The following is a 97,868-nucleotide window of genomic DNA, read 5'->3' as shown; positions in this document are numbered from 1 at the left end:
ACTCCTAAAAGGCTTAAAACAAAGCGGCGGCTCCGCTCGTTGCTTTGAGTTATTTCCAAAAGGTGAAGGGCGACCTTTTGGAAATAACTCAAAAACCCCAATTACTATATAAGCAACTGGGATTTATTTGTTTAGTTTCTTCATCACTTTTTCAATTAATTGATCTTCATCTGGTGCTGCGACCGGACGATTATTTACGAATGCGAACGACTTCTTCCTACCAGGCCCACAATACGATTGACAGCGAATATCGATGCTTGCTTCTGAATCCACCTTTTTCAACCGAGGAATGAGTGTTTTAAGATTGGTCGCTTGGCATTCATCACAAATACGAAATTCATTTGCCATAGTTACTTGACCCCTTTTATTTAGTGTTCCCTATATGTTTAACTAAAATAACCTACTTTTAAACCAAAAACTAGTATAACACAAACTTTTAAAGAAGCAATGTACAAAACTTGGGGTCAGACCCCTTTTGTTCTTAATTGCGATTCGCCGGATATTTCCGCGAAATTTTAAAATTATCTAGCGAAAACTGGAAAATAACAGCGAAAATCAAAAATTATCTAGTGAATTTGTCAAAATTACAGCGAACGAGCAAGTATGGCGATATTTCAGGCACTATCAGCGATATTCCCCTGTTTATTTGCAAACTGAGCATTGTGAGATCTGATCCACAGTATCCCTTTACAGTGTTAACTAACTACTGCGAAAGTCTGACCCCACCCATGTTATAATAGGTTCTATACTATGAAGGAGCTTTTAACTATGAATAACCTTTCCATTCCAACTATTTCTGACACTTGGCGTTTTATAGATCACACAACATTTGGACCAGATTTTGATGCGCTAAAGTCTTTTGCCTATGATGATACACTCTGTACATTTGTAGGTCAGCGTGATGGCCTTGCAACGGTCCGTTCTTGGGTTCATCACAACACGATTGTTCTTGGGATTCAAGACAGCCGACTCCCTGCTATTGAAGCAGGCCGTGCGTATTTAGAAGCAAAAGGATACAAGGCAATCGTGCGGAACTCTGGCGGACTTGCTGTTGTGTTAGATGAGGGTGTACTCAATTTCTCACTTATTATTAAAGAGGAAAAAGGCCGCTCAATTGATGATGGCTACGAATTAATGTACTCGATCATTAAAAAAATGTTTTCTTCCTATGGCGTACCTATCGATGCTTATGAAATTGCCGGCTCGTATTGTCCTGGAAGTTATGATTTAAGCATTGGTGGAAAAAAGTTTGCTGGAATATCACAACGTCGTATTCGCGGGGGCATTGCTGTACAGATTTACCTCTGTGTGACAGGCAGTGGGAGTGATCGTGCCCAACTGGTCAAACAATTTTACGACATAGCCGTTAATGGCAAAGCAACAAAATTTACGTATCCTAACATACAGCCGGAAACGATGGCTTCCCTAGAGGAACTTCTTGATGCGGATCTCTCTATTGCAGAAGTAATGAAAACATTGCTTTTCACCATTCATAATGAAGGCGCGCAACTGACCGTACAACCATTTTCTGAAGCAGAGCAAAGCCTTTTTTTAGATAACTACGAGCGTGTAGTTAGCCGGAACAAAAAAGCATTAACAACGTAGAAGAGGATAGCCACAAGGCCATCCTCTTTTTATCTTTTTATAATTAGCTCATTACTTTTTGGTTAATAGCTTGCATCGCTGTGATCAGTGACAACTTGTAAACGTCAGCTGCATTACAACCGCGCGATAAATCGTTAACTGGCTTGTTTAACCCTTGCAAAATTGGGCCTATTGCATCGTAGCCACCAAGGCGCTGTGCAATTTTATAGCCTAAGTTGCCTGACTCTAGACTTGGGAAAATAAAGACGTTTGCTTGCCCTTGTAGCGGAGAATCTGGAGCTTTCTTTTGCGCAACTGCTGGAACAAAAGCTGCGTCAAATTGGAATTCTCCATCAATGACTAAGTCTGGTCGTGCTTCTTGAGCCATTTTTGTTGCTTCAGACACTTTCTTTGTTTCAATCGAAGAAGCTGATCCTTTCGTTGAAAAGCTCAACATCGCAACTTTCGGATCGAGTCCAAAAACTTTCGCTGTTTCAGCAGTTGCTATGGCAATTTCAGCAAGCTCTTCATTATTTGGCGCAATATTAATTGCACAGTCACCAAAGACGAACTTATGCTCATCTTTGACCATGACGAACACACCAGATGTGCGCTTAATGCCTGGTTGTGTTTTAATAATTTGCAGGGCAGGACGAACCGTATCCCCTGTTGAATGAGCCGCTCCACTTACTAAACCATCAGCTTTGCCCATGTAAACAAGCATCGTTCCAAAGTAGTTCACATTAACTAATAATTTGCGTGCCGTTTCTTCCGTTTCTTTTCCCTTACGACGTTCGACAAATGAAGCAACCATCTCGTCCATTCCAGGATAATTATACGGGTCAAGGATCGTAATTGATCCTAATTCAATCGTATGTTCACTTGCTTTTGCTCTTACCTCGGCTTCATTTCCGATAAGGATTGGTTCTACGACCTGATCCTTGGCTAAATTTGCTGCTGCCTCTAAAATACGTTCATCTGTTCCTTCAGGCAAGACAATGCTTGGTTTATGTTTTTCTACTTGTGCTTTTATTTCATTAAAAAGATTACTCAACGTAATTCCTCCTCAAATCGCTCACTCTATTTACTCTATGTGATAAGAATACTCCTCTTGAATGCAAAAAGGAACCGTCTTTGTCAACTTCACTGAAGTGTCAATTTCCCTAAATATTTTTCTGTTTTCGCTTACATTCTTATTAGAATAGGGTTTTTCACCATTATCATTGTTACTTAATTAAGTTGATTTTTTTTAAAAAAAATTGCGCAAACAGTGAGCAATTGCAACCTTCTCAATGCACTCTAAACAATACTTTTAGGATGACCAAAGGATTCCTCGCTTATGTGTCGAAAGAGTACGTTACACAAATGAATGACTATTCATTATAAGGAGGCTTTTGAATATGACAAGCTCACCTGTCCTATATTCTGTTGAAAATAATGTTGCAACCATTACACTCAATCGTCCACATGTAAAGAACGCCTTAAACAATGACATGCACATTGCTTTATATGAGACATTTGTGAAAGCTAACACTGACAACGAAGTCAGAGTCATTGTCCTTAAAGGAACCGGCAATGCGTTTTGTGCGGGTGCCGATTTAAAAAGCATTCTGTTAGAACAAATGAATTCGTTCGATTAGGGAGATGCCCTAGAGGCAGCATACAATCGCTTAATTCGACAAATGGTCTCCATCAACAAGCCCATCGTTGCTCATATCAATGGCATTGCCGTAGGTGCTGGTCTTAGCATTGCGCTAGCATGTGATTATCGCGTCGCAGATGAACAGGCTACTGTAGGATTAGGCTTTTTAAAAATTGGACTTGTCCCAGATGCAGGTGCTTCATTTTTCCTCCCAAGACTTGTCGGTTTAGGGAAAGCGCTGGAACTTGCGTTAGGAGACATGATCTCCGCAAATGAAGCAAAGCAAATCAATCTTATTCATGAAATTGGTTCACCAGATCTCCTTATTAAAAAGCTAATAAAAATGCCGCCTAAAGCTTTTGGCCTAATGAAACAAACGTTTCGGGAAAGTTTCGACCAAAACTTAGAGCAAGTTTTACAAAAGGAAGTACTCGCACAACGCCAGGCCGGAAAAACACCTGAACACAAGCAAGCAATTCAGCATTTTTTAGGCAAATAGGATTAGCTAATAATTTGGTTCACAAAAGAATACAGCAGCTTCACTGATTGCTTTAGGTGTGTAAGTAAATATGGTATAGTATCGTTGATGCTTCGAGGTGGGCAAGCCGACTTTTTTATGCCGCCTCTATATAAACAAAGGAGTTGTTTTTGAATGAGTGAAGCTGCAGTAACGTTAGATGGTTGGTATTGTTTGCATGATTTCCGTACAATGAATTGGCCTGCTTGGAAAGCGATCTCAACAGAAGAGCAAGAGCAAATTTTAGCTGAATTTCATTCCATGATTGATAAATGGGAGCAAACAGAAGCTGACGAATTAGGAAGTCATGCTATTTATTCAATCGTTGGTCAAAAAGCAGACTTTATGCTTATGATCCTTCGCCCAACGATGGAAGAACTAAATGAAATTGAAAGTGCTTTTAATAAATCACGTCTTGCTGAATTTACAATTCCTACATATTCATACGTATCGGTTGTTGAGCTTAGTAACTATATGGCTGGTGAGAGTGAGGAAGACCCTTACCAAAATCCACATGTGCGCTCGCGTCTTTACCCGACATTACCTAAAGCTAATCATGTGTGTTTTTATCCAATGGACAAGCGTCGCACGGGCGTTGATAATTGGTACATGCTTCCTATGGAAGATCGCCGTTCATTAATGCGCAGTCACGGCTTAATTGGCCGCAGTTATGCAGGCAAAGTGAAACAAGTCATTACAGGCTCTGTTGGTTTTGATGATTGGGAATGGGGAGTGACATTATTTGCTGATGATGTCCTTCAATTTAAAAAACTTGTCTATGAAATGCGTTTTGATGAAGTATCTGCTCGTTACGGAGAATTTGGTTCGTTTTATGTTGGAAACATTCTTAAACCTAGTCACCTATCGAGGTTCTTTCACGTATAACTATGACATAGCCACATGATCACGATTTCGTGATGGTGTGGTTTTTTTTTAAGCTGTACAGCGCGAAGCCGTGTCGCCACCATGGAACTGGTTTGTTTAAAAAACATATGCATACGCCCCTATGCTAAATCATATAGTGAACTAACTGCACCGCCTACGGCAAATCATCCATTTTATATTTGGACGCAGTTCTTACGCTTCGTTTCATTTCTTTTGCATCTTTAGAAGGTCAACTTTGATAGGAGGTGAACGGATGGCTGTTATAAAAGCAAATTCAAGTGATATTGATATTCTCGCCAGGCTTATGCGAGCTGAAGCAGAAGGTGATGGAGAGCTCGGAATGTTAACAGCAGGAAATGTAATGGTGAATCGGACTCGAGTCCGCTGTTCAGATTTTGCCAACGTCAATACCATTCCTCATATGGCATTTCAATCTCCTGGAGGGTTTGAAGCTGTTCAAAAAGGATACTTTTATCAACGGGCTAGAGAAAAAGATAGACGATTAGCTCAAAGATTAGTCAACGGAGAACGGTTTCACCCAGCAGAAAATTCTTTGTGGTTTTTCCGTCCAGATGGACCCTGTCCAGCACAATGGTGGGGTCAGTGGAATACTGGTCGTTATAAGGCGCATTGTTTTTATTCTCCAACAGAATCAGAATGCGCTGAAGTGTACAGCACCTATTAATTTAACATAAAGGGGCGATCAATGTGTATCAGCAACCATGGTATCCGCAATCGCAAGCAGCAACTGGTTATGATGGCTACGGACAGCAAGGCTACCCACAGCAGCAACCAACTGCTCAACCAAGTGGTCAGCTTCCTTATATGTCATCACAAACGTATCAATTTCAACCACCTGGTTTTGCGCAACAACAGCAGCCGTTTCCTGGAGCGCCCGGGCAAGGACCAGGAATGCTACCGATCGAACAGTCCTATATCGAGAATATCCTCCGCTTAAACCGGGGTAAAGTTGGAACCTTTTACTTTACGTATGAGAATAATCCTGAATGGAACGCGCGAATTTACCGAGGTCGGGTTGAGGAAGCTGGACGTGACCATATTATTTTGAGTGATCCAGAAACAGGACAATTTTTCTTGCTTCTTATGGTCAATTTTGATTATGCAACGTTTGATGAGGAATTAGAATATGACTATCCATTTGATGGGATAGCTCCATTGGCACAATATTCGCCACGACCCAATGGCTCTTAATGGTACACAAGTAAAAGGGTCAGATCCCTATCAACATCGGGGTCTGACCCTTTTTTTCTATTTATAACCCTCTTACTACAGCGACTCCTAGCAGGATCCATCCAATGATAAAAGCAAGTCCACCAATGGGCGTTACCGCACCAAGCTTGGTTATGCCGGTTAATGCCATTGCATATAAACTTCCAGAAAAGAGAATAATGCCAACGAGAAAGCTCCATCCTGCTCCATTTAATCCTGGTAATGGAAACTTTAAGGCAATCACTCCAATAGCTACAATCGCCAATCCATGAATCATATGATACTGTACACCGGTTTGGTAGTTTTTCATCATCCGTTCTGTTAACCTAGGCTCAAGCCCATGTGCACCAAACGCACCAATGGCAACAGAAAGACCCATCACGATACTCCCTATTAATAAAAATAATTTTGCCAATGTAAACACTCCTTTTACATAGAAGAAAAGCTCCATTCGATCTTATCATATTTTTTTACGTAAGTTCGAACTCCTGCCTTTTTCAAGAAACAAAAAAAACTGTACTTTTAGACGTGAATTCTCCCTAACCTTTTTATACAATATAAAAAAGGAGTGATGCAAATGCATTCAATTACGGTTCGTCCATATACGTTAAACGATTATGATCAACTTTTAGATGTCCAAAAAGAAGCATTTCCACCCCCTTTTCCAGAAGAGCTTTGGTGGTCACGCGATCAAATTAAATCTCATATTACTACATTTCCTGAAGGGGCACTCTTAGCTGAAATCGACGATGTCATTGTCGGATCTGCCACATCCTTATTAGTGACGTTTGACGGAAAACCACACACATGGGATGACATTGCAGATAACGGTTACATTAAAGCAAGCCACCAGCCAAATGGCGATAGCTTGTATGGCATCGATCTCTGTGTCAGACCCAGCTACCGGGGAAAAGGAATTGCTCAAGCTCTTTATGCAGCTAGAAAAGAAACCGTCAGGCAACTAGGATTAACACGCTTTCTCGCTGGATGTCGCATCCCTACTTACAGGCAATACTCAGACCAATTAGATGTCAAAAGCTATGTAAAGGCAGTCCAAAAAGGGGACATCAAAGACCTCGTTCTGACGTTTATGCTAAAACAAGGTCTTACCCCGCTACAAGTGTTGCCAAACTATTTAGAAGACGATGAATCGCTAGACTACGCCGTGCTTGTTGAATGGAAAAATGATTGCCTTTAGAGAAACATGAAACGAATGGGCTGTCCTTAAAAATCAAGCAAGTTGTGTTTCTCTCCTACTTCATTCTCAGAATGAGTGACTAATGGTCTTTGAAGAGTCATTGGTTGTTCGGGGGCTTGATACTCTTTTACTGGCGCCGCCTCAGCAATTTGATTTTGTGTTTGCGCAGCCGTCCCTTTTAGCAATTGACAATATGCTTCAATTACTGCGGTTGTTTCTCTCATGGATACTCTATCACCATCTGCGACCGCTTTCCTTAATTTGCTTACTTGTGTATCTATATGGTCGCAAATTTGCTTTGCTGGTATATTCATATAAAACTCTCCTCACTTTCACTCACTTTCTCCATCTTAGCATAGAGAAAGACACACACCAACAAAGAAAATCGTCAAATAACTTCTTAAGAACTCAGCTTTTGAAAACCGCACTCTCCTTTTTTTTACAGATCACATCCCCATCCTCCTACTTTGGCGCCCTCCTTCTCCCTTTATTCACTGATCGCGTCCTCATTAAGCCACTTTGATGCCCTCTTTCTCCTTTTTTCCAAAGGTCAAGTACCCTTTGCTTCCGCTTTAGCAGGGCAAACTCGACGTGTTAAGCGCCAACCAATCATTGACCATAATTTGCCCTTTCTTCAACCGGTATGTGAACGGGCACATCAAACCACCAAAGAAACCCTACCGATACGAGAGCAAATAACACGTACGTTAACAACGGATGCTTCACATGTAGTTTTAATAGAGGAAACATGCAAAAAAGAGCGACAATTGACCAACCTAACGTCCACCCGTATTGGTATTCAATATGTCCTGTTAACGTATAAACGTACTCCCAAATCGCATAAATTGCAATCCACCGTAGCATATGTAAACTCTGTCTAATAAATCCTTCTGGCGCATTTCCTAAGAAAAGAATTCCTGTTGCCGGAAAAATAATAAATGTATACAGCATTTCAGTAAGCGTATGATTGGAGATAAAATCAGCATGCATACGCCACAAGAAATAATTTGCTGTTAAGAAATTATAAACTAAGTTTCCAAGAGCAAAAAACAATAACGTCGTATGATATTTTTGCCAATTTCTCCAGTCACCCCAACCAATAACAGCAAGAATACTAATAATTGCAGTAAACACATGCATAAGTTTCATCCCTATTCTTTATTTTCTTATGAAACAAACAAAACACACACTATGAATAAAGATAGTGTGTGTTTTTCAAAGGGATATTATGAATGATTTTACTGCCTGGCTAAATTGACCCTTTTTTTAGGACAATCTATCACTCATCTTTGTTTATCGCTCTAATAATCAAAAAGTGCGGGTTTTTCATTAATTTTTCGTAATTCTCCTCAGCTTGTAATTTAAAGTTGATCGTCGGTTGTGGTTCCATCACGTGTTCGATTGTAAAATGGTGCATCGTTTCGTTCAAAATCGAATGAATCGGTCTTCGATAAAAGGGAACCTCTATTTCTTTTCCTGCCTTCTCCCATTTATCTATAATAAGTTCCGTAGAAAAATAGTCTTTGTTCTTTGACATCTTTATATCCATAAAAGGGTGGTGAACTGAAAATAACAGAACGCCTTTTGGCTTTAAGATCCTCTGGAATTCACGGAATGTCTGAGTCCACTCCTTCACATAGTGAAGGGTTAATGAACTCACGATAATATCAAATGAATTGCTTTCAAAAGGCATAGCAGTCGTTTCCAAATCTAAACAGACTACCTCAGCAAAAGAACCGACACGTCTTTTCGTCGCTGCAACCATTTCTTGGCTAATGTCTGTAGCAACTACATTTGCCCCTCGTTTTATTAATTGATCGGTATACCAACCTGCAGCACAACCTGCATCAAGAACCTTCTTATTTGTTAAATCTTCTGGAAGCTGCTTTAACATCGAAGGTCGTTCATACTCAATGTTGTATAGGCTCGTTGTGTCTACATTATGCTCATAAATATGGGCTAGCAAATTAAACGTTTCTTTCACATGTTCTTTCATATGTCACCTCACAGCGTCTACATAAGTACAACTTCGATCTTTTTGGCTGCAATCCTTCTTACCTTTGTCAATTTAAAGCATATAAAAAGACGGCTGTTTCATAACAGTCATTCCGTTTGTTTGAAACAACCGATTCCTCATCATTGATCAAATCTCACAACCGACACAGTCGCATCCTCTGGAGTAAATCCTTTTTCAATACGTGCCTCGTTAAAATCTCCATACTTCCGAGAAAGTTCGATATACTTCTTTACTCGGTTGTCTTTGACAAAAACAATGACATTGATATCATCTCTATATTCAATTCCTGTCCGATGGTTCCACGAAAATCCTAACTTTCCTTTCACTTCCCCAGTTGTTGTATAGGGAGGGAAAATATAGGCTTGGTCCCATTCAAAATCGGTCAACGCAAGAAAATCTATGTCCCTTTCCCCTCCACTCAAAGGAATCTCATCCATTCGTCTGTCAATAAACTCCTCACTAATTGCCTGATTGTTGTAGATGCCAATGAAAAGAACAATTGCACCTACGCCTATGAGCGCTAATCTCCTTACACTCATCATAATGATTCCTCCATCATTCTATTATTTTTGGATTAGCAAAAAAGAAAGACAGATAGACAAAGCAAAAGGACAATTACCAATACGGGAAATACAATTTTCTATAAAAAACTACGATTAGCATTGATGGCATCTAACAATAAGAAAACAGGCTGCCAAACGACTTCGATTTGCACCAGCAACTCTTAGTAAATAACAGCATGAGCAGATAACTTAAATCACATGCTTTTAGGTCTCTGCCAAGTCTTTTATTACCTTTTTCCCCGCCTTCTAAGTTGCTACTAACTATTCTCACTTCGGACAAGAGACTGGAAAATCAGGTGCACAACAAGTAAGGAAAGAAGTGCTGCAATGACTGGTTCGTTCGTATCCCATCTCGACAACAGAAATCTAAACAGCAAAGAAGATATAGCAAGTAAAATTGTTAAATAAATTAAACCCTTAATAAAGGTACTCATTCTATGTAATCGCTCCTTTCTCCTTTTCTTTATTATGAAAAAGAACATATTTCAAAATGAAGAAACATTTAAAGCTTTTACGTGTGCATGAAACGTGGTCATTAGGAGTCAGTCTCCTTCCCATATAGACATCACTTGTTTCCTTCGATTGACTTATCATCTTCCACTTCACTAGAGCTGTTAATATTGTTTTGATTATAATAAGCCTTTTTGGCAGGAACTATTGCTTCAAAATGCGAACTTAGTGTTATCAAAAAAATGAGGTGATTAATATGCCTAAAGTAATGGTAGCGTTTCCAAAAGGCAAACATAAAGTACTAACAATGAGTTATGATGATGGAAAAAAGGCGGATCGAAAACTGGTCGAGATTTTTAACTATTACGGAATCAAAGGATCATTTCATCTTAACTCAGGTTTACTAGGGTCTGAAGATCGTATCAGCGAACAGGAGCTAGTCAACCTATACAAAGGTCACGAAGTATCGGCTCATACCGTCTCACATCCTACCATTGGCCGATCACCAAAAGAACAAATTGTCGAAGAAGTAATGGAGGATCGAAAAACATTAGAGGCAATCGTCGACTACACAGTAAGAGGTCTATCTTATCCGAACGGTTCGTTTAACCGGATGATCAAAGACATATTGCCTCACCTCGGTATTGAATATGCTCGCACAGTCAATAGCACCGGCACCTTTTTGATCCCTGATGACTTTCTCGAATGGAACCCAACTTGTCATCACAATCAGGATGTACTGAAGTTTGCAGAGGAATTTGCCAGTCTCAACAAGCAGCAATATTTGTATATGATGTATGTGTGGGGTCATAGCTATGAATTTGATAACGACCAGAACTGGGACGTCATAGAAGAGTTTTGTCAATATATCGGCAACCGTGATGATATTTGGTATGCGACAAACATGGAAATCATTGATTATTTAAAGGCATGCCAGAACCTCAAATTCTCTGCTAACAGTCAATTTGTCTATAATCCAAGTGCACAATCGGTTTGGCTAAATGTCGACAACAGAATGGTTGAAATAAAAGGCGGATCGCAAATGAATCTATCCTTATTGTCCCACTCCTAATAAAGAAGCACCCTTAGAATTCTCATAGGTCTCGTGGGATTGGCAAATATGGTTGCAGTTCAAATCCAACTATAATTGTTTTCTTCTTTACCATTCGATTGCAATAACAAGCGAGTTCCATAGTCAGCTATTTCCCGCAAACACCAACGTCTACTTTTTGAATGAACAAAATAGATTTTATCTTACTCTGTAAGCTATCCTATTACGTTTCTTTACATAATTGCCTATCTTTAAGCAAAAAATATATTTGAACTTAATTTAGTGAACAAGGAGGCGGAAATTCGATGAGTAAACGTTCGAAATCAAAACGTAACATGATTAAATCAAAAGACGCAGTGCAACCAAGCACAGGAGAAGAGAGAATTACGATCTCAAAGGTGAGCAGAGAGTTAGAAGATAGAAAAGAATAGCTTGAAAGCCCTCTTCCATGAGGGCTTTCACTTACTTATCTTAATTACTAATTATCCGACTCCAACATGTCTTTCATATTTGCAAGCATGGCTTCTTCGCTTTCAACAAGGCTATGCTCACTTAGTGAATATGCCAAGGCGCTACTTTTAAAGTCCTCTTCTATTGTTCTAAATCCAGACAATCCCCATGGTTTAGCTAACGCAAATGTTTGATTGTATATCCTATCTTATAATGAAAATCTTTCTTTAATCGTCTTTGCAACTTGTTTCGAGCTTACATTTGTATTGTTGATTTTCAAATAATGATCCTTTGTGATTTCCCCTTTTTCCGAGTTTAACCTGTGCTTTTCCAATGTTCTTTTTAATTCCGCTTCTGATTGCTTAACATTTCGTTTTGTCGGTTTCTGCTCCAGTCTATAGACACTTTTGTTGCGTTCAAGGCGTTCTTCTATCTCTGCTTCAAGCTCGACAAAATAAACGTCTCCACCTTTTGATTCAAAGATCTGGCAAATATCATCTACAAAGTCCCAATCTTCTTGTTGATCAAATGCCCAGACAAATGTGAAAATAATCCCATTCAGTTCGGCGCTTTTTGCTACAGCTTTAAATATTTCTTTCCGAAATAGCGTCGATAATCTCCATGTTTCTGCACTGAACCCGAAAAAAGGGTGGAGCAACTCAATCGTCATATGATTATGAAAAAGTTTCAAATCTGTTAGTTTCGCTAATTCATTTCCTACTGTCATTTTCCCGACTGCTTGTGGACCAAATAATAAGACTGTTTTCATGGCTCCTCCTCTTTTTTCGTATTAAGAATTATGTTAGTACCTGCAACTTTTGCTGTTCCGTTTTTGCCTCTAAGGACCAAAAGGCACAAAATAGCGAAACATAAAAACGATTAGCGAAACAACGGAAATCGTAGCGATACAAATGAAATGCAGGAGAATGTATACGATTTTCCGTTTGCCTTTAATCAAGAAGGAGTAAATGAAACCAAATAAAGGATTTAAGATTAAAAAAGGCAAAGAAACTGCAATAACAATCTTGCCAAACAATTGAAACGCACTTGCCTCATAACTTGCAAACGTAATTAAACAAAGGAATAACGCAGAAACACTAATCGTCGCTATCAGTGATGCAAAAGAAACTTTAGCAGTATTTTGGAAGAACCTTTTCATACAAGCCTCCTTTTAAGTAGCTATTCCTTTTTTCTTTAATACGCTATGGTACCATCCCCCTATGAAGGCTTGGTGCGGTACTTATTTAGGATATTCACACACCTCTAAACTTAATTCTAAATAAAAACAAATTTTCACTGCTCGTGTTTAACTATCTCCATCATAGGACCCTCCATTAAGACAACCTAGAAATCTCAACCTCGTAACTATTTTAACATTTTTATCCAATATTGTTCGTTTTACAATATAAAAAAACCAACTCAATTGAATTGGTTTCATACAAATCGAACTATTATTCACCTTTGTGCGTTTCGCTCTTCTGCTCTCTTGCCGCAAAAATGGCTTTTACACCGGCAATATTTACGCCTTGCTTAATGAGCTTTTTAATTTCTGTGAAACGCTCAATGTCATCTAGTGAAAACATTCGTTGGTTTCCTTCATTACGCGACGGCTTGATTAGCCCTTGCTCTTCATAATAACGAATTTGTCGGGCAGACAAGTTCGTCATCTCCATTACTACACGGATGGGAAAACATGCTTGCCTTCTAGGAATATCTGACTTCACTCGCTCCCCTCCTCCTTCGCTACCATTCTAAAATTGTGCCGCTCGACCTTTTGCTAGGTAAGAATAAACATCTCGCAATGACTCGAAGCCTTTCTCTTTTGCAAGACGAATGTTTTTTTGCCAAAGTTGTGCGGTTATCAATGCATCTTCCAATGCATGATGACGAGCTTCTACAGGAATATCGTAATAAGCACAACACTCATCCAACGTTACTAACTGATTATTTGGCACAACTATTTTTGTCAAAAACGATGTATCAAGGATCCGGTGTTGAAACGTTGTACGCAGAGTTTGCCATGTCGCATGAGACATAAATTTCTTTTCATGTGATGCATGATGAGCTACCAAAATCGAATGTCCAATAAATTGATAAAAGTCAGATAAGACATCCACTAATGCCGGAGCATCATGTAATTCTTCAGCTGTTAATCCCGTTAAAGCTAGAATTTCATCGGATGGAGTTTTGCTACATTTAACAGTTGAATAGAAAACATCGTCTGTTGCAATCTCACTTCCTACCATTTTTACTGCTCCAATTGAGAGAATACAATCCCCTTTATCAGGGTAAAAACCACTCGTCTCTAGATCAAAGATAATGAATGGCAGCTCGGATAGCGGACGATCTAACACGTCTTCTTGCTTTAGTTCACGCTGAATTTGACGCAAATGAGACAACCTTGCTGCATCAGACTGCTGTTGTAGTGACGTATAGACATTTGGACTTAAACGGCTTGATAGCTGCTTCACCAGCTGCACCATATTATTAATCATGCTAATTCACCCTTTGTATCAACCTTTCGATATTTTGGTACAGTTGATGCCCTTCCTTCACCCAAGCTTTTAACTGTTTCCGTTCATCACGGCTTAATTGTTCAAGAGATAAATGGTGAATCTGTTCATATTGCTTGATTTCCTTCTGCCAAGACAACCTAGCCTCAAGTAACCTCTCAAAAGATTGCTGCACCTGTTTAAATTGCTCGTATTTGGAGGGCAACTGTTGGAATCGTTCAATCGTTGAAGTGGAAAGAATATGCTGTTCAATTGCTAACAACCTTAATCCATTAACATAAGGAAAAAGTACTATTTGTTTAAAATCAAACTTCCCCTTATGCTTTCCTTTTGTTTCAACAAGCAATTGGTTAAACAAACCTAAGCCCTTTTTAAGTCTTCCCGTATTTTCAGTTAATCGTCTTAGTAGGCGAGGTTGACCATGAATCATCTTAAACAAAGTTTGTTTCAACCGCCTGACCATTTCGTATTCTCCGCTAATGGAACGAGCGTCAACAAACGTCAGTATATACCTGAGCGTTTCCCACTTATCTTCGTGCAGCCATGAATTTAACTGTTTTTCCCAATCACTATATGAACAACACCATTTTGGGTTTGAGGCCATAACCTTCCCATCACAGCGCTCATATCCGACTTTTTCAAGAACGTAAACAATCTCTCTTCCAAGGTGAAGAAAATAAGCTTCATCTTCTTCATTGCTACTTTCAAACACAAGTCCATGGTCTTGGTCACTCCAAAATGATTGCTCAAGCCTTCCTCCACTTCCCATTAAAAAGAAAGCAAAGTGAGCAGGCGGCTCGCCCCACTCACTTTCTGTCTTTTCAAGAGCGAGACACACCGCTTTTTCTATGATAAGTTCATGACTACTTTGAAGCGAGGCCGAGGTATGCTCCTGATTATGAATGGTTTGTTGACGCTCTTCATACAAGAGTTTACATCGTGCTGCCCATTCATGATCACCAAAGGTAGGATAAACCTTTGCCCCTGTCATTTTTATGCTCCTGTCTTCTCGTTACCAGGCATGCTTTCTGGGTACCCGTAGCTACCATGTTCACTAAGGTCAAGTCCTACAATCTCTTCTTCCTCAGTTACACGTAAGCCACCACAAACTGCTTTTGTTACGAGTAATAAGATGTAAGAAGCGATAAATGCGAATGCACCACACGCTACAACACTTAACACCTGTACTCCAAGCTGACCAAATCCACCACCGTAAAGTAAACCAGCGCTACCACCGTTCATTGCTGCAAGCTCAGGAGTCGCAAAGAAACCAGTTGAAATGGTTCCCCAAACCCCTGCCACACCATGGACAGATAGAGCAAAGATTGGATCGTCGATACGAGCTTTATCAAAGAATTTCATAGAGAAGAATACGATTAATCCACCGACAATACCAATAACGACCGCCGCCCAAGGAGCTACGAATGCACAAGATGCTGTGATTGCGACTAAACCAGCTAATGCACCGTTTAACATTGTTGGTACATCAGATTTTCCTGTCATTGCCCAAGCAATAAATAGTGCCGCTACCGCACCAGCTGCTGCTGCGAGTTGCGTGTTTAATGCAACATAACCAAAGAATGCATCTGCTACTTCTAATGTACTACCTGCGTTAAATCCGAACCAACCTACCCAAAGAATCAAAACACCTAAAGCTGTATAAACTTGGTTATGACCAGCTAAATCATTTGCTGAACCATCTTTGTTGTATTTACCAAGACGAGGCTTTAATAGAATAGTAGCTGCTAATGCTGCCATTGCCCCTGTTAAGTGAACTACTGTAGAACCTGCAAAGTCTTGCTTTCCTAAATCAGCTAACCATCCGTCACCCCAAATCCAGTGTGCAACGATTGGATAAACAAATGCTGAGAATAGTACTGCGAATACGATGTATGCTGATAATTTTGCACGTTCTGCAAATCCACCAAATGCAATTGTTAATGCGATTGCTGCAAACATTAATTGGAAGAAGAAATCTACTGATCCAACTAGACCTTCATCAGCCGTAGTGAAATCTCCAAAGAAGAAATCTGACAGTCCAATAAATGCGTTCCCTTCCCCGTAAGCAAATCCCCAACCGACTGCCCAATACACAAGTGAGGCAATCCCAATTGTGAAGATGGTTTTTCCTGCAATGTGCCCCGCGTTTTTCATTCGAGTTGAACCTGCTTCTAAAAGAATAAATCCACCTTGCATAAATAATACTAAGACTGCACAAATCATGACCCATAAATTATCCATAAGTGCTAATTCTGTCATTTCTCAACCTCTCCTCTCAGAATGTGTACACGTTAGCGTTAGAGAAGCTAACATCTCTTGTTAGTTCTCATTATACGTACAAAATATTCTGAATCTACTCTATTGTAAGAAAAGCTGACATGCTTTTTGAACTACCTTTATTTATGAAAGGGCTTACTACCTTGTCATAACTAGAATTATAGACATAATAAAAACCTACACATTTTTCGTGTAGGCAAGCGTATGATTGTGCACTGTAGTTAAAGACCTGACATTCTTACTCAATACACCAAGAAATTGGATCCTTTCCATTTTTAATTAAAAGCTGATTAATTTTAGAAAAAGGTCTGCTTCCAAAAAATCCTCGATTGGCTGAAAATGGACTTGGATGAGGTGAATCAATCGTCGCATGCTGTTTATTTGTAATAAGTTCTTTTTTTGCTTGTGCATGTTTTCCCCATAACACGAATATAACTGGCTCACTTCGCTCATTTAATGCTTTAATAACTGCATCGGTAAACAATTCCCACCCTTGGCCTTTATGAGAGGCAGGCCCCTTATGACGAACAGTTAGAACCGTATTTAAGAGCAACACTCCTTGCTTGGCCCACGAAACTAATGATCCGTGTGAAGGAATGTCACAACCAAGATCAGCGTGTAACTCTTTATAGATATTTTTTAACGATGGCGGAATGGCTTCCGTTTGTTTCACAGAAAAACTTAATCCTTGAGCTTGATTCGGTCCATGGTAAGGGTCCTGCCCGATGATTACAACTTTTGTTTTCTGATAAGACGTATACGTAAGGGCGTTAAACACCTCATCTTTGGGAGGGTATACAATATCTTGCCTATATTCATCATTTAAAAAAGTTTTTAACTTATGATAATATTCTTTTTCAAACTCATCCCCAATGACTTTAGCCCAATCATTTGTTACAAACATTCTACTCTCTCCTTCTTCTCTCCTAAACAGTTTAGCATGTCACCTGGTTCTATCAAGGGCTGTGGCGGGTTCCGGTCGTTCACTCTTTGTTTTCTGCTCACAAATACAGGTCTTCGCCCCTCACTCTAACTCTATCATCACGTTAACGATAAAGCGTCCTCTCGTGCTTGTTTAACGCTTTTTCTAATGATGCAACGGTCAATTCTTTCGTCGATGCGATGTAGTAGTCAGCTTTTGTTAAGGCAGGTTCGGCTCCGACGCCAACCGAAAACATCTCCGTTTCCATAATTCCTTTTAAACCCGCCTCTCCATCTTCTATAGCCACACAAGCGGATGGATAAACATCGACAATCTCTGCTGCCTTTAGAAAGATTTCAGGATCTGGTTTGCCTTGTTTTAATGTCGTAACATCAACAATTCCATGAAAATGGTCAACAAGCTCAAGTCTCGTTAGCACAAGATTTGCATTTCGACTTGCTGAAGCAATAACCATTGGGATTCCTCGTTCTTTTAACTCTTCAATAAATGAACGAATACCTGGTTGAGCATCTTCTGTAGTTAAAGAATTTATTAATTCTTTATAGTGGGAATTTTTCAGCTCGCAAAGATGGTCAAATTCTTTGTCCGATAAGGCTACCGCTGCTTTTTCGACAATTGCCTCCACCGTTGCTCTTCGGCTTAATCCTTGAAGTTGCTGGTTCCATTCTTGGCTAAACGCTATTCCGAGTTGATCTGCTACTTTTTTATTAACTATATAGTGCAAGTGAACGGTATTGGATATGACTCCGTCCATATCAAAAATGACTGCTTTCATTTGTTTCATGAGAATTTCCTCCTTTATTTAGTAAATCGAAACTTTCTATAGGCATTTGCAGTTAACTTATGTAAAATAGAGCTACCTGATTTGGAGAGGAAAGATAAAAATGCAACAATCAGAGCATCAAATAGGCGTTCTTGCAGCCATTGGAGCCTATTTACTTTGGGGAGTACTGCCCCTTTATTGGAAACTACTTGAACCAGTCTCAGCTGGTGAAGTACTCGCTCATCGAGTTGTTTGGTCTTTGGTTGTGATGATTCTAATATTAGCTATTCGGAAGCAATTACGATCAGGATGGAAAGAACTCATTTCTATTTTCACTAATTTGCGTTCTGCCATTGGTATTATTGTAGCATCTTGCTTTATTACGTTAAATTGGTTTGTCTTTATTTGGGCGGTAAATAGTGATCGAGTCATTGAAGCCAGTTTAGGCTACTACATTAACCCACTTATTAACGTTCTTCTTGCTATGCTATTTCTGAAAGAGCGCTTTACACGCTGGCAAGCAATCTCATTAGTACTTGCCTTTATCGGTGTGACGGTTATGACGGTTTATTACGGAGTGATGCCTTGGGCCGCTTTAATTCTTGCCTTCTCTTTTGGTATGTATGGCTTAATCAAAAAGCTAGTAAACGTTGGGGCCATGATTGGTTTAACAATTGAAACATTATTGATGACACCATTCGCCTTACTGTTTTTAGTTTGGGTCCACCAGCAACCATCTTATGAAGGATCTTTTGGTTCAATGCAATCAGCGACAACGTGGTTATTAATTGGGGCTGGCGCTGTCACAGCAGTTCCACTTCTTCTATTTGCAATAGGAGCAAGACGTATTTCTCTATCGCTTATTGGCTTTTTGCAATACATCGGACCAACGATCATGTTACTACTTGGAATCTTTTTATACAATGAACCTTTTTCAGTTGTTCAATTTATTGCCTTTGTCTTCATTTGGATAGGATTACTTATCTTCACTACTTCAAAAACAACCCTTTTTAAGAAAATGACCAAAAATCTGTTCCATAAACCAAGTGAACAAAAACAAAAAGCATGCTAAGTTGAGCAGCATGTAACATATCCTAATAACAAAATGGCAGGTGAGAAAATAGCTCAACTATAGGCCACTGCAAAAGGTTGCTTTTTACCTTTTGCAGTGGCCTTTAAAGAAGTACTCCTACGAATTAAAGGGAGTTCGAGAAGGCAATAGCCTTCTCGAACTCCCTTATCTATTAAAATTTAGATTGGTAAGTTGCAACTTCCCAGTCTGTAACAGCTAAACGGAAATCGTCACACTCAGCTTTTTTCAATGCAACATACTCACCGAAAGCATGTTCTCCGAATGTTTTACGGCCAATTTCACCTGTTTTGAAGCGTTCAAGCGCAGCCTCTAGGCTAGTTGGTAGATTTTCAATACCACGAGCTTCAAGTTCTTCTTCGCTCATGTGGAAAATATCAGCATTTGTAGCTGGAGATACTGTTAATTCACTATCAACACCGTCTAAACCAGCAGCTGCAATAATGGCAAATGCAAAGTAAGGGTTAGCAGACGGATCTGGACAACGAATTTCTACACGAGTACCAGCGCCACGTGTTGCAGGAATACGAACTAAAGCAGAACGGTTAGATGCAGACCATGCAATGTAGCAAGGTGCTTCATATCCAGGTACTAAACGCTTATAAGAGTTTACTAGTGGATTTGTTACTGCAACGAAATCTTTTACATTATCCATTAATCCAGCAATAAATTGATATGCTTTTTCTGATAGTCCAAGTTCATTAGACGCATCATAGAAAGCATTCTCTTGCTTTTCAGTATCAAATAATGAGATGTTTACATGCATTCCACTACCGTTTTCACCAGCAAGTGGCTTCGGCATAAATGTAGCATGGTAACCAAATTGTTGAGCAACTGTTTTAACAACCCACTTGTAAGTTGTAGCTGCATCAGCAGAACCTAGCGCATCAGCATACTTGAAGTTAATCTCATGTTGACCAATCGCTACCTCATGGTGAGAAGCTTCGATTGTGAAGCCCATCATTTTCAAAGCTTTATAGATTTCAAGACGTACTTTTTCACCTAAGTCTTTTGGTGATGGCTCAAAGTAACCACCCACGTCTTGTGTGTCCAATGTTGGTTGACCATTCTCATCTGTCTTAAATAAGAAGAACTCAAGCTCAGGTCCAACACTGATTGAATAACCTTGGTCAGCTGCACGCTTAACTGTTTTTTTCAAAACATTACGTGGGTCACCATCAAAGTCTGAACCATCAGGCTTTTTTACACTACATAAGAAACGTGCTTCTGAATAGCCTTCTTGTTCTGTCCAAGGCAACACTGCAAAAGTTGTTAAATCAGGATCTAAGTAAAGATCTGATTCATTAATTGGTGTAAAACCAGTAATAGAAGAACCATCAAACATAACCTTTCCATCTACTACTTGATCTATTTGTTCAGCTGTAACTGTAACATGTTTAAGTGTTCCCTCAATATCAACGAATTGCACGTGAAGAAGTTCTACATTTTTTGCTTCGATTGTTTCCTTAATAGTCGCAACTAGACTTTCTCTTGTCGGTGTAGATACTGCCATTTTTAAACACTTCCTTTTCATGTAATAATATGTGACATCGTTTTGTTATGTATTACTTTATGATGTTGCTTAACTTTTCGCAATTAGTATGTCAGATAATCTCACATAGAATATGAAAAATGTTATGGTGTCTTAACCAGCATAAATTGCATTATTAAAGCAATGAAAAGGCTTTCTTGTATGAGAATTTTCTTATAACTTTTTTCTTATTGAACTTTGCTCACCGATTACAAAACAAGGTAATTATTCCTAGTTATGCTAAAAGGAAGGCCACTGCAAAACTAATCTTACTATAACAAGGAGATTACGCTTGGACAATCATAGTTTGGTTTATATGATCAACGGAAAACAATGTAAAGTAAGAAAAAAGCTAACTTCCTTTAATAAGGAAGCTAGCTTTTCTTATAAGTTATGCATTCTTTGACTTACGTTGTTGTCCGCCTTGACGACGAGCTCCACGATCATCTTTGCCACGATATTGGCCTCTACGACGATCATCACGCTCACGACGCTGACGGTATGGTTTGCCACTTCCGCCACTTCCGCCACTTCCGCCGCCGCCATGACGTTTTTTCACACGTAATGGTGCTTCTCCTGTTAAACGAACTGGAGTTGTATCCGGTTCTTTTGTCAGAAGCTTTAATGCAGCTGCAAGAGCAGTTGCTGCATCTGTTTCTTGAAGTAAATCTTTTGCAGCCTTACGATAGTTGTCTGCATCACCACTAGCAATAAGGGAACGTAATTGTTCCACCGCAAGTTCTTGCTGACCTTTAATCGCTTGTTCATGTGTTGGCTTTTGAACTTTCGCCATTTTTTTCTTAGACACTTGTTCAATTACTCTCACATGATCCATTTCACGAGGTGTAGCAAACGTAAGTGCTAATCCAGACTTTCCAGCACGTCCTGTACGACCAATACGGTGAACATAACTTTCTGGATCTTGTGGAAGGTCAAAGTTATAAACATGTGTAACACCACTAATATCAAGACCACGTGCTGCTACATCTGTTGCAACTAACACATCGATCAAACCGCCCTTAAATTTACGAAGAACGCTATCTCGTTTTGCTTGATTTAAATCTCCATGAATTCCTTCTGCACGGTATCCGCGTTTGATTAACGCTTCTGATAACTCATCAACCCGTCTTTTTGTACGACCAAAAACGATCGCAAGCTCTGGAGAATGAATATCCATGAAACGGCTTAACACATCAAACTTTTCTTTCTCATGAACTTCCACATATTGCTGTTCAATGTTTTCCATTGTTACTTCTTTCGATTTAACAGCAATCAATTGTGGGTTAGACATAAACTGTTGCGCAAGCTTCTCGATACGTTTTGGCATTGTCGCTGAAAATAAAAGAGTTTGACGTTCAGTTGGAACCTCTTTTAAAATCGTTTCAATGTCTTCAATGAAACCCATATTCAGCATTTCATCAGCTTCATCTAGGACAACCATACCTACTTCATTCAGACGAATTGTCTTTCTTCTCATATGATCCATTAAGCGACCAGGTGTAGCTACTACTACGTGTGGCTTGCGTTTCAAATCAGTGATTTGTTTACGCATGTCCTGGCCACCATACACGACAACCGTACGAACACCTTTATGCTTACCAAATGTAACGAGTGACTCTGCGACTTGATTCGCAAGCTCTCGTGTAGGGGCAAGGATAAGTGCTTGAATATGTGGTTCTTCAACATTAATTCGGTTAACTAGCGGAATACCGAATGCACCTGTTTTCCCTGTGCCCGTTTGCGCTTGCCCAATAATGTCTTTACCTTCTAATGCTGTTGGAATCGTTTCTGTTTGAATCGGTGTTGCTTCTTCAAATCCCATCTCTGTTACTGCTCGAACCACTTTCTGGTCCAAGTTAAAGTCATAAAAAGTTGCCAAATATATAATCTCCTTTATTGGTGAATTCACCATGTTTCTAAATGTAAAACATCTTCAATAATATCATGCCCACGCACAAATAACAATATGTCTTGTAAAATAATTACTTCGTGTACTCAGATCAGACCTCTCTTTTGCACGAAAAAGCCACTAGAGAGGTCCACCCCGCACACGTTACAAGCGATAAACCCTTGATTCATACGGTTGCATTTTTGTAAGGGATTTCCCTTTTCCTCCGCTCACAAGTAGCAATTCTGCCTTCCCCAATAGATCAAGATCAAAGGTTGTTTTCTCGCCGAATACATTTACAAGTACAAGAAACTGCTCATCACCTAACGTCCTTGTATAACCATATATATGATCATGGTCAGGAAGAATTAGATCATATGTTCCATAAACAAGACCTTCATGATCTTTCCGTAACCTAATTATCGCTCGATAATGCGACAGAATTGAACCTTTTTCGTTTAATTGCTTTTCAACATTGATTTTTTTATAATTTGGGTTTACCCCTAGCCACGTATGTGTTGCTGTTGAAAATCCACTTTGTTTCTTTTTATTCCACTGCATCGGTGTTCTTGAGTTGTCGCGTCCTTGTTTCCAAACAACTTCCATTACTTCTTCGTGACTCCGTCCTTTCTCTGTTTGAATCCGGTAAAAATTTTTCATACTTACATCGTCATAATCTGATATATGAGGAAATTCCACATTCGTCATGCCAATTTCCTGTCCTTGATAAATAAACGGTGTTCCTTGCATAAAAAAGAACATCGTAGCTAATGCTTTCGCACTTTCCTTCCAATATTCCTTATCATTTCCCCAGGTTGAAACACTTCTTGGCTGGTCATGGTTCTCAAGAAATAACGCGTTCCATCCGCATCCCTCTAACCCTTTTTGCCACTTCGTTAACGTTGCTTTTAACGAAGGCAAATCAAGTTTTCCACCAGTTTCTTTGCCCCATAAGTCTAGATGTTCAAATTGAAACACCATATTAAACGCACCCTTGTCTTCACTGACCCACAAGTCAGACCCTTCAACACTTACACCATTCGCTTCGCCAACGGTCACCACATCATAATTGGCAAATGTTTCTAGTTTCATCTCTTGCAGAAATTCATGAATGCCCTCTTTATTCATATGCCCTGCAAATGATGGAACATAATCAAGGTTATCCGGATTTGGAAGGTCTGGCAGACCATTTATTTTTTTTATATGAGAAATGGCATCAACTCTAAACCCATCAATCCCTTTTTCCATCCACCAATTCATCATCTGATAAAGAGCTTTCCTTACTTCTTCGTTTTCCCAATTTAAATCAGGTTGTTTCGTTGAAAACAAATGCATATAATACTGCTCAGTCGCTTCATCAAACTCCCAAGCAGAACCACTAAATATAGACTCCCAGTTATTTGGTTCGCTTCCATCTTCCTTGGGGTTTCGCCAAATATACCAATCGCGCTTCTCATTATCCTTTGATGATTTTGACTCAATAAACCAAGGGTGTTCATCTGACGTATGATTAATAACCAAATCAATGATAAGTTTCATTCCACGCTTATGAACCTCATCTAACAATTCGTCAAAGTCCTCCATTGTTCCGAACTCTTCCATAATCGCTTGATAATCACTAATATCATATCCATTGTCATCATTTGGTGATTGATACATAGGACAAATCCAAATGACATCGACTCCAAGCTCATTAATATAATCTAGCTTCTCAATCATTCCCTGCAAATCACCAATCCCGTCACCATTCGAATCCATAAAACTACGTGGGTACACTTGATACACGACTGCTTCTTTCCACCAAATTCTCCTCATCGCTTCCCCCTACACACTTTTTTGATTCGAAAGCTGTTTGATGCAATCAGACACATATATATACCTATGCTGATTCGAATTGTTTAGAGCAATAATATCATCGCCCTCACAACATCCTTTGAAAAAAAAACGCTTCCTATTTAGATAAACGTCTTATTAATAAGGGGTTTATCAGCTTTGCTCCGTATTCTCCTATTTTTACGTCTACATGGATTTCCGACGAGGACCAAGCAATACGGATGGACGCAGGATATGAAGATGGTCAAACCCGAGTGTCATTCGTTCTTGTTCCACCCCCCCTTTCACTCGACTATAAAAAAACAGAGAGTGCGAATTGACTCCCATTGAACAACGATATATTGCTTTGCTCTTTTTCCCGTGCACTCTTTGCCACTTTTACTGGCAATTCAAGATCAACCTGTTAAGTGCTTCTTTCGTTTTCGCCTTTTTGATCGTTGTCCCTATACATCAAAACACATTATCCACATGTGGATAACTTTCCGGAGGACTCGATTCTAATTCACCCACCCGTATATTCACATGTGGATCATCAATGTCGATCGTTTTACGAACAAACAAATGAATGTCTTGATACGCCGGGTGCTGCCTTAACTTAGCAACTAGTGACTTTCCGATTAAACCTGTTGCACCGATCACAAGTGCTGATCTTTGTTTCATAGTTACACCTCTTTGTTCACAAAATTACGTACATGAAATCGTCTCTGTTGGTTACATTATGAAAAACAAGTGTGACCTAGGAGGAATACATATGCCAGATGATTTTACTCTAGAAGGTTCAAAACTCCCAGAGCATCCTGAGCCTTATTGGCGCGATTCGGTTGATCTACAAAGCTTCTCTCCTTTAGAAGAAGACCTACGTGTAGACGTCGCCATCATTGGTGGTGGAATTTCAGGAATCACAACCGCCTATCTTCTCCAAAAAGAAGGAGTAAAAGTAGCGCTTCTTGAAGCTGACAAGCTTCTTAACGGTACAACCGGACACACCACAGCCAAAATAACTGCACAACACGGAGCTATTTACAATGAATTCATCGCTCATCTAGGAAAAAAGAAAGCGAAACTTTATTACGACGCCGCAACAGATGCGCTTCATTTCATCGAGAATCTTGTAAAAGAAGAAACCATTGATTGCGATTTTTCTAAAGAAGATGCCTACTTGTATACGACAACAAACCGAGGTGTGAGCAAACTTGAAAAAGAAAATGATGCCTACAAAGAGCTTGGAATCAAAGGAGGATTGGTTGACTCTATCCCTTTAAAGGTACCAACAAAAGCAGCGCTCGTCATGAACGATCAAGCTCAGTTTCATCCACTTAAATACTTATCTCATCTAGTAACAGCCTTTATCGAAAATGGGGGCAAGGTCTTTGAACATACTGTTGCAATTGATGTCAAAGATAATCCTAAGCCTACTGTTGTGACGAAACATGGAGCAAAAGTTGTTGCTGAATCCATCGTCGTTGCTTCTCATTTTCCGTTTTACGATGGCGGTCTTTACTTTTCAAAAATGTATGCAGAACGTTCCTATGTACTAGCAGCAAAAGTGCCCAAAGATGAGTGTCCTGATGGGATGTATTTAAGCGTCGATTCCCCTTCACGCTCATTGCGTTACACGATGGTTAATGGCGAAAAGTACGCACTTATTGGTGGCGAAGAACACAAAACCGGGCAAGGAATTGACACCATGTACCATTACGAAGCACTTGAACAATTTGGAATGGAGATATTTCCGACAGCCGACATTCGCTACCGCTGGTCCGCACAAGATTTAGTGACATTAGATAAAGTCCCATACATCGGAAAAATGTCGCGAATGCATCCAAACATTTATGTTGCAACCGGCTATAGAAAATGGGGAATGACCAACGGAACCGTAGCTGCTTTACTCATAACCGATTTGATCCAGCAAAGAAAAAATGCGTACGAACTGTTATACCGTCCTTCTCGTTTCGTCTCTGATCCAAGTATCAGACACTTTATCGCACAAAATAGTGATGTTGCAAAACAATTGCTCCAAGGGAAGTTTGACCAAAGCGACAAACATCCAGAAGATGTAGAAAAAGATGAGGCTGCTGTTGTCAATGTAGGCGGCAAACGCGCTGGGGCTTATCGTGATAGCGACGGATGCTTGCACGTCGTTGATACGACTTGTACCCATATGGGCTGTGAAGTGCACTGGAATCACGGCGATCGCTCATGGGACTGTCCATGTCACGGTTCTAGGTTTTCTTATGATGGAGAAGTCATGGAAGGGCCTGCAAAAAAACCATTAACGAAAATAGATGTGGAGTAAATAAAGAATTTGATATCAAAGCCACACTTCTTTCCTATAACTAAAAAGCACATCCACTTTCCAAACCAAAGTGGATGTGCCTTTACTTTTTTACTCTCCGATTAGATAGTTCCTTTTCGCACTTTTAAAACGCCTTTTCAGCGCAGAAAAATCCCATAATTAGGTATTAATAACTAACTCTAGTCACCCTCATCCTTAATCGATCGGCTGTTCTACATGTAATTCAATAATATTTCCATCTGGATCACAGCAAAAGATTTGAGCAAATCCACTTTTGCTATTCGGCTTCTCAACAATTTCTACTTCATGGCGCTTAAGCCATTCAGCTGTTTTATGATAATCATCCACCCTGAGCGCAAAATGTGGTCCTCGTGAATCAATCTTACGCTCTTTCGATAGATTGTTACAGGCAATCAAGTGCAGCTGCTGCCCTTCACCAATTTTAAACCATGCCCCTTCAAAACCAAAATCAGGCCGCTTACTTTCTTCCAAACAAAGAATGTCACGATAAAAGGCTTTTGCCTTTATCACATCTGATACTTGAAGACTGACATGGTGAAGCATCATTGCTTTCATCAAAACGATCATCTCCTTCTTATCTATTAATCAAACTGAATCGCCTACTCTTTCAAATTCAATTTTGCAAGAGCATCTGCTAAGGCATTATTCGAAAACTCTTCTTTGTTTTGTTTTTTCATGTAATTTGACACTTCACGTTTTGAGACTTTTTTATTTTGGTTATTCTTACGTCTTTCTTGAAAGGTTGATAGCTTTTCCCGATGACCGCATACACAAGCAAACGTTTGTCCTTCGCCTTCGCCCCAAATCTCTAGTTTTTTCTTGCACTTTGGACAACGAGCATTTGTTACTTTTGAAATGTTTTTCTTATACCCACACCCTGGATCTTGACAAACACGTCGTTTTCCATGCTTTGATTTCACTTCAAGAAGCAACTTCCCGCAATCTGGGCAAGGACTTCCTGTTACATTATCATGTTTAAACGATTTCTCACTTTGTTTAATAGACGTGACGATGTCCGTCGCGTATTGCTTCATTTCTGCGACGAATGTCTGTTTATCAAGCTTGCCTTTTGCAATCAGATCTAGCTTTTGTTCCCATTCTGCGGTTAGCGCTGGAGATTGTAAGTCATCAGGAACAAGGTCAAGAAGTTGTCTTCCTTTTCCTGTTACGTGTAAATACTTGCCTCTTTTCTCGACTAAATGAGTGTTTAACAGTTTTTCAATAATATCCGCTCTCGTCGCTACAGTGCCAATCCCACCCGTTTTCCCAAGGGTTGCAGCTAAATCCTTGTTATGACTTTCTAAATACACACTCGGTTTCTCCATCGCAGATAACAACGTTCCCTCAGTTAAATGCTCAGGTGGCTGCGTCTGGCCTGGAGTAATTGTTACTTCCTTCACACTGACACTTTGACCAACCGTTAATTTGGGAAGCAGTTGATCTTTGGCGCCATCGTTTTCTATCGAGTCATCTGCATAGACCACTTTCCACCCTAGATTTTTCATTTGTTTCCCGTTGACCACAAGTTGCTCAGACTCGACTGTTGCAATCACTGTTGTCTGTTCATACTCATAAGCGTCAAAAAAAGCGGCCAAAAACCTGCGAACAATCAATCGATAAATCTTCGTTTCTTTTTCACTTAACGCAGTCTCACTCGGTGACTGTTCCGTTGGGATAATGGCATGGTGGTCCGATACTTTTTGATCATTAATACAAGCAAGGTTTTTATTGATTTTCTCACGTTTCACTTGTGAAACAATTTTTCTAAATGGCTGAATGTCACATGCTTTTATTCGTTCAGCTAACGTATCGACCATATCGGTTGATACGTAACGTGAATCAGTTCTCGGATACGTGATCACTTTGTGCTGCTCGTATAAGCGCTGAATGATCGAGAGCGTTTCCTTGGCAGAATAGCCAAACCGTTTGTTTGCTTCTCTTTGTAGCTCTGTTAAGTCATATAAAAGAGGTGCGGGTGTTTTTTTTGTTGTCGTTTGGACATCGCTAACGTTCCCGGTTTTGCCCTTTATCCGCTCGTAAATCGTTTTTGCTTTCGTTTCATCAAACATTCGACGTTCATTTGTTTTCTTATCAGTCCAATCAAAAGTTAAACCATCCTTCATTTTCACCGACAGCTGTTTAAATGGAACCGGCTTAAACGTTTGAATGTCTTTTTCTCTTTTAGCAATCATCGCAAGTGTTGGTGTTTGAACACGTCCACATGAAAGTTGGGCATTAAACTTTGTTGTTAATGCTCTTGTCCCGTTCATCCCAACATACCAATCGGCCTCCGAGCGGGCCACCGCTGAATGATACAGTCCTTCAAACCCCTTGGCATTTTTCAAATTCTGGAATCCTTCTTTAATCGCACGATCAGTGACTGATGAAATCCATAAGCGTTTCAATGGCTTTGTGACATGGACCTTCTCAAGGATCCACCTTGCAACAAGTTCCCCTTCTCTTCCTGCATCCGTTGCAATAATGATTTCCCCAACATCTTTACGCTTGAGCTGCGCTTTCACAGCATGGAACTGTTTGCTCGTTTGTTTCATAACGACCAAATTCAATTGCTTCGGAAGCATCGGCAAATCTTCTAGCCTCCATGTTTTGTATTGATCTCCATAACTCTCAGGCTCTGCCAACGTGACCAAATGCCCTAAAGCCCATGTAACAATGTATCGATCTCCTTCAAAAAATCCATTCCCTTTACGCCCACAATTCAGCACTCGTGCAATATCACGAGCCACCGAAGGCTTCTCCGCTAACACAACTGACTTCTGCATCAAAAACATCCCTTTCCAATCTACTCCCCCCATGATAGCACTCTAAAATAGAGAAAGTCCAAAAAGGTCGCACTTTGACCTTTTTGGACTTTCTCGAAGCAATGTGCGGAGCCGACGTTATCTTTTAAGCCTTTTTGAACGCTCTTCTCAAAAAGGCGCACGACGGTGGAGCCATTGCCACTTCCTCAAAAAGGTCGCACTTTGACCTTTTTGGACTTTCTCGAAGCAATTTTTGTTGGAATCGATCTAAAAGTAGTTATAGGCTACCTAAATTTTCCGCATTTTTGTTACTATAAAGCAAAAGATGATATATACATAACGCTAGCTACTAGCAAACGTTTCACGTGAAACATTATGAGGTTGGTTAGCTCGCAAGGCTGATAATGCTATAATGAGACCAGTTTTAGCCCAACCGAAGCAATTATGATTAAACTTAAAAAGAAAATTCTCTTCCTGCTTTTCGATTCCCCGTATAAACCATTCCTATTGACCATCCGGTCGCACAATTAGAGCCGGTAGAACAAAGATTTTGTGAAATATCGTTACATCGAGGGTGAAGAAACGAGTATCGAAATGGGTTACGGTGAAAAGCATGTTTTTACTATTAGGAAGAGCGTTTTTAACTAGATTAAAAAATAACGGTCACATTTGTTACTGGTTACCCAATGACTTTTTATCTGCAACTCCAAACTTCTCCTTTTTTCTCCAAATAAAAAAAGACCATCACAAAGAATGGTCCCAAAATCATAACGCTTACGAGATTAGCTGTCGGATTAGAGACTAAGAGTATCCCCTCTTACAAAGTAAGATTCACCCCAAGATGATAAATTACTCATCAAAAATGGTTCCCCCGCTCAATAATGATTAAGCGAATAAAGGTTTATATTTAATTTTAACTATTAGTGAATTTACTCCTCTTTATGGAACTTGTCCTACCGAATGTTCATGATTTTTTCATATGATTCCTTACTACATATGACGTAAAGCTCTGCTTCAGCAGGAATGCGATCTTCCAATTTAGAAAGAATGTTAAAGTCATTTCTATCAGAAATTAAATTTGCTCCTAGCTTTTTTAAATCTTCAAAAGCATCATTATATGTACCCCAAATTTGTTTTTTCTTTATTTTACGAATATCTACACCGCTTCTTCTACTTAGGAGTTCCATAATCAGTTTACTTGATCCTTTATCAACTGCAGCTTTAGCCATGAGATCAGATAGTGCCTCATCTGCAATAATAAACTCGTCAACATTGGCATGTTCGAAATTTGATATGTGCTTTTCTTTGAGAATCTCAACAATAGTATAAATCTCTTTATTCATTTCTACAGCATAACTCTCAATAGATGAGACGATTAACAACGATTGTCCATCTGCAGTGACAGGATTAAATTCACTATCTCTTGTGAAAATTAAAACAGCCTTCGCTGTGAGGATATTGGCTTTGTCTAATGTTTCAATATCTGTGGGGTCTCCTTGTATATAAAAAAATCTTTCGTGCTCGATCGGTGATTTTTCTAATGAATCAATAACAAGGATTTTGGCATATTCATCAATTTCCATTATCTCGTTCATCGTATGCTTTGCTTTATTCGTCCACCCGATGATGACATAATGATTCTTACCCTTATATCTCAATTTTCCTTCCTCCTTTAATTTGCGATAGATACCGAAACCCTCAACAATTTTCCCAATGACAATCCCAATTAAACCAATCCCTACTAAATATAAAAAAAGTCCAAAAACACGACCGATTGTTGTTTCTGGCACAAAGTCTCCATACCCTGTTGTCGTGACGGTTGTCATAACATACCAAAACCCAATAAAAGGGGTAACAAAGATTTCTGGTTCTAACCAATGCATGATGAAGGCGCTACTTATTAAGAAGAGGACTGTTATAAACAGAAGGGTTAACTTTTTTATTCTGACAGTCATTTTCATGATTTCAAATATAAACAGCATTTAATAACCTCCTTTAGACCTTTAGAACTTACAATCTTATTATATTTCCCTGTCTAAGCTGAAAATATAAAGAGAACTAATGAAAGACGAGAAGAATTATATTCATAACTTTAAGGCATTGGAATAGGAAAAGGTATGAGAGGATTTAACTCTAAATATTAATTTGTGAAATGTTACAATTAAAGCAACGGGTGCTTTCGTACAAGAAGAAATGAACATATGAGTAAAAACGCACAGATTTCAAATCTGTGCGTTTTTGTGTGCTAATTTCAATGTGATTTGCACTGTTATTTACGTTGTGAATTCACATTTCCCCTCCCGAAACTGAATCCCTTAGTCGTCATCCCTCCCCCTTACTTCTTTTTAAATCAGAGAGTCTTACAGTCAACCTACCTTTTTTATAAACAATACCTTTAAGTAATTCCCTTCACGAAACGACTTACTCGTTTTGAAATCCTTTGGTAGACGGTACTCCTCAAGAATTTGAAAAGCCATTTTTTCTTTAGCAAATGCCTCTTTCACAAACGATTGGAACTTTTCCATTGAAAACGTACTGCAGTTTGTCGAGGCAACGATCACACCATTTTTTTCTGTAATTGAAATCACATCTTGTAACAAGCCAGTATAGTCTTTCGCTGCACTAAACGTATGTTTTTTCGATCGTGCAAAACTAGGCGGATCTAAAATCACGAGATCAAACGTCTTTTCCTTTTTCTTTGCATATTTAAAATAGTTAAATACATCCATCACAACGATGTCTTGTGCTTCATAATCGAGTCCATTCACACTAAATTGCTCTATTGTTTTCGCGTGACTGCGCTTCGCTAAATCAACACTTGTTGTTTTAGTCGCTCCACCAAGTGCTGCCGCTACCGAGAAGGCACCTGTATAAGAGAAGGTATTTAGAACCTCTTTTCCTTTGGCATACTCCTCACGAATTCGGTTGCGAACGTCACGTTGGTCAAGAAATACCCCGACCATTGGGCCATCATTCAAATAGACCGCAAAGGTGATGCCATTTTCTTTCACTAGTAGTGGAAACTCTCCCCGTTCCCCTGTCACAAAGTCATCGTCTTCTACATACTGCCCTTTGCTAGCAAAACGTTTCTTTTCATATACACCTTTGTAAGTTACAACACGTCTTAAAGCATTGTACACGTCATCACGGAAACAGTAGATCCCTTCGCTATACCAAGTACACACATAATAGCCATCATAATAATCAATCGTTAACCCACCGATTCCATCGCCTTCTCCATTCAAAACACGGAACGCCGTCGTCTGCTTATCAGAAAACAAAGAAGATCTTTCATCTAAAGCGGCTTGAATTTTCCGACTGAAAAAATCCGTATCAATTGACTCGTTCTCCCACTTGGTTAACATCCATCCAATTCCTTTATTTTGTTTTCCGTAATAACCTTTTCCAATAAAAGCTCCCGATTCGTCGACAAATCGAAGAACCGACCCTTCATCTCCGAGCTTTGCTTTTTCACTTAAAGCTCCTTGTTCCACTAAAGGATACCCCTTCTTCAATTTATCAGAGAATCTTTTTTTAATCATTACTGTCTGTTCATTCACAACGACAACCACCCAATCTACCCTTAGTTTGATTGCTTCGATTATATCATGGAAGAGGCTGGACTTATAATCGAGCTACCGATAGAGTATTTAACTATGTTATCGTTTAAGTTAAAGAAAACTTGAGGGGGATCATATGATTTTTATTTTTTTGATAATTATCTTACTAGTTTTCGTATGGGATTTTGCCAAATTACGAGAGCAAAACAAGAAAATCATCGAACAAAATTACCTAATCATTAGTCTTTTAAACGAGATCAAGAATCAAAACAGGCAGTGATTCTTTTTGTGACATGAATGTGAATTGTCCATAAGTTGTCAAAACTAACATCTATAGTTACTTGCTATCATACAAAGGACGATTTAAGATAAAAGCAAGTCCATATTTATGGGAGATGATTATATTGAGTCAAGCTCTTAAACTGTTTCGAACGGTTAGTTATATTGAAGGTCTGTCCTTTATCCTTCTTCTTGGTATTGCCATGCCGTTAAAGTATATGTTTGATATGCCAATGATGGTTACCGTTACTGGTTGGATTCACGGAATTTTATTTATACTATATTTTGCTGTGTTGGCATATGTAATGTTTGTTGAAAAATGGTCATTTACAAAAGCAATCATTGCAGCAATTGCATCCGTTATCCCCTTCGGTCCATTTATCTTTGATGCAAAACTGGTCAAACAAGAACCGAATATAAAAAGCATGTAGAATAAAGGCAAACTATCTCTAAAATCTGGGTTTAGTTAAATAAATCTGATTTAAAAAAATGGCAAGTATAGAGATCATTCATCTATACTTGCCATTAACTATCCGATTCTAAAGTTAACTTGTCTATATTTGTTATGGCTTTCATTTTGTTGCAATTCAGACTAGATATACTTTTACCTGCAACTAGCAAATATTCTTTTCCCACTAAAAGGTGCGTCATTACTTCAATAAGCAAATGGCGACACTTTGCTATCACTTCACGGATTGTCCTAATTCATTGTTGGTAGTCCATCATAAAAATCCGTCAGCCCCATTAGCTAATGCTCTACAATTTAAATTTTTCATATCGTTTTCGTAGGCCGTTATCTTTTTTTTGAAACAAACCGGTTTCCTTTCACAAAAAAGCGCCAAGGATAGTCTCTCGCTTCTCCACTATTATCAATCCCAATTCTCACGCTTGTTTCTATATCCGCTATTTCCTTGCCTTTTGCAATATATAGTGGTGGTGAAAAACAAGGCAATCCGTAATCATCCTTGGTTATCCCGAGTGCCTTTGTGAGTTTGCCTGGGCCATTTGTTAACTCTTGTTCCTTTTTTTCTTTTCCACGCCGGTCATACATCAAGTCGATTCCAGTATATGGTTCTACTGCTCGAATCAAAACCGCCTCTGGATGCTCTTTTTTTCCACTAACAACGTTGACTAAACAGTGGGTATGCATCACATACGTATAAACATAGCCAGGGGGTCCAAACATCACTTCCGTACGCTTTGTTCGCAAGTTCCCAAAGCTATGGGCCGCACGGTCATCGGGTCCGATATATGCCTCTGTTTCGACGATCCAACCTGAGGCTACTCCCTCTTCCGTTTCTTTTACAAGGAGCTTCCCAAGTAATGCACGAGATAGTTCAAGCGTTGACTGCTGATAAAAATCAAGCGGCAGCGGTCGATACAACATGATCATCACCTTCTTAGTTACCTTTATTCCATTATACCCAAAAAAACGCCTCATATTAGGTGTGTACCCTTTTGAGACGTTCAACCAGAATAGAGCATGAGCATAAAACGAACACTGCTTTCGGTTCGATTATGACCTTACACACGTCCTTCTTCCTCCCCTTCTTTCTTAGGAATGTATTTGAAAATTTCTTTTGATTCAATGCTATCGACGAGGCGATTGAGCCAATCATAATATTCCAAGGCATGAACTAATTTTTCTTTATCAACTTTAGCAGCGGCTGCTACGTCATCAGATGTGTGTTCATTGTCGATCAATTCATCTAATTCTTTTAATGACTTGTGAATCGAACTAATGTTTTGTGAAACGCCGGTTCGCCATTTGACGGAAAACAAATCAGAAAAAGTTTCATACCAATCATCTAATGATTGATACAAATCTTTTCGTGTTCCCTTTTTCCATACTTTCTCAACCATTTTCAACTCTTGTAATTGCTTAACTGACGTACTCATACTCGTCTTACTCATACCAAGCTCATCTTTCATACAATCTAACGTCATTGGCTGCTCATTAAAATAGAGGAGTCCATATAATCTGCCTACTGAAGGTGTAATTCCATAAAGGTTCATATTTTGTGCCATCGAGTCAATAAATCGTGACCTAGCTTGTTGTAATTTCTCATTCTCACCCATAAGTCACTTCCCTGTAATCGTTTTACTAATAGACTACCATACGCAAATCAAAAGTTGAAATTGGCAAAAAGAAGGAATAAAGAGCATCGAAGAGGATTTGTACGTGCGTAGACCGTTTAGTTCGTACAGTTTAAACTGTACGAACTAAACATGGTATATTTGCCCTATTCTGCCCTTTGTATCTAGGGCTAATCGATCTATATAATATAGCAGTGGTAATAAAAGAGGTGGAAAAATGGAAGAAAAAAAACATGTAAAAATTAAGGTAGATCGTGTAACGAAGATCTTTGGAAAAAACGTCAAACAAGCCATGCAGCAGCTTGAAAGCGGAAAATCAAAAACCGATATTCTACAAAGTACTGGTTGTACAGTAGGAGTCAATCAAGCGAGTTTTGATGTACATGCCGGTGAAATCTTTGTCATTATGGGGCTTTCAGGTAGTGGAAAGTCGACACTCGTCCGCTTATTAAATCGGCTCATTGATCCGACTAATGGAAAAGTGGAAATTGACGGGGACGATGTTGTAAAAATGTCAAATGAGCAGCTTCGAGATGTACGACGAAAGAAAATTAGTATGGTCTTTCAGAAGTTTGCATTATTGCCTCATTATACTGTTCTTGAAAATACCGAATACGGATTAGAAATCCAAGGTGTACCAAAGCAGGAACGAACAAAGCAGGCCTTTGAATCTCTTGAATTAGTTGGATTAAAGGGCTATGAGAATCAATACCCTAGTCAATTAAGTGGTGGAATGCAACAACGTGTTGGTTTAGCAAGAGCACTTGCTAACAACCCAGATGTCCTACTAATGGATGAGGCATTTAGTGCGCTTGACCCACTTATTCGAAAAGATATGCAAGATGAACTATTAGATTTACAGTCTTCAGTTGAGAAGACAATCGTATTCATCACTCATGATTTGGATGAAGCATTACGAATTGGCGACCGAATTGCATTAATGAAAGATGGGAACATCGTTCAAATTGGCACGCCAGAAGAAATTTTAATGAACCCATCCAATCAATATGTTGAACGTTTCGTTGAAGATGTTGACCTTTCAAAAGTGCTGACAGCTCATCATGTCATGAAGCGAGCTGAATCAGTTCAAGTTGATAAAGGTCCTCGAGTTGCTTTGAAATTAATGAAGGAATTAGGAATTTCCTCTATCTATGTCGTAGATAAAAAAAAAACACTGCTAGGCGCCATTTCTGCCAGTGATGCCAAAGAAGCAATTGAACAGAACAAGGCACTTACAGACGTGATGGTTACAGACTTAACAACAGTTAACCCAGATACATTGCTTACGGATCTATTTGAGAAAGTTTCTAGTGCTACGGTACCAGTTGCTGTGATTAATGAGAAGAAACGACTTAAAGGAATTCTCGTTCGTGGCTCCGTAATAGGTGCTCTTGCAGGAAATGAGGAGCACATTAATACATTAACGAGTGCTTCATCCAGGGAGGTGAACTAAATGGCCGATTTCATCCCAAGACTCCCTTTAGCCGACATTATTGATAATTTTGTTTCCTGGCTTACAAGTAACTTAAGTGGATTTTTTAAGTTTATAAGTACGATCTTAGGCGGTGTCGTAGATGGAATTGAATGGCTACTCATCCTCTTCCCTCCGATTCTATTTATTTTATTAATAGGGTTTATCGCATGGAAAACAAGCAAATGGAGAATGGCATTATTTTCTGTCATCGGTTTATTGCTTATTTGGAATCTTGGTTATTGGGAGCATATGCTTCAAACGCTTGCTCTTGTCCTTACAGCAGTTGTCGTTACAATTATCATTGGGATCCCCATTGGAATTTGGGCCTCTCAAAAAGTTGTCGTTAGGCAAATTGTTACACCCATTTTAGACCTTATGCAGACGATGCCAGCATTTGTCTATTTAATTCCAGCTATCTTTTTCTTTAATATTGGCGTTGTTCCAGGAGTGGTCGCATCTGTTATTTTTGCAATGCCACCGACGATTAGGTTAACAATCCTTGGTATTCAGCAAGTACCATCTGATTTAATTGAAGCAACCAATGCATTTGGTTCAACAACGAAGCAACGTTTACTGAAAGTTCAATTGCCTCTTGCCATGCCAACGATTATGGCAGGCATTAACCAAAGCATCATGTTAGCTCTCTCTATGGTTGTTATTGCTGCGATGGTTGGTGCGCCTGGGCTTGGTACAGAAGTGTATCGTGCTGTTACACAAATTAAAACTGGAGTTGGGTTTGAAGCTGGTTTGGCCATTGTGATCATTGCGATCATCTTAGACCGAATCACTCAAAATATAGGTAAGAAAAAACAAGGGGGAACACATTAATGTTGAAAAAATTATTAGGTTTCACATCTGCATCTGTACTAGCATTAGGTCTAGCAGCTTGTGGCGCAGAAGACGTAGCTGAAGAAACACCAGCTGACGAAGCAGAAGGTACAGAAGAAGCACCAGCTGAGGAAACAGACGCGACTCCAGTCGGGGAACAAGTCGACTATACAATTGTCGGAATTGACCCAGGTGCTGGTTTAATGAATATCACAATCAACGAAGTATTACCTGAGTATGGACTTGAAGATGACTGGACAGTTGTTGAAAGCTCAGGCGCTGCAATGGCTGCTGCTCTAGCAAGTGCGTATGAAAACGAAGAGCCTATTATCGTTACAGGCTGGGGCCCACATTGGAAGTTTTCTGATTTTGATTTAAAATATTTAGAAGATCCTTTAAACCTTTACGGTGGTGCTGAAGACGTTCATACCATTGCTCGTTTAGGCTTAAATGAGGACCACCCAAATGCTTATCAACTGTTAGATCAGTTTAACTGGGAGCCAGAGCATATTGAAGAGGTTATGGCCCTTATTAACGATGGTGCAAATCCAGACGAAGCTGCCGAGCAATGGGTAAGTGAAAATGAAGATCTCGTTGCTACTTGGACAGAAGGCGTTGATTCAGTTGAAGGTGACGACATTACATTGCTTTACGTTGCATGGGACGATGTCATTGCAAGTACTTACACTGCCGGACACGTTTTAGAAACAATTGGTTATGATGTTACTCTTACTCAAGTTGATGCTGGTCCAATGTGGGCGGGTATTGCTACAGCTAGTGGTGACGCAGCAGTTGGTGCTTGGTTGCCAACAACACATGCAGACTATTATGCACAATATGAAGGTGATTTTGACGATTTAGGTTCAAACCTACATGGTACGACACTTGGATTAGTTGTTCCAACATACATGGACATTGATTCAATTGAAGATTTAGTTGTAGAATAACAAGACAATTCACATGTTAAAAAGAGCTTAGAGTCCATTCTAAGCTCTTTTCTTTGCCTTTTATCTTCCTTCTCCACCAAAAAAGCACCCTGCAATGGCTATTTTAATGGCTAGGTCGTTCCAGCTTCCCTACTACGGTTCTCATGCCTCTCTACTGTATATTCAAATCTTTTCGATCCAATGGCTCCATGGCAATATCTTGGGCATACTACAGTTTATACACAATAGAGGGGGCGATCGTATGAGGCTAAAAAATGGTGATTTATACACAAATGTTTTTACCAATAAGTTATATAAGTTAAATGAAGATGAAAAAAGCAACTGGTACTTGAGTTTGCGTGATGAAGAAGGTTACCATGAAACGGATAAGACATCAGGGCGCGATATGATGAGAATGGTTGAAAGTTCATATAAAAAAAGCTATTAAAGAAAGCTAACCCATCCGCTGTTCACTACTTATAATTAGTACACGGAAAAATCGATAAAACTTGAAACAATATATAAGTTAATTAAAGGAAAGAGTCGCCTTTATGTCGAATAGAACATATAAAGGGGATGACCCAAATGACTAAAGGTGAATTATTAAAAAAACTTTTAAACGGTAGTCGAGGGAATTTTTTTTCATTAGAAATTCCTACTACAAAAGAAAATGAAAAAAAGATTGAAGAATTGGTTGGAGTATTAGTAGCAGAAGAAAGAATTAAATTAAGGGAATATGTACAAAGAGACTACTCTGTTTATTTACACGGAATAATTAAGTATGCATCCAAATAATCGGGTGCATTTTTTTGTTTGGGTAAAACCCCACAAGAAATATTTTTTCTTATTTCCTTCCTCAAGAATTTCTATAAGCCAGTCATTTAATTAAATAACGAATCTTGTGTTCTTTCCTCTGCTAAAAATACTATTTCTTTACTTGATAACAGGATTTCATTCCACTCTCTTTGTTATTGGGATCCCACTCGAGTTTACTCTTTCCTTAAAATGGGTAAAGTTCACCTGTAAAAGTGTTTCCAAGGAGGGGTTTTATGCCTATTATAAATAGTCGTGAGGATTATTTTGATATGAAAATAGGTCGTTTCCGTCTACTTTTTCATAAGAGATACAGAGTGATCAAGGTAATCAACGACTTATTAATTGGGCTGTTATTTATTACTGGAAGCTGTCTTAATTTCTTCCCCGCTACCGAACCATACGGAAACATCTGTTATTTACTCGGAAGCACATTTTTAGTCGGACGACCGATTCTTAAACTCATGCATAGCATCTCGCTTCGCCGTGAGCTGAAGGGGAAACATACCTCTCCTCCAAAGTAAAGGCTGCCTTAAGGGTCGTCATACCCTATAAGACAGCCTTCATTTGAAAGAAACCGACATAACGTTAAATGAGCGTTTCCCCGTCGTAAGATGTAATAACTTTGTACAAGTCTGGTCTTCTATCTCGGAAGATCCCCCACTCGATTCGTTGAATGTCTAATGCATCAAGGTCAAATTCAGCAACTAGAACTGTTTCTTCGGTACGGCCTGCCTCGACTACTTTATTTCCTTGAGGTCCTGCAATAAAGGATGACCCGTAGAATGTGATTTTAAAATCATCATCTTCTTCGACTCCAACTCTGTTTGATGCAACTACCGGTACTAAATTTGCGGCTGCATGTCCTAGCATAACCGTTTGCCAGTGGTCTTTCGAATCAATCGTGTCATCATGTGGCTCTGAGCCAATTGCGGTAGGATAGAACAAGATTTCTGCGCCCATTAACGCCATACATCTAGCCGCTTCTGGGTACCACTGATCCCAGCAAACCCCTATTCCAATTTTCCCATAACGGGTATCCCATACTTTAAACCCGGTGTCGCCTGGATTGAAATAGAATTTCTCCTCATAACCTGGTCCGTCTGGGATATGACTTTTACGATAAACGCCAAGTACTTCTCCATCAGCGTCAATGACAGCAAGAGAGTTATATCTAGCATTGTTCTTCTTTTCATAGAAACTAATCGGCAAAACAACTTCAAGCTCTTTCGCAATCTTTTTAAAATGCAGAATCGCTTTGTTCTTCTCTACTTCGGTTGCATACGCATAATAATCTGATTTTTCTTTTTGGCAAAAATAAGGTGTTTCAAACAGCTCTTGAATTTGAATAATTTGTGCCCCTTGACTGGCGGCTTCGCGTACAAGTTTATCTGCTTTGCTAATGTTTTCTTCAATGTTATTTGAACAACTCATCTGAGTTGCTGCTACTTTTACCTTTCTCATCTGACTCACCTCTTTTTCGCTTAATTAGACGCAATCATTTGCTGCGTTGTACAGTGGACATTTCCGCCCTCTTTGATAATTGCCATTCCATCGATCGTTTTAATCGTTCGATCCGGAAACGTTTGTTGTAACACATCGATCGCTTTTTGATCCGTTTTTGCAGCAGCTCCGCCAAATACCGGTAAAATAATTCCCCCATTTACAAAGTAAAAGTTGAGATAGCTTAGCGTCAAACGACTTTCTTCAAAGTGAGCTTTTGGTGGTTGTTCGATCTCAATCACTTCAAGCTGCCTGCCTTCGGCATCTGTTGTGTTGCGTAAAATCTCCATGTTTTCTTTAGTGATTTCGTAGTTGTCGTCACTTGGATCGTTACACACTTGCATAATGACCTTTCCTGGGGAAGCAAAACAAGCGACATTATCAACGTGACCATCCGTCTCATCCCCACTCAAACCATTTTTCAACCAAATGATTTTCTCCACATGCAAATAATCTTTTAAATATTGTTCAATTAACTCTTTTGTTAAATCTGGATTGCGATTTGGGTTAAGCAAACACTCTTCAGTTGTAAGCAATGTACCTTCGCCGTCAACATGAAAAGAACCGCCCTCCATCACAATTTGTGCATCAAACCGTTTAATACCAAAATGCTCAAGAATTTTTGGAGCTACTTGATCATCCAAATCCCATGGGCTATACTTTTGGCCCCAAGCATTAAAAACCCAATTGATTGCGGCAATATTGCCCTCATCATCCCGTAGGAAAGTTGGACCATTGTCGCGTAGCCATGCATCATTGTGCTCGATTTCAAGAAACTCTACTCGCTCACTGGAAAATAGTTCAATTAGTTTATCAATATCATTAGGATTAGCAATAATCGTTACAGGCTCGAATTCAACCATTGCACGAACAAGCTCGACATACCCATCAAAGACTTTCTCATAATCATTCGGGTATACCATTGAATCCTGAACAGGCCAAGAAATAAAAGTACGCTGATGGGTTGTCCATTCAGCTGGCATTTTAAAACCTAAATCTTTTGGGTACATAGTTTCCATCTCTCTTTTTCCAATAATTTTTTAAGAATGTACCATTCATCATATAACAAAAAACGACCGTTCTCAAATCCTATCTTCATGCTAATTTCCTACTTTATTTTGGTTAGATTTTAGCTGCAAACAATTCAGCTATAACATAGAAAATCTTCAAATGACTTTTATTAAAAAGCTGCCTCAAAGGGGCTGGCACCAAAGACAATATATAAAGATTTGTCTTACTATTGTTCATTAAGGCTCATCCCCTTTGGTTTTGAGTCAACTTCACTATAATGGTCTTTCCATTAAAGATGATACTTCTTTAAAGCCTAAATTCTCATATAGTAGTTTCGCTTTATTGCCTGCAAATACATTCAATTGGACTTTCTTAAACTTTCTATGCCGAAATAAATCCATTGCATAATTCATTAATATATAACCAAAACCTTTCTTACGGTATTGTGGCAACACATATAATTCTAAAATCATCGCTATTGGATCAGGTTCTGCTGGCGTTCGCGTTTCCCCTACTAGAATCCATCCACAAAGCAATCCATGATCTTCTAAGGAGAAGTACTCAGTATTATAAAAGAAATGAACTTCATCCGTAATCATTAGCTTGTTTCCACTCGTATAGCCTACCGTAGCTTCCTGCTGAACAATCGGTGCACAGCTTTGAATATATTGTTGCTCTTCTTTTGTTGCCTTTTTGATGATCACATACCTTCCCCCTTATTTAGTACCTCGTATCATCGTTACTATATTCAAAAACAACACATCTTGTTATTTTTCACTCGCAAGCTACGAACGTTATAATTGAAATATATGTATATCATGTTATGCTTGAAGAAAGCAGATAAATTAGGGTGGTATTAAATGAAAAACTGGGTTTCAACAAGTGAAAAAAGTAGTTTCCTAAAATGGTTTTTACAACAGTATCAACTTAAACATAAGGATGCGCGAATGTTACTTGAGTATATCATCAACAACCATCATATTTTGGAGAACCTATCCATTGTTGAGACTGTTCCCAAAAAAGAACGAACGATTCTTATTTCAAGTATGCAGTCTGATAAACCAGGGTTTGTTTATTACAATCAAAAGCGTACAACGGAAGACGTATCAAAAGCCCTTGGTGACCTTATGAGCAACCCTTCTGACAAATTAAATTTAAAGCTTCATTTTTATGGGAAGCAATCCAATCACCGCTACCTGCAACTCGTCGAATCAGAAACCAATTACTTTGTAAGATACAAACAGTTTAAAGAATACGAAAAAGAAACAAAGCTTATCATTGAAAAGTCACTTGTGGATCAAGAAATAAACAAAGTTAGACAGCAAATAGATGAAGCGCTCGATCAAAATGATAAGCAACTTTTTAATAAGCTAGTAGAGAGATTACAAGAATTAAAAGAACTTCAGTAATCTGTTCACTACACGTCTCATTTGACAGAATAATCAAATAATGTTTCACGTGGAACAAATTCGAGTGTCAAATAATATTACTCTAAAAAGAAATCCACTACGATCAAATCGTAGTGGATTATCTTTATTATTGATCAACCTGTATTCACTAATCCTGCAGCTACTCCGCTAATTGTCAGCAAAACTTCCGTTAGTAATTCTTCAGATTGCTCATCTGATTCACGCATTTTCTGAATAAGATCAACTTGTAGGAAATTGAGTGGGTCAACATATGGATTACGTCTTTGAACCGACTCTTGAATATTTGGTGTATTATCAAGCAGTTTTTGATTGCCTGTAATACGCAAAAGAATTTCCTCAGTACGTTTGTACTCATCTGATATATCATGGAAAATTCGTTCACCAATTGCCTTATCCTCAACTAAGTGGATATACTCTTTTGCTGTAGCTAAATCTGCTTTTAATAAAGCCATCTGCAAATTATTAATCGTTGCTTGGAAGAATGGCCACTCACGATACATATCTTGGAGGATAGTAAGATTGTCCTCACCTTGAGCGGCAAACGTCTGTAAGCCAGTACCAGCTGCATACCAGGCAGGGATCATTTGTCTTGATTGTGTCCAAGCAAATACCCACGGAATCGCTCGTAAATCTTCGAAACGTTGACTACCTTTACGGCTCATAGGACGAGATCCAATATTTAATGCACCTAATTCCTTAAGAGGCGTTGCTTGATTAAAGTACGTTAAGAAATCTTTATCCCCAAATACAAGTGATTGATATTTCTTTAATGAATGCTTTGAAATTTCCTCCATCGTCTCTTCCCAAGATTTTTCTCTGGAATGACCTTGTATTGGGTTCTTTGTTGATTTTGCACAAGCCTCAAGTAAAGCTGATGCGGCCTGTTCCAAGTTCCGATAAGCAATATCCTCAAGAAGATAGCGAGAAGATAAGACTTCGCCTTGCTCGGTTATTTTAACACCATCGCCTAATGTTTCAGCAGGCTGCGATAGAATGCTGCGATTTAACGGACCGCCTCCACGTCCTAGTGAACCACCACGGCCATGGAAGAACTTTAGACGAATTTTAAACTCTCGAGCCATATCATGAATTTCTTGTTGTGCTTTAAATAACTTCCAGTTTGCTGTTAACGTTCCACCGTCTTTGCTTCCATCAGAATAGCCTAACATGATTTCTTGATGGTTTCCACGTTCACTAATATGGTTACGGTAGACGTCCATTTCAAATAACGTCTTCATAATGCTTGGACCAGCAACTAAATCATCAATCGTTTCAAGAAGTGGTGCGACATGTAAACCACTCTCTACTTTCCCATCAGCATGCAGACGATAAATTCCAGCTTCTTTTGCCAAAACGAGCACTTCAAGTAAGTCACTTGGTGATTGCGTCATACTGACAAGATATACTTCAATTGAGCGACTACCAAACTCCCTATGTGCTTGTTTGATCATTTTAAATACTTTGAAGATCTCTTGTGTTTCTTTCGTATAATCTTCCTCTAATAACATAAGAGGTCTTGGTTCACTTAATACATTACGAAGAACTGAGATCTTTTCTTCTTCTGAAAGTGAAGCATAATCTTCAGTAACGCCAACAACCTTTAGAATTTCGGCAACAGCTGTTTGGTGTTCGCCACTATGATTACGAATATCAAGAGTAGCAAGATGAAAACCAAATAATTCGACTTGACGAACTAACTTACGAATCGTTTTAAGTTGACGATTGGATGGCTGATGTTTCTCAGCACTTTCTCTAATAAGCACCAAATCATCTAGAAGCTCCTCTGAACTATTATAGCCAACTTCAGATTCACCCACATTACGGATACGCTTTAACATAACGGCAAACTTTCGGCGATAGATTTCTGCTTCAATCGGCCAAGCTTCTCCTTTATCCATATAAAGATTTTCATCTTTTTCAACCGAGGCAATTAATTGTTCGCTTAAGGTGACTCGTGTTGTTGTTTGGCTAAATCGCTTCATTAAATCAATAATTGATTCTTCATATTTTTTCAAAGCTACTTGGCGCTGCAACTTAAGTGTTTCCCACGTAATTTCAGGAGTAACGTTTGGATTTCCATCACGATCTCCACCAATCCAAGAACCAAAATGTAAAAAGTTAGGAACTTTCCAATTGTGATCTGGAAAATGATGGCCCAATTGAGCTTCTAACTCTTGATGAATATCAGGCAATGTCTCAAATAATGTTTCATTAAAATAATATAGTCCATTTTTCACTTCATCCAAGACCGTTGGTTTCCGTTGGCGTAATTCATCCGTTTGCCAAAGTGCTGTTACTTCATTAAATAAACTTTCTTCTAACGTCCTTCGTTCTTTTTTCGTTAACAACGGATTATCAAATTGTTGAAGAATCGTTGAAATGCGTTTTTGAATTTCAAGTACAGTCCGCTTCGTCGCTTCGGTTGGATGAGCTGTAATAATTAATTCAATGGACAAGTCATTTAATACTTTTTGAATCACTTCATCAGAAAAGTTGTTTTCCTTAATCGAAACAACCGCACTTTCAAGTGATACAGGTTGTACAACTCCATCGTCCTGCATTTGATATTGACGTCTACGACGAATACGATGGTTTTGTTCAGCAATATTAACAAGGTGAAAGTAAATAGAAAAAGCGCGAATAACCTGTTGCCGTACAGGAGGCTTTAACGTGCTAATTTCTTCTTTTAATTTTTTATACTCTTCCTCGTTATAATCTTTCCTTAACTTTTTCGTCATCTCTCTTATTGTCTCAACTTTGTTAAATAGTGAGATACCACCATGATGAACAAGTATCTCTCCTAAAATGTTTCCTAGCTTCTTCACATCATTTCGCAAAAGAGAGCTATTATCTGCTACATTGATCATTTTATATCCCCCTATTTAATACTACTTGCTCCATTACTCTTTAGTATAACAGAACAATACGGGACTTATTTTATCCCTCTTGGTCACCTAACGTCCCTATATGTAGTCGCATTGCATTTTATTCTAACAGAATTCTAATAAAATAACCAATGATTTCTGACTATTTCGTATTTTGGCTGGCTTTTCCTCTTGCTTTTTCTTAGCAAATTTCTAATAAAATATTTACATTTTTTATCTTGCATAACTGTTCGCTAATACCAAAGGCATAGACTTATTTCCTTCTATCTGTAATAAGATTTTTCTTCATGAATATTCAAAGTGACTTTAGCCTAGGATTTGTTTTATTTTTCTTTCCTATTATAAAAAAGAACACATCTTTCTAACTGTTTTTCCCAATTTACACAGTGCTTACACTAGATTAATGCTACCATAACTTTCATTTGTTACCTTTTTCACTAGATATCACTACACGAATGCAGCCTCAAAAAAACATATATGGAGGAGTCGTTGATGAAACCTAGTCAGGAAGGATTAAACAGAAGAGAGTTTTTAAAGATTGGTGGAATGAGCACATTAGCATTGACACTTGGAACAACAGGGGTATTTTCACTAGGAGGTTCAAGCAAAGCAGCCTTCACATCAGAAAATCCAACGAGTGGGTTTAGCGGATATGGACCATTAGTTGAAGATCCAAATGGAATATTAGATCTTCCCAAAGGTTTTCAGTACAAAATCATTTCAAAATCAGGTGACAAGATGTCTAATGGTGATTTGATCCCTGGCGTAATGGATGGTATGGCAGCATTCCAAGGACCTAAAAACACGACAATTCTTGTTCGAAACCATGAGATTGGTACAAATCATCAATACCCTGTAAATGGAAAAAACCCATGGAGCAAAGGAGCTGCGGGTGGTACAACGGCTCTTGTTGTAACGACTAATCATGAAGTCGTTGATGAGTATGTTACAAACTCAGGAAATATTCGTAACTGCGCTGGCGGTCCTTCTACATGGGGCACTTGGTTAACTTGTGAAGAAACACGTGAATTAGGTCACGGGTTTGTCTTCGAAGTTAATCCAGATAACCCTGAAAATGACATGTCCAAAACACCGATTCGAGATATGGGCTATTTCTCTCATGAAGCCTGTGCGGTTGATCCGGCAACTGGAATTTGGTATTTGACAGAAGATAATAGTCCAAGCTTTTTCTATCGATTTACTCCACATGACCGTAGTCAAACGCTTGGTTCCCTGCAAAAAGGGGGGATTCTCGAAGCTGCTGCATTTGACGAGCTTCCTTCTAACCAGGCTACTCAGTTTTCATCTGGACAAAAAGTTGGAATCGTTTGGAAAGAAGTCAATCCGGAGCGTGCAAAAGAAGATGCTAGAGATCTTAACTGCATTCGCTTCAGCCGTTTAGAGGGAGCTTGGTTTTCTGCTGGAACGTTTTGGTTTGATGATACAAGTGCTGGTGAAGGAAGACACGGGCGCGTCTATCGTTACTATCCAGCTACAAATACATTAGAGCTTTTTTATGAGTCTTCTAGCGCCAATGATTTACGAGCTCCTGATAATATTACGATTACTCCTTGGGGTGACCTTTGGATTGCCGAGGATGGTTCTGGACCAGACCGCATTATTGGGTTAACACCTGAAGGAAATGTGTATCCATTTGCTTACAATCGACTAAACGGAGAAGAATTTGCTGGGCCCGTTTTTTCACCAGATGGAAATACATTGTTTGTCAACATACAAAATCCTGGTCTTACTTTTGCAATTTGGGGGCCATTTGCGAGAAGAAATGCTGCACGCCAACGCGCCATGAATCACGCTGCCCCACCTGCAGACTTTGCTCCAATCGTTTCGGACAAGCTCACTGCCTTTGCAGAAGAACAAGGCATTTCGATCTTAGAAGCTGCCGCATTAGACCGTCATGGTATCCACATTTAATTTAAAAGGTGCAGGCACGCTTGCCTCTTTCCTCTTTTATTAAAAGGAGATATGCTTGCTTATTTGTTACTGATTATTCTATCTGTTCTTGTTACTCCGATTTCATTTCTGACATTTAAGTTATTATCACGTTGCTTCTATTATATAAAGTAAATTTGTATTTCAAAAAAAGCTGCTAACGAAGCTGTTGTATCAAACTAGAGCAGTTAACAGAAATTAGTTTATAACTTTGAACCGATGTTTTCATGCATATTAACCGCCTCTGTATAGCACATTAGTAACAGGAGGGATGCATTTTGAAAAATAATATTACAAGCTTACAAACACAAAATCAGATATTCCAAGCACAGCAAGCGGTTGAGCATGCTCAAAACGCCATCCATCAAGCACAGTCACACCCAAGCAAACAAGCAATCGAGCAAGCAAGAAATTCAATCGAAACAGCTGAACATGCTATATCAAATGCAGCTGATAGCGATAACCAAGCAGCTATTGAATTAGTACGTGAGCAATTCGAACAAGATAAACAAGCATTCACTGAAGTTTCAAAACAGACGTTTGAATAAATTTCGCTGCTAATTTTAACGGTCTGACCCCTAAAAGCAATAATCGAGACTTTCGTAAAAGATTGATCCCTCGTATTTGCACGATCTATTCGGGGTCTGACCCTTGTTAGTCAGCTAACGCGAGTCACTCCCTCCCTTTCAATAGACAGAAAATTTCTCAGAAAAGTTATGCTCCCTTTACGCCTCCCGGACATTATTCGTTGTTCCCTTCACCCATTGTCGATATAATGGATTTTATACATAGAATCAAGGGAGCGCATGATAATGAGACACATTTATTTCTATCACCTTTTACTTAGTAGTACGTTGATTCTTTTTACATTAAGCGCTTGTGGCAACAATGGCCAAGCTGAAAGTGAACAAGAGCTATTGGTTGCTGCTGCCTCTGATTTAACATTAGCTTTTACAGAAATAGGACCTTTATTTGAAGAAGAAACTGGGTCTACTCTTACATTTTCATTTGGTTCTACAGGTCAACTAGCTGATCAAATTGAAAACGGTGCTCCTTTTGATGTGTTCGCTGCGGCAAATATTTCATTTGTCGATAACTTACGTGAAAAAGAGTTTATTTTTGCTGATTCACAAACTACCTATGCCTTTGGCAGAGTGGGCATTGCGACTCTTCCAAGCAGTTCACACACCGTAACAACGTTGGAGAATCTTCTACACCGTGACATAAAAAAAATTGCCATCGCCAATCCAGACCATGCACCATATGGACTAGCAGCAAAACAAGCACTGCAATCTGCTGGAATTTGGGATAAAATCGAAGAAAAGCTCGTATTTGGGCGCAACATTTCTGATACGCTCTCCTATATTGAGACTGGAAATGTAGAGGCTGGAATTATCGCTCTATCCCTTTATAAGGAAGGTGACGTTGTATTCAACCTCATTGAAGACGATTTGCACGAACCACTTGAGCAGTCAATTGCGGTTGTGAAGCGTACAAGCCAAGAAGAGCTTTCTAGAGAATTTATCGATTTTCTTTCAGGACCAATTGGTAAGCCTATTATGGAAAGCTACGGTTTCATTGTGCCAAAGGAGTTCGACTAATGGCTGATGTTAATTTATTCCCGTTACTTTTATCGCTAAGAGTTGCTGCAATAGCAACTCTATTAGCCATTCTGATCGGCATTCCGATTGCCTATTATTTGAATAAATCTAATGGCAAGCTAGCTGACTTTTTGGATACATTATTAACACTTCCAATTGTATTGCCCCCTACTGTTCTAGGGTATTACTTGCTTGTTTTACTAGGAAGAAAAAGTACACTAGGCAAGTTTTTAGAAGATACTTTTAATGTGACGATTGTATTTACCCCAACAGGCGCCGTTATCGCAGCATTAATTGTGTCGATCCCTTTTTTAATCAAATCGTCACGGTCTGCCTTTGCAAGTGTTGATCCGACTTTCATGAAAGCCGCACGAGTATTAGGTCGATCTGAAATCAACATTTTCTTCTCGATCATTTTACCACTCGCTTGGAGGGGCGTTGCTACCGGAATTACACTCGCCTTTGCTAGAGCTCTTGGTGATTTTGGGGCGACCTTAATGGTAGCAGGAAGTATTCCAAATGAAACAATGACCATGCCGATTGCCATTTATGATGCATTACTTGCCGGCAACCGCGAATTAGCAAATATTCTTGTACTCATTATGACAACTGTTTCCATCGGAGTTCTCTACATCCTCAATCGTTTAGAGAAAAAAGGTGATAGAAAAAGGAGGTAGCTAGGTGCTTAAAGTTTCAATTCGAAAAACGTTAAACCACTTTACATTAACTAGTGACTTTAGCATTTCTAATGGGATTACTGGGATTATAGGACCGTCTGGCTGCGGAAAAAGTGTTACACTTCAATGCATTGCTGGTCTTCAAGCACCAGATGATGGGGAAATAATCTTAAATGAACAAACTTTGTTTCATAACCAACGGATTAATATGAAAACGAAAGATCGCAATGTTGGCTATGTGTTTCAAAATTATGCATTATTCCCTCATTTAACCGTTCAACAAAACATTGCGTACGGGCTTACATCCGAATCAAAATCTAAGAAAAAGGAAAAAGTAGCCAGTATGCTTAGCAAAGTACAGCTAGAAGGGTACGAACATTCCTATCCTAGCGAGCTTTCTGGTGGCCAGCAACAACGCGTAGCACTAGCGCGGACATTAATAACAGAACCTGCCTTGTTGTTGCTTGATGAGCCTTTTTCTGCCCTCGACCATCATGTAAAGCATCTTCTTGAACAAGAACTGTTAGCGATTATTAAGCAACACTATTCAGGTATGGTTATACTCGTTACCCACGATATGGAAGAAGCTTACCGGTTATGTGACCACGTGCTTATATACGATCAAGGAACCATTGTTCAAGCAGGTGAGAAAAAGGAAGTATTTAAAAAGCCAGTAAACCGAACAGCTGCAACGATCATCGGCTGCAAAAATATGTTTTTAATCGACTCGTTACACGTAACCGATAATGAAGCAACTTGCACCATTAAAGGAATGCACCTTACCTTATCCGAGCGACCGTCACACAAGGAGCCTGGCTATATTGGTATTCATGCTGGAGAAATTCAGTTTGTGGAGAAAACGAGTGAGACTAACAATGCATTTAATTATAAAATTATTGATATCGTAATGGGAATTGACCGCACGCATCTAACCGTTCAAGTGGGGGACGTGATCATCAAAGCTACAACATCGAGTAGTCAAATTGAGCGTATCACAAGTAGAAACCTTCACATATACCTACCTCCAGAACAGCTATTTTTTCTACAAAAATAAAACTGTGTCAAACATAGAATTTTCATAAATAAATTCCCTCATTAATAAAGGTTCGATGATCACCACACTGATCATCGAACCTCTTTCATACAATTTACTTATTCATAGCTGATAGGAAATCTCCAAGTAAATCTTCTGCATCCTCTTCTTCATCCTCATTTTGACTCTCATCGTCTGCGGAAGCTAACTCCTGTCTCGCTTTCTCGAAATCAAAATCAAGCAAATCATCTTCCATGTCACCCGGTTCACTATCATTAATCTCATCCTTCACCTCATCGATGTCTTGCTCAACAACGGTTGAGGACTTTCTTAAATGAACGGACTGAACCATTTCATTTTCTTGAAGATAGAGCGCTTCGTCAATGTCAATGGCATTACTAGTTAGCGAAGCCAAAATAGAAGTTGCTCGTACAGGATCTGCTAATAGTTGATAGACAACATTTCCAAGCAATGCTTCAGAATGAGCATGCTTTAACCAGCTACGTTGCTCTTTACTTAGAGATCTAGGAAGCGGAATCGTAACCGTTTCTTTCTCTTTTGATAGAGAGTTACTTACTCCCTCTATCGTAAACTCAGCAATTTTACTTGAGAAATTTCTTCTCTCTGTCTCTTTTAATTTTTGTAATTGCTTGATGATATGATCAGGTGTATCTGAGGGGAGACGGAATGTAATCGCCTGCCCTCTCTGAATCCCAGTCATCCCCTTTTTTGTCATAAGATCACCCTATTAATTTTTTACTGCCTTTTTTTCTGTTTCTTTGTTATTCTTTCGATCAAAAGCAGCAATCAACTTATAATAAGCATTCGCCATCATCCAAATGCTTTCTTTCTCATCTTCAAAAAAGCCAATATTGTAGCCATCTAAACTATTATTAAGCGTTTTAAGATAATCTTTTAAGACCATCGCGCCACCGCCGACAAAATAACAAATCTCTGTTTGTGAATTTTTTTGCCACACATTGCGTAAATGACGATATTGTTTCTTCGCTAACTCTAATAGAATTCGATCTGTTATATCATGGACACTTGTACGACTTCCCTTTACCATAATATGGTTACGATCATGTTTTTTCGTAATAATTTCAACAACATCTCTACGACTGTCTAATTCAACACCGTGCTTCGTTCTAATCTCTTCACGGATTGCCTCTAGTGATTCAGAAACTCCCAGATTAAAGCCTTGCGCTTTATCATCATCGACATTGCGATTTTTGATGACTGCGATATCCGTAGATAATCCACCGATATCCTGGATTAAAATTCTCTTATCTACTAAATCACGATTAATGATATTTAAATTTTTATCCATCACTAAGTTAATATAGGCAGCAAATCCCTCTGGATATATTTTCATTTGATCAAACTTAATATTCACCTTAATTCCTTGGTATTTAGGCGTCACTAAAAATTCAACCTGATGGACTGAACTCACTAAACGTGAACGGTAACCTACATCCTTTCCTTCTTTTACTTCACGAAGAGGAAGGCCTGTCCCAAGTGTATAGTTCGCATCAATCACATTGTTCGTCTTTTTAAACAGATCCTTATTTTCGTCTCTTACTGCATCTAATGCTAACGATGCAAATAACATAACTAACGTTTGATCTTCTTCAGACTTGCTACTACCTGGATCCAACTCAGCCGCATTGTCACTCTTTGTTGCTAAGTTTCCAACACGGTAAATTGCATTGTTATCCTTTAGGGCAGGGGAGTGGATTCGAATATGAATTCCTTCTAATGGATCTTTATCATTTAATTCTTCTATGCCAATAACCGGTCTATCCTCTGTATCTCTTGCAATCACATTTGGAATGTTAAGTTCATAATCAGCTTTTCCAAACAACGCTTTAACAGAATCATTTCCTACATCAATAGCCGCAATTCTAGATTTACTCATATAATAATCATACCTTTCGCTAAAATTTATTGGTTTTACAACTAAATTTTACCACTACTTAAATAGTATAGTAGGTTAGTAAATTCGTCAATGATTCTAAAGTTGCGCACAATCAAGAATACATGCACACAAACGCGTTTACTTGTTTACAAAATTGTTTACAAGTTGATAAACCAACGTATATACAGTTTTGTTTACAAGAATACAATTTTGTATACATTATGTACTCTTTTTGTATTCTTGTTTACAAAATTGTATACATGTAAAATATCATACTATTCCCTCCATCTCTTACACTCGTTCTCAACATATAAATCTCTCATACATGCCAATCAGCATAAAAACTTAAAACGATTTCTCTTTTTTGTTTGATTGGCTACTCGTCAATGTTCTATTCAAACAATGCTTAACCTCCTTAATTTGCAACATGTAAAGAAGTACTCATCATGAGTTTTTATCGCTTAAATGATTATTCTCCAAACGAAATCTTCTTATCGATATCCTTATAACTCTTCCTCTTACTCTAGCATTACTTTTCGCCTATTTGTTGACTGTTCAGCAAGTGAAAAAATCAGCTCGAGATTATACAAATAAAACCCCGTGGTACGTCACTTTACACGCAAACCAATTGGTAACTTAATTAAGAAAACGATTAAACATCTTGAAGACCTTGCGACATTCATTCAGATTCAACGAAAAACAATTTCGAAGTATTTTCTTTCGACCGCGGAAAAGGATAGAGGGTTTTCTGTTTTTTATTAGGTTAATCATAAAGGGGACATGGCAATAGAAATAATAACTACAGTGATCAACTCTATATAAAACGAGACCGAACATAGTGGGATGCTTACCTCAAGCATCATTAAACAACTTCCTAGTGACGTCATAGCTTATGGAACGCCAACGGAAAACAATCAGTTCAGAATTTTTTTCTTTTATACCTACCCATAGAGTAGGGGAGGATATGAATTCCTTCTAAAAGTTTTCGCCAATAACTGATCTTCTTCTGTACCTCGCAATGACTTCTGGAATGTTTAGCTCCTATTCTTTTATCCAAAATAACGCTTAATAGAGTCATTTCCTACAGCTGCAACTTTAGATTTACTCACATGAAAACCATAGCTATTCACTCAAAACAATCGGCTTTAGTGCTGAATTTTACGACTACTTAAATAGTAAACTAGAACAGAAGATTTATAAACAATCCACAGTTGCACACAATTATGTATACAAGAACACAATACCGTAAACTTGTATACATAATTGTAAACATACCTATAAAACAATAAGTATACTAGATTGTATACAAGCACACGATAATGTATACGTGTTGTATTCTTTTTGTATACTTTTATACATAATTGTACACATTACTAGAATCTCTACTTTACTCCCTCTCCCCTTCCTAGCTCTTATCTGTTACACCTGTCCAATCCATTATGTTTCTTCATTTATTTATAAATAGCGTAGATTTTTGAAACTGTACTATTTCCGACTAACCCCATCTTTTTATTTAAAGAAAGAATTGACAGTGGTATAATCTAGCAAAGGCTTACTTCGTAACAAATTACAACAACAAAGGAGCACTTACTATGAGCCTTCCATCACTAAAATCACTATTTTCCAAACGAAATCTACTACTATATATATTTATTACTCTTTTACCAGCCATTGTCTTCAGTTATCTATTGACCGAACAACAAACAAAAAAAATTAAACAAGAATATACACATAAAGCTCAATGGTTTGCTACTTTTCATGCAAATCAAATTGATCAATTTATTGGAGAAACAATAGGACGCCTTGAAATGTTAGCTACGTTTATTCAAATTCAGCGAAAGGAACTCAACCGTTTTGAGCATATTTTACTTACAACACAAGAAAAAGATATTCGTTTTTCTGGTTTTTACTGGGCTAATCCTGAAGGAGATTTAATAATAGGATCTAATGAGCTCTCTTCTCCCGTTAACATCTTCGATAGGGATTATTTTCAAGCTGCTCTCCAGACAGGCAAGACAGCTATTTCTGATGCTCATATAGGAAGAGTTACTGGACGTAACATTATTACAATTGCAACTCCAGCAATCTATAATGACGACATCGAAGGGTTGCTTATCGCTAGCCTACGATTGGATCATTTGCAAATAGTCATCGAACAAAGCTTAAAAGATGAAAATATTACTGTTACTGATTCTAAAGGAATGAGTCTAATACATACGAGACCAAACACTGCTCGAACGAACACAATCACCTCTAGTATTGACGTTGATAGACTGCCTTGGACTGTTACAGCTCATCTATCGCCATTAGAAAGTAATTTATACAGCAAAACCTTTCTTTCTTATTTAGCGGTATCGCTTATTGTCTCTCATATTATTTTTTTATTCATTCAATATTTCCTTTTACAGCGCCATATCAAACAAGAAAAAGAACAGAACGAAATGCAAAAGATGAGACTCGTTGAAAATTTAGCAGCTAGTACAGCCCATGAGATAAGAAACCCATTAACTGGGATTAAAGGGTTAGTTCAACTACTAAGTGAGAAGCATAAAGGAGAAAAAGAACAGTTCTATTTTACGGTTATTTTAGATGAAGTAAATCGGATTAATTCGATCGTTAGCGAATTGTTATTGTTAGGAAAACCAACTGCCCAGGAAATAACTACCTATAACGCAAACGATATCGTTGAAGAAATTCTACCAATTATGGAATCGGAAGCTAATTACAAAAATGTAGAAATATTGTTTCACTCAACAACAAATGAATTGCCAATTTCGTGTGTAAAAGATCATATCAAACAAGTCATCTTAAATTTAGTAAAAAACTCACTCGAATCCATGGATAATGGAGGCAAACTGACAATATTACTCGAGAATCATAACAATATCTGTTTCATTAAAGTGAAGGATAGCGGGTCAGGCATGTCTAAAGACGTAATAAAGCAAGTATTCACTCCATTTTACACGTCAAAAACGGATGGAACTGGACTAGGGTTGCCTGTTTGTAAACGAATCATTGAAGGCTCAGGTGGAAACATATCCATTCAAAGTGAACTAAATAAAGGCACGGAAATTACCATTCAATTGCCGTTAACAATTGAAAAATAGTACGAACCTGAAGGATCGGACCATACTTAAGGCATGATCATTCAAGTTCGTACTAGGCTTGTTATGAGTCGCCTCCTAATCACAAACATGAGAATTCTCATTTTGATCTTTTTTAGCAGGAAATTGAAGTTTTACTTTCGTTCCTTTGCCAAGTTCACTTGTAAAATGAATGGTTCCATTGTATTTATGAGCGATATTAAAACAAATCGTAAGACCTAACCCAGTTCCTTTGCTTTTTAATGAGTAAAATGGTGTTCCAATTTGCTTTAATTCTTCAGCTGTCATGCCATTTCCAGAGTCAATCACGTTCACTTCAACGAAACGATTCTTCATTCGGGCCTCTAGTAGAAGTGTTCCACCAAAAGGTGAAGCCTCAATTGCATTTTTCAGTAAATTAATGAAGAGTTGTTTCATTTCCATTAAACTGCATGAAATATAACAGCCCTCTTCTACATCTACTTTAATTTTCACATTATGGAGTAAGGCATACGAATAAATTAGCTCAACGACACTATGTAGGCAATTACTGACGTTAATTATGTTCACTTCGCCCTGTTCTTTCGTCTTAGCAATGGACAAAAAGTCTGAAATAACCAATTCAGCTGTATGCAATTCGTCTAACATTAGAGAAAAATGTTCTTTTGTTTGTTTCGGTATCGATTGATCTTCCTTGTAAAGTTGGACAAATCCTTTTACAACAGTAATAGGATTTCTTATTTCATGAGCTACAGCGGCAGCTAACTGTCCGGTTGTTTTAAAGCGCTCAGCCTGTTGGATTTGTTGATAATATAACTGTTGTTTCCGCATCCTTGTATACGTTAAATAAAAAATGAGAAATAGCAACGCTTGACTTGCGAAGAAATTAATCAAATTCCCTATTAAATCATCATAAATATGTGGATAATTCTTGCCATGATCACTAAAAAATATGTAACTAAAAATGAAAGTCATCAATAGTCCGTTTATGATTAGGGATAAATAAAATAATTTTGGTAGAAAGAATAAGATAGATACACCAGGAATTAAACAGATTAATAGCAAGGTAGACGACGTTTCTGGATACATTATAAACAGCGTATAAAAATAGAACATCGTAACGACAATGATAAAAGTTTTCATATAGTTTGTCTCTTTCTTCGGATAGAGCAACAATAAAGTTGATAAGACAATCACAAGAAGAACTTGGACATAAAAACCCCACCCTATCACATCAGACCGCAAAAATACAACAACTAACCCTAAAAGCATAAAGACTATGATAAAGCCCATAGATATATTATATAATTTCTTATTTGCTGCACTACGTAAATCCTTCATCCTCTACCCCCTTTTAAATTACCTATATTTCACTTTAAGGATATCATGGTCGTTGCCTCTGACAAAGTAACTAATGTATCATAAAAGGAATAAGATAAGGCTACTGAAAATTGTCGATTTCAGTAGCCTCTTTGAATGATCAATCTTAGCTTTGGCCTTCTTTTATTTGTTTGCTTCGTAATTGACCACAAGCAGCATCGATATCGGTTCCGTGTTCAATACGAATACCGCAATTGATTCCGTTTTTCTTTAACGTATCATAAAAAGCCAATACGGTCTCTTCTTCACTTCTTTGGTACTGGGAATGTTCATCAACAGGATTATACGGAATTAAATTCACGTATGCGCGCCTGTCGCCAATCAACTGAGCTAACTCTAACGCGTGCTCTTTTTGGTCATTCACGTCTCTTAATAAAATGTATTCTAGTGTAATTCGTCGATTCGACTTTTCGACATAATAGTCAATCGCTGACATTAATTTTTCTAACGGGATTGCGCGATTTATTTTCATAATTCGTGTCCGTAACTCATTGTTTGGAGCATGCAAGGAAATCGCTAAATTTACTTGTAGTTTTAGATCAGCAAACTCATAAATTTTGTCAGCTAGACCACTCGTTGATACGGTGATATGTCTAGGACCGATTTCAAGCCCTTTTTGATCTTTGACAATTTCTAGGAAATCAACCATATTATCAAAGTTGTCAAATGGCTCACCAATCCCCATCACAACAATATGGCTCACTCGCTCACCCTTGCCTACTTGATCAAAATGAAGTTGGACGTTCATAATTTGCTCAACAATTTCACCACTTGATAAGTCTCGATCCTTCTTTAACAAACCACTCGCACAAAAGCTACAGCCAATATTACAGCCTACTTGTGTTGTGACACAGACACTTAACCCGTATTTATGCCTCATTAGGACCGTCTCAATTAAGTTTCCATCACTTAGTGTAAACAAGAACTTAATTGTTCCATCGGCTGACTCTTGCTTCGTGTGCTCTTGTAATGTTTGAATCGCGAAATGTTCTTTTAAGACGTTGATACAGTCTTCATTTACATCAACCATGTCAGAAAAGTCGGTGACGCGCCTTCTATATAGCCAATCCCACACTTGCTGTGCTCGGCCTTTTTTATGACCATGCTCCAAAAGCCATGACGACAAACGGTCAAATGTTAACCCATATATCGATTGTTTATTCATTGATTACCCTCTTTTCAAAACGTACAAACTACCCCCTATTTTACTGAATGTTGTTCAAACTAGCAAATCTCCTACCCCATTAACAAAATGGAAAAGTTGACGTGTTTTCTCAATTGTTCAAAAGGTGACATCTTAATTTCAACTAGTTAACGTACAATTAAAGGTTTAACGTAAAGTGCCTGTCCCCCAGTATCGTAAAGCATTTGAGGACAGGCACCTTTCTTAAAGTTATTTATACAGTATATCTTCTCTGAGTGAAGCGACTTTCGTTAAAGCTGTATCTATGTCAGCTTCTTTTACTCCAAAGTGTGCAAGAGCGTCGTGAAGATGTTTAGCAATAGCGTTAAAATGGTCTGGTTGTATATTCATTCCTTCGTGTGCTTTTGCCATTCCCTTGCCTGAATACTGATTAGGACCACCTAATGCAAAACTAATAAATTTTGTCTGATGACGACGTTGTTTTTCCATATCTGTATTTTTAAAAAAGTGATTCACAGTTTCATCTTTAAGAACCAATTCTGAATAAAAATAGTCGACAACTTTTGCAATCGCTTCTTCCCCGCCAATTTTTTCATAAAGTGTTTCTTCCATACATACGCACTTCCTTTTCAGTATTTATAGAATTATTTTCCACATATTTTTTGTCTTTATCCCCTATATTTGAGAATATCTATCCACAGAGCTTAAGTCTTTTTTGTATTCTCTATCTGCTTTCCGTTATTCTCCTTTCTTCATCTAGCCTCATTGAATGTAAGATTTACTGTCACAATTTCTACAGAGATTCTTTTCTTCTGCTATGCTATAACTACTTCACTAACTAAAGAGTCATTGATCCATATAGAATCTTCTTACCATTTCATCCAATAGAAACATTTCCTTGTGTAATCATCTAACATCATTACTATCGCTTATCATAACCTATATTTTCCTCTTTATCTACGTGATAAGGCTATACGTTAAGGTTCTGACTAGTCACTTCACACAAAATGAAACGGACATTTTAGACATAACCAACATCCAATAAATGTAATAGAAATGATACTATATGTGCAAAGGAACTAGGGATACTGTACGGACGGAGTGCTTAAATAAACTTGACAGAAGAAGTTGAAAGGAATGAAACTTTATGAGCTTAGAGACTTTAAACGAACAAGTGAAAACCGATCTTTCTTATCTTGCTTACGGAGGGCAAGATTGGGTACGCCCACTCAACCATCTCAAAGAACATGTCTATGATGTCGTGATTGTTGGAGGAGGTCAGAGTGGTTTAGGTACTGCTTTTGGTCTCTTACGTGAGCGAGTATCAAACATTCTCGTCATTGACGAAAACACCGAAGGCTTAGAAGGTCCATGGGAAACGTATGCGCGTATGATAACATTACGAACACCTAAACATTTAACTTCAATTGACCTTGGTATCCCTTCACTAACCTTCCGCTCATGGTGGGAAGCACAGTTTGGTCCAAAGAGTTGGGATGAGGTCGATAAGATTCCGCGTGGAGATTGGATGAACTATCTCCGCTGGTATCGCAAGGTACTCAACCTACCTGTCATTAATGAGGTAAAACTGAAACTAGTTGAACCTGAAACTAAAGGCATTCACCGCTTACATCTAGAAAGAGCAGGAACACCTTCTAACAGCATACTCACGCGCAAGGTCATTCTTGCTACAGGTATTCAAGGAGGGGGTGAGTGGCATATACCACCTATGGTTGCTGATAATTTACCACCTCATCTCTATGCTCACACTTCTGAAACCATTGATTTTGAACGACTTAAAGGTAAAAAGGTTGCTGTCTTAGGTGGAGGTGCCTCAGCCTTTGATAATGCTAATTTCGCTCTATCAGAAGGAGTGGCCGAGGCACATGTCTTTGTTCGCCGCAAAGAGATGCCGCGTATCAATCCGATCCGCCAGATGGAAGGTTCGGGCATGATTGAACGTTTTCATGCCTTAGCCGATGCTGACAAATATGCAGCTATTGCGCATTTCTTCAAGCACAATCAGCCACCAACGAATGATATGTTTGAACGCGCGACATCGTGGGAGGGTTTTCAGTTACACTTAGGAGCGCCTTGGCAGGATGTGAAATTAACAGATGAAGGGGCAGTTGTAACAACCCCACAAGGTACATTTACTTTTGATTTCTTACTAATCAGTACAGGTCTACTTACCGACCCAGCATTACGTCCAGAGCTCTCACTAGTTGAAAAACACATTGCTCGTTGGGGTGACCGCTACCAGGCTCCTGATGAACTAGCAAATCCGGTGCTTGATGCACATCCTTATTTAAGCCCTGGTTTTGCTTTTGTCAGTCGCGATGAAAGTGGCAGCAAGAACTTACACGGTCTCTTTGCTTTTAACTATTCAGCTTTGATCAGTTGTGGCATTTCAGCATCTGCTCTTTCTGGTATGAGGTTTGGTATTCCAAAGCTCGTGTCTGCCGTAGCAGATCAGCTTTTCCTTGATGATCGCGATAAGGTTTTAAGTGACTTCTTTTCGTATAACGAGGTTGAATTTGTTGGAGAGTGGCCGGTAAAGGTGTAACTTGTCTAAAGGAACGAATGAATAATGAACAAAATGCAAATAGGTCTGATCTAAGAAATTGACATTCTTAGGTCACACCTTTTGCTTTTATTTTACCTTTTTCCATAATGACAAAGGGTGCCAATTAGCCCACCTACTATACTAGGTACAATCCATCCGATTCCCTCTGCATACAAGGGCAAATAAGCAAAAGCACTCGAAATGATTGCTATTTCAATGCCTGTCATTGTTAAGCCGTCGTAAATACTAACAACCCCAGCTCCTATAATTGCCCCAATGTACAGAGAACTAGGAAGTGGATTCTTTTTCTGCCAAATCGATAATGAAATTAAAACGATGGTTATTGGGTAAATCGCAATAAGCAATGGCAATGAAACGGAAATTAACTGACTTAAACCTAAGTTCGCCATCGTAAAACTAAAAAGACATAGAATTGCAATGATCACTGGATAGGATACTTTGTTAAATCTCCCAGCTAAGTATTCTCCACACGCAGACACTAAACCAATTGACGTAGTTAAACAAGCTCCTGTAATAACAACTGCAAGCAAGATCGTTCCAAATGAACCAAATAATAGCGACGTAACAGCGGCGAGAATTGCTCCACCGTTATCTTGAACCCCCACTGGATTCACACTAGTAGCTCCCATATAGGCTAACGCAATGTAAACAAATGAAAGGCCTACTCCGGCAATGAGGCCAGCTTTAATCGTATAAGAACGAATGTCTCCTACAGCTTTTATCCCTTTTTCTTGAATGCGATTAATAATGACAATCCCAAATACGAGGGCTGCAATCGCGTCCATTGTTAAAAAGCCTTCGAGAAACCCATTAAAAAAAGCTCCATCTATGTATGATTCCATTGCCTCGCCAATCTCCCCAATTGGTGAGAAAAAGCTCCGAATGGAGAGAATGACAATTAAAAGAAAGAGAATAGGCGTTAAAATTTTCCCGACACGATCTACCAATTTGGCAGGATTAAGCGCAAGCCAGAAGGTAATCGAAAAAAAGGCTAATGTTGATACAAATAAACTAAATTTATTTGCTTCTACTAAAAACGGAACAACACCCACTTCATACGCAACTGTCCCGGTTCGTGGGATTCCAAAAAATGGTCCAATCGTCAAATAGATAACAACGGGAAAGACAAGTGCAAATGACTTATGTACTCGCTTGGCAAGGACGTCCAAATTCCCTTCTACGTTTGAAATGGTGATGATTGCAAAAAGCGGCAATCCTACACCCGTAACTAAGAAGCCGAGAATGGCAGCCCACATCGACTCCCCTGCTTGTTGCCCAAGTAAAGGAGGGAAAATTAAGTTGCCTGCTCCTAAAAACAAAGCAAACATGAAAAAACCTAAAGCAAATACTTCCTTTGTTGGTAACTTTTGTATCATTATGTTAATCCTCCGGTGATGCTAAGTAGCTAAACTTTATACTTTCACTAATTGTAGCATAAAGCAGTTAACTTTATTCATTTGTAAGTCCCTCTTTACTCATGCGTAAGGTACAGCCCGAGAATCAAGAAACCCCTATTCATTTTATTCAAGAAAACATCATCAATCATACATTGTTCTTTAAAAGAAATCACTTTTCCTATCCAAAATGTACTTACCATTTTCAATCTAAGTTAGTTTAATCACTATACAAAGTTAATTTTATTTGATAGCATAAACATAATAGCTCTTTTTTCACACAAATTTTTTTAAAATGAGGAGAGTAGGATATGAAGAAAAACGTAAAACCTAATGAACCGTTAGTAAACCATATTTATACAGCAGACCCTTCTGCTCATGTATTTGAAGGAAAAATTTATATTTATCCTTCCCATGATCTTGATCATGATGAGCCTTCAAATGATAATGGTGACCAATATAAAATGGAAGATTACCATGTCCTATCGATGGATGATTTCAATTCACCATGTGTAGACCACGGGGAAGTACTTCATGTAAGAGATATTCCTTGGGCTAAGAAACAATTATGGGCACCAGATGCTGCTTATAAAAACAATACGTATTATCTATTTTTTCCAGCAAGAGATCATGACTATATTTTTAGACTTGGAGTAGCGACAAGCTCAAATCCAGCTGGCCCATTTACGCCTCAAGAAGATTATATCCCGGGAAGCTTTAGTATTGATCCCGCTGTTTTAGTGGACGATGATCAGAAGGCTTATGTTTATTTTGGTGGACTCTGGGGAGGACAACTAGAAAAGTGGCAAACTGGTACATTTAATCCTGATGGAAAAGAACCTGCCGCATCAGAACCTGCATTAGGACCAATAGTAGCTGAATTAAGCGAAGATATGTTAACGTTTACAGAAACACCGCAAGAAATTTCGATTGTTGATGAAGATGGGAATCCGATTCTAGCAGGCGATGAAGAAAGAAGATATTTTGAAGGTCCATGGGTTCATAAATACAATGACTATTATTATCTTTCTTACTCTACTGGGACAACCCATTTAATTGCCTATGCGATGAGTAAAAACCCAAAAGGTCCATTTGTGTATAAAGGCACTATCCTTAAACCAGTTATCGGTTGGACGACTCATCATTCCATCGTTCAATTTGAGGATAAATGGTATTTATTTTACCATGATTGCTCGATGTCAGATGGCGTAAATCATAAGCGCAGTGTTAAATATACAGAGCTTAAATATAATGAAGATGGGACGATTCAGACAATCGATCCATATAAATAAGTTAGATCACATAAATCTCCATTAGGCTGACTCGATAAATGAGTTTAGCCTTTTTTTGTATTAAAGTAAGCTGCAGTATTTTTCCTAAGGAGTTAAGAAAAAGCACAATGCCTCGAATCTCTTCTAGGTATTTATCATTAATACCTAATAAGCCAAAGGACACTCTTATTATTATTTTTCTCTCGACACCCCCTTAAAAAAGAAGGAACCTACGTATAGATATTTAACAGGAAAGAAAATTATTGAGTATAAAGGAGGATATGTATGCTTGGTGAAATAGTAAAAAAATACCGCATTAAAAGAGGCTTATCTCTTTCTAAACTAGCAGAGCTAGCAGGTGTAGATAAATCCTATCTTAGTTCCATTGAAAGAAAAAAAGACTTAAACCCTCCTATGCAATTTTTGGAAAAGGTTTCTCCTGTATTAGAGGTTTCCATTGATACATTGTTATCTGAGTGTTCATTCCAAACATATGATCCTTTTTGGAATGAGGTAGTAACTGAAGCACTTGAAATAGGATTGACAACAGAAGAATATATTCATTTTCTCGAATATACAAAAAGACAAAGTGCAGAAACAAGAGTACGACAACTCCCTATTTATCAACATTTAAAAACATTTTTAGAAAGCCAGAAGCTAGGGTCTGAGGCTCGTATTAGTTAATTCATAGTGTAAGCATTGGGGCTGTATTGGGTAAATTAACATAACTATTCAATACGGTCCCAATGCTTCTTTTTGAACTTTATTCACTTATTGAGACATACTAGAAATATCATCTTTTATTGCTGGAAATCGTATCGTAACTGTAGTTCCTTCACCTTTTGAACTTTCGAAGTCCATGGATCCTTTATATTTTTCAATAATATTAAAGCAAATCATTAACCCTAAGCCTGTACCTTTGCTTTTCAAAGAATAAAAGGGTGTTCCAAGAGATTTAACTTCTGCTTCTGACATTCCAATTCCATAATCAATTACTTTTATCTCAATAAGATTTTTCTTTCTTTTCGCTTCAACAATGACAGGGTCGCCCATTTCTGAAACCTCAATTGCATTTTTTATAATATTAATGAACAACTGTTTAAACTCTAATTTATTGGCTTTAATATAGCAGTGATCCTCTATTTTTAGATGAATTTGATTATTACGTAAAACCCCATACGATTGAAGTAAATCAGTAATACTTTGAAGCACTACCTTTAAATTTACTGTTTCTGTCTTTTGATTTTCGTTTGGCTTTGCAATGGATAAGTATTGAGAGATGACTTGTTCTGCGGTGTTTAATTCATCAATCATCAATGTAAAATGTTTTTTAGTTTCTTTACTATAGGAAGTACCCTCTTCATAATACTGCAAAAAACCTTTCACTACTGTTAGAGGGTTTCGAATTTCATGTGCCACAGCTGCCGCTAATTGTCCAGTTGCTTTTAATCGCTCTGACTGTTGTATTTGTTCATAATACACCTGTAATTTTTTTAAACGAACGTACGATAAATAGTAAATAAAATAGATAATTAATTGACTTCCTATAAAGTTGATAAAATTCCCTACTAGATCAAGTTGAATATGGGGAAACTTAGAACCTTGATCAAACCATGCAATATAAAAAAAAATAATACTTACAGATGCCCCATTTACGAATAAAGAAGAATAAAACAACTTTGAGTCAAAGAAAAAAATTGAAATGGCTGGAATAAAGCATAAGAATAAGAAAGTAGACCAAGTTTCTGGATATAAAAAGAAGAGTGTATAGAAATAAGCGAACACTCCTACAATAATGATCACTCTAAAAGTATGTGTCTCGTACTTTGGATAGAGCAATAGAAATGCAATAAGACTAACAACAAGTAGAAGGTGTAATATATATCCTCCCCCCAAAATCACTCATAAGTGGATTATCAACAAACAAACCCAATACCATAAGTGAATTTATAAAGAGCATCGTTATATAATAAAGTTTTTTATTGATTCGAGAATTTAACTCCTTCATACATACTCCTTCATAATATCTATTATTTTTCGTTTATGTGCTTATTATAGTACTAAAAAAGTCCCGATACAATTTTGTAGTTATTTGTCGAAACTCAAAGAAGTTTTTAATAAAAAGATTTATAAAATATATGTGCACCAATATATGTGAATATCTAATCAAATTTATTATAACTTCTATTTTACTACCCTCCTAGTAGAGTAAGTCTATAATATTTGTTGACAATAAAATAAGTTGGTTTTATAGTAGAAACATAAATGATATTGATAATTATTTTCAACTAAGTGGTTGGAAATGGAGGTTACATAATGACTCGCCTTTATACGGATGATCTAAGCATTGGCTATGGCGATCAGCTAATTGTTAAAAATCTCAGTGTTAAGATCCCTGATAAGAAAATAACAACTATTATTGGGCCTAATGGCTGTGGTAAATCTACTTTACTAAAAGCCATTACTCGGATTATTTCCTACCAATCTGGAAAAGTCATCTTAGACGGTGAAAGTATCAACGTCTGGTGGGATATTGGATTACCCTGGGCCAATTGGGATGTTATTCTGCTTAACCAAGTCGGTGTTGAGTTACTTTTATCGGATAAATCGAATAAATATATGAACCGAGAGTAACACTACACATAAAACTAATGTGGGGGAGTATTAATGACATGAAACAGATTATTCTCTGGTTACTCTTGATATTGCCTTGGGTGTCCTTGTTTTTTTTGAAAATGGATACTGTGCGCAGGTACATGCCGGTCGCTCTATTTATGACCGTTATTCATACCTTGGCGTATCAAGCGGCTTACCATTACGGATGGTGGAAAGAGACAGGTTCCAGTCTGTTCGGGTGGGATAAAGTCGTCCCGGTTCCTTGGGTGTATGGAGCATATTTAGTTATAGTTATCTGGATATTCCGCTTTACTTTCGGGAAATTTTGGATGTATTTGACTGTCAATATACTTTTGGACGGGTTATTTATGTACATCGTTTACCCGGTATGGCAACGGATGGGGCTTGTTTCGAGTGAATCGACTTTGTCTACAATAGCTATTGTTGCTATGATGATCGGTTTTGCGTTAATCATCTATCTGTATCAACTGTGGCAGGACGAAGTGTTCAAACAGCCCAAAGCCAACGCATAATTGACCAAGAACGGTCTTGATGTCCCCTTCATTGGAGAAGGAAAGCGAAGTAACCGAAAACATGGATATCTCCGATTCAAAGACTTGTCCACGTTGACTTTATAATATTGATTACCTTGCTTCACAAACTGTACGAAGCAGTAGTTTCCGCACATTCTACATTGGTTTTGGCCTGCACCTTGCTAGGCCTTTTTATTGCGAAGATGGCCGCAGCTGTGAGAATCGGTGCATTTGCCACAAGGATTCTCCTCTGAATCAAATGATACTCCTTGCTTATGCTTCTATTTATGGTACGGTTCAGCGAACATCCCCTAAGAACATGGTTAATTTCAAACATAAGGTATTCATATCTATATAATGTTTTTAAGATTTTATATTTATAGTGGAGACTTTGAAAAAGATGTTATCTTTCATTCTATAGTCAATTGTTTTATTGTCGTTTTACTTTATATAATACCATTGAACTCTTTAGATAAATAAAAGGCCTGAGAGATAGGCAGCTCTCTCCTCATAATGGGTTCGTCCCCCCTAAAAAAAGAGAGTTTATAATAGTAGAAGACTTAAATTCTATAAGAGCGTGTTCAAAAAGATGGCAATGACTTCACACGCTATAAGGTTCCGCTCATTGCTTAGAGTCTGTTCAAAAAAACTTGAATTAAACCTTTAAAACCTACCTTGTTAGAGGTAAGTTTTAAAGGTTTAATTCTACTTTATAATTTTACAAAGTTTAATGCTTAGTAGAAAAGACTTTTGATTACCTTTTAAATACAACTCATTCTTTCTCCAGACTACGAAATTGTATGCTATAAATGAACCAGAATTTACAACAAATTTCACGGGAAGTAATAAGTCAAACATTTGCGTACAGCGAATCTGAAAATTTATTTTTCATATTCAATCACTAGTAGTTAGGCTCTTTTCCGTAACCGATCTAGTAGTACAGCTATGACAATGACTAAACCTTTAACTACTTGCTGCCAGTAATAATCAACATTTAATAAAGTCATACCATTCGTAAGAACAGCTACTATTAATACCCCGATAATGGTACCTTGTATACGACCAAATCCACCAACAAAGCTAGTACCACCTAAAATAACTGCAGCAATCGCATCGAGCTCAGCCCCAACACCAACCATCGGCTGACCTGTGAACAAGCGACCTGCCATGACCACCCCTGCTACACCCGCTAACATACCACTTATAGAATAGACATTGATTAACGTTCTCTCTACTTTAATACCTGTTAACCGTGAAGCCTCTTCATTACCACCAACTGAATAAATATGGCGCCCAAACATCGTATATTTAAGCATAATGAACATAACAATATAAACTAAGGTCATGACGTATATAGGCGTAGGGATACCTAAAATGTAACCAGAACCAATAAATTTGAAGTTTTCCGATGCTAATACAACAGGATATCCACCTGTAATAACAAAAGCTAAACCTCTAACATAAGTCATACTACCAAGGGTAACGATAAACGAAGGTAATTTAGGTTTTGCTGTGAAATATCCATTAATAGCTCCCACTAAATAACCTACTCCAACACCGGCTAACATTGCTATAGGAACCGGTACACCTGCATTTGAAAGCATTACAGAAATAACGCCAGATAATGCTAATATTGAACCAACTGATAAATCAATACCACCTGTTAATATAACTAAAGTCATCCCGGCTGCAAGAATGGCTGTGATCGAGCTTTGTCTGAGTATGTTTAAAATATTACTTGGTTCAGTAAAATTCGGTGCAACAATCATCATTACGACAATTAACAAAAAAAGGATAATTACCATGCCTAAGTTATTGAAAATTTCCTGAGAACGTTTTTTAAATGACACCCGTGTTTGAACTGATTCTTGTGGATTTGTATTCATTATTTAACCTCTCCTGTTGCATAATACATTATTTTTTCTTGTGTAGCTTCTTCTCTAGATAGCTCTGCTCTTAATTTTCCTTCATGCATGACCAAAATGCGATCACTAACTCCAAGTACTTCAGGTAATTCAGATGAAACCATTAGAACGGCTAATCCTTGGTCAGCTAATTTACAAATAATTTTATGAATCTCTGTCTTAGCACCAATATCAACACCACGAGTAGGTTCATCAAGTAGTAAAACCTTTGGACTGATGGATAACCATTTAGCAATAACAACCTTTTGTTGATTACCACCACTCAATCCCATAACATTTTGTTCTTTAGAAGCAGTCTTGACACCTAGCTCCTTAATGTACCGCTCTGCGTCATGATCCATCTTCTTTCTCTGTAATAATCTATATTTACGATATGTTGGCAGCTGGGCCATTAATATATTTTCTTTAACTGATAGATTAGGGAGTAATCCTTGTTCTTTTCGACTTTCCGGAACATGAGCGATGCCTAATTTCATAGCCTCGATTGGATTGTTTATTTGAACTTCCTCACCGTCTAAGAGAATACGTCCCTCCTGTAATACGGACAAACCAAATATTGTTCGAATGAGTTCAGTCCTTCCCGCACCAACTAGTCCTGCTAAGCCAACAATTTCACCCGGATACAGTTTTAGTGACACATTATTAACTAGATTTTTGTCAGAGATTCCTTGCAACTCTAAAGCAGGCACTTCGTCTTTCGTCCTAATGGTTTCTTGTTTTCTATCTTTCACAAAGAGATCGCTTAATTCTCTTCCTACCATAAGCTTTACAAGATTATCAGGACTAGTTTCTGAAATAGGACCGCTCTTAATCCAATTACCGTCTCGTAATACTGTTAAACGATCGGATATTTTGAAGATTTCATCCATTCTGTGAGAGATATAAACAATCGCAACGCCTTTTTTCTTTAATTCCTCAATAATGCCAAACAGTTTCTCTATTTCCTTATCCGTTAAGGAAGCCGTAGGTTCATCCATGATTAAAATTTCAGAATTAAATGATAATGAACGAGCGATTTCTACCATTTGCTGCTGCGCTACACTTAATGTAGATACATTTGCTTTTGGATTTAAAGTAGAACCGATAGATTTCAACACACGATCTGCCGTTTCATAGATCTCACTCCACTTCACCAAACCCAGCTTATTTTTCTTGAATTTGGTCCCCATTAAAATATTTTCGCCAATGGATAGATTAGGTGATAAACTAATTTCTTGATGAATAACACTAATCCCCTTATTCCTAGCTTCCATCGGATTATTCCATTGCTCTTCATTACCTTTATAAATGATCTTCCCAGAATCACGGTCTGGTTGATATACACCTGCCATTATTTTCATTAGTGTTGATTTACCTGCACCATTTTCACCCATCAATGCATGAACTTCACCTTTGTACAGTTCAATGTTTACATTTTTCAATACTTGCACACCTGAAAATGACTTGTTGATCGAATCCATAGTTAAAATAGGTGAGTCTGTAGGTGAAGGATGAAACGTTTGCTTATTTCCCTGAAGTACTGTCATTGCCGCCACTCCCTATTACACGTTTATCTAACCTTCAAAAAGGCTTAATTAAGATCGAATATGGCGCTCTTTGTATGAGCACCATATCTTCTTTTATGAATCTACTGAACAAGTAAAAGATTTACCAACCTTCATAGGAGTCAACATTATCCTGAGTAATAAATTCAGTAGGAATTAAGACTTCCTCCGCTACTTCCTCGCCTTCAATGATTTTAAGCGCTAAAGCTACACCATCGATAACCATTGTATTAGGGAATTGAGCAGATGTTCCTGCGAAGCTACCACCAGCTTTTAATAAATCGACTGCACTTGGTGCACCATCAACAGATACGATAAAGAACTCATCTATACGTCCAGCTTGTTCTTGGGCAATTTGAACACCTACAGCTTCTTCATCATTTATAGTAAAGACTGCATCAATTTGTTGATTAGCAGTCAAGATACTTTCCATTACATCAAGGGCTTTTTCACGGCTACCTTCACCATTTTGGTTTGCAATCACTTTAATGTCTGAATATTCACTAATCACTTCATTGAAACCTTTAATTCTGTCTGTAACAGCGGAAACTGGAGGACCATCAATAATAACGATGTTACCTTTTCCATCAAGTTGTTCTACTAAATGTTCAGCTGCTAGTCTACCTGCCTGAACGTTATCAGACATAACAACCGTATTAATTCCACCTTCAGCAAATCCGTCAAGAGCTACGACAGGTATTCCCGCTGCTCTAGCTTGAGCTACTGCACCGGCAATACCAGCAGAATCAAAAGGGCTTAACAGAATCAAATCAACTTTTCTTGTGATAAAATCTTCAATCTGTGCAGTTTGTTTAGCAAGGTCATGCTCCGCACTTACAGTAATAACTTCTGCATCGTACTTAGAGGCAACTTCTTCAGCACCTTTTGACATTGCTACGAAGAATGGGTTACCTAATGTCGGAACCGTCAGTCCAATTTTAAGCTGTTCACCCTCAGTTCCTACTTCATCTGTGTTTTCATTATTAGGTTCACCGGAAGACTCGCTCCCTCCTCCACTACAAGCAGTCATCAAAGAAATTACTAGAAGTACAGCAACCATAGATAAAAACTTTAGACTCTTTTTCATTTTAATCCCCCTAATTTCGTTCATCAAGTAAGCGGTTACAAAATGTCAAAAAACGTTTAATACAGAAAAAATATGAAGTGTTACACATTACTAAACTATTAGCACCACCTCCTTTAGTACATAACCGTGGCCGTTTTCAATCGTTTTTTTTTCTTACGCAGACCAAACAGGATAGCGCTTTCAATAAATAAGCTAAAAGTAAACTTATCCTCTTCTTGATTGATTATGATTGTATATGATTGATTATGATTGTATTACACCATTGAAATACTGTCAACATCTAGTTTAAATGGGAATATTTATACTGATATTATATAAGGTTCACACTTTTATTGAATTCTGACCTTATAATGATTAGATTTTTGTAGTCTTATAGCCATATATTCATATTCTTTATACATTAATTAAAATATTTAATATATTATTTAAATAGTTTTCAGTGAAAATTCAATATTTTTTCGAAAAACTTTTTTATTTGAATCCACCACTAGTGTTGCATAAAAGAAGCTATTTAAAATCTGATCATTCTGGTAGATGAGCTAAAAAAAAACAACACCAAGTGAAAGGTGACACTGTCTATTTGGTAAAATTATAGAATTACACTTTAAAGACAACGACTATTTCTCTTTTACGGAATCCCGCTAAGAACAGTGTTGTTTCCCTTTTACTTTTGTCTGTCGACGCCCATAGTAGTCTATTTTCATTTTAGCTTCCATTTTCTTTTGAGCTGTTGCTAGTTTTATTTCTTGCTGTACATTAATTTTGTCCGTAATCATACTGGTTATATTTTCGATCACTTCTGTTAAATTTCCACCTTTGCTTTTTGTAATTAATGTGCCGTCAATAAATTGCTGAACTTCTTCGTAAGAGTTTCTCTCTTTAAACTTTTCTAGTGTATCCTCCACAGACACACCAAATTGAAAGTCACGATTTACTCGTTCAAGCTCCAATAGAATCGGCTTTAGTTTTTGTTTATCTAGCTGCTTTTTCATATCATGGAGACCGACTACTGTAATCACTAATCTAATCTCCTTCCTATTGGCTACAAATAATCTATAAGAAAATAATTGATTTTTTTAAGTAACCATAAAAAAAGACAAGCTCTTTTTGAACTTGTCCTCTCAACACAGTTTACCTAGAATATTTATAACTTGATTCTCTTAGTTTATCTATAGGTACTGTAAATTTTATTTTCCTGTTTACCATCACTTGTGGTACGGCTCAGCGAACATCCCCTAAGAACATGGTTAATTTCAAACATAAGGTATTCATATCTATATAATGTTTTTAAGATTTTATATTTATAGTGGAGACTTTGAAAATGATGTTATCTTTCAATTCATTCTATAAATAAATGAAAATCTCTTTTGAAAAATATCGTACTTTACGTTTAAAAACTTAAAAAACAGCCAAAACTAATAACTAAAAAAGAGTTCTATATTTAATTAGATACAGGAGAGGTTGTAATATGGAACTAAGCTTTATGGAAATATCCTTAAAAGTTATAATCGGATTTTTTTTACTCTTTCTTATTACTAAATTATTAGGGAAAACGACAATAAAACAATTGACTCCTTTCGACTTCGTTTCAGCTATTGTTTTATCCGAACTTTTAGGAAATGGTATATATGAAGAAAAGGTAAACATCATATATATTGTCTACACGGTATTTTTATGGGGAGTTTTAATGATTTTTATGGAAAAATTATTGCTCAAATATAAAGGAATCCGAGGTTTTCTGGAAGGAAAACCTTCTATTATTATTCGTGATGGTAAGATTGATAATTATCAATTAAAAAAGAATCGAATGAATATTAATCAATTATTAAGCTTACTAAGACAAAGTGAAATTTTTTCGATTCGTGAAGTTGCATATGCAATATTGGAATCAAATGGATCAATAAGTATCCTAAAGAAAAATAAATATCAAAAAGTTACAATGCAGGATTTACAATTACCTGACCAGCCTGTTTTTCTTAGTACAACATTAATTATTGATGGAGAAATTTTAGAAGATAACATGAAAGATTTAGGTTTCGATAAAAATTGGCTAAAAAATCAACTTGCTACAAGTGGTGTGAATAGTAGTAAAGAAGTTCTTTATGCGGATTGGTTAAACAACGATGGTATTTATATAATACCTTACAAATCTTAATACGATAACCAGTTTAGTTAATATTGCTAAGTATTAGGTGGACACTCTTTCTTAAATTTCAAAAGGATACCTGCTCTAAGCTACATTAATTGGCCGAGGATAGCAATGTTTCTAATCTGGTTTATTGAAGTAATATGAAGAAAAAGTTACTCTTTCTTCAACTGAATCCAAAATGACCTCCCACCCTTGCTCACTTACATATCCATTATTTAATGTTGGGTGTTGAAAGTACTCCAATCCAGTTACATAATCCCCTTCGTTCCCCCATGAATCTTCATCCCAATCCCAATCTTCAAAGTCAGTGTCAAAAACTTCTTGCATATTTTCCAAACATAAAAAGAAAGCTAATACGCATTTAATCGTACTAGCAAAAAAACTCATTTACTTATGATACGTTCTCCCGGACTTATCCTAAACGCCCAATAAACCTGTTAGATAAAGAGGGATCGGACCCTCCATATGGATGTCTGACCCCTCTTTAACCTATTATTATTACTACCTCATTTACGAGCCCATATAGTAATGGCTGTAATATCCTCAGGGTTTGTTCTACAACAACCTCCGATTATTTGGGCACCAGCTTCATACCAACGTTGTGTGTTAGAGGTAAAATGATTTGTTAAAGACTCATCACCCCATGTCTTACTTGTTGCATCATATTCTTCACCTGAATTAGGATAAACAATTATCGGTTTAGAAGTTCGACTTTTTATCTCTTTAATTAAAGACTCTATAAAGTGTGGTGATGAACAATTTATACCAATCGCAGCTACTTGCTCTTCTCCATCTAACCACTCCGCACAACTGGAAATTTTTTCTCCATCACTTATGTGGTAGTCATCCTTTGCACTAAAACTGAACCAAGCATAAACCCCTGAGAATTCCTTTAGTACCCTTGTAATTGCTTTAGCTTCTACAAGACAAGGAATTGTTTCACACGCTAAAATATCTGCCCCCGCTTCAACCAATACCCTTATCCTTTCTTTATGAAAGGTCACTAATTCATCTTCGTTTAAAGAATAATTACCACGATATTCAGAGCCATCTGCAAGAAAAGCGCCATATGGACCTACAGAGGCTGCAACTAACGGTTTCGGTCTGTTAGACTTATCATTTAACTCTGTCCAAAATTCGTCACGAGCCTCTGCTGCAATTTGAACAGACTTTTTGATCAATCCAATTGCCTCTTCCTCAGTCAACCCTCTTTCTTTATACCCTTCAATAGTCGCCTGGTAGCTAGCAGTAATAGCACAATCTGCACCTGCTTTAAAATAATCTAGATGAACCTTCTTTATTAATTCTGGATTTTCCATTAATATTTTTGCTGACCATAAACGATCTTTCAAATTACATTCATACTTCTCAAGCTCTGTAGCCATTGCTCCGTCAATAATTATGATAGGAAAGTTATTCAAAATTTGTTCTATTGGGTTCACTTCTTACTCTCCTTCCCATGTCTTAACTCATTTTAATATCTTTTAATTAGTTCCTAATTACTTTACTTAAAAATTTCTTCGTTCTTTCAACACTAGGATTATTAAAGATTTGTTCAGCAGTTCCCTCTTCAATAATAGTACCGTCTTCCATAAATATTACACGGTCAGAGATCTCACGTGCAAAATTAAGCTCATGTGTAACAATTAACATCGTATTTCCTTCATTTGCTACACCTTTTATAGTTGTCAAAACTTCATCAACTAACTCTGGATCAAGAGAGGAAGTCGGTTCGTCAAACAATAAAACTTCTGGATTGAGTGCAAGTGCCCGAGCAATACCAACCCTTTGTTGTTGCCCGCCCGATAGCTGTGCTGGATAGTGACTTAACCTATTATTTAAGCCAACTCTTTCAAGAATATCTATACTTATCTTTTTAGCTTCATCCTTATTCATTTGCTTAACACTTGTTAAACCAATTATCACATTTTGTAACACTGTTAAATTTTTAAATAAATTATATTGTTGAAAGACCATTCCTGTCGAAGTTCTTAAAGAAAAAATATCTGTCTTACTTGCTGATTCAACATTTACTCTTTTATCACTAACCTCAACGATTCCACTAGTAGGCTGCTCCAAGAAATTAATGCATCGTAAAAGTGTTGATTTACCTGAGCCACTTGGACCTAAAATAGAAACAACCTCTCCTCTATTAACGGTAAGGTTAATCCCCTTTAGCACATGCTGGCTATCATAGTACTTATGAATATTTTCCAACTTAATCATGAAGCAATCCCTCTTTCATATCTACGAGCTCGTCTCTCTATTTTAACTAGCAATCTCTCAACTATAATACAAAGAATCCAGTAGATAATAGATACAGCAATATACACCTCAAAGAATGCTAACCCACGAGAACCGAGAATTTTGGCTTGTCCCATAATATCTATAACACCAATAATAAAAACAAGAGAAGTGTCCTTAATCGAACTAATAAACACATTTCCAATGTTAGGTATTGCTACTGCCAAAGCCTGTGGGAAAATAATTTTAAGCATCATTTGTGTAGGGCTCATACCTATAGATTTAGCAGCTTCAAATTGCCCACGATCAACCGACTCAATAGCAGACCTAATTGTTTCAGACAAATAAGCACCCAAATTAATAGAAAATGCTAATAATGCATATACTTCAGGGGCTATTATATTAACATCTACGTATTGAAGCCACCCATATTCAGTCTGTAAATAGTAAATAATCTTAGGTATTCCGTAAAATACAAGATAAATTTGAACTAATAGAGGAGTTCCTCTGATAAAAGATATATATAAAGAAGAAATTACCCTTAATACTGGAACTCTATATATTTTTATAAGGGCTGTACCAATCCCAATAAATAAACCCAAAATTAATGAACCTACAGCTATCCCTACTGTAATAGGTAGCCGTGAGATAATAGCAGGAAAGCTTTCTATTAAATAATTAATATCTAGTAAATTCTCCATTTTATCTTTCCTTCTCCAAACTTATTCAGGGATATATTCTCCACCAGTCCATTTTTTTGACAGTTCAACTAACGTACCATCTTCCTTAAGTTGTTTCAGAATAGGATCAATTAGTGCCTTTAACTTCACGCCCTGCTCCTCATTCTTGAATACGATTCCCATGTTATCATTAACTAGAGACTGTCCCACAATTTCTACATCTAAATCATACTTTTCCAAAACTGTATTGATCATAATAGGATCATTTACATAGGCATCTATACGACCGTTTTGTACATCTTGCAAAATTTCCGAAGGGTTTCCACTTTCGCTATACTTTAAAACAATATTATTATCTACTTTTTTGTTATGTTCTTCTAGCAATAATGTATAAGAATCTCCTGCTAAAGCTCCAACATTCTTGCCTTCTAAATCCTCTAATGTTTGAATATCTTCTCTGCCTGCTTTCACAACAATAACCGTTTCTGCTGCAAAATAAGATTCATCAGTAAATAAGTACTTTTCCTCACGTTCCTGTGTTTTCGCTACTTGATCTGCTATTGCCTGAATTTTATTTGACTCTAGTGCAAGAAACATACTATCCCAAGGGGTGGCAACGAACTCGAATGTATAACCATCCAATCTTTTATCAATTTCTTTGACAACTTCTACATCATATCCTGTAAGTTCGTTGTTCTCATCTGCAAATGCAAAAGGAGGATAATCATTTTGTGTTCCTACTAGAATTACTTGATTGTCAGTTACACTAGTTGCTTCGTTTGACGAACAACCATTTAATATTCCAATTACACCTAATAGTAAAAACATGGATACAAGTAAGTAATATTTTCTTTTCATTTTTTAAAGCTCCTTTTTTTATATAAAGTAATAAATCAATTTAATGTTGAAAAAGCAATACTATATTTATATTTTTCCTAAATATATAGAAGCGAAGTCCCATGTTTTTTGAATAAAATATTATTTCAGGGATTACTAGATATTAAACCGCTTCTATTATCATTCTGGTTCTTAAATACCAATCCTCTCTTTTTTAACGCTGATTACAGTAATCTATCTATATAGATTCTAGTTTATTTAGATCAAAGTAAATTTCCCACCCCTACCAATCTGTGAAGATAGTTATCCTATACTTTACCTCTTCTCTCTTAATCCCCCTTTATATACAAAAAAGCCTCCTTCAATCGGAAAGAGGCTTTAATCTAACCCTTATCTCTCAGAATGAAACACTCTGCAGGAATTAGCACCTTTCATAAAATGATGGTTGCTGGACGTCATCGGGCCTGTCCCTTAGTCTCTCATGATAAGCTATTTAATTTTTGACATATAAAGATATTATTTTACATTAAGTCTAATGTCAAATACATTTTTCTACTATTCTAAATTTATACAAAATGTTTTATATACAAGTGGAACTTATATACAACATACAGCGTTTAAATTCACTTTCATAGGCTTTTTTAAAATAAGACAACATTTTGCAATGACTACTTCCTATCCCCCTTTTGCCAAAGTATTTACTATTAAATTTATATCATTAAATGAGACCTGTTTATTTTTTATCAAGTCTCATTTACCTCTTGTTAATAAAAGTCTCTTTACCTATTACTTTTTTAATATGAGTTCATATATCTCATCAAAGCAAAAAAAACCTCATTTACTTATGGTACGGTTCTCCCCGATTAATCCGAAATGCCCGATAAATCTGCTCCACTAACACGAGTTTCATTAACTGATGAGGAAACGTCATCTTCGAAAAAGAAAGACTCTCATTTGCACGTTTCATCACATCATCACTTAATCCTAATGATCCACCAATAACAAAAGCAATTTTGCTTTTTCCATATGTAGCAAGCTTATCGAGGTTGTCTGCTAATTGTTCTGATGTAAGCATCTTTCCTTCTATTGCTAGAGCAATCACATGCGTGTCAGGATGAAGTTTCGATAGAATTCGTTCGCCCTCTTTATCCTTAATTTGCTTCATTTCAGCAACACTAGCTTGCTCTGGAGCTTTTTCATCCACTACTTCAATTAATTCAATTTTTGCATAGGCGCCGAGTCGCTTTGTGTACTCAGTTATCCCCAACTTTAAATATTTCTCTTTTAATTTCCCTACTGTTATTACTTGGATATTCACAATGTGTATAACCTCCCAAAATGTTATCCACAGAACTTATCCACATATCAACATCATGAGCATCTACAATGTGTCCACACTGTAGATGGCTACGTTCTCACAAAAGCTACATGTTGTGGATAACACTTCTTTATTTTCACTTATTTTATCTACAATAGGTGCTAACTCTTGCTCATCTACCACCATATCTATTGCTACTTCAATATGTTCATTACAGGCATAATACATGATTTGACGTCCTTTCTTTGCAACTTTTCCATTATAGCATACCCAAAAATACACTGTGGATAAATAAAAAAACAAAGGCTGCTGAGCATTTTACCTCAGACAGCCTTCATCTTCCCCCTATGTTGCGGGATTCTTATTAAAAGCTTTGCTGTTCAGCTAGTTGCACTTTCAAGACTTCACGAGACCCATTTCTGTAAACCGTGACATCTATTTCATCACCAATTTTTGTTTCCGAGTACAGATATTTTCGTAAATCGTGTCCGTCATTAATTTCTTTATCATCAATATTGATGATCACATCATATTCTTGCAAGCCTGCTCGATCAGCTGGTGACGTTGGCGATATGCTCGTGATAACCACTCCACCTTTGATATCTTCAGGCAACTTTAATGTTTCCTGCCAATAAGCACTTGGAATTTCACTTAGCGAACGGATTCCTACACCCAATTGTGGACGGCGTACCTCACCAATGCTTTCTAAGTCCTCAATAACTGGAATCGCAATTTCAGTCGGAATGGCAAATCCAATCCCCTCAACAGAGCTTTGTGCAATCTTCATTGAGTTAATCCCAATTACTTGACCATCAATATTAACTAGCGCTCCTCCACTATTCCCAGGGTTAATCGCTGCATCTGTTTGAAGAACTTCTGCATGCCAATCCACTTGACCATTTCCCGTTAAGTCAACAGGAATGCTTCGTTCCGTTGCACTAATAATTCCTTGTGTCACCGTACTAGAAAAGCGTAAGCCTAATGGGTTTCCGATTGCAAGTGCTGGCTCACCCACTCGTAATGAGCTAGAGCTACCGAATTCTGCAATCGTCTCAACATTTTCTCCATCAATCTCAAGCACAGCTAAGTCTGTAATAATATCGCTACCTAATAACTTAGCCGGTACTCTTGTACCATCTGCTAGACTCACTTCTACTTCATTTGCACGTTCAATGACATGATGATTTGTCACAACATATGCTTTATCTCCGCTTTTTTTGTAAATTACACCTGAACCTGTTCCTTCATTTGCTTCTTCTGCAAAGAAACTCGATTGCTGCATGTTTATCACACCTACAACCGCATCAGACACGCGGTCAACAGCCTGTGTAACATTTGAATTCACATCTAAATTGACCGTTTGACTAAGCCCTTCTTGAGGCTCTGAATTAAATACAGCTGAAGATTCAGGTTCACTATTGATCTCGTATGGTAAAAGGCCGTAATGAGAGAGCGCAGGTATTGTAAATATTACGACAAGCCCTCCGAAAACCGCACCAATAAATGCTGCCAAACCTGTTGATGTACGTTTAGAACCTCTACGTCTACTTCCTTGCTCTGTTACATGTTCATCATAATAGCCCATACAATTGACACCACCCTTTTTCCTATATAAAAAGAAGTACTTTAATCCTTATTATAATAAGAAATAATCTAAATACCAGTGACCTGCTTATTTTTCTTATATTTTTGATACTTATTCTATAATTGCCAACAAAATTGACGCATAATCTCTAAATTGTCATAAAGAGGTTGTCTCAAAAGGGCGCTTTTTGCCTTTTAAAACAACCTCCCTACTTTTGTTTCTAGCTTCTCGTGGCTTTGAAACCGCCCCTTTTTGCCTAACCTCTATGAGACTACTGCTAACCCAGTCGGTGTGTTTGGGTCGGTATCATATAGTTGAAATTGCTCGCCAACGGCCATTCCTTGCTCTTTTAGCACTTGTTCAACGGAAAGTCTCGCTAAGTCTTTCATGTTATTATCAAGGCTTAAATGAGCCAAATAAATGCGACTCGTATTATCGCCAATCACTTCTGATAGAGCGAGTGCCGCATCTTCATTAGAGACATGGCCAACATCACTTAAAATTCGCCGTTTTACGCTCCATGGGTAGCGCCCCATCCGCAACATATTCATATCATGGTTTGATTCAAAAATAAACATGTCCGCTTTTTCAATTGTCCCTTTGATTCGTTCGCTCACATAACCCATATCTGTTGCTAACACGAGTTTCTTTCCCTCGTGGTGAAACGTAAAAAACATCGGTTCAGCTGCATCATGTGAAACGCCAAACGACTCAACATCTATATTACCAAATGTCTTCACTTCACCTGTTGCAAAAGTGAATTTCTGTTCAATAGCTAAATTCCCAAGCTGACTATCCATTGCCTTCCATGTCAATTCATTCGCATAAATAGGAAGTTTATGCTTTCTAGCAAAAATCCCGACACCTTTTATATGGTCAGAATGTTCATGGCTTACTAAAATTCCATTTAACTCTTTTGGATCACGATTAATCTGTTCAAAGAGTTCGTCCATTTTCTTTCCACTTAACCCTGCATCTATAAGTAAACGCTGCTGTTCTGTCTCAACATAAACAGCATTGCCTGTACTTCCACTTGCTAGTACACTAAAGCGTAATGTCATATCATTTTCATCTCCTCTACCTAAGTGAGCTGCTGTACCGTCCCGCCAATTGCATGAACAAGGTACATTTCTCCATCTACAGTCACACGCCACATTGGTGCAAATACTTGAACATCTCCAGTTGGGCTGAAAAAGCTATAATAACCAAATTGAACATCGGTAATTGTCTGATTCATTCTAACTAATTGGTCATTTAAGAGAACTTCAATCGCCTTTAAACTCGAGTACATTTCTCGCTCTTCGCCATCTTGTACCTCAAACTGAAAGTATTTCTGTTGATACCCAACAATCTGTAATTCTTCATCAAGGTGAAGAATTAGTGGCTGATCATCAAACGTATAAGCGGTTTTCCCTTCATACGTTTGATATAAAAATACTTGATTTTTCTCACGGTCATATCCACCTACACGATAATCATCTCCTTGAAAAACATAGGCAGATAAAAATGTCCCCACTTCAGTCGAGAAAGCTTCACGTGACAATGCAATCGGTTCTTCAAGAACAGAGAGAATGGTATTTTCATCTACCATATCAATCTTCTGTTCGCTTGCATTTGGAATCTCTTCATCTTCTAAAACAACATTTTTACCAACAACGAGCAAGCCGGGTGAATCCGTTTCTGGCAAATCTGTATCGATTGTCACATTGTTTTCTTTTAAAACTTCTTGTATGTTTGCTACTGTAATCATACTAATTTGATTAACGTTATGCGTCTCAATCAACTGCCACGTTAAAAAGACGTTCAAAAGCAAGAAGGTAATAATGAATATTGTCTTAGTTCTACTCCAATCCATTCGTCCCTCCCTCTTCCTCTTCAAACGTTACTTTTTGCCACCTATTCCCATAAGAAATAAACCAATGCGGTTCCATGGTCACAAACGAGGAATTCCTCATAATCATTTCATAACCTACGGCCACTTTAGAAAGTCTTTCTTTATTAAAGAACTCTTGTTTGTTTAATTCTTTAATAACATCTTCACCAGACGGCAATTGGATGCTTTGACTTGCATCAATCGGATAACTATCTAACTCAAATAACGGTCGCGTATAATTAACAATTTGTGTACCTGAACGACTTAGGAGTAAAGCCATATCCCCTTGACCATCAAATTGAATAACCGGCAGGCCATTTACATGAAGCAAATACGTTGCCTCATCACGAATGTCTGATGACTCCCAATTGAGTAAACGATACTCATCCGTCCATCCACCATGCCCATTCACATATTCATAGCTTGTTTGAACAATATGCTTGCTACTACGTTCTTGAGGCTCTATAAAAACAGGATTAATATAATCCATAAATAGTCCATTGTTTTGCATCATGATGATTCGATTTCCATCTGTATAGGAATCTTCTCCATCACTTTGTTGATAATACTTAACCGAACTAGGATCAGTAAACAATGACTGCTTGTAAAATTCGGGTGAAAGCGGCGTTATCGCATAAGAAAGTCTTTTAACAGTAACAGGTTCTGTTGGAATATATACCGATTCAACAAGTCGGTTATGATATGAAGACTGTTCTTTCACGGTTGTTACGCTCTTAAACTCATCAAACTTTTCTAGATAAGTTTCTTCAAATTCCTTAACTGACAAAGTCGTTCCTACTTCAATGACACGTTCTTCTTCACTTGAAAGAATTTGCATATGCACTTGTTCACTAGCGTCAATGTATAAAAACAATCGATCTACTTCAGAAAAGGGAAGAGAAAATTCTTCTTTTTTTATTTCAAATAATTCAAGAAAGACATCTCCAGGAACTGGAGCTGGAAAGATGATTTCTATTCCACCACGATCATCATGTTTTGGAAAAGGGCCAGTTGCGAGCAAATTGACTTCATTGATATTTGTACCGACTAGCTTTTCGTAAAGCTGTTTAAATCGACCATCATTACCGGGAATCATCGTATATTCATGCTGCTTGTGAACAACGATTTGTTCCGGGACGACCACATCGGTAATCACACGTTCTTCCCGCTCTTCATTAAGAGAGTCAGGAATATATCTAGATGTATTATCATCAAGAAGGGCAATTTCAGGTTGAAACGTGTAGAGCTGCCAAGTTAATACAATACTTAAACTAATTAAGCCAATAAGTAATGTAGATTTGATATGCTCGTAAGTCATTCCTCTCCCTCCTTGATTTCTAAAAATGGTAATGTAATAAAAATAGTCGTTCCTTTGCCGTACTCACTCCGAGCCCAAATTTCACCTTGATGAGCATGAATCAATTCTTTGGCAATCGCAAGTCCAAGACCTGTCCCACCAACGCTTCTTGCTCTTGCCTTATCAACCCGATAAAAGCGATCAAAAATCTTCGACTGACTTTCTCTTGGAATCCCCATTCCTTGGTCAGAAATACTAATTTGTAATTGGTGTCCCTGCTCTAGCAATGCGACCGTAATATTGCCACCCTCTGGTGAATATTTCATTGCATTTGAAATGACATTATCGATAACTTGTGTCATTTTATCAGGTGCCATTTTCACGTACATTGGCTTTTTAGAGATCTTTCTAACAAATTGAATCTCTTTATCCTCAGCAATCATCTCAAATCGATCAACAATTCTATGCAAGAATAACGTAACATCGACAGACTGAAACGATAATTGATAATCATGACTATCAATCTTAGATAATTGCAATAAATCATTAACGAGACGGATCATTCTCTCGGTTTCGTTTTGTGTCACACTTAAGAAACGTGGTCCGAGCTCTTTATCTTTCATAGCACCATCTTCAAGCGCTTCTAAATAACTTTTCATTGTCGTTAATGGTGTTCGCAATTCATGCGAAACATTTGCAACAAACTCACGACGTTCATGATCAATTTTTTCTTTTTCAGTTACATCATGTAAGACTGTGATTAATCCATTAATTGGTCCATCATTTTCTTGAATAATGGAGAAATTGGCTTCTAACAGATACTCTTCTTCTTTGCTACTGAAATCAAGTAGTATTGATTCTGATTGCTCATACAGATCATATAAAGCAAACGTATTAGATAAGCGAAGTACATCTGGCAATTGTTTACCTAAAACAGCATGACTCGATACATCGAGTAATTCCTCTGCCCTTTTATTTAACAAAATAATTCTTCCATTCTGGTCGGTTGCAATAACTCCATCTGTCATATGAGTTAAAACAGATTTCAGGCGCTTTTGTTCACGGACACGAGTTAAGGTAGCGTCTTGTAGTTTCATTGTTAAGTCATTAAATGATGTCGCTAATTGTCCAATTTCATCTGCACTATAAACGGTTACCTGCCTTGAAAAGTCACCGCGTCCCATACGCATCGCTTGTTTGCGCATATCCATAATTGGTGCTGTAATCGTTCTTGCCACTAAAATAACCAAAACAACTGAAATAATAAGAGCAATAAATGTGCCACTTAATAAAATACTATTAATTTGCCGTATTTGATCATAAATATCTTCCATTGATGCTTCAATATAAAGAGCACCAATTGGTCCATCATCAGACTTAATTGGAACTGCCAAAACACGAATGCGATGACCGGTTTCAGGATCACGTAAAACATCTTCATCTTTATTCCCTAACAATGCTCGTTTTACTCGTACCTCGGTACTCTGTTGGCCAACAATATGTCGATTTGATAAATTAGAAGTACTTAATACAACGCGATTTTGATCAATCACTTGTACTTCGGAATGATCAATTGAAAAGATATCACGAAGTAACGCATTGATATTTGCTGTTAACGCACTCCGATCATCTTTATTCGTATTCATTTCCTGGGCAAGGTTATAAGAAAGTAAATTCGCTCGTTCCTCAAGCATTTCAAAGTAATTGGTTACAAGTTGCTGTTCTACTTGTCGCGTAAAATAAACACCAATAATTTGAATAGCAATGAAAATGATCAATACATAAATGATAATTAATTTGAATTGAATCGACTTAAAAAAGCCTACTTTTCGATCCATCTAGGACTGCCCCTGCTGTTCTGGTGATGACAAGTAATACCCTACACCTCGTCTAGTAATGATCCAAATTGGATAACTAGGGTTGTCCTCTACTTTTTCCCGCAGTCTCCGTACCGTCACATCAACCGTTCTAACATCTCCAAAGTAATCGTATCCCCAAACAGCTTGTAATAAGTGCTCTCTTGTCATAACCTGCTCTAAATGCTTTGCTAGATAATGAATCAGTTCAAACTCACGATGAGTTAAATCAATCGCTTCCCCGCGTCGCTTCACTTGATAAGCTTCCGGATAGATGATTAAATCACCGACGACAATTTCCTTTTGCGAACTCGCTTCTTCCCCACTTGTTTTATGCCTACGCAAATTCGCTTTCACTCTTGCTAATAGTTCTCTTGTACTAAACGGCTTTGTTACATAATCATCTGCTCCAAGTTCTAGTCCAAGAACTTTATCGATCTCTGAGTCCTTTGCCGTTAACATAATAATCGGAATATCGTATTGCTTCCTAACTTCTCGACATACTTCCATTCCATCTTTATGTGGAAGCATGATATCAAGTAAAATTAAGTCCGGTTCTTCCTTTTTCACTAGTTCAATTGCTTCAAGGCCATCATACGCACATATGACCTCAAAGCCATCCTTTTCAAGGTTAAACTTTAATATATCAGCTATCGGTCTTTCATCATCCACAACTAAAATACGCTTGTCCATAGTGCAGATCTCTCCCGTTCTTCTATATAGTCTTATCTCACATTCTAACACATGAGGGCACTTCACGTTGATAGTTACGATTGGTAATTGTAGATAAAAAGTAGCCCTCTGCTTTTCCTATTGGAAAAGCAGAGGGCATATTTATTTATTTCAAGTAGTCCATAGGGTTTTTCAGTTGTCCGTTTTCATACACTTCAAAATGAAGATGAATTCCTGTTGAGTGACCGGTTTGACCCATCACACCAATCTTTTGTCCTTTTGCTACCGTTTGCCCTACTTTTACATCAATCGAGTCCAAGTGAGCATAAAGTGTTTCCATCCCATTGTTATGATTAATACGCACTAGATTTCCGTAGCCACCTTGGCTTCCTGCAAATGATATAGTACCATTATCTGCAGCTAAAATATTATAATTATTTGGTCTAGCAATATCAATTCCTCTGTGGAACCTTCCCCAGCGATTTCCTTGATAACTAGATATATAGCCTCCAACAGCTGGCCAACCAAGCGAACCAGACCCACGTGATGGCATTTCCTTTGTTCCTTTAACAATTATTTTCTTTACAGGCTCTTTTGTCACTTCTTCTAAAAGTACTTTACGTTGAATGACATTGCCATCTTGTTCAGTAATCTCATACTCAAGCAATTGTATGCCCGTCTGACCTTGTTGTGTAACTTTTTGATCACCTTTCCACATCGAGTCATCTTCTTTTACTTCCGTTTGATATGGAATTTCTTCTTCCACTTTCTCAACCTTTGTTGTTAGAACTTTTACTAAAGGCTCATAAACCGTTACTTGAATCTCTTGACCCACACGAATGACACTATCCACATCTAACTCTTTATTTAACTCCAATAACTTAGCGGTTGTTAAATCATGATTATTAGCAATTGAGCTTAGTACATCCCCTTCTTTAACGATGTATGGTTGCTCTTTCAAAACACCTTTATTTATTTTTAAAACTGCATCTTCAACAGACAGAACCTCTTCAGGCAAAACAACCGATTCTTCCTCTATCACCTCTTCTGTAAGTGATAGATTTGTAATCTTTTCCTCTCCTACTTTTAGCGTAAGATCTTCATCTTCTTCAACCATCATTTGAAAATGTTCATATGCTTCTTTATCAACGTATTGAGTAACCAATTTTTCAATTGCTTTTTCTGCTTCCTCAATGGTTGCTACATAAACAGCCGGCTGATCATCAATGACTAAAGCAATCGCCTCTGCCTGAACAATCATTTTATCTTCTAAAGAAGAGAGTACATCTTCATCTTCTTTTTCCTCATTAAATACCATTTCAGGAATAACCTTTATATTTTCATCAATTTGTAGAGATAGATCTGGATATTCCTTTTCATACTCTTTAAGTGTTTCTTCAATATAGCTAAGTACAGGCTCATCATCTTGCAATGTACCAATGTGTTTGTCTCCAACATAAATATGATAAATCGTATATACATTCGATTTACCATCTGCTTTAGCCACAGTTGAAACTGCTACTAAACTTATAACGAAAAATAATAATGTAAAACATGTTTGAATCATTCTTTTTGCGGGTAAACGACTATATGACTGTAAATTTCCCTTAGTTAAAACCATTTGTTCCTCCTACAAATTTGAAGCAAATTACTATGAACACTTCATGCATTAGCAATAGCTAATAAATCGCTTCTATTTGAACTACCTCTATTAATCTTACAATTCGTTTGAATATGACAAAGTTCGTCAACCTTCATTATTCTAGCATATTCTCTTTTTAATCAGGGAAATAAATATATTTTGTAATACTCTTGTCATATAAGTGGATATTTTAGGGAATTTTGATGAAAGGTGGAGGGAAATATAAAAAAGCAAAAAATAAAATCCGCATGGAAATTAAATTCCACACGGATTTAAAGTGCCGGCCAGAGGACTTGAACCCCCAACCTACTGATTACAAGTCAGTTGCTCTACCAATTGAGCTAGGCCGGCAAAAAAAGAAAAGATGGTGGCTCAGGACGGAATCGAACCGCCGACACATGGATTTTCAGTCCATTGCTCTACCGACTGAGCTACTGAGCCAACTTTTAAATTTAAATGGCGGTCCGGACGGGACTCGAACCCGCGACCTCCTGCGTGACAGGCAGGCATTCTAACCAACTGAACTACCGGACCAATCTATGTAAATAAAGAAATAAAATGGTGACCCGTACGGGATTCGAACCCGTGTTACCGCCGTGAAAGGGCGGTGTCTTAACCGCTTGACCAACGGGCCACTTAATAAAAAGTGGTGAGCCATGAAGGACTCGAACCTTCGACCCTCTGATTAAAAGTCAGATGCTCTACCAACTGAGCTAATGGCTCTTGCTTTAATTTCTAGAAAGTTAACTTACGCTGTTTCCAACGATGAATCTCTCCGTTAACTTACTTTTTTGTTTGACCGCTTGTCTTACCTCTTAGCGACAAGATTTATAATATCATAGTGAACTAGCAAAAGCAAGTATTTATCAAAAAAACTTTCGAATGAAATTTCCCTAACTGAAGGCTTCTTACAGCATAGCGAAAATTAGCGAAGGATGCAAGACATTATCGATCTTGCATCCTTCATTTTTACTTAATTTATGCAAATACACCACGAACGAGATTTGTTTGATTGCGGTCAGGTCCAACTGAAAAGATTGTTAACGGAATACCTGATAGTTGAGATACGCGTTCAATGTAATGGCGCGCATTCACAGGAAGCTCATCTAATGTTTTTACGCCTGTAATGTCTTCTTCCCAACCAGGAAGCTCTTCATAAACTGGCTCACAATCAGCAAGTACTTTTAAGCTTGCCGGGAACTCTTCCATGATTTCTCCACGGTATTTATAGGCTGTACAAATCTTTAATGTTTTAATCCCTGTTAAAACATCAATTGAGTTCAATGATAAATCTGTGATTCCACTTACACGACGTGCATGCCGAACAACGACACTATCAAACCAACCTACACGACGGGGACGACCAGTAGTTGTTCCGTACTCATTTCCTACTTCACGAATTGTATTTCCAATTTCATCGTGTAACTCAGTTGGGAACGGTCCATCACCAACACGTGTTGTGTATGCCTTAGACACACCTACCACATGATTAATCTTTGATGGTCCTACGCCCGAACCAATCGTTACCCCACCTGCAATTGGGTTAGACGATGTAACAAATGGGTATGTACCTTGATCAATATCAAGCATAACCCCTTGAGCACCTTCAAATAGCACGCGACGTCCATCATCTAATGCATCGTTTAACACAACAGATGTGTCACAAACGTACTGTGCAATTTGTTGTCCATACTCAAAGTACTCTTCAAGGATTTCTTCTTTTGTGAATCCATCGACTTCATAATACTTTTCAAACATACGATTCTTTTCTTCTAAGTTACGTACTAATTTTTCCTCAAATACTTCTTTATCAAGTAAATCAGCGATTCGAATACCAATACGAGCAGCTTTGTCCATATAAGCTGGACCGATTCCCTTTTTTGTTGTTCCAATTTTATTCGCACCTTTGCGCTCTTCTTCAACAATATCTAATTTCAAATGATACGGAAGAATAACATGAGCACGGTTACTAATACGTAAATTGCTTGTATCAACATCACGTTCATGTAAATAAGCTAACTCTTCTACAATTGCCTTTGGATCAATAACCATTCCGTTACCAATCACACAGCTTTTATCTTTATAGAAAATACCTGATGGAATTAAATGAAGTTTGTATTTCTTCCCACCGAAAACAATTGTGTGTCCTGCATTGTTACCACCTTGATAACGAGCAACAACTTCAGCTTTCTCTGAAAGATAATCTGTAATCTTTCCTTTACCTTCATCGCCCCATTGTGTACCCACAACAACAACTGATGACATGTGATGCACCTCCACTTTAACTACTGTATCTAGGTTAATTATTTTAACTATTTCCAAATCCACTGATAAGTATACCAACTAGCTATAATCACGTCAATGTGAAACACGAACGTTATAAAACTGTTTTTTGACATTTGTTCGCTTTAACGTAACACTTATTGGATGAAACACAAGCAATGTTACCTTATGGAACTCCTACTTTATTTCCCTATAAACATAAATAAAAATAAGTGCAAACCCACTACGATTCAACACTTTTTGCACATTTCTTTCATATTGTTCAAAAAGGTAAAAGTCGACTATTCAACTTGACTTTAGGTTGGAACGGCTTCAATCTATGCTCCAGGCGGCATATCACGTTCATCATGACGTCGTTCTAAGTTAACAAACTTATTGTATTCTTTTACAAACGCAAGCTCTACCGTACCCACTGGACCGTTACGTTGCTTGGCAATAATAATTTCAATAATGTTTTGATTTTCGGTTTCTTTGTCATAATAATCATCACGGTACAAAAAGGCAACGATATCAGCATCTTGCTCAATACTTCCTGATTCACGAATATCAGACATCATTGGACGTTTATCTTGACGGGACTCAACTCCACGAGAAAGCTGAGATAACGCAATAACAGGAACTTCTAATTCACGAGCAATTTGTTTTAACGTTCGTGAAATCTCTGATACTTCCTGTTGACGGTTCTCACCGCTTTTTCCGTTTCCTTGGATTAGTTGCAAGTAGTCAATCATAATCATTCCAAGACCATGTTCCTGCTTTAACCTACGGCATTTCGCACGAATATCATTTACTTTTACACCAGGTGTATCATCGATATAAATTCCAGCTTTAGCAAGACTCCCCATAGCCATCGTTAGCTTTTGCCAGTCTTCTGAAGTAAGAGCCCCTGTTCTCATCCGCTGGGCATCAATGTTTCCCTCTGCACAAAGCATCCGTTGAACAAGCTGACTTGCTCCCATTTCCAAACTAAAGATTGCCACATTTTCTCCTGCTCTTGTTGCTACATTTTGCGAAATATTTAAGGCAAAGGCCGTTTTACCCACTGATGGACGGGCTGCTACGATAATCAAGTCATTTCGTTGGAAACCAGCAGTCATTCGATCGAGTTCCACGAAACCAGTAGGAATACCAGTAATTTCACCGGTTTGATTTTGTAATTCTTCAATTTTGTCATAGGTTTCAATCAAGACATCTTTAATTGAAATAAACGCACTCGTATTTTTCCGCTGAGAAACATCGAGTATTGTTTTTTCTGCTTCAACAAGAATCGTATCAACTTCTTCTTCACTTGCATAACCATCAGCAGCAATATTCGTTGCTACTTTAATTAACCTACGCAAGACAGACTTTTCTTCAACAATCCTGCTATAGTAATCAACATTCGCGGCTGTTGGAACTGCATTAGCAAGATCACTTAAATAGGCGACGCCACCAATCTCTTCAAGCCATTTGCGATTTTGAAGTTCAGATGTCACTGTGACAAGATCCACCGGTTCACCTTTCTCAGCCAAATCAAGCATTATTTCATATATTCGCTGATGAGAAGCACGGTAAAAATCATCCGGTAACAAGCGTTCTGAAGCGGTGACAAGTGCTTCATCAGCTAAGAAAATAGCACCTAAGACTGCTTGCTCGGCTTCAATATTCTGAGGTGGTGTACGGTCTGCAAACAAGTCACTCATGCTCTCTCTCCTCTCAAAGAATCAATCTATTTCTACTACAAGTAATCACATTTATCAATTGCAATTATGTTTCCCCAATTGTACTTTCCATAAATAACATCAAAAGTTGTTCGTTCTAAACACTAGTAATTGCTTAACGAAAGAAAAACAAAATGGCTGATTCGTTAATCAACCATTTGTTCTTAAAAGTTATTCTTCTACGACATGCACTTTCACTGTTGCAATAACTTCTGGATGAATCTTAATCGGTACATTCGTGTAGCCTAACGCTCGAATTGGATCATCTAGTAAAATTTTACGCTTGTCTACTTTTTTCTTCATCTTCTTTAACGTCTCAGCAATTTGTTTTGTTGAGATTGCTCCAAAAAGACGGCCACCTTCGCCAGATTTCGCTTTAATTTCAACTGTTAAAGCTTCTAACTCTTCCTTGTAAGCTTTCGCTTGGTCAAGCTCCTCGTCAGCTTTCTTTTGTTGACTCTTTTGCTTCGCTTCTAAATTGGCTAAATTTCCTTTAGTAGCTTCAACGGCAAGATTATTAGGTAATAAGTAGTTTCTTGCATATCCTTCAGAAACATTTTTCGTTTCTCCTTTTTTCCCTTTTCCTTTTACATCTGCTAAAAAAATGACTTTCATTATGATTTTCCCCCTTCTAAATAATCATCTATCGCATCTTTAAGCTGCTCCTTCGCTTCCTCTATACTTACTTCTTCAAGCTGAGTTGCAGCATTAGACAGGTGGCCTCCACCATTTAATCGTTCCATAATTAATTGAACATTTATCTCACCAAGAGAACGCGCACTAATGCTTACAATGCCATCCTTTCGTTTTGATATGACGAATGAAGCTACGATATCTTTCATCGTTAAAAGTGTATCTGCAGCTTGAGCGATAATAATTTGACTACATGTTTCATCCTCTTTCGCAGTTGCAATCGCAACACCATATCGATAATAATCAGCACTCTCGATTAGCTTAGCACGCTTAATATAATGGTCCAAGTCTTCTTTTAAGAGCTTTTGTACAAGCGTTGTGTCCGCTCCATTTGATCGTAAAAAAGAGGCTGCATCAAATGTCCGAGCTCCAGTTCTAACAGCAAAGCTCTTCGTATCAACAATAATCCCTGCTAATAGAGCTGTTGCTTCTAAACGATCCATTTTTAATGTTTTAGGTTGATACTCAAGAAGTTCTGTCACCAACTCAGCTGTAGAGGATGCATACGGCTCCATATATACAAGAACAGGGTCATGGATAAAATCTTCCCCACGGCGATGATGATCAAGAACGACAATTCGTTCTACTTGTTCTAATAGCTTTGGTTCTATCACAAATGAAGGCTTGTGAGTATCAACAATAATTAATAATGTTTCAGGCGTTACTTCTTCTAACGCTTCAACTGGTGTAATAAATTTCGACCATAAATCATCGTGATTCTCTACTTCTTCCATTAGCTTTTGAACATCATGGTTAATGTCATGTTGGTCTAGGATAATTGCAGCTTCTTTATCGTTGACCTCTGCTATTTTTTGAACACCAATAGCTGCACCAATCGCATCCATATCAGGATTTTTATGTCCCATGATAAATACCTTTTCACTCTCAAGTACAAAATCCCGTAGTGCATGCGAAATGACACGTGCTCTTACTCTTGTCCGTTTTTCAAGTGCATTCGATTTGCCACCATAAAACGTAACTTTTCCATTCTTTTTCTTAATGGCTACTTGGTCTCCACCTCGTCCAAGTGCTAGATCAAGACTTGATTGGGCTAGAACGCCTAACTCTCTTAATGAATCTTCCCCTGTACCAACACCAACACTTAACGTAATCGGTACCTTTTCTTTTCCTGTTAATTCTCTAATTTCATCGAGAATATCGAACCGACTTTTCTCAATGGCTTGAAGTGCCTTTACATTCATAACTGCAATAAATCGATCGGAAGCTGTTCTTCGTAAGAAAATTTGATTTTCGTTTGCCCAATTGTTTAAAGCTAAGGTGACTTGGCTCATTAATCGACTGCGTACTTGATCTTCCATTCCTTGAGTGACTTCATCATAATTATCTAGAAAAATGAGTGCAACAACTGTCTGAGCCTCTTCATATAATACTTTTGTTTCTTCATTTTCCGTGACATCTAATAAGTATATTAACCGTTCATTCTGTTCAATAGAGACATGAAAAAACAATTCGCCAATTTGAATCGTATCATCGTCTTCGTCATCCTCTAGCAAAGTAATAAGACCTTTACTAATATCTTTGATGTCTTTACCCATCACTTCTGATGAAATGACCGACATGACATATGGATTTGCCCATTCGATTTTCTTTTCATCATTGTACAAGATAATCCCAATAGGCATTTTCGTTATGGCTTCTTCTCCCGCTTTGGTCACTCTATAAGATAAAGTTAAAATATACTCTTCTAGGTCGCGCTCGAAATAGATTCTAGCTTGAATCGAATAGAATGCAAGCACTCCTAATGTAAAGAAGCCTATCAAACCAATTTGCCATTGATACCAAGTTACGATACCAACCAAAAGTAGAGCAACAACAAATAGGGTGATAACGTGGTAGCCGTGCCACCGTTTCATTAAGAACTTTGGCATAATGTCAGCTCCTATTTTTTCTCGGAAATACGTTTACGTAAATCAAAGCCTAAATCAATAATTCCAATGATTCTTACTAAGTATAGTAGTGGTGCAATAATAACTACTACAATAACAATAAGGATCGGAACAGCTTTAGAGATCTTCTTTTGATAACAATAATAGAAGATAACTGCTAACCCTTGAACAGCAATAATTATCTCAAGCAAAGGAAATAAATTCCATATAACAACAAATAATGTTGATCCTTCTTCCGCTCCAACCATAGCAAGTATTAAAATGATTAAATAATACCAAAGAAATGATTTAGGGAATTTCCAATTTCTAAAAGGTGGCAATGGACTCACTTGATGTCCAAGTCTTCTTAATAAATAATAGCTGATTAACTTCGTAATAACAGCTAAAGTTATGCCTACTCCTACGATCATAACTGGAGCTAAATAAACAATATTATTAACCATTTCATACATGGCATCAAGTTGATCACCACTTTGGCCAAATGACCCTAATGTTGATTGAGCCAGTTCAAGTTGTTCTTTCGTTAAATCAGCTGCTAGTTGCATAGGGTTTTCACCAAGAATTAAAACGAAGCCTAAAAAGACAAGAAGCATATTTACGGTATACACTAACCCTGCACCAATTAGAACTGAAAAACCAGATAGTTTACGTCTGTACAATTCACCCATTACTAACCCTGCACTTCCAAACATAAAGGCCGTTGGAATCGTTAGTAAACCTCCGATTATAAAAGCTAATAAAAACGAAACAGCCCAAAGCATAAAGCCAGGCTTCAAGCCTCTCCTAAACGTAAATACAATGAACGGCAGAGGCAAAGTCCATACTGTAATCATACCAATAAAAGGTACATATGTTGTAATTAATAATAATATGGCAAAAACAGAGGCGAGCAAAGCACCTTCTGTTAATGTTCTCGTTTCCTTCACAAATACACCTCATTTTTCAAGCTAAGTCCCTAATAGGTTCTTTTTAATATCCTTGGTCTATTTTAGCGTACTTCCTCGTAAAATTAAAGCTCAGGCTTGGACAGAGTATAATTTATCTACTCATATCCAAAAGTCCCCTATAGGACTTTCAATTTGATAAGATCAGGCCAGTGGGTTTGCCCAATGCTATCTACTGTACATACGCAAAAAGCACGGTAGAGTTACACTCTACCATGCTTTTAATCCGAACATATTAGTTAACATCGTTAACATATGGCAATAAAGCGATTTGACGAGCACGCTTAATTGCAACAGTAAGACGACGTTGGTACTTCGCAGATGTTCCAGTTACACGGCGAGGAAGAATTTTTCCACGCTCAGAAATGAAACGCTTAAGAAGATCAGTGTCTTTATAATCGATTTTTGTAATTTTGTTTACAGTGAAGAAACAAACTTTACGACGCTTCGGACGACCACGACGAGCCATTAGACAGCACTCCTTTCATATTATTATTTATGAAACATTTTTTTATTCGTTTAGTAAGAGAGGATGTTAGAACGGCAAATCGTCATCCGATATATCAATCGGCTTCCCATCATTAGCAAATGGATCATCATTAAATCCACCAGATGAGCGGTTTTGATTATTGTTCTGTTGCCTTCCAGAATCGTTTCCAGTAGGTCCAGGACTACCAAAATAGTCATTTCCCTGACCTTGGTTCGTGTTACCACCACCACGCGGTTCAAGGAATTGAACACTTTCTGCTACAACCTCTGTTACAAAAACACGGCGGCCTTCGTTGTTGTCGTAGCTACGTGTTTGAATGCGGCCATCTACACCTGCCAAACTACCCTTTTTCAAGTAGTTAGCTACATTTTCCGCAGGCTTTTGCCAAACGACACAGTTAATGAAATCTGCCTCGCGCTCGCCTTGCTTATTAGAAAAAGTTCGGTTTACTGCAAGTGTAAAATTCGCTACCGCAACTCCGTTTGGTGTATAACGTAATTCTGGATCACGCGTTAAGCGTCCTACTAGTACAACACGGTTCAGCATCCGTACCCCTCCTACTTAAATCAATTATTCTTCGTCTTTTGTAATAAGAACACGAATAACATTATCGTTGATCTTAATAAGACGGTTAAATTCTGCAATCGCTTCTGAGTTAGCTTGTACATTTAACAATACGTAGAAACCTTCACGAAAATCGTTGATTTCATATGCTAAACGACGCTTACCCATCTCATTAACCTTTTCGATTTCAGCACCATTTGTAGTTAAAACGTTATTAAAACGTTCAACCACTTCTTTAGTAGCTGCCTCTTCTAGGTTTGGAGCGATGATGTACATAATTTCGTACTTACGCATTCCGGTCCACCTCCTTTTGGTCTTAGCGGCTCACATTGGAGCAAGGAGCAATACTCATTACATGAGTCTATTTACTCGCATTATCAGATTATAACAGATTGACCAATTAGCTGCAAGTAATTTTCAAAAGGAAATTGTAAAGTGTTTTTCACTAGGGAAATATAAAGGGTCATTAGGAGAACTTGAGGCTATGCATCTGTTACGAATGATTCATGAGGTTACATTTTTACTGAGGATAATGGAGTATATCCATCTTGCATGGGTAATTAATTAGTTGAATATTTTGTTTGATAACTCTTTCTAATTTGTACTTTACTAGATTGTTCTTCGATACGCAATATAAAAGTTAGATAATTCAGAAAAAATAAGTGAGATTATTAGACATACCGTACAAACAGTCTTGAAACAATAAAGCCAAGTATAAAATCCGATTCGATTTCATACTTAGCTTTTTACGTTGTTAGCCCTCTTGGGGGGTATTCAAGGGGGGGCATGGGCTCCGCTCGACGTGCGCCTTCCTGCGAAGGTCACTCAAAAGGCTCAAAACATTACGTCGGCTCTGCTCCATGCTTCGAGATTTTTCAAAAAGGGAAAGTCACCCTTCTCGCTTACTCGTGGAGGCAATGGCTTCTCTCGCCGTGCGCCTTTTGAGAAGTTCGTTCAAAAGGCTTAAAACATTACGGCGGCTCCGCTCATTGCTTCGAGCTATCTCAAAAAGGGAAAGTCACCCTTCTCGCTTACTCGTGGAGGCAATGGCTTCTCTCGCCGTGCGCCTTTTGAGAAGTTC

The 97,868-nt window shown here is 37.9% G+C and carries 89 protein-coding genes, 5 tRNA genes, 3 pseudogenes and 2 riboswitches; of the genes and pseudogenes, 30 read left to right on the top strand and 67 right to left on the bottom strand.

Annotation, left to right across the window (positions count from 1 at the left end; all coding sequences use genetic code 11):
- Positions 1-123: 123 nt before the first annotated feature.
- Positions 124-348 carry a YuzB family protein gene (locus SLH51_RS12870; protein WP_335961700.1) on the bottom strand — a complete coding sequence of 75 codons (225 nt, stop codon included), beginning with the start codon at positions 346-348 and terminating at the stop codon, positions 124-126.
- Between the two features lie 420 nt (positions 349-768).
- Here SLH51_RS12870 and lipL point away from each other — a divergent pair, with 420 nt between their 5' ends.
- On the top strand, positions 769-1,605 hold the full coding sequence (gene lipL, locus SLH51_RS12865; protein ID WP_335961698.1) for an octanoyl-[GcvH]:protein N-octanoyltransferase: 837 nt from the start codon (positions 769-771) through the stop codon (positions 1,603-1,605).
- A 43-nt stretch (positions 1,606-1,648) separates the two neighbouring features.
- Here lipL and pta read toward each other — a convergent pair whose 3' ends face one another.
- The gene (pta, locus tag SLH51_RS12860; RefSeq protein ID WP_335961696.1) at positions 1,649-2,638 is read right to left on the bottom strand and encodes a phosphate acetyltransferase; all 990 of its coding nucleotides are present in this window, start codon (positions 2,636-2,638) and stop codon (positions 1,649-1,651) included.
- Between the two features lie 346 nt (positions 2,639-2,984).
- On the opposite strand from pta, the pseudogene SLH51_RS12855 reads away from it, so the two are divergent.
- From SLH51_RS12855 to gerQ, 4 genes and pseudogenes are all read left to right on the top strand, one after another.
- Positions 2,985-3,725, top strand: a pseudogene (locus SLH51_RS12855) (enoyl-CoA hydratase/isomerase family protein).
- Positions 3,726-3,878: 153 nt separating this feature from the next.
- Positions 3,879-4,628, top strand: a complete 750-nt coding sequence (hemQ, locus tag SLH51_RS12850; protein WP_335961694.1) for a hydrogen peroxide-dependent heme synthase — start codon at positions 3,879-3,881, stop codon at positions 4,626-4,628.
- Positions 4,629-4,881: 253 nt separating this feature from the next.
- Positions 4,882-5,313, top strand: coding sequence for a cell wall hydrolase (locus SLH51_RS12845; protein ID WP_335961693.1), 432 nt, complete (start codon positions 4,882-4,884; stop codon positions 5,311-5,313).
- Between the two features lie 23 nt (positions 5,314-5,336).
- Positions 5,337-5,840 carry a spore coat protein GerQ gene (gene gerQ / locus SLH51_RS12840; protein WP_335961691.1) on the top strand — a complete coding sequence of 168 codons (504 nt, stop codon included), beginning with the start codon at positions 5,337-5,339 and terminating at the stop codon, positions 5,838-5,840.
- A gap of 61 nt (positions 5,841-5,901) precedes the next feature.
- Here gerQ and SLH51_RS12835 read toward each other — a convergent pair whose 3' ends face one another.
- Positions 5,902-6,273 carry a DUF423 domain-containing protein gene (locus SLH51_RS12835; protein WP_335961689.1) on the bottom strand — a complete coding sequence of 124 codons (372 nt, stop codon included), beginning with the start codon at positions 6,271-6,273 and terminating at the stop codon, positions 5,902-5,904.
- A gap of 162 nt (positions 6,274-6,435) precedes the next feature.
- Here SLH51_RS12835 and SLH51_RS12830 point away from each other — a divergent pair, with 162 nt between their 5' ends.
- Positions 6,436-7,056 (top strand): GNAT family N-acetyltransferase, encoded by a 621-nt coding sequence (locus tag SLH51_RS12830; RefSeq protein ID WP_335961687.1) that lies wholly within the window; start codon positions 6,436-6,438, stop codon positions 7,054-7,056.
- Between the two features lie 26 nt (positions 7,057-7,082).
- Here the strand turns inward: SLH51_RS12830 and SLH51_RS12825 are convergent, their stop codons facing one another.
- The 4 genes from SLH51_RS12825 to SLH51_RS12810 all read right to left on the bottom strand — a co-directional run bounded on the left by SLH51_RS12825 (position 7,083) and on the right by SLH51_RS12810 (position 9,615).
- On the bottom strand, positions 7,083-7,370 hold the full coding sequence (locus tag SLH51_RS12825) for a DUF5327 family protein (protein WP_335961685.1): 288 nt from the start codon (positions 7,368-7,370) through the stop codon (positions 7,083-7,085).
- Between the two features lie 295 nt (positions 7,371-7,665).
- Positions 7,666-8,196 (bottom strand): CBO0543 family protein, encoded by a 531-nt coding sequence (locus tag SLH51_RS12820; RefSeq protein ID WP_335961683.1) that lies wholly within the window; start codon positions 8,194-8,196, stop codon positions 7,666-7,668.
- Positions 8,197-8,335: 139 nt separating this feature from the next.
- Complete coding sequence (locus SLH51_RS12815; protein ID WP_335961681.1) at positions 8,336-9,052, bottom strand: class I SAM-dependent methyltransferase; 717 nt, start codon at positions 9,050-9,052, stop codon at positions 8,336-8,338.
- 140 nt (positions 9,053-9,192) lie between these two features.
- Positions 9,193-9,615 (bottom strand): hypothetical protein, encoded by a 423-nt coding sequence (locus SLH51_RS12810; protein ID WP_335961679.1) that lies wholly within the window; start codon positions 9,613-9,615, stop codon positions 9,193-9,195.
- Between the two features lie 727 nt (positions 9,616-10,342).
- Between SLH51_RS12810 and SLH51_RS12805 the strand changes: the two genes are divergently transcribed.
- Both SLH51_RS12805 and SLH51_RS12800 read left to right on the top strand, forming a co-directional pair.
- Positions 10,343-11,158: a polysaccharide deacetylase family protein gene (locus SLH51_RS12805; RefSeq protein WP_335961678.1), complete on the top strand. Its 816-nt coding sequence runs from the start codon at positions 10,343-10,345 to the stop codon at positions 11,156-11,158.
- Positions 11,159-11,442: 284 nt separating this feature from the next.
- Positions 11,443-11,568 (top strand): hypothetical protein, encoded by a 126-nt coding sequence (locus tag SLH51_RS12800; protein ID WP_332692175.1) that lies wholly within the window; start codon positions 11,443-11,445, stop codon positions 11,566-11,568.
- Between the two features lie 227 nt (positions 11,569-11,795).
- On the opposite strand, the gene SLH51_RS12795 is transcribed toward SLH51_RS12800, so the two are convergent.
- The 8 genes and pseudogenes from SLH51_RS12795 to pgmB all read right to left on the bottom strand — a co-directional run bounded on the left by SLH51_RS12795 (position 11,796) and on the right by pgmB (position 18,104).
- On the bottom strand, positions 11,796-12,356 hold the full coding sequence (locus SLH51_RS12795) for a DEAD/DEAH box helicase family protein (protein WP_335961675.1): 561 nt from the start codon (positions 12,354-12,356) through the stop codon (positions 11,796-11,798).
- 69 nt (positions 12,357-12,425) lie between these two features.
- Positions 12,426-12,746, bottom strand: a complete 321-nt coding sequence (locus SLH51_RS12790) for a hypothetical protein (protein ID WP_335961674.1) — start codon at positions 12,744-12,746, stop codon at positions 12,426-12,428.
- Between the two features lie 319 nt (positions 12,747-13,065).
- Positions 13,066-13,311, bottom strand: a pseudogene (locus tag SLH51_RS12785) (MerR family transcriptional regulator); the annotation flags it as partial.
- Positions 13,312-13,338: 27 nt separating this feature from the next.
- Entirely contained in the window at positions 13,339-14,082 is a 744-nt protein-coding gene (locus tag SLH51_RS12780) for a 3'-5' exonuclease (RefSeq protein WP_335961672.1), read from the bottom strand.
- 1 nt (position 14,083) lies between these two features.
- Positions 14,084-15,091 carry a DUF294 nucleotidyltransferase-like domain-containing protein gene (locus tag SLH51_RS12775; protein WP_335961670.1) on the bottom strand — a complete coding sequence of 336 codons (1,008 nt, stop codon included), beginning with the start codon at positions 15,089-15,091 and terminating at the stop codon, positions 14,084-14,086.
- A gap of 2 nt (positions 15,092-15,093) precedes the next feature.
- Positions 15,094-16,359 carry an ammonium transporter gene (locus tag SLH51_RS12770; RefSeq protein ID WP_335961668.1) on the bottom strand — a complete coding sequence of 422 codons (1,266 nt, stop codon included), beginning with the start codon at positions 16,357-16,359 and terminating at the stop codon, positions 15,094-15,096.
- Positions 16,360-16,615: 256 nt separating this feature from the next.
- On the bottom strand, positions 16,616-17,281 hold the full coding sequence (locus SLH51_RS12765; RefSeq protein WP_335961667.1) for a uracil-DNA glycosylase: 666 nt from the start codon (positions 17,279-17,281) through the stop codon (positions 16,616-16,618).
- Positions 17,282-17,423: 142 nt separating this feature from the next.
- Positions 17,424-18,104 carry a beta-phosphoglucomutase gene (gene pgmB, locus SLH51_RS12760; protein ID WP_335961666.1) on the bottom strand — a complete coding sequence of 227 codons (681 nt, stop codon included), beginning with the start codon at positions 18,102-18,104 and terminating at the stop codon, positions 17,424-17,426.
- A gap of 100 nt (positions 18,105-18,204) precedes the next feature.
- On the opposite strand from pgmB, the gene rarD reads away from it, so the two are divergent.
- Positions 18,205-19,155 carry an EamA family transporter RarD gene (gene rarD / locus SLH51_RS12755; protein ID WP_390183900.1) on the top strand — a complete coding sequence of 317 codons (951 nt, stop codon included), beginning with the start codon at positions 18,205-18,207 and terminating at the stop codon, positions 19,153-19,155.
- Between the two features lie 172 nt (positions 19,156-19,327).
- Here the strand turns inward: rarD and glnA are convergent, their stop codons facing one another.
- From glnA to SLH51_RS12735, 4 genes are all read right to left on the bottom strand, one after another.
- Complete coding sequence (gene glnA, locus SLH51_RS12750) at positions 19,328-20,686, bottom strand: type I glutamate--ammonia ligase (RefSeq protein ID WP_335961664.1); 1,359 nt, start codon at positions 20,684-20,686, stop codon at positions 19,328-19,330.
- A 409-nt stretch (positions 20,687-21,095) separates the two neighbouring features.
- Positions 21,096-22,583 carry a degradosome RNA helicase CshA gene (gene cshA / locus SLH51_RS12745; RefSeq protein WP_335961662.1) on the bottom strand — a complete coding sequence of 496 codons (1,488 nt, stop codon included), beginning with the start codon at positions 22,581-22,583 and terminating at the stop codon, positions 21,096-21,098.
- 174 nt (positions 22,584-22,757) lie between these two features.
- Positions 22,758-24,407, bottom strand: coding sequence for a glycoside hydrolase family 13 protein (locus SLH51_RS12740; protein WP_335961660.1), 1,650 nt, complete (start codon positions 24,405-24,407; stop codon positions 22,758-22,760).
- A gap of 468 nt (positions 24,408-24,875) precedes the next feature.
- Positions 24,876-25,085 carry a Rossmann-fold NAD(P)-binding domain-containing protein gene (locus SLH51_RS12735; protein WP_335961658.1) on the bottom strand — a complete coding sequence of 70 codons (210 nt, stop codon included), beginning with the start codon at positions 25,083-25,085 and terminating at the stop codon, positions 24,876-24,878.
- A gap of 91 nt (positions 25,086-25,176) precedes the next feature.
- On the opposite strand from SLH51_RS12735, the gene SLH51_RS12730 reads away from it, so the two are divergent.
- Positions 25,177-26,721 (top strand): FAD-dependent oxidoreductase, encoded by a 1,545-nt coding sequence (locus SLH51_RS12730; RefSeq protein ID WP_335961656.1) that lies wholly within the window; start codon positions 25,177-25,179, stop codon positions 26,719-26,721.
- 195 nt (positions 26,722-26,916) lie between these two features.
- Here SLH51_RS12730 and SLH51_RS12725 read toward each other — a convergent pair whose 3' ends face one another.
- The 4 genes from SLH51_RS12725 to SLH51_RS12710 all read right to left on the bottom strand — a co-directional run bounded on the left by SLH51_RS12725 (position 26,917) and on the right by SLH51_RS12710 (position 33,046).
- Positions 26,917-27,297 (bottom strand): VOC family protein, encoded by a 381-nt coding sequence (locus SLH51_RS12725; protein ID WP_335961708.1) that lies wholly within the window; start codon positions 27,295-27,297, stop codon positions 26,917-26,919.
- Positions 27,298-27,341: 44 nt separating this feature from the next.
- Positions 27,342-29,525, bottom strand: a complete 2,184-nt coding sequence (locus tag SLH51_RS12720) for a DNA topoisomerase III (protein ID WP_335961707.1) — start codon at positions 29,523-29,525, stop codon at positions 27,342-27,344.
- Positions 29,526-30,261: 736 nt separating this feature from the next.
- Positions 30,262-30,406: riboswitch (cyclic di-AMP (ydaO/yuaA leader) on the bottom strand.
- Between the two features lie 51 nt (positions 30,407-30,457).
- A complete protein-coding gene (locus SLH51_RS12715) occupies positions 30,458-31,486 on the bottom strand; it encodes an ion channel (protein WP_335961654.1) in 1,029 nt (342 codons plus the stop codon).
- A gap of 384 nt (positions 31,487-31,870) precedes the next feature.
- Positions 31,871-33,046, bottom strand: coding sequence for a class I SAM-dependent rRNA methyltransferase (locus tag SLH51_RS12710; RefSeq protein ID WP_335961706.1), 1,176 nt, complete (start codon positions 33,044-33,046; stop codon positions 31,871-31,873).
- A gap of 413 nt (positions 33,047-33,459) precedes the next feature.
- Here SLH51_RS12710 and SLH51_RS12705 point away from each other — a divergent pair, with 413 nt between their 5' ends.
- Positions 33,460-33,774: a DUF3817 domain-containing protein gene (locus SLH51_RS12705; protein ID WP_335961653.1), complete on the top strand. Its 315-nt coding sequence runs from the start codon at positions 33,460-33,462 to the stop codon at positions 33,772-33,774.
- A gap of 362 nt (positions 33,775-34,136) precedes the next feature.
- Here SLH51_RS12705 and SLH51_RS12700 read toward each other — a convergent pair whose 3' ends face one another.
- Together SLH51_RS12700 and SLH51_RS12695 are read right to left on the bottom strand one after the other, a co-directional pair.
- On the bottom strand, positions 34,137-34,730 hold the full coding sequence (locus SLH51_RS12700; RefSeq protein ID WP_390183899.1) for a DNA-3-methyladenine glycosylase: 594 nt from the start codon (positions 34,728-34,730) through the stop codon (positions 34,137-34,139).
- 137 nt (positions 34,731-34,867) lie between these two features.
- A complete protein-coding gene (locus tag SLH51_RS12695; RefSeq protein ID WP_335961652.1) occupies positions 34,868-35,422 on the bottom strand; it encodes a GbsR/MarR family transcriptional regulator in 555 nt (184 codons plus the stop codon).
- A gap of 235 nt (positions 35,423-35,657) precedes the next feature.
- Here SLH51_RS12695 and SLH51_RS12690 point away from each other — a divergent pair, with 235 nt between their 5' ends.
- The 6 genes from SLH51_RS12690 (at position 35,658) to SLH51_RS12665 (ending at position 40,005) form a co-directional block, all read left to right on the top strand.
- A complete protein-coding gene (locus SLH51_RS12690; protein WP_335961651.1) occupies positions 35,658-36,893 on the top strand; it encodes a quaternary amine ABC transporter ATP-binding protein in 1,236 nt (411 codons plus the stop codon).
- Positions 36,894-37,742 (top strand): ABC transporter permease, encoded by an 849-nt coding sequence (locus SLH51_RS12685; RefSeq protein WP_335961650.1) that lies wholly within the window; start codon positions 36,894-36,896, stop codon positions 37,740-37,742.
- Positions 37,742-38,689: a glycine betaine ABC transporter substrate-binding protein gene (locus SLH51_RS12680; protein WP_335961649.1), complete on the top strand. Its 948-nt coding sequence runs from the start codon at positions 37,742-37,744 to the stop codon at positions 38,687-38,689. The genes SLH51_RS12685 and SLH51_RS12680 overlap by 1 nt, the downstream gene beginning before the upstream one ends.
- Positions 38,690-38,930: 241 nt before the next feature.
- Positions 38,931-39,116, top strand: coding sequence for a hypothetical protein (locus SLH51_RS12675; RefSeq protein WP_335961647.1), 186 nt, complete (start codon positions 38,931-38,933; stop codon positions 39,114-39,116).
- 137 nt (positions 39,117-39,253) lie between these two features.
- Positions 39,254-39,463 (top strand): hypothetical protein, encoded by a 210-nt coding sequence (locus SLH51_RS12670; RefSeq protein WP_335961645.1) that lies wholly within the window; start codon positions 39,254-39,256, stop codon positions 39,461-39,463.
- Between the two features lie 254 nt (positions 39,464-39,717).
- Complete coding sequence (locus tag SLH51_RS12665; RefSeq protein ID WP_335961644.1) at positions 39,718-40,005, top strand: YrhK family protein; 288 nt, start codon at positions 39,718-39,720, stop codon at positions 40,003-40,005.
- 64 nt (positions 40,006-40,069) lie between these two features.
- Here the strand turns inward: SLH51_RS12665 and aguB are convergent, their stop codons facing one another.
- From aguB to SLH51_RS12650, 3 genes are all read right to left on the bottom strand, one after another.
- Positions 40,070-40,945, bottom strand: coding sequence for an N-carbamoylputrescine amidase (aguB, locus tag SLH51_RS12660; RefSeq protein WP_335961642.1), 876 nt, complete (start codon positions 40,943-40,945; stop codon positions 40,070-40,072).
- 20 nt (positions 40,946-40,965) lie between these two features.
- A complete protein-coding gene (locus SLH51_RS12655) occupies positions 40,966-41,994 on the bottom strand; it encodes an agmatine deiminase family protein (RefSeq protein WP_335961702.1) in 1,029 nt (342 codons plus the stop codon).
- Positions 41,995-42,267: 273 nt separating this feature from the next.
- A complete protein-coding gene (locus SLH51_RS12650) occupies positions 42,268-42,699 on the bottom strand; it encodes a GNAT family N-acetyltransferase (RefSeq protein ID WP_335961641.1) in 432 nt (143 codons plus the stop codon).
- Between the two features lie 156 nt (positions 42,700-42,855).
- Here SLH51_RS12650 and SLH51_RS12645 point away from each other — a divergent pair, with 156 nt between their 5' ends.
- On the top strand, positions 42,856-43,404 hold the full coding sequence (locus SLH51_RS12645) for a YpiB family protein (protein WP_335961639.1): 549 nt from the start codon (positions 42,856-42,858) through the stop codon (positions 43,402-43,404).
- 134 nt (positions 43,405-43,538) lie between these two features.
- Here the strand turns inward: SLH51_RS12645 and ppc are convergent, their stop codons facing one another.
- The gene (ppc, locus tag SLH51_RS12640; protein WP_335961637.1) at positions 43,539-46,292 is read right to left on the bottom strand and encodes a phosphoenolpyruvate carboxylase; all 2,754 of its coding nucleotides are present in this window, start codon (positions 46,290-46,292) and stop codon (positions 43,539-43,541) included.
- Between the two features lie 510 nt (positions 46,293-46,802).
- Here ppc and SLH51_RS12635 point away from each other — a divergent pair.
- From SLH51_RS12635 to SLH51_RS12615, 5 genes are all read left to right on the top strand, one after another.
- Positions 46,803-48,242, top strand: a complete 1,440-nt coding sequence (locus tag SLH51_RS12635) for an alkaline phosphatase PhoX (protein ID WP_335961636.1) — start codon at positions 46,803-46,805, stop codon at positions 48,240-48,242.
- Positions 48,243-48,538: 296 nt separating this feature from the next.
- The gene (locus tag SLH51_RS12630) at positions 48,539-48,808 is read left to right on the top strand and encodes a hypothetical protein (RefSeq protein WP_335961635.1); all 270 of its coding nucleotides are present in this window, start codon (positions 48,539-48,541) and stop codon (positions 48,806-48,808) included.
- 264 nt (positions 48,809-49,072) lie between these two features.
- The gene (modA, locus tag SLH51_RS12625; protein ID WP_335961634.1) at positions 49,073-49,861 is read left to right on the top strand and encodes a molybdate ABC transporter substrate-binding protein; all 789 of its coding nucleotides are present in this window, start codon (positions 49,073-49,075) and stop codon (positions 49,859-49,861) included.
- The gene (modB, locus tag SLH51_RS12620; protein ID WP_335961632.1) at positions 49,861-50,538 is read left to right on the top strand and encodes a molybdate ABC transporter permease subunit; all 678 of its coding nucleotides are present in this window, start codon (positions 49,861-49,863) and stop codon (positions 50,536-50,538) included. The genes modA and modB overlap by 1 nt, the downstream gene beginning before the upstream one ends.
- Before the next feature lie 4 nt (positions 50,539-50,542).
- Positions 50,543-51,592, top strand: coding sequence for a sulfate/molybdate ABC transporter ATP-binding protein (locus tag SLH51_RS12615; RefSeq protein ID WP_335961630.1), 1,050 nt, complete (start codon positions 50,543-50,545; stop codon positions 51,590-51,592).
- Between the two features lie 94 nt (positions 51,593-51,686).
- Here SLH51_RS12615 and SLH51_RS12610 read toward each other — a convergent pair whose 3' ends face one another.
- Positions 51,687-52,307 carry a hypothetical protein gene (locus SLH51_RS12610; protein ID WP_335961629.1) on the bottom strand — a complete coding sequence of 207 codons (621 nt, stop codon included), beginning with the start codon at positions 52,305-52,307 and terminating at the stop codon, positions 51,687-51,689.
- Positions 52,308-52,319: 12 nt separating this feature from the next.
- Positions 52,320-53,489 (bottom strand): ParM/StbA family protein, encoded by a 1,170-nt coding sequence (locus SLH51_RS12605; protein ID WP_335961628.1) that lies wholly within the window; start codon positions 53,487-53,489, stop codon positions 52,320-52,322.
- A 1,592-nt stretch (positions 53,490-55,081) separates the two neighbouring features.
- On the opposite strand from SLH51_RS12605, the gene SLH51_RS12600 reads away from it, so the two are divergent.
- Positions 55,082-56,596 carry an ATP-binding protein gene (locus tag SLH51_RS12600; protein WP_335961627.1) on the top strand — a complete coding sequence of 505 codons (1,515 nt, stop codon included), beginning with the start codon at positions 55,082-55,084 and terminating at the stop codon, positions 56,594-56,596.
- 75 nt (positions 56,597-56,671) lie between these two features.
- On the opposite strand, the gene SLH51_RS12595 is transcribed toward SLH51_RS12600, so the two are convergent.
- From SLH51_RS12595 to SLH51_RS12585, 3 genes are all read right to left on the bottom strand, one after another.
- Positions 56,672-57,913 carry a HAMP domain-containing sensor histidine kinase gene (locus SLH51_RS12595; protein ID WP_335961626.1) on the bottom strand — a complete coding sequence of 414 codons (1,242 nt, stop codon included), beginning with the start codon at positions 57,911-57,913 and terminating at the stop codon, positions 56,672-56,674.
- A 145-nt stretch (positions 57,914-58,058) separates the two neighbouring features.
- Entirely contained in the window at positions 58,059-59,117 is a 1,059-nt protein-coding gene (gene rlmN, locus SLH51_RS12590) for a dual-specificity RNA methyltransferase RlmN (protein ID WP_335961625.1), read from the bottom strand.
- 228 nt (positions 59,118-59,345) lie between these two features.
- Positions 59,346-59,708 (bottom strand): group I truncated hemoglobin, encoded by a 363-nt coding sequence (locus SLH51_RS12585; protein WP_335961624.1) that lies wholly within the window; start codon positions 59,706-59,708, stop codon positions 59,346-59,348.
- Positions 59,709-60,243: 535 nt separating this feature from the next.
- On the opposite strand from SLH51_RS12585, the gene SLH51_RS12580 reads away from it, so the two are divergent.
- On the top strand, positions 60,244-61,662 hold the full coding sequence (locus tag SLH51_RS12580) for an NAD(P)/FAD-dependent oxidoreductase (RefSeq protein ID WP_335961623.1): 1,419 nt from the start codon (positions 60,244-60,246) through the stop codon (positions 61,660-61,662).
- A gap of 92 nt (positions 61,663-61,754) precedes the next feature.
- Here the strand turns inward: SLH51_RS12580 and brnQ are convergent, their stop codons facing one another.
- Positions 61,755-63,059: a branched-chain amino acid transport system II carrier protein gene (gene brnQ, locus SLH51_RS12575; protein ID WP_335961621.1), complete on the bottom strand. Its 1,305-nt coding sequence runs from the start codon at positions 63,057-63,059 to the stop codon at positions 61,755-61,757.
- A 329-nt stretch (positions 63,060-63,388) separates the two neighbouring features.
- Here brnQ and SLH51_RS12570 point away from each other — a divergent pair, with 329 nt between their 5' ends.
- Together SLH51_RS12570 and SLH51_RS24470 are read left to right on the top strand one after the other, a co-directional pair.
- A complete protein-coding gene (locus SLH51_RS12570) occupies positions 63,389-64,369 on the top strand; it encodes a glycoside hydrolase family 43 protein (RefSeq protein WP_335961619.1) in 981 nt (326 codons plus the stop codon).
- Positions 64,370-64,633: 264 nt separating this feature from the next.
- Complete coding sequence (locus SLH51_RS24470) at positions 64,634-65,032, top strand: helix-turn-helix domain-containing protein (protein ID WP_390183898.1); 399 nt, start codon at positions 64,634-64,636, stop codon at positions 65,030-65,032.
- Between the two features lie 87 nt (positions 65,033-65,119).
- Here SLH51_RS24470 and SLH51_RS12560 read toward each other — a convergent pair whose 3' ends face one another.
- Positions 65,120-66,244 carry a HAMP domain-containing sensor histidine kinase gene (locus SLH51_RS12560; RefSeq protein ID WP_335961617.1) on the bottom strand — a complete coding sequence of 375 codons (1,125 nt, stop codon included), beginning with the start codon at positions 66,242-66,244 and terminating at the stop codon, positions 65,120-65,122.
- Positions 66,245-66,664: 420 nt separating this feature from the next.
- Here SLH51_RS12560 and SLH51_RS12555 point away from each other — a divergent pair.
- Positions 66,665-66,868 (top strand): annotated as a pseudogene (locus tag SLH51_RS12555) (ATP-binding cassette domain-containing protein); the annotation flags it as partial.
- A gap of 152 nt (positions 66,869-67,020) precedes the next feature.
- Positions 67,021-67,497, top strand: a complete 477-nt coding sequence (locus tag SLH51_RS12550) for a hypothetical protein (protein ID WP_335961615.1) — start codon at positions 67,021-67,023, stop codon at positions 67,495-67,497.
- Between the two features lie 908 nt (positions 67,498-68,405).
- On the opposite strand, the gene SLH51_RS12545 is transcribed toward SLH51_RS12550, so the two are convergent.
- From SLH51_RS12545 to SLH51_RS12530, 4 genes are all read right to left on the bottom strand, one after another.
- Positions 68,406-69,383 carry an ABC transporter permease gene (locus SLH51_RS12545; RefSeq protein ID WP_335961613.1) on the bottom strand — a complete coding sequence of 326 codons (978 nt, stop codon included), beginning with the start codon at positions 69,381-69,383 and terminating at the stop codon, positions 68,406-68,408.
- On the bottom strand, positions 69,383-70,882 hold the full coding sequence (locus SLH51_RS12540) for a sugar ABC transporter ATP-binding protein (protein ID WP_390183909.1): 1,500 nt from the start codon (positions 70,880-70,882) through the stop codon (positions 69,383-69,385). Before SLH51_RS12540 ends, SLH51_RS12545 begins: the two co-directional genes overlap by 1 nt.
- 187 nt (positions 70,883-71,069) lie before the next feature.
- Positions 71,070-72,053, bottom strand: a complete 984-nt coding sequence (locus tag SLH51_RS12535) for an ABC transporter substrate-binding protein (protein WP_335961610.1) — start codon at positions 72,051-72,053, stop codon at positions 71,070-71,072.
- Between the two features lie 641 nt (positions 72,054-72,694).
- Entirely contained in the window at positions 72,695-73,072 is a 378-nt protein-coding gene (locus tag SLH51_RS12530) for a type II secretion system F family protein (RefSeq protein ID WP_335961609.1), read from the bottom strand.
- 449 nt (positions 73,073-73,521) lie between these two features.
- On the opposite strand from SLH51_RS12530, the gene SLH51_RS12525 reads away from it, so the two are divergent.
- On the top strand, positions 73,522-74,208 hold the full coding sequence (locus SLH51_RS12525) for a DUF421 domain-containing protein (RefSeq protein ID WP_335961607.1): 687 nt from the start codon (positions 73,522-73,524) through the stop codon (positions 74,206-74,208).
- Between the two features lie 111 nt (positions 74,209-74,319).
- On the opposite strand, the gene SLH51_RS12520 is transcribed toward SLH51_RS12525, so the two are convergent.
- The 27 genes from SLH51_RS12520 to rpsF form a co-directional block, all read right to left on the bottom strand.
- Positions 74,320-74,589, bottom strand: coding sequence for a hypothetical protein (locus tag SLH51_RS12520; protein WP_335961605.1), 270 nt, complete (start codon positions 74,587-74,589; stop codon positions 74,320-74,322).
- Between the two features lie 119 nt (positions 74,590-74,708).
- Positions 74,709-75,644 carry a homocysteine S-methyltransferase gene (mmuM, locus tag SLH51_RS12515; protein WP_335961604.1) on the bottom strand — a complete coding sequence of 312 codons (936 nt, stop codon included), beginning with the start codon at positions 75,642-75,644 and terminating at the stop codon, positions 74,709-74,711.
- A 46-nt stretch (positions 75,645-75,690) separates the two neighbouring features.
- A complete protein-coding gene (locus tag SLH51_RS12510) occupies positions 75,691-76,428 on the bottom strand; it encodes an amino acid ABC transporter ATP-binding protein (protein ID WP_335961602.1) in 738 nt (245 codons plus the stop codon).
- On the bottom strand, positions 76,425-77,147 hold the full coding sequence (locus SLH51_RS12505) for an amino acid ABC transporter permease (RefSeq protein ID WP_332692318.1): 723 nt from the start codon (positions 77,145-77,147) through the stop codon (positions 76,425-76,427). Before SLH51_RS12505 ends, SLH51_RS12510 begins: the two co-directional genes overlap by 4 nt.
- A 21-nt stretch (positions 77,148-77,168) precedes the next feature.
- Positions 77,169-77,984 (bottom strand): transporter substrate-binding domain-containing protein, encoded by an 816-nt coding sequence (locus SLH51_RS12500; RefSeq protein WP_335961599.1) that lies wholly within the window; start codon positions 77,982-77,984, stop codon positions 77,169-77,171.
- A gap of 366 nt (positions 77,985-78,350) precedes the next feature.
- A riboswitch (SAM riboswitch) is annotated at positions 78,351-78,454 on the bottom strand.
- A 347-nt stretch (positions 78,455-78,801) separates the two neighbouring features.
- Entirely contained in the window at positions 78,802-79,281 is a 480-nt protein-coding gene (rlmH, locus tag SLH51_RS12495) for a 23S rRNA (pseudouridine(1915)-N(3))-methyltransferase RlmH (protein ID WP_335961597.1), read from the bottom strand.
- Between the two features lie 63 nt (positions 79,282-79,344).
- Entirely contained in the window at positions 79,345-79,509 is a 165-nt protein-coding gene (locus SLH51_RS12490) for a CxxH/CxxC protein (protein ID WP_335961596.1), read from the bottom strand.
- A 136-nt stretch (positions 79,510-79,645) separates the two neighbouring features.
- Positions 79,646-80,866, bottom strand: coding sequence for a S1C family serine protease (locus SLH51_RS12485; protein ID WP_335961594.1), 1,221 nt, complete (start codon positions 80,864-80,866; stop codon positions 79,646-79,648).
- A gap of 263 nt (positions 80,867-81,129) precedes the next feature.
- Positions 81,130-81,927, bottom strand: coding sequence for an MBL fold metallo-hydrolase (locus SLH51_RS12480; RefSeq protein ID WP_335961592.1), 798 nt, complete (start codon positions 81,925-81,927; stop codon positions 81,130-81,132).
- Between the two features lie 20 nt (positions 81,928-81,947).
- A complete protein-coding gene (locus SLH51_RS12475) occupies positions 81,948-82,721 on the bottom strand; it encodes a two-component system regulatory protein YycI (protein WP_335961591.1) in 774 nt (257 codons plus the stop codon).
- Positions 82,708-84,057, bottom strand: coding sequence for a YycH family regulatory protein (locus SLH51_RS12470; RefSeq protein WP_335961590.1), 1,350 nt, complete (start codon positions 84,055-84,057; stop codon positions 82,708-82,710). The genes SLH51_RS12475 and SLH51_RS12470 overlap by 14 nt, the downstream gene beginning before the upstream one ends.
- Positions 84,054-85,874 carry a cell wall metabolism sensor histidine kinase WalK gene (walK, locus tag SLH51_RS12465; RefSeq protein ID WP_335961589.1) on the bottom strand — a complete coding sequence of 607 codons (1,821 nt, stop codon included), beginning with the start codon at positions 85,872-85,874 and terminating at the stop codon, positions 84,054-84,056. Before walK ends, SLH51_RS12470 begins: the two co-directional genes overlap by 4 nt.
- Positions 85,875-86,585: a response regulator YycF gene (gene yycF, locus SLH51_RS12460; protein ID WP_335961588.1), complete on the bottom strand. Its 711-nt coding sequence runs from the start codon at positions 86,583-86,585 to the stop codon at positions 85,875-85,877.
- 145 nt (positions 86,586-86,730) lie between these two features.
- Complete coding sequence (locus SLH51_RS12455) at positions 86,731-88,185, bottom strand: M23 family metallopeptidase (protein ID WP_335961587.1); 1,455 nt, start codon at positions 88,183-88,185, stop codon at positions 86,731-86,733.
- Positions 88,186-88,484: 299 nt separating this feature from the next.
- Positions 88,485-88,557, bottom strand: a tRNA-Thr gene (locus SLH51_RS12450).
- 14 nt (positions 88,558-88,571) lie between these two features.
- A tRNA-Phe gene (locus SLH51_RS12445) sits at positions 88,572-88,647 on the bottom strand.
- 16 nt (positions 88,648-88,663) lie between these two features.
- A tRNA-Asp gene (locus SLH51_RS12440) sits at positions 88,664-88,740 on the bottom strand.
- Between the two features lie 25 nt (positions 88,741-88,765).
- Positions 88,766-88,840 (bottom strand) — tRNA-Glu (locus tag SLH51_RS12435).
- 13 nt (positions 88,841-88,853) lie between these two features.
- Positions 88,854-88,929: transfer RNA gene (locus SLH51_RS12430), tRNA-Lys, on the bottom strand.
- Between the two features lie 255 nt (positions 88,930-89,184).
- A complete protein-coding gene (locus tag SLH51_RS12425; RefSeq protein ID WP_335961586.1) occupies positions 89,185-90,471 on the bottom strand; it encodes an adenylosuccinate synthase in 1,287 nt (428 codons plus the stop codon).
- A gap of 335 nt (positions 90,472-90,806) precedes the next feature.
- Entirely contained in the window at positions 90,807-92,171 is a 1,365-nt protein-coding gene (gene dnaB, locus SLH51_RS12420; protein ID WP_335961585.1) for a replicative DNA helicase, read from the bottom strand.
- Between the two features lie 189 nt (positions 92,172-92,360).
- Positions 92,361-92,804, bottom strand: a complete 444-nt coding sequence (rplI, locus tag SLH51_RS12415; RefSeq protein WP_335961583.1) for a 50S ribosomal protein L9 — start codon at positions 92,802-92,804, stop codon at positions 92,361-92,363.
- The gene (locus SLH51_RS12410) at positions 92,804-94,771 is read right to left on the bottom strand and encodes a DHH family phosphoesterase (RefSeq protein WP_335961581.1); all 1,968 of its coding nucleotides are present in this window, start codon (positions 94,769-94,771) and stop codon (positions 92,804-92,806) included. Before SLH51_RS12410 ends, rplI begins: the two co-directional genes overlap by 1 nt.
- Before the next feature lie 11 nt (positions 94,772-94,782).
- On the bottom strand, positions 94,783-95,715 hold the full coding sequence (locus SLH51_RS12405; protein WP_335961580.1) for a YybS family protein: 933 nt from the start codon (positions 95,713-95,715) through the stop codon (positions 94,783-94,785).
- 253 nt (positions 95,716-95,968) lie between these two features.
- A complete protein-coding gene (rpsR, locus tag SLH51_RS12400) occupies positions 95,969-96,202 on the bottom strand; it encodes a 30S ribosomal protein S18 (RefSeq protein ID WP_332692365.1) in 234 nt (77 codons plus the stop codon).
- Positions 96,203-96,268: 66 nt separating this feature from the next.
- On the bottom strand, positions 96,269-96,769 hold the full coding sequence (ssb, locus tag SLH51_RS12395; protein ID WP_335961579.1) for a single-stranded DNA-binding protein: 501 nt from the start codon (positions 96,767-96,769) through the stop codon (positions 96,269-96,271).
- A gap of 24 nt (positions 96,770-96,793) precedes the next feature.
- Entirely contained in the window at positions 96,794-97,081 is a 288-nt protein-coding gene (gene rpsF, locus SLH51_RS12390) for a 30S ribosomal protein S6 (protein WP_335961578.1), read from the bottom strand.
- Positions 97,082-97,868: the final 787 nt, after the last annotated feature.

The sequence above is a fragment of the Halalkalibacter kiskunsagensis genome (genome assembly GCF_037027555.1).
Taxonomy (GTDB): Bacteria; Bacillota; Bacilli; order Bacillales; family Bacillaceae_D; genus Halalkalibacter; species Halalkalibacter kiskunsagensis.
This window is presented reverse-complemented; position numbering and strand designations above follow the sequence as displayed.

Excerpts from the sequence above, each read along its gene's own strand:
- SLH51_RS12870 (WP_335961700.1), bottom strand. The coding sequence starts at position 348 with ATGGCAAATGAATTTCGTATTTGTGATGAATGCCAAGCGACCAATCTT.
- lipL (WP_335961698.1), top strand. The coding sequence starts at position 769 with ATGAATAACCTTTCCATTCCAACTATTTCTGACACTTGGCGTTTTATA.
- hemQ (WP_335961694.1), top strand. The coding sequence starts at position 3,879 with ATGAGTGAAGCTGCAGTAACGTTAGATGGTTGGTATTGTTTGCATGAT.
- SLH51_RS12845 (WP_335961693.1), top strand. The coding sequence starts at position 4,882 with ATGGCTGTTATAAAAGCAAATTCAAGTGATATTGATATTCTCGCCAGG.
- SLH51_RS12830 (WP_335961687.1), top strand. The coding sequence starts at position 6,436 with ATGCATTCAATTACGGTTCGTCCATATACGTTAAACGATTATGATCAA.
- SLH51_RS12825 (WP_335961685.1), bottom strand. The coding sequence starts at position 7,370 with ATGAATATACCAGCAAAGCAAATTTGCGACCATATAGATACACAAGTA.
- SLH51_RS12820 (WP_335961683.1), bottom strand. The coding sequence starts at position 8,196 with ATGCATGTGTTTACTGCAATTATTAGTATTCTTGCTGTTATTGGTTGG.
- SLH51_RS12815 (WP_335961681.1), bottom strand. The coding sequence starts at position 9,052 with ATGAAAGAACATGTGAAAGAAACGTTTAATTTGCTAGCCCATATTTAT.
- SLH51_RS12810 (WP_335961679.1), bottom strand. The coding sequence starts at position 9,615 with ATGATGAGTGTAAGGAGATTAGCGCTCATAGGCGTAGGTGCAATTGTT.
- SLH51_RS12805 (WP_335961678.1), top strand. The coding sequence starts at position 10,343 with ATGCCTAAAGTAATGGTAGCGTTTCCAAAAGGCAAACATAAAGTACTA.
- SLH51_RS12800 (WP_332692175.1), top strand. The coding sequence starts at position 11,443 with ATGAGTAAACGTTCGAAATCAAAACGTAACATGATTAAATCAAAAGAC.
- SLH51_RS12795 (WP_335961675.1), bottom strand. The coding sequence starts at position 12,356 with ATGAAAACAGTCTTATTATTTGGTCCACAAGCAGTCGGGAAAATGACA.
- SLH51_RS12790 (WP_335961674.1), bottom strand. The coding sequence starts at position 12,746 with ATGAAAAGGTTCTTCCAAAATACTGCTAAAGTTTCTTTTGCATCACTG.
- SLH51_RS12780 (WP_335961672.1), bottom strand. The coding sequence starts at position 14,082 with ATGATTAATAATATGGTGCAGCTGGTGAAGCAGCTATCAAGCCGTTTA.
- SLH51_RS12775 (WP_335961670.1), bottom strand. The coding sequence starts at position 15,091 with ATGACAGGGGCAAAGGTTTATCCTACCTTTGGTGATCATGAATGGGCA.
- SLH51_RS12770 (WP_335961668.1), bottom strand. The coding sequence starts at position 16,359 with ATGACAGAATTAGCACTTATGGATAATTTATGGGTCATGATTTGTGCA.
- SLH51_RS12765 (WP_335961667.1), bottom strand. The coding sequence starts at position 17,281 with ATGTTTGTAACAAATGATTGGGCTAAAGTCATTGGGGATGAGTTTGAA.
- pgmB (WP_335961666.1), bottom strand. The coding sequence starts at position 18,104 with ATGAAACAAATGAAAGCAGTCATTTTTGATATGGACGGAGTCATATCC.
- rarD (WP_390183900.1), top strand. The coding sequence starts at position 18,205 with ATGCAACAATCAGAGCATCAAATAGGCGTTCTTGCAGCCATTGGAGCC.
- glnA (WP_335961664.1), bottom strand. The coding sequence starts at position 20,686 with ATGGCAGTATCTACACCGACAAGAGAAAGTCTAGTTGCGACTATTAAG.
- SLH51_RS12740 (WP_335961660.1), bottom strand. The coding sequence starts at position 24,407 with ATGAGGAGAATTTGGTGGAAAGAAGCAGTCGTGTATCAAGTGTACCCA.
- SLH51_RS12735 (WP_335961658.1), bottom strand. The coding sequence starts at position 25,085 with ATGAAACAAAGATCAGCACTTGTGATCGGTGCAACAGGTTTAATCGGA.
- SLH51_RS12730 (WP_335961656.1), top strand. The coding sequence starts at position 25,177 with ATGCCAGATGATTTTACTCTAGAAGGTTCAAAACTCCCAGAGCATCCT.
- SLH51_RS12725 (WP_335961708.1), bottom strand. The coding sequence starts at position 27,297 with ATGAAAGCAATGATGCTTCACCATGTCAGTCTTCAAGTATCAGATGTG.
- SLH51_RS12720 (WP_335961707.1), bottom strand. The coding sequence starts at position 29,525 with ATGCAGAAGTCAGTTGTGTTAGCGGAGAAGCCTTCGGTGGCTCGTGAT.
- SLH51_RS12715 (WP_335961654.1), bottom strand. The coding sequence starts at position 31,486 with ATGCTGTTTATATTTGAAATCATGAAAATGACTGTCAGAATAAAAAAG.
- SLH51_RS12710 (WP_335961706.1), bottom strand. The coding sequence starts at position 33,046 with ATGATTAAAAAAAGATTCTCTGATAAATTGAAGAAGGGGTATCCTTTA.
- SLH51_RS12705 (WP_335961653.1), top strand. The coding sequence starts at position 33,460 with ATGATTATATTGAGTCAAGCTCTTAAACTGTTTCGAACGGTTAGTTAT.
- SLH51_RS12700 (WP_390183899.1), bottom strand. The coding sequence starts at position 34,730 with ATGTTGTATCGACCGCTGCCGCTTGATTTTTATCAGCAGTCAACGCTT.
- SLH51_RS12695 (WP_335961652.1), bottom strand. The coding sequence starts at position 35,422 with ATGGGTGAGAATGAGAAATTACAACAAGCTAGGTCACGATTTATTGAC.
- SLH51_RS12690 (WP_335961651.1), top strand. The coding sequence starts at position 35,658 with ATGGAAGAAAAAAAACATGTAAAAATTAAGGTAGATCGTGTAACGAAG.
- SLH51_RS12685 (WP_335961650.1), top strand. The coding sequence starts at position 36,894 with ATGGCCGATTTCATCCCAAGACTCCCTTTAGCCGACATTATTGATAAT.
- SLH51_RS12680 (WP_335961649.1), top strand. The coding sequence starts at position 37,742 with ATGTTGAAAAAATTATTAGGTTTCACATCTGCATCTGTACTAGCATTA.
- SLH51_RS12675 (WP_335961647.1), top strand. The coding sequence starts at position 38,931 with ATGAGGCTAAAAAATGGTGATTTATACACAAATGTTTTTACCAATAAG.
- SLH51_RS12670 (WP_335961645.1), top strand. The coding sequence starts at position 39,254 with ATGACTAAAGGTGAATTATTAAAAAAACTTTTAAACGGTAGTCGAGGG.
- SLH51_RS12665 (WP_335961644.1), top strand. The coding sequence starts at position 39,718 with ATGCCTATTATAAATAGTCGTGAGGATTATTTTGATATGAAAATAGGT.
- aguB (WP_335961642.1), bottom strand. The coding sequence starts at position 40,945 with ATGAGAAAGGTAAAAGTAGCAGCAACTCAGATGAGTTGTTCAAATAAC.
- SLH51_RS12655 (WP_335961702.1), bottom strand. The coding sequence starts at position 41,994 with ATGTACCCAAAAGATTTAGGTTTTAAAATGCCAGCTGAATGGACAACC.
- SLH51_RS12645 (WP_335961639.1), top strand. The coding sequence starts at position 42,856 with ATGAAAAACTGGGTTTCAACAAGTGAAAAAAGTAGTTTCCTAAAATGG.
- ppc (WP_335961637.1), bottom strand. The coding sequence starts at position 46,292 with ATGATCAATGTAGCAGATAATAGCTCTCTTTTGCGAAATGATGTGAAG.
- SLH51_RS12635 (WP_335961636.1), top strand. The coding sequence starts at position 46,803 with ATGAAACCTAGTCAGGAAGGATTAAACAGAAGAGAGTTTTTAAAGATT.
- modA (WP_335961634.1), top strand. The coding sequence starts at position 49,073 with ATGAGACACATTTATTTCTATCACCTTTTACTTAGTAGTACGTTGATT.
- modB (WP_335961632.1), top strand. The coding sequence starts at position 49,861 with ATGGCTGATGTTAATTTATTCCCGTTACTTTTATCGCTAAGAGTTGCT.
- SLH51_RS12610 (WP_335961629.1), bottom strand. The coding sequence starts at position 52,307 with ATGACAAAAAAGGGGATGACTGGGATTCAGAGAGGGCAGGCGATTACA.
- SLH51_RS12605 (WP_335961628.1), bottom strand. The coding sequence starts at position 53,489 with ATGAGTAAATCTAGAATTGCGGCTATTGATGTAGGAAATGATTCTGTT.
- SLH51_RS12600 (WP_335961627.1), top strand. The coding sequence starts at position 55,082 with ATGAGCCTTCCATCACTAAAATCACTATTTTCCAAACGAAATCTACTA.
- SLH51_RS12595 (WP_335961626.1), bottom strand. The coding sequence starts at position 57,913 with ATGAAGGATTTACGTAGTGCAGCAAATAAGAAATTATATAATATATCT.
- rlmN (WP_335961625.1), bottom strand. The coding sequence starts at position 59,117 with ATGAATAAACAATCGATATATGGGTTAACATTTGACCGTTTGTCGTCA.
- SLH51_RS12585 (WP_335961624.1), bottom strand. The coding sequence starts at position 59,708 with ATGGAAGAAACACTTTATGAAAAAATTGGCGGGGAAGAAGCGATTGCA.
- SLH51_RS12580 (WP_335961623.1), top strand. The coding sequence starts at position 60,244 with ATGAGCTTAGAGACTTTAAACGAACAAGTGAAAACCGATCTTTCTTAT.
- brnQ (WP_335961621.1), bottom strand. The coding sequence starts at position 63,059 with ATGATACAAAAGTTACCAACAAAGGAAGTATTTGCTTTAGGTTTTTTC.
- SLH51_RS12570 (WP_335961619.1), top strand. The coding sequence starts at position 63,389 with ATGAAGAAAAACGTAAAACCTAATGAACCGTTAGTAAACCATATTTAT.
- SLH51_RS24470 (WP_390183898.1), top strand. The coding sequence starts at position 64,634 with ATGCTTGGTGAAATAGTAAAAAAATACCGCATTAAAAGAGGCTTATCT.
- SLH51_RS12550 (WP_335961615.1), top strand. The coding sequence starts at position 67,021 with ATGAAACAGATTATTCTCTGGTTACTCTTGATATTGCCTTGGGTGTCC.
- SLH51_RS12545 (WP_335961613.1), bottom strand. The coding sequence starts at position 69,383 with ATGAATACAAATCCACAAGAATCAGTTCAAACACGGGTGTCATTTAAA.
- SLH51_RS12540 (WP_390183909.1), bottom strand. The coding sequence starts at position 70,882 with ATGGATTCGATCAACAAGTCATTTTCAGGTGTGCAAGTATTGAAAAAT.
- SLH51_RS12535 (WP_335961610.1), bottom strand. The coding sequence starts at position 72,053 with ATGAAAAAGAGTCTAAAGTTTTTATCTATGGTTGCTGTACTTCTAGTA.
- SLH51_RS12525 (WP_335961607.1), top strand. The coding sequence starts at position 73,522 with ATGGAACTAAGCTTTATGGAAATATCCTTAAAAGTTATAATCGGATTT.
- SLH51_RS12520 (WP_335961605.1), bottom strand. The coding sequence starts at position 74,589 with ATGAGTTTTTTTGCTAGTACGATTAAATGCGTATTAGCTTTCTTTTTA.
- SLH51_RS12510 (WP_335961602.1), bottom strand. The coding sequence starts at position 76,428 with ATGATTAAGTTGGAAAATATTCATAAGTACTATGATAGCCAGCATGTG.
- SLH51_RS12505 (WP_332692318.1), bottom strand. The coding sequence starts at position 77,147 with ATGGAGAATTTACTAGATATTAATTATTTAATAGAAAGCTTTCCTGCT.
- SLH51_RS12500 (WP_335961599.1), bottom strand. The coding sequence starts at position 77,984 with ATGAAAAGAAAATATTACTTACTTGTATCCATGTTTTTACTATTAGGT.
- SLH51_RS12490 (WP_335961596.1), bottom strand. The coding sequence starts at position 79,509 with ATGTATTATGCCTGTAATGAACATATTGAAGTAGCAATAGATATGGTG.
- SLH51_RS12485 (WP_335961594.1), bottom strand. The coding sequence starts at position 80,866 with ATGGGCTATTATGATGAACATGTAACAGAGCAAGGAAGTAGACGTAGA.
- SLH51_RS12480 (WP_335961592.1), bottom strand. The coding sequence starts at position 81,927 with ATGACATTACGCTTTAGTGTACTAGCAAGTGGAAGTACAGGCAATGCT.
- SLH51_RS12475 (WP_335961591.1), bottom strand. The coding sequence starts at position 82,721 with ATGGATTGGAGTAGAACTAAGACAATATTCATTATTACCTTCTTGCTT.
- SLH51_RS12470 (WP_335961590.1), bottom strand. The coding sequence starts at position 84,057 with ATGACTTACGAGCATATCAAATCTACATTACTTATTGGCTTAATTAGT.
- walK (WP_335961589.1), bottom strand. The coding sequence starts at position 85,874 with ATGGATCGAAAAGTAGGCTTTTTTAAGTCGATTCAATTCAAATTAATT.
- yycF (WP_335961588.1), bottom strand. The coding sequence starts at position 86,585 with ATGGACAAGCGTATTTTAGTTGTGGATGATGAAAGACCGATAGCTGAT.
- SLH51_RS12455 (WP_335961587.1), bottom strand. The coding sequence starts at position 88,185 with ATGGTTTTAACTAAGGGAAATTTACAGTCATATAGTCGTTTACCCGCA.
- SLH51_RS12425 (WP_335961586.1), bottom strand. The coding sequence starts at position 90,471 with ATGTCATCAGTTGTTGTTGTGGGTACACAATGGGGCGATGAAGGTAAA.
- dnaB (WP_335961585.1), bottom strand. The coding sequence starts at position 92,171 with ATGAGTGACTTGTTTGCAGACCGTACACCACCTCAGAATATTGAAGCC.
- rplI (WP_335961583.1), bottom strand. The coding sequence starts at position 92,804 with ATGAAAGTCATTTTTTTAGCAGATGTAAAAGGAAAAGGGAAAAAAGGA.
- SLH51_RS12410 (WP_335961581.1), bottom strand. The coding sequence starts at position 94,771 with ATGCCAAAGTTCTTAATGAAACGGTGGCACGGCTACCACGTTATCACC.
- rpsR (WP_332692365.1), bottom strand. The coding sequence starts at position 96,202 with ATGGCTCGTCGTGGTCGTCCGAAGCGTCGTAAAGTTTGTTTCTTCACT.
- ssb (WP_335961579.1), bottom strand. The coding sequence starts at position 96,769 with ATGCTGAACCGTGTTGTACTAGTAGGACGCTTAACGCGTGATCCAGAA.
- rpsF (WP_335961578.1), bottom strand. The coding sequence starts at position 97,081 with ATGCGTAAGTACGAAATTATGTACATCATCGCTCCAAACCTAGAAGAG.